The sequence below is a fragment of the Bradyrhizobium ferriligni genome (assembly GCF_056837965.1).
This window is the reverse complement of sequence record NZ_JBXEJO010000023.1, coordinates 1-111,018: the sequence shown is the minus strand read 5'-3', so window position 1 is coordinate 111,018 and position 111,018 is coordinate 1. Positions and strand designations below refer to the sequence as shown.

Here is a 111,018-nt window from a genome sequence, read left to right as displayed (position 1 = left end):
ACCCCAACCCTCCCCCGCAAGCGGGAGAGGGGGCGCAGCGTCTTACGCGGCTGCACTCTGTTTCAACTGCTTCAGCCCGGGAACGTATAGGCCGTCTTCACCGTGGTGTAGAACTCGCGGGCATAGGCGCCCTGTTCGCGCGCGCCGTAGCTCGAGCCTTTGCGGCCGCCGAACGGGACGTGGTAGTCGACGCCGGCGGTCGGCAGGTTGACCATCACCATGCCGGCCTCGCTGTTGCGCTTGTAGTGCGAGGCGTATTTCAGGCTTGACGTGCAGATGCCCGAGGCGAGGCCGAACTCGGTGTCATTGGAGATCGCCAGCGCCTCGTCATAATCCTTGGCGCGGATCACGCAGGCGACCGGGCCGAATATCTCCTCGCGCGCGATGCGCATCTGGTTGGTCGCCTCGGTGAACAGCGCCGGCTGCAGATAGAAGCCGGGCGTCTCGCGGTTCAACAGCTCGCCGCCCCAGTGCAGGCGGGCGCCCTCGTCCTGGCCGATCTTGATGTAACGGAGGTCCTGGTCGAGCTGGCTCTGGTCGACGACCGGGCCGACATGCACGCCGCTCTTCAGCGCGTCGTCCACCGAAAGCCCCTTCATGCGCTCGGTCATCGCGGCGACGAAGCGGTCGTGAATCCCTGAGGTGACGATCAGGCGCGAGGACGCTGTGCAGCGCTGGCCGGTCGAGAAATAGGCGCCGTTGACCGCGACCTCGACCGCGACCTTCACGTCGGCGTCGTCGAGCACGACCAACGGGTTCTTGCCGCCCATCTCGAGCTGGAACTTCTTCATCGGATTGGAGAGCACGCAGGCCTGCGCGATCTTGCGGCCGGTCTGAACCGAGCCGGTGAAGGAGATCGCGGCGACATCGGGATGATCGAGCAAGGTCTGGCCGACCACCGAGCCCGAACCGACCACGAGGTTGAGCACGCCGGCGGGAATGCCGGAGCGCGCGATGATCTCGGACAACGCATGGGCGGAGCCCGGCACCAGCTCGGCCGGCTTGAACACGACTGAATTGCCGTAGCAGAGCGCCGGCGCGATCTTCCACGCCGGGATCGCGATCGGGAAATTCCACGGCGTGATCATGCCGACGACGCCGACCGGCTCGCGGGTGATCTCGACGTCGAGGCCGGGACGAACCGATGCGCCCTTCTCGCCCATCAGCCGCAGCGCTTCGCCGGCGAAGAACGCAAAGATCTGTCCGGCGCGCGCCACCTCGCCGATGCCTTCCGGCAGCGTCTTGCCCTCCTCGCGGGCGAGCAGGCGGCCGAGCTCTTCCTTGCGGGAGAGGATTTCGACCGAGATCTTGGTCAGCGCGTCGAAGCGCTCCTGCGGGGTCGAGCGCGCCCAGGCCGGGAAGGCGGCCTTCGCGGCGGCGATCGCCTTTTCGGTCTGCGCCTTGTCGGCCTTGGCGTATTCGCCGACGACATCGCCGGTGTTGGAGGGGTTGATGTCCCGCGTGATGCCTGTTCCGTCGACCCATTCGCCGGCGATGAAGTTCTTCTGGTGAGCGGTCATGTTTCCACCTTTCTTGTTTAGCGCACGAGGCAGGGACGCTTGTCGTCGAAGGTCCACCCGGGGATCAGGAACTGCATGGCCAGCGCGTCGTCGCGGGCGCCGAGACCATGCTGCTTGTATAGCGCGTTCGCGGCCTCGATGGCACCGCGATCGAGCTCGATGCCGAGGCCCGGCCGATCCGGGATTGCGATTTTGCCGCCCTTGATCTGCAGCGGCTGGCGCGTCAACGCCTGGCCGTCCTGCCAGATCCAGTGGGTGTCGATCGCCGTCACCTTGCCGGGCGCGGCGGCGCCGACATGGGTGAACATCGCCAGCGAAATATCGAAATGGTTGTTGGAGTGCGAGCCCCAGGTCAGGCCGTTGTCGCGGCAGGTCTGCGCCACCCGCACCGAGCCCTGCATGGTCCAGAAATGTGGATCGGCGAGCGGAATGTCGACCGCGCCAAGCCGCAATGCGTGCGAGAGCTGGCGCCAGTCGGTCGCGATCATGTTGGTCGCAGTCGGCAGCCCGGTGGCGCGGCGGAACTCGGCCATGATCTCACGGCCGGAGAAGCCGGCCTCGGCGCCGCAGGGGTCCTCGGCATAGGCGAGCACACCATGCATGTTGCTGCATAGCCGGATCGCCTCGTCGAGCGACCAGGCACCGTTGGGGTCGAGCGTGACGCGCGCCTTCGGAAAGCGTTTTGCAATTGCGGTGACGGCCTCGATCTCCTCTTCGCCCCTGAGCACGCCGCCCTTGAGCTTGAAATCGGCAAAGCCGTAATGCGCTTGCGTCGCTTCGGCGAGGCGAACGATCGCATCCGGCGTCATCGCCACCTGATGGCGCAGGTCGAACCAGTCGGGCTTGCCGGTCTCGCCCTCGACGTAGGGAAGGCTGGTCTTCTTGCGATCGCCGATAAAGAACAGATAGCCGAGCGTCTCGACGCTGGCGCGCTGCTGGCCTTCGCCAAGCAGTGCCGCGACCGGGAGATTGAGATGCTGGCCGAGCAAATCGAGCAGCGCGGATTCCACCGCGGTGACCGCATGGATGGTGACGCGGAGATCGAAGGTCTGCTTGCCGCGGCCGCCGGCGTCGCGGTCGGCGAAGGCCTGGCGCATCGAGGCCAGGATGTTGTTGCAGGCGCCGATGCTCTGGCCGACGACGAGGTCGCGGGCGTCCTCGAGCGTCTTCTTGATCTTCTCGCCGCCCGGCACCTCGCCGACGCCGGTGTGGCCGGAGTTGTCGGTGAGGATGACGAGGTTGCGGGTGAAGAACGGCGCATGCGCGCCGCTCAGATTGAGGAGCATGCCGTCGCGGCCGGCGACCGGGATCACCTCCATCGCCGTGACAACAGGTGCGCCGGCAAAGCCGGTGCGGATCGTGTCCTGGATCATCTGCTCCTCCCTTCGTGCTTTGCTGTTTTCTTGGCCGTTCGGCTTATTCTGCCGCCTGCTGCGCGGCGGCCTGCGGCAGCTTGGCCACCAGTGCCGCGAGCTCGGCGATCTCCTGCGTGGTGAGATCGGTGAGCGGCGGCCGCACCGGGCCGGAATCGCGACCGATCACCTTCATGCCGGCCTTGATGATCGACACCGCATAACCCTTCTTACGGTTGCGTATCGCGATCAGCGGCAGGATGAAATCCTTCAAGCCTGCATGGATGGTCTGATGATCGCGCCGGCGCACCGCGGCGTAGAATTTGGTGGCGAATTCCGGCACGAAGTTGAACACCGCTGACGAATAGGTGGTCACGCCCATGTCGAGATAGGGCAGGGCAAAGGTCTCCGCGGTCGGCAGGCCGCCGATATAGGTCAGGCGATCGCCGAGCCGGGTGTGGACGCGGGTCATCAGCTCGATGTCGCCGATGCCGTCCTTGTAGCCGACGAGGTTCGGGCAGCGCTCGCAGAGGCGCGCCAGCGTATCGGGCTGCAGGATCGCATTGTCGCGGTTGTAGACGATGACGCCGATCTTGACCGATGCGCACACCGCCTCGACATGCGCGGCGAGGCCGTCCTGCTCGGCATGCGTGAGATAGGGCGGCAGCAGCAGCAGACCGTCGGCGCCGGCCTTCTCGGCGCCAACAGCGATCTCGCGCGCGATCGCGGTGCCGTAGCCGGTGCCGGCCAGCACGGGAACGCGGCCCTTGGTCTCGTCGACCGCGATCTTCACGACGTGGGGAACTTCGCTCGGCGTCAGTGAGAAGAACTCGCCGGTGCCGCCGGCGGCAAACAGGCCGGCAACGTCATAGCCGCACAGCCAGTCCATGTTGGCGCGATAGGTCGCCTCGTCGAACGAATAGTCCGCGTTGAACGGGGTCACGGGAAACGACAGGAGGCCGCCACCGATTCTAGCGGCCATCTCCTGAGGGGTCATCTTGCTCATGGCGCCACTCCTTGAATGTTTCTGGGAACGGGATGCGCGAGCAGCGCGCGTCCATGGCGGAATTTCTAGGCAATGCTTCGATGCGCGTCCAAGCCAAACGCGGTATCGAGCGATGCTAACTCTGCATCAATCGCCGCGCAGATGCGGCGCTGCGATTTCGGTTGCGATCTCGATCAATGAAGGCAGCAGCTGGTTCTCGTGATCGCGCCGCCACACCATGAACAGCTCGACCGGCACGGGTGATCGCAGCTTCAGCGGCTTCAGCTTGACCTCCGCGATCTTCAGGCTGGCGGCCGCTTCCGGCACGATCGCAACGCCGAGCCCGGCGCGCACCATGGCGAGGATCGAATGGATCTGGCTGAGATGCTGCACATAGCGCGGCAGCACATCGGCGCGCGTGAACATCGAGACCAGCAGATCGTGGAAGTAGCGCGCCTCATAGGGCGAATACATCACGAAGGGCTGGTCGTCGAAATCCTTGATGCTGACGGTCTCGGCCGCGGCCAGCGGATGCTTCTTCGGGATCGCGGCGAGCAACGGCTCGGCCACGACGCGCCGGCTGGCGAATTCCGGCCGCGCGATCGGCGGGCGCAGCAGGCCGGCATCGATCTGCCCGGTGGTGAGCGCCTCGAACTGATCGCCGGAGACCATCTCTTTCAGCGAAAAATCGACCTCGGGCAGGCGCGAGCGACAGGCCGCGATCAGGTCGGGCAGGAAGCCGTAGGCGGCCGCCGCGGTGAAGCCGATCTTGAGCGAGCCGGTCTTGCCGAGCGCGATGCGGCGGGCAACCTGCGAGGCGGATTCCGCGAGCTTGAGGATGCGCCGCGCCTCGGGCAGGAAGCTGCGTCCGGCCGGCGTCAACCGCACCGAGCGGCTGGTGCGTTCCAACAGCGGCGCGTCGATGATGTGCTCGAGCACCTGGATCTGCCGGCTCAGCGGCGGCTGGGTCATGTTGAGCCGCGCCGCGGCGCGGCCGAAGTGCAATTCCTCGGCCACCGTGACGAAGCAACGGAGCTGGCTCAGGTCGAACATCGATGCTAACCCGGAATGGATCGAACGGGGATCTGTGCGTTCTAGCATCGATGCCTCCCACTGGCCAAGAAGACAAAAAGCAGACAAAGACGGCGGCCGAAGCCGCCGTTTGGTTTTCTGCTCCCTCTCCCCGTTCTTACGGGGAGAGGGTTGGGGTGAGGGGCTCTCTCTGCGCAACGGCCGCCTCAATTGATCCGAACGAGTCGGAAGGACTGTCTTTGCGGAGACGTGTTGCTTCGCCCCTCACCCGAAATTCGCTGTGCGAATTTCGACCTCTCCCCGCGGAAGGGCGGGGAGAGGTGAAGCGCGTTCAGGCCCGGCTCAGGCCGCCTTCAGCTGCACCCGCTTGATCTCGCCGACGATGAACAGATAGGCGATCGCCGCGACCAGCGCGTTGGCGCCGACGAACACCAGCGCGCCGTTGAACGAGCCGGTGGCTGCCAGGATGTAGCCGATGATGATCGGCGTCGTGATCGATGACAAATTGCCGAAGGTGTTGAACAGACCGCCGGAAACGCCCCCGGCTTCCTTCGGCGAGGTGTCGGAGACGACCGCCCAGCCGAGCGCGCCGATGCCCTTGCCGAAGAAGGCGAGCGCCATGAAGCCGACCACCAGTGCCTGGCCGTCGACATAGTTGCAGGCGATAATCGACATCGACAGCAGCATGCCGCCGACGATCGGGATCTTGCGCGCCATGGTCAGCGAGCCGGTGCGGCGCAGGATGTAGTCCGAGATCACGCCGCCGAGCACGCCGCCGATAAAGCCGCACAGCGCCGGCAAGGTCGCGACGAAGCCGGCCTGCAGGATAGACAGCCCGCGCTCCTTCACCAGATAGACCGGGAACCAGGTCAGGAAGAAGTAGGTCAGGGTGTTGATGCAGTATTGGCCGATATAGACGCCGAGCATCATCCGGTTGCCGAGCAGCTGGCGGATGTGGTCCCAGCTGGGGCCGTTGTCCTGCGTCTTGCCGGCCTTCGCCGCGTCCATGTCGACCAGCGCGCCGCCCTGCTTGATGTAGTCGAACTCGGCCTCGTTGATCGCGGGGTGCTCCTTCGGCTCGTAGATGGTCTTGATCCAGGCAATGCCCATGACGATGCCGAGTGCACCCATCACGTAGAACACATGGCGCCAGCCATACTCATGGGCGATCCAGCCCATCAGCGGCGCGAAGATCACGGTGGCGAAATACTGTCCCGAATTGAAGAAGGCCGACGCGGTGCCGCGTTCATTGCCGGGGAACCAGGAGGCGACGATGCGGGCGTTGGCCGGGAATGACGGCGCCTCGGCGATGCCGACCAGAAAGCGCAGCCCGAACAGCAGGGCCACGGCCGTGCCCGCGGACAGGAACCCGACCAGACCCTGCATCGCGGTGAAGATCGACCAGACGATGATGCTGATCGCATAGACCCATTTCGAGCCGAAGCGGTCGAGCAGCCAGCCGCACGGCACCTGGGCGACCACATAGGACCAGCCGAAGGCCGAGAACACGTAGCCCATCGCGACGGGATCGAGATGCAGTTCCTTGGAAAGCGCGGGGCCGGCGATCGAGAGCGTGGCGCGATCGGCATAGTTCACGGTGGTGACGAGAAACAGCATCGTCACGATCAAGAGCCGGACGCGGGATCGCCGCGTGTCTGCGGCGGACACAATTGCGCTCATTAGCGCCTCCTTGAAAATTTCCTCGGGGTCTGTCCTAGAGAGATGACGACAATGGGTCCAAGCCGAAACGGGTATTGATCCATACCGATTTTGAATGGATCGGCCCGGTGTCATTCCACCTTTGCCGCTATTGCCAGGGTTTCGTATTTAGTGTACCAATAGTACAGTTATTAAGGGCGCAGCGTTGCGCCCGGCTGCTCGAGGTCGAATGCCGATGACCACGCCGCGCGACTATGAGGTGTTCGAGGCAGGTGAGGTGACGCTGCAGGGCGGTGCCGTGTTTCCGCAGCTGAGGCTCGCTTACAAGACCTATGGCACGCCGAGCGCGGCGCGGGACAACGTCATCCTCTATCCGACGTCGTTTGCCGCACAGCACGCGGACATCGAATGGCTGGTGCAGCCGGGCGGCGCGCTCGATCCCGGGCGCTACTTCATCGTCATCGCGAATCTGTTCGGCAATGGCCTGTCGTCCTCGCCGTCGAATTCGGCCGAGGTGCTCGGCGGCGCGCCGTTTCCTGCCTTCACCTATCATGACGCGGTCGCGATCCAGCGGCGGCTGCTGGTCGAGCGCTTCGGCGTGACCAGGCTCGCGCTGGTCTACGGCTGGTCGATGGGCGGCATGCAGGCCTATCACTGGGCCGCGCGATATCCCGACATGGTCGAGCGCGCAGTCGTGGTTTGCGGCAGCGCGCGGTGCTCGCCGTATAATCATGTGTTCCTCGAAGGTGTGAAGGCCGCGCTGACCGCCGACCCGGCCTACCGGGACGGCCGCTTCGTCAGCAAGCCCGCGGCGGGCCTTCGCGCGATGGGGCGCGTCTACGCCGGCTGGGCGATGTCGCATGCGTTCTATCGCGAGGAAGTCTGGCGCGCGGCCGGCTTCAACTCGTTGGAAGATTACCTCGCGGGATCATGGGACGGTGCCTTCGCGCGGCGCGATGCGAATGATCTGCTGGCGCAGATCGCGATCTGGCAGGCCGGCGATATCAGCCGTTGCGATCAATTCGGCGGCGACTTCGACCGGGCGCTGGCCGCGATCAAGGCGCATATCCTGCTGATGCCGGGTCGTACCGATCGCTATTTCGACCCGCGCGACAACGAGGATGAACTCGGCCGCTTGGTCAACGCGCGCTCGGCCGCGCTGCACGCGATTCCGTCGATCCACGGGCACCGGGCCGGCAATCCCGCCAACAACGCCGAAGACCGCGCCTTCATCAACGCCGAAATCTCGGCGCTGCTGCAACGCTGACAGGTGAGACGACCATGAGCACCGCCGAGACCAGTGACGCCGGACCCCGCCTGAAGCCGCTCAGCCCGCTGACCTTGCGCGATCTGTCGACCAAGTCGAACCTTGCCGGCACGGTGCGTGCGGCAAGCCATTACGGGATGATCATCATCGTCGGCGCGCTTATCTTGCTGGTCTCGTCGCGCCATGGCCTGCCATGGGCGCTGCCGCTGATTGCCGTGCAGGGCTACTTCGTCGCGTTCCTGTTCATGGTCGTGCATGAGACCGCGCACAAGACGGCGTTCCGCAGTCCAGCGCTCAATCGTGTCGTCGGCAATCTGTCCGCCTTCATGATCGGACTGCCCTACCAGTATTACTGCCTGTTTCACTGGGACCATCACCGCTACACGCAGGATCCTGCGAGGGACCCGGAGCTGATCGTCGGCCCCAAGCCCGCGTCGGACACCCAGCTCGCGATCGCCTATTCGGGACTGCTGCAGGTGTTGGTTCGTATCCGCCTGATGTTTTGGCATGCACTCACCGGAAAGGTGGTCGTGCCGTGGATTCCGGAGCACAAGCGCGCCTCGATCGTACTGGAGGCAAGGCTCTATCTCGCGGGCTATCTGCTGTTGCTCGCGGCATCGTTCGCGCTGCACAGTGCGATCCTGCTCTGGGTGTGGGTCGTGCCGCTCCTGGCCGGTCAGCTCATCCTGCGCCCCTATCTCTATGCCGAGCACACCGGCTGCGAGCAGACGCGGAGCGCGTTCGAGAACACGCGCACCACGATGACCGGCAGGATCATGAAATGGTTCGCCTGGAACATGCCTTACCATGTCGAGCACCACGCCTATCCCACGGTGCCGTTCCATGCGCTTCCGAAGCTGAACGCCATCGTCGATGGCCACATCGTGTATCGCGGCAGCAGTTACCGGGCCGTCACGCGCGAGACCTGGGCCTGGTTCCGCCGTCAGCGCCAACGCTCTGCTTGATAGTCAAGCGTCCGCGCGGGGCCGCAGCACCAGATTGACGAGATTGCGGGCATAGGCCGGCGTCAGCGGCTTGATGCCGAAGACGTAGCGGTAGAACAGGCTGCCATAGATCGCGTCGTAGATATCGCCGGGGACGCCCGGCGCGCCGATGCTGCCGTCCTTCTGGCCGGCGGCGATGATCTCCAGCATCTTGCTGCGGCGCAGGCCGAGGTAACGCTCGTAGAACAGTTCCGCCGTGCCGGTCTTCGAGATGCATTCCGAGATCACGGCGAGCTGCACCCGACCGAACTCGCCCTGCAACGCCTCGACATAGGTTGCGACATGACGGCGGATTCGGGCCACCGGACTGCCGGTTTCGGGCAGCGGCACGGCCCGCGAGGCCTGGTCGAGGAAGGCATCGATCAGCAAGGCCTCGCGCGACGGCCACCATTTGTAGATCGTCATCTTCGAGACGTTGGAATGTCTGGCAATCGCGTCGATGGTGGTCGCGGCGAGGCCGGTCGTCGCCATCAGCTGATAAGCGCCTTCCAGGATCGCGGCCGTGGTCGCGGCGGAGCGTGGTCGCCCGCGCCGCCCCGTTGCCGCTTCCTCTGTCTCCGTCTTGCCGCTGGCCATGGCCGGACTTCGCGTCCTGCGTCTTTCAATCATTGCGCTACATGCGGGCATAGCATGAAATCGCGCTCGGTTTCAGACCGTCGCCGTCGCTGATAGTGTACAACGCGCAAGCCAAAGCTTGCGTGCGGCACATTGCCCTCGCTCTGTCCAGCTCAGCCGCCGATCGAACAGGAGTGTCCCCGTGAAGGCCGTCTACAGTGATCTGCACCGCAGCCATGATCCGCAATTCTTCCTGGTCCGCGGTGTGGTCCAGCGTACCACCGAACAGCCCGAACGCGCCGACCGCCTGCTGGCGGGCCTGAAGGCCGGCAAGCACCCGCTGATCGAGCCGACAAGGTTCGGGCAGGGGCCGCGGGCGCGCGTGCACAGTCCGGAATATCTGAGCTTTCTCGCGGACGCGTGGGACGAATGGTCGGCGCTCGGCAATGCCGGACCGGAGATGATCGCGAACATCCACCCGGTGCGCAATGCCGGCACATACCCCGCTCATATCGTCGGCAAGCTCGGCTGGCACACGATGGACACCGCGGCTCCGATCGGTCCCGGTACCTGGGCCGGCGCCTGCGCCGCGAGCGACGTCGCGGTCACCGCCGCGCAGATGGTGCTGGACGGCGAGGACGCCGTCTACGCGCTGTGCCGTCCGCCCGGCCATCACGCCTATCGCGACCTCGCCGGCGGCTTCTGCTTCCTCAACAACAGCGCGATCGCGGCCGAGCATCTGCGCCAGAAGCATGAGCGCGTCGCGATCCTCGACGTCGACGTGCATCACGGCAACGGCACGCAGGGCATCTTCTATGAGCGGCCGGATGTCTTCACCGTCTCGATCCACGCCGATCCGTCGTTCTTCTACCCCTTCGTCTGGGGCTATGCGCATGAGCGCGGCGCCGGAGGCGGCCTCGGCACCAACCTCAACATTCCCCTCGCCAAGGGCACCGGCGACGACGACTACATGAAGGCGCTTGCGGCGGCGGAGAAGGCGATCCGCTCCTTTGCCCCGACCGCGCTCGTGGTCGCGCTCGGTCTCGACGCCTCCGAGAAGGACCCGCTTGCCGGTCTCGCCGTCACCACCGACGGCTTCCGCCGCATCGGCGAGGGGCTGGCCCGATTCGGCCTGCCGACGGTGCTGGTGCAGGAGGGCGGCTATCTCTCCGACATCCTCGGCGCCAATCTGACGGCGGTGCTCGGCGGGTTTGAGGCCGCACGCTAGCGCAATTTCGGGCGGGGCGGTGACCGGTCCGCGCGAACAAAGCCCGTCAAAGCCGGAATCTGGAGCATCGGCCTTGATTGATCAAAGCCGATGCCTCGGCCGCGAGGCGCGCAACAGAGCGTCGTGGACTTGCGTGCCCGCAACCAAAACCACATCATGCCGTTGGTATTCGGCGCTGGTCTATGATTCTGCCTGGCGGCTTCAGCCGGCCAGGTGGACAGCAACGCGAGGACGGCCATGAGTGACCTGCTTCGCATCGCCATCGTCGGCTATGGCGAGATCGCGTGCCGGCAGCACGTGCCTGCGATCGCGAAGACGTCAGGCGTGGCTCTCGTTGCGGTGGCCGATCCCGTCAAGACCCCGCCCGGCCTGCCGCATTTCCGCGATTTGCAGGAGTTGTTGCGCGACGGGCCGGAGATCGACGCGGTCGCGCTGTGTACGCCACCGCAGATGCGCCACGCGCAGGCCGCCGCCGCGCTCGCGTCGGGCAAGCATGTGCTGCTGGAGAAGCCGCCGGGCGCGACGGTGAGCGAACTCACGCCGCTGATCGCGGCCGCGCAGCAGGCGGGCCGGACGTTGTTTGCCGCATGGCATTCGCGCTATGCGGCCGCGGTCGGCCCGGCGCGGCAATTGCTCGCGAGACGCACCATCAACAAGGTGACCATCATCTGGAAGGAAGACGTGCGCGTCTGGCACCCGGGCCAGGCCTGGATCTTCGAGGCGGGTGGCTTCGGCGTGTTCGATCCGGGCATCAACGCGCTGTCGATCCTGACCGAGATCCTGCCGGGTGCGGTCTTTGTCAGGAGCGCGGCGTTGGACTTTCCCTCCAATCGGGAGGCGCCGATTGCGGCAGAGATCGAACTCTCCGATGCGAGCGGCTTGCCGATCCACGCCGAATTCGATTTCCGCCAGACCGGAGCGCCGAGCTGGGACATCCTGTGCGAGACCGAGGCCGGGCCTGTGACGCTGTCGAAAGGTGGAAGGCAGCTGCGCGATGGCAGCAGGCTGGTGGTCGATGCGCCGGATGAGGAATATCCCGCGCTGTACCGCCGCTTCGTCGCGCTGACCTCGGAAGGAAAATCCGATGTCGACCTCGCGCCCTTGCGGCTTGTCGCCGATAGCTTCATGCTGGGGCGACGGCGCCTCGTCGAGGCGTTCGAGGACTGACAATGACATCAGCCAAAATCGGTCGCGCGCCCTTCGGTACATTGCCCGACGGCACCGTGGTCGAGCGCGTGACGCTGCGCGGCGAACATGGCTTTGAGGCCTCCATCCTTCCCTTCGGCGCCACGCTGCAGGCGCTGCTCGCGCCGGATCGTGAGGGGCATTGCGACGACATCGTGCTCGGCCACGACGAACTCGACGGCTATCTCGCACAGCGCAAATTCTTCGGTGCGACGGTCGGCCGTTACGCCAACCGGATCGCCGGCGCGCGCTTTGTGCTCGATGGCGAGACCGTGCAGCTCGACGCCAACAACGGCCCCAACGCGCTGCACGGCGGCCTGCAGGGCTTTGATCGCAAGCTGTGGCGGATCGTCGAACTATCGGATGATCCGGAACCGACGCTGGTGCTGGCGCGCGAGAGCCCGCATGGCGAGGAGGGCTATCCGGGCACCCTCGCGTTGCGCGTGATCTATTGCGTGCGCAGTCCGACGGAGCTCTCGGTCACCTACGAGGCGACGACCGACCGGCCGACCTGCCTCAACCTCACCAATCACAGCTTCTTCAATCTCGAGGGCGCGCGCTCGGGCATGCAGATCCTCGATCACCGCCTGATGATCGTCTCCGACCATTTCCTCGCGGTGGATGCCACGGCGATCCCGCTTCCGGGCCCGCCGCGGCCGGTCGACGGTACGCCGTTCAACTTCCGCAAGCCCACGCCCATCGGCGCGCGGATCAGGATGAATGACGAGCAGCTGCAGCTCGGGCGCGGCTATGACCACAATTTCTGCCTGGCCAAGGGGACGGGTCTTCGTCTGGCTGCGCGCCTCGAGGCGCCGCACAGCGGCCGCGTGATGGAGCTCTTCACCGATCAGCCGGGACTGCAGTTCTATTCCGGCAATTTCCTCGACGGCTCGACCGCCGGCAAGGGCGGTCGTCTGTACCGGCAATCCGACGCGCTCTGTCTCGAGCCGCATGCCTGGCCTGATACGCCGAACCGGCCCGACTTCCCGTCGGCGCGGCTCGATCCGGGGCAGCTCTATCGGCGCAGCATCGTCTACCGCTTCTCAACCGCGTGAGTGACGCCATGACCGACCGTGCCGCCGAGCCGCTGATGGAAGAGGTGCCGACATCGGTGCTGTCGGCGGAGCGTTGCCATCTCGGCGAAGGCCCGACCTATGATGCGGCGACCGACACCGCCTGGTGGTTCGATATCCGCGAGCGCCGCCTGTTCGAGCATCGATTTGCAGGTGGCCGCACCGTCATTCACGCATTGCCGAAAATGGCGAGTGCATTGGCGCGGATCGACGGCGAGCGACAGCTGATCCTTGCCGAAGATGGACTTTATGTACGGCACGTTGCCGACGGCCGCCTGGAGCTGTTCGCCGCGCTGGAGGCCGACAATCCGCTGACGCGCTCCAACGATGCGCGTGTGCATCCGTCGGGCACGTTCTGGCTCGGCACCATGGGGCGCCATGCCGAGCAGGGTGCCGGCGCGATCTATGCACTGTGTCAGGGCCGTATCGTGCGGCTGTATCCCGGGATCACCATCCCGAATGCGATCTGCTTTTCGCCCGCGGGCGACATCGGCTATTTCGCCGATACCGCGACCAACGTGCTGCATCGCGTGCCGCTCGATCCATCAACAGGACTGCCGGTCGGCGCGGCCACCGAATTGATCAGGCATCGAGGCAGCGGCGGGCTCGACGGCGCGATCGTCGATGCCGACGGGATGATCTGGAACGCGCGCTGGGGCGGCGGTTGCGTCGACGTCTACGATCCCGCCGGCCGGCATCTGCGTTCGCTGCGCGTACCGGCGAGGCAATCGAGCTGCCCGGCATTTGTCGGCCGCGACTTCTCGCGCGTGCTGGTCACCTCGGCCTGGCAGGACATGGATGAGGCGCAGCGTGCGGCCGATCCCGAGCATGGCAGGACGTTCCTGCTCGAGGCAGCCGCGCGCGGTCGGGCCGAGCCTGACGTCAAACTATCCTGACGGTTGGGTGCGGCGCGGCGTTGTTGACGCGACCGGATTATTTGGACGATAGTACAAATATGGTCCGCAAACCTGCCAGGTCTGACGTGAAGGCCGCCGCCGGCACCCGCAAGCCGAACATGCGCGAGGCGATCCTCGCCGCGGCGGAGGAATTGTTCTCGACCTATGGCTTCAACGCCGTCTCGGTGCGCGACATCGCGCAGGCCGCCGGCGCCAATCCGGGCAGCGTGACCTATCATTTCAGGACCAAGGACGGCCTGCTGCTGGAAATCTATCGGCGCCATTGCGGCCCGATGAACCGGCGACGCTCCGAGCTCTTGGCGGCGGCGCGGCGGGTGCGCGATCTGCAGGACCGGTTGGAGGCGATCGTGCGCGCCTATGTGTTGCCGGCCTTTACGTCCGGCAGCGATCTTGCCGGCGGCGGAACGCGGTTCACGCGATTGCGTGCGATCATGTCGGCCGAGGGCAATGAGGTCGTGCGCAAGATCATCGCGCAGACCTTCGACGACACCAGTCATGCTTTCATCGACGCGATTCATGAAAGCCTGCCGCATATTCCGCGTACCGATCTGGTCTGGCGCAGCCACTTCCTGCTCGGCGCGCTCTACTACACGCTGGTGACGCCGGAGCGCGTCTCGCGCCTGTCGCGCGGCAGCGCCGACGGCACCGATGCCGGCCACGCCATCGAGGAACTGGTGCGCGCCACCGTCGCCGCGCTGCAGGCCGCGCCGCTCGACGGAGGGGCGCCCGCGCCGCGCATGGCTCCGGGCACAAATCCGGGCCGAGTGGTGACCTGAACGCCGGAGCTTGTCGCGATGGAGAAACTTCGGCTACGCGCCGTGCTCGGCAATCATCCGCACGTCCGGGCGGTGAAGAACGGTGAGCTTCGCTCCGACCTGTTCGATCTCGACTTCACCGAATTCACGCCGACCAACGCCGCGTTCAAGCCGATGGTACGCGAGCAGGCATTCGACGTCTGCGAGATGGCGATCGTGACCTATCTGATGGCAAGGGCGCACGGCAAGCCGCTGGTGCTGCTGCCGGCGGCGATGGTCGGCCGCTTCCAGCATGGCCACGCGCTCTATCGCGCCGACCGCGGCACGCTCCTGCCTGCCGATCTCGAAGGCAAACGGGTCGGCATCCGCTCGTTCACGACCACGACCGGGGCATGGATGCGCGGCATCCTTGCCAATGACCATGGCGTGAACCTCGCCAGCATCAACTGGGTCACGTTCGAGGAGCCGCATGTCGCGGAATATGTCGACGGCACCGAGCGTGCGCCGAAGGGCAAGACCATCGTCCAGATGCTGAGGGACGGCGAGCTCGATGCCGTGCTGGGCGAGACCTCCAGCGATCCGGCGTTCAAGCCATTGTTCGCCGATCCGGCCGCAGAGGCGGAGCGGTGGTATGCGCGGCACGGCGTCGTGCCGGTCAACCATCTGGTGGTGGTGACGAAGCAGCTCGCGACGTCGCGGCCGGACGTGGTGCGGAGCCTGTACGATCTGCTCAAGCGCGGCAAGGCAGAGGCCGGCCCGCCCGGCATGCCGGATCTGGTGCCGTTCGGCGTCGAGGCAAACCGCAAGCCGCTCGAACTGATGATCGACTATTGCGTGCAGCAGGCGTTGATTCCCCGGCGCGTCACGGTCGATGAGCTGTTCGACGACACAACACGGGACCTGAACTGATGACAATCTCCAGCGATCCGCGGCAATGGCAGGTCGGCATGCTCGGCTATGGCGAGGTCGGTCGCATCCTTGCCGAGGATCTGCGCCAGCAGGGCGTGAGGGTTTCGGCCTACGATATCAAGCTTGACCGCGAGCAGGGCGTGCCACTGCGCGCACACGCTGCGGTGATTGGCGTCGAGCTCGCGCGATCCCATGCCGATCTCGCGGCGCGGGCCGATTTCATCATTTCGGCGGTAACGGCGAGCCAGGCGGTCCCCGTGGCCGCTGCCTGCGCACCTGCAGTCCGGAACGGGGTCTGGTTTCTCGATTTCAACTCGGCCTCGCCCGGCGCCAAGCAGCGCGCGGCGGCGCATATCGACGGCGCCGGCGGTCGCTATGTCGAGGGCGCGGTGATGACCTCGCTGCCGCCGTACCGGATCAGGGTGCCGCTGCTGCTCGGCGGCCAAGGCGCGCGGGAGCTCGCGCCGCAGCTGGTCGCGCTCGGTTTCGCGGCGAAGGTCGCAAGCGACGAGCTTGGCGTCTCCTCGGCAGTCAAGATGTGCCGCAGCATCGTGATCAAGGGGCTGGAGGCCATGGTGATCGAGAGCTTCACCACCGCGCGCGCCTATGGCGTCGAGGATGCGGTGCTCGCCTCGCTCAAGGAGACCTTCCCAAGCATCAATTGGGAGAAGCAGGGCGCCTATTTCTTTCAGCGGGTGATCGAGCACGGCCGGCGGCGCGCCGAGGAGGTGCGCGAGGTGGCGGAGACCGTGCGCGAGGCCGGGCTCGCGCCATGGTCCGCCTCCGGCACCGCCGAGCGGCAGGGCTGGATCGCCGATCTTGCCGATGAGGGCGTGTTCGGACCCAGGGGAACGCCGGACTTCGCCCGCAGCGCCGACTGGCGTACCGAGGCCGACCGGATTCTCGCGCGCATCAGGTCCTGAGGTCTCGCCCGGAGAATCCGCCGCGTTCCCTGCCGACGCGCAATGCGCTATTGCTCCATGAACGGTTTGTTCTGGAGGCACTCCCATGAAGAATTCCGGCAAGGTCGTCGCCATCACCGGCGCGGCACGCGGCATCGGCAAGGCCTGCGCGGCACGCTTCCTGTCCGACGGCGCCAGGGTCGTCATCTCGGATGTCGACGCTGCAGGGCTTGTCCACACCGCCCAGGAACTCGGACATATCGATCAGTTGCGGGCGGTCGAAGCCGACGTCAGCAGGCGCGCCGATGTCGATCGCATCGTCGCGACCGCGGTGAAGGAGTTCGGCCGGCTCGACGTCATGGTCAACAATGCCGGCGTCGCGCGCAATCGCGACTTCCTCGACATCAGCGAGGCCGAATTCGACGACGTGATGGGCATCAACCTCAAGGGCGCGTTCTTCGGGGTTCAGGCTGCGGCGCGCCAGATGATCGCGCAGGGCGGTGGCGGCGTCGTCGTCAACATGTCCTCGGTCAACGCGCTGCTCGCGATCCCCTCGCTCGCGACCTATGCGATGTCGAAGGGCGCGATGAAGCAGCTCACGTCGGTCGCCGCCGTGGCGCTCGCGCCGCACGGCATTCGCGTCGTGGCGGTCGGACCCGGCACGATCCTGACCGAGATGGTGGCGACGGCGATCTTCTCGTCCGAGGATGCGCGGCGCAGCGTGCTGTCGCGCACGCCGGCCGGCCGCTGCGGCGAGCCGAGCGAGGTCGCCTCCGTCGTGGCATTCCTGGCCAGCGACGATGCCTCCTATATCACCGGCCAGACCATCTATCCCGACGGCGGTCGGTTGATTCTGAACTACACGGTGCCGGTCAGCGAGAAGAAGTAGGGGGCAGGTTCAATCGCGGGCACATTGCCAAAATATCGAAAACAACCCCATGCAAAGTAGCCGGCGGCGGCCGGCGTCCGACCAGGCAACTTGACGCGTCGGGCAAATCGGCGGTATTATTCTATTATTCGGAAATTGCGCGACATCATCATCTGTCATCGCCCGGTTTAACCGGGCGATCCAGTACGCTGCGGCCCATCGGCTCAAGCACAACCGCCTCTGGAATACTGGATCGCCCGGTCGAGCCGGGCGATGACGGTGTGTTGGGTGGCAACCACGACGGGAGGACCACCGTTGTTACCGCATGCCCAGCTGTCATTACCCGCGAAAGCATGTGCGGGTGATGACACCGGACGGCTACCGGCCCTTGAACTGCGGCTTGCGCTTTTCCATGAAAGCGCTGCGGCCTTCGCGGAAGTCCGCGCTGTCCATGCATTCGATGCCGATCTGCCTGATCGCGGCCATGTCGCGATCGGCGGGATCCTTCAGCACCTGCGCAATGGTGATCTTGGCGGCCTTGATCGCCAGCGGCGCGTTGCCCGAAATGGTGCGCGCGATCTCCATGGTCGCGTCCCAGAGCTCGGCGTCCGGCAGCACGCGATCGACGAGGCCGATCCGCAGCGCCTCGGTGGAGTCGATCCGCATGCCCGTATACATGATCAGCCGCGCCCAGGACGGGCCGACCAGCGACACCAGATGGCGCAGCCCGTCATAGCCATAGGCGATGCCGAGCCTGGCGGCAGGAATGCCGAACTGGCCGCTGGCGCCGGAGATGCGGATATCGGTCAGCATCGCGACCTGCATGCCGCCGCCGAGGCAGAAGCCGCGGATGCAGGCGATGGTCGGCTTCGGATAGTCGGCGAGCAGGGCGCGCTGGGCGGCGCTGCGCCGTGAATATTCCTCGGAGGCCTCGGCGTTGTGCCTGGTCTTCTCGAACTGGCTGATATCGGCGCCCGACACGAACGCCTTGTCGCCGGCGCCGACCAGGATCACGACGCGGACGGCCGGATCGTCGCGCAACGCCGTCAGCGCCTCGCCGAGCCCCTCCCACATCTCCAGCGACATCGCATTGCGCTTGTCGGGATTGTTGAAGGTGACGACGCCGACGCCGTCGACGACGTCTTGCAGGATCTTGCCGTCGGCAAGCGATTTGTTCGACATGTTTGGCATATGAGGGGTCCAGTCTGATTTCGGCGAAGGCTAGCACCGGGCCGACAGCCGAGGCAGGCGGTTTGGAGCACGGCGCGATTGCATTGCCGGGCGACAACTCTCCCGGTAGTTGTACGGCTCGCAAAATAAACCGCCGCCAAACGGTTGCGCCATAGAGTGCGCCGCCCGCGCTCCGTCCCGGTTTAACTTTTTCCTAGTTTTTCGACGGTATGGCTGTACGCACCTGCGCGCCAGGACCAATCCGCCACGCGCTGGGATACGTGCCGCAGCTCCCCGCTGCCACCGCGTCGGTAGCGAACGTCCCCACCACCGGACCGGCAGTGAAGCCGGTCAATCCAGCCCTCCGTGCACTCATATCGCCTCGGGCGAGGTTCAGTCGTGTCCGTCGAAAAGTTTCTCAAGCAACGCGCGGTCAAGATCATCGTCAACGGCAGCTACACGTTGCCGAACTGGTACGATGCGCAGGGCAAATTGCGCACCTTCGCTTGCCGCACCACGCGCGTTTCGCCGTTCCGGATGATCGTGGACGTGCCCGTCGTCGGCAAGGTTGGCGACCGGCTGACTTCGTATTTCGAGGAGTTCGGCAAGTTCGACGGCTGCATCACCGAAACCATGAGCGGCAGCTTCCTGCTCGAGCTCGAGATGACGCATGCCATGCGTGAGAAGTTCGCCGACAAGCTGACCTGGATCGAGAAGAAGCAAAAGGATCCGAGCATCCGCGAGGCGCGCAACAACCCGCGTTTCGTTCCGGTCGCGCCGCATGCCATGTTGACGCTGGCGGACGGCACCATGCAGAGCTGCTTCATCATCGACATGTCGCTGTCCGGCGCGGCGGTCTCCTCCGAGGCGCAGCCGCCGATCGGCATGCCGCTGGCGATCGGCGCCTGCGTCGGCCGCGTGGTCCGGCATCTGCCGAACGGCTTCGCCATCAAGTTCGTCGAGAGCTACAAGCAGGGCGATCTCGGCCGCCTCATCGCGCGCAAATCCAAGGAGCTACAGCTGCTGTCTGCCGACGCGAACTCCGTTGCCTAGGGCGAGTACTCACAAATCTGGTGATCGCCACCTAGCATATGGCGATTTAAGTTGACGGCATTGCGCCCCAGTTCAGCGATTCCTTACCGCAACCCCGCCTCGGTCGATATTTTTCTCCGATCACGCGAAAAATTGCGATGCCGGCTCAGCGAACGCCGGCAACGATCACGCGCGCTCCCGCATCGGCGAGACGCTTGCACTGCTCCTCAGATGCGCCGACATCAGTCACCAGAGTCCAGCGCGGCGGCAGCGGCGCCCAGGCCATCTGTTCGGCGCGGCCGAGCTTGCTGGCGTCGGCGAGAACGATGACTTCCTTCGACTGCTGCATCATCAGCGACTTCAGTGCGACCTGTTCGAGATCCGCTTCGCACAGGCCACGGCCATTCACCACGCCGTCGGCGCTCATGACGGCGCGGTTCGCGGTCATGCGCCGCAGCGCTTCATTGGCGAGCGGCCCCACGGTGCTCATGCTGGTGGTGCGCAGCGCGCCGCCCAGCACCACAAGCTCTATGCTCGGAGCCTTGGCGAAGAAGGGCAGCAGCGCAAGATTGTTGGTGATGATGCGCAGCCGCCGATGCTGCAGCAGTCGGCCGAAGGCTGCGACCGTCGATCCGGCATCGAGAATCAGCGTGTCGCCGTCCTCGATCAGATCGATCGCCGCGCGCGCGATCGCCTGCTTCTGTTTGCCCTGAACCGCGAGGCGCTGCTCGAGCGTCGTCTCGTTCGCCTGGGCGGTGAGAATGGCGCCGCCATAGGTGCGGCGCACGGCATTGTTCCTGGAAAGATGCTGCAAGTCGCGCCGCACGGTGGAAGCGGAGACGTTGAAGCGCCGCGCGAGATCGTCGACATCGATCTCTCCCGCGTTCAGCGCTTCCAACAGACGAGTGTGACGCTCCTTGCTGCGCATCGACATCGAACCTCAGCCCCCGGATTCATTGCCATCAGCCGAGCTCGACCGTATCGGCTTCGCGGCACGGCCGATGGATACCACGATGCATCGGCCGCGCAATGTCAGCGCTTAACTCGCATCTCGCTCCTCATCCTGAGGAGCCCGCGCAGCCCCCTCAAGCCGCCTTCTTCGGCGCGAGATCGACCGCCTGCCGCAGCGCTTCGATCAGGCTGCGCTCGTCGGCGATGCCCTTGCCCGCGATGTCGAAGGCGGTCCCGTGATCGACCGAGGTGCGGATCACCGGCAGACCAACAGTGATGTTCACACCGGCTTCCAGCCCCAGCACCTTGATGGGTCCATGGCCCTGATCGTGATACATCGCGACCACCATGTCGTAGTCGCCGCGGCCGGCCAGAAAGAACAGCGTGTCGGCAGGCAAGGGGCCGTGCACGTCCCAGCCCTTGCGCTGACAGGCTTCCACAGCCGGCGCGATCTTCGCGGCTTCCTCGCCGCGACCGAACAACCCGTTCTCGCCGGCATGCGGATTGATGGCGCAGACGCCGATCTTCGGATTGGCGACGCCGGCGCGCACCAGCACGTCATGTCCGCGTGCGATGACACGCTCGACGAGGCCGGGCTCGATCTTCTCGATCGCATCGAGCAGGCCGATATGCGTGGTCACGTGAATGACGCGGAGTTTCGGCGACACCAGCATCATCGATACTTCCGGCGTGCCGGTCAGATGCGCCAGGAGCTCGGTATGGCCGGGATATTTGTGGCCGGCCGCATGCAGCGCTTCCTTGGAAAGCGGCGCGGTGCAGATGCCTTGCGCGAGCCCTGCCTGCACCACCTGCACGGCTTTCTCGATATAGCGATATGCCGCCTCACCTGCCGTCGCCGACACCTTGCCGAACGGCAGATCGTCCGGCACCAGCTTCAGGTCAACGCACTGCACGGCCTTCGACGCAAAATTCGCCTGCTTCGCGTCGCTCAACGCATCGACCTCAAGCGGCACGCCGACGATCTGACCGGCCTTGCGCAGACGGTTGGAGTCGCCGATCACCAGCGCATTGCAGATCGCCTGCACCTGAGGCTGCGCCAACGCCTTCATGATCACCTCGGGCCCGATACCGGCCGGATCTCCCATGGTGATCGCAATGATCGGACGAGTCATATGAAACTTCCTCTGGTTCGGACGGCGCGAAGCCGCTCGCTGATGCGGATGAGGCTGTTCTCGTCACCGAACGCGCCCGCTTTGGTGGCGATCGGAACAGACAATCGGCCAAGAGTAAGGCCGAGCGACACGCCCGGCTCGATTTCGTCGGCAAGACGGATGCCGTTGACGCCGAAGCGCGACAGCATCGCCGCGGCGGTTTCGCCGCCGGTCGCAGCGAAGGCGCCGATCGCGGGTGCGACGGCCTCAAGAGCGTCGGCGAGCCCCTTGGCGAGCTGCGGGCCGAGCGACATGTCGGGGTGATCATCCATCATGATCTCAACCAGTGTATCGCCGCCGCCGGCAAGTCGTTTCATCACGTCCGCGGCGAGCGCCGCCCGGCCGGCACCATCGTTGAGCAGCGTCTCCGGCGCGACCGGGAAATGCGCCACGGTGCCGGTCGCCTCCAGCTCGCGCGCGGCGGCACGAGATGCGCCGGCGAGCGAGCCCACCACGATCAGGGTGCCGGATGCGCTCGTCGGAATGCGCAGCGGCTCGACGGCATGGCTGACTTCGAGGCCGGCCAGCGCGTGCGCGAGGCCGGCGCTGCCGATGAAGAAGGTTGCGGGCGATGCATGCAGGCTCGCCTCCGCGATCAAACGCAGATCGTGTTCGGTCTCGGCGTCGCAGGCCGCGACCACGTCGCCCTCCCAGGCGAGCCTCGCGAACGTGGCTTTGAGATCGCCACCACGCACGGCAGCGAGCTTGACCTTCTCACCGCGAACGCCCGCGGTCGCGAGAACGTCGACAAGATCGGCATTCGGGTAGGTGTGGTCGCGGTGCCAGACCTCGGCCTCCTCGAGGGGGCGGCCTCTGACCAGGATACGCCCGTCGATGGTGGTGCGGCCGGTGGCCGGAAAGGCCGGCGCGAATACGCCAAAGGCCGGACCCGACCGTGACTTGAGATGCGCAAGCGCGGCGGCAGTCTCCGCTGCAGGTTGCCCCCGCAGCGTCGAGTCAATCTTCTTGAAAAGAATACGTCCGCCTTCGCAAAGGCGCGCCAGCACATCGGCATGGCGGGCTGCAGCGGCCCCGGCCGAAAGGCCTCGACTCGCGGCATCGTAGGCCAGGACGGGCAGCTGGTAGCCCGACGCGTCGGTCACCTCACCCCACGTCACCGCAGCCGCACGCCCCCTTCTGCCGAAGGCGATCGCACAGTCCGCGGCACCGGTGAGATCGTCAGCGACGATCAGCCAGCTTTGGCTTGACGCGTTTTCTTGACGCGAACCGGTATCCACTTCGCTCGAAAACGCTTTAGGGGCCATCTTCAGCGACCTGCTTCAGTGACTTTGCCTCAGTGACTTGCCTCAGTGACAACCGAGCGCGCCGCGGGGGTCACCTTGCCGGCAGAAGCCACGTTGTTCTCTTCTGCAGGCTCCTCGACGTCGCGACCAACAACGCGGGCTGTCCAGGCGGTGACGATCGGCACGAGGATTGCGGTAACCACGACGCAGGCCGCGACGAGGATAGTCGCAGGCCGCGCCGCGTCCGCATAGGCTGGATTCGCCGCGGCGACAATCGCCGGGACGGCCGCCGCATTACCGGCCGTCGAGGCCGCCGCAACACCCGCGACACCATTCCCGCCAGTGATGCGATCGGCGAGGAACAGCGGGATGCCGGTCACAACCACCACGGCCACTCCCATGCCGAGGCCGAGCAGGCCGGCCTGCCAAACCTTCGACAGATCGAGGCCGGCGCCGAGCGCGAAGGCGAAGAACGGGATCATCACAGGCACCGCGCGGCTCAGGAAGTCGCGCATCTCTCTGTCGAGATTGCCGATGATCATACCCACCACCAGAGGCAGGATAGCGCCCACGAGGGTCTGCCATGGAAATGCCGAGAGGCCGGCGACGCCCAAAGTGATCATGGTGAGGAAAGGACCACTCTCCAGCGACATGACGGTATAGGCGCCGACGTCACGCGGACGTCCATATTGGCCCATCAACGCCATATAGAGACCGCCATTGGTGTCGTTCATGGCGGCGACGATCGCGAGCGTCGAGACACCCGCGAACATGCCAGCTGCGACCGGCGTCTCTCCCAAAATGCGGCCGAAGATCAGGCCGAGGACAACGGCCACGCCAACCTTCACGATCAGCAAGGTGCCGCCCTTCTTCACAATGTAGGGGGTCGCGCGGAAGTCGATGCTCGCGCCCATGCAAACGTAGAACACGGCGAGAATTGTCAGCGCGCCAGAGAGCAGTGCGCCGGTGAAGGAGCCAAAAAACTTCGGGGTATCGGGAAAGAAGGTGGCAATAAGCGCCCCGACCAACAGAGGGACCACCATCATCCCGCCCGGCACGCTCTCGATCGCCCGCTTAATTGGAACCTGCATTTCTGTTGTCCTCCCGCACCGCGCACTTCCGATCATTTTGCGCGTTTTGCTATGAAAACGAGCAAACGCCGGCCGTATATGCTCATATCACGCAGTATGCAAGACTTATTGCGCATTTTGCGCAAAACGGACTCGATCATTCGCTCCGTCAGATGCGATTGATTTTGCTCGCGGGAGAATGCCAGGGAATTGGGTCATGAGAGGTTGGGCATGGTGCTCATCGCGCAGATGCTCGAAACGCTTACTCGGGGCAACACCCACCGAAGCCCCGACCGTCGCATGCTTCGGCCGCAAGGGTGCCCGGCCGGGCCCTCGCCTGCAGGCGGGACACCGCCTCGGCCAGCGGAACGTCGGCCTGTAAATCGTCGCGCGCGCGCGGGCTTACCCGGACGTGGCGAATGCCGCAGTTGGGTCAAAAGGGCCGCGAGTCCGCTTTAAGTCTCGAACGCGGACAGGATTTATGAGCACGCACCCTAGTCTGCGGCCGCGCGTCAGATTCGCGCATTACGTCAGCTGCTCCGGATCATCGGCCGCGCGCATGCGCGCGATACTGTCTTCCGTCGCCGCGCTACCGGCCGCCGCGATCGCGATCTCCCGCGCCAAATTGGTGCATTCGGCCCACAACAGGAAGAACACCAGCGGTGGCCGTTCGCGCGCTTCCAGCAGTTGCCGGCAGCGCTCGGCCGCGCCGTCGATCGCCCACCACTGTTGGGCGACCACCATGACCCTGCGGAAGCTCCGCAACGTGCCGGAAAATTTTTGCGGATCGGCACCCACGAGGGCGCCGCAATGGTTCAGCCAGTTCAGGCCAGCGTAGATCGCAATCCCGTAGTCCTCGATCGCGGTGCCGGTGAAATCGACGACGGTCTTGTCGTGCGCGCGCTGGCGCAGGAAAGCATCGATCATCTCCGCCTGGCGGGCCGGATCGACCAGCAGCGAGATGTCCTGCCGCGGCACCATCGGGACATAGCGCATCGCTTCAAGCCGCGTGTGCTCCCAGATCGCACCGATGTCGCCGAGCAGATCGCCGGACTTGCGTTTGCAGGCCGGATAGACCAGCACGCCATTGTCGGCGAGATCGAGATAGCGCGGGACCACCTTGTCGAGCGCGGCGAGAAACGCCGCCGGATCGCTGAGGCCGCGCAAATCGCTGGCGGCGTCCTCCGCTTGTGCAGGCTTGTTGCCGCGTGTCCAGCCGAAATTGGCCATCCCCGGACGCCCTGATCTCAACCCGGCCATCAGGTTAGTTGGAAAATGCGGCGAAGCAAATGCGGCATTTGCTGCTGCGCCGCCGTGCGTGCCCGCCGCTGCCGGTTGACGCGAGAGACCGCCGCGCCTAGCTGATGGTTAATGGCGCGCAACGCAGGTTGTTGCCGCTTTCGGGACCTATCGCCATGACCACTTCTGATCGGCAATCGCATTGGCAGACCGTCTATCTGACCAAGGGCGAGCAGCAGGTGAGCTGGTCGCAGGCCGATCCGCAGCCATCGCTGCACCTGATCGAATCGGTTGCGTCCGGCCGCGACGCCTCGATCGTCGACGTCGGCAGCGGAGCTTCGCGGCTTGTCGATGCGCTGCTGGCGAGCGGCTTTCATGATGTGACCCTGCTCGATCTCTCCGAAGCGGCGCTGGCGAGCGCGCGGGAGCGGATCGGCGCAGCAGGTGACGCGGTGCACTGGATCGTAGGTGACGCAACGGACTGGCAGCCGCAGCAGGCCTTCGACATCTGGCACGATCGTGCGGCATTTCACTTCCTGGTCGAGGAACCAGACCGCGCGGCCTATCTCGACCGGCTGCATCGCGGCGTGAAAGCAGGCGGGCACGCCGTGATCGGCACCTTCGCGCTGGACGGCCCGGAGAAGTGCAGCGGCCTGCCGGTGCAGCGCTATGATCCGACGACGCTCAGCAAGACCATTGGTCCGGCATTCGAGTTGATCGCGCATGAGGCGCACCGGCACGTCACGCCCTGGGGCGCGACGCAGTCGTTCCAGTTCAGTGTGCTGCGGCGCAAGTGACCGGCCGCGGAGGGAGAAGAGGTGAGATGACGGACGCGCCACGGACGATCGGCGAGATCGCGAGCTACCACGCCCATGTCTATTACGACCCCGCGACCAACCGGGGCGAGGCGGAACGGCTGCGCAACTGGATCGGCGAGCGCTTCCTGGTCACGCTCGGACGGTGGCACGACGTCAAGGTCGGCCCGCATGATCAGGCGATGTATCAGGTGGCGTTTGCGGCCGAGCTGTTTCCGACCCTGGTGCCGTGGCTGATGCTGAACCATGGCAGCCTGAGCATTCTGGTCCATCCCAACACCACCAATCCGCGCCGCGACCACCACGACGATCCGCTCTGGATCGGCGCGCCGCTCGCCGTCCATGCCGACAAGCTGCCCGAGGAGGCCGAGATGGAGCAGGCGCCGGCGCCGAACACGTCGCCGACATTGCACCCGTGAGCGTCCTCCGGGTTGGCCGCAGGGCAATCGCATATGACCCTTCGGCGGCTGTGGAAGTAACTCGGCCTCGTGGTTCGAGACGCGCCGCAAGCGGCGCTCCTCACCATGAGGGTCTACTATTGTGCCGCAAACAAAATCCTGAGGAGCCCGCCGAAGGCGGGCGTCTCGAAGGATGCGAGGACGCTGCCCGACAGATTTCTTTCCATATGCGATTGCCCTGAGGTTATCCGGAATGGGTAAAGTTTGACGCAATTGTGCTGCAGCCGAGTCGTTTCAAACTCATCGCGTTTTGCAACGTGAGGTTAAGTCACGGTTCCTACGCTTACCCGATGAATTTGAGGGTCGGGCGCATTGGGCATGTTTTTTTCGTTTCGAAGCTGGTCATTGTGGCGGGTGGTTGGACCTCTGCTGGCCATCGTGCTGCTGCTGGGCGGCCTGTCTGCCGGCAGCCTGCAGGTGATGTCTGCCGTCAGGGCCTATGTGGCCGGCGAAAGCATGTGGTCGAAGGGGTAGAAGGACGCCATCCACTACCTGCAGACCTATGTCAGCACCGGCGCGCCGCTCTATCTGCAGAAGTTCGATGCCGCGATCGCGGTGCCGCTGGCCGATCGCACGGCGCGGCGCGCCCTGGAATCGCCAGGCAACAATGACGCCGTGGCGAGGGCCGGCTTCGCCAGGGCAGGCAATCATGATGACGACATCGGCGGCCTGATCTGGCTGTTCAAATATTTCCGCAAGATGCACCACGTGGCCGGCGCGGTGACGGCATGGCGCAATTCGGATGCGTTGCTCGATCAGCTGATTGAAATCCGGAACGAGGCCGCGAATGACGTCGCGCTGCACGATCCGTCGGCTGCGACCATCAGGCACTGGGCCGAGCGGATCGGTACGGTCGATGCCGCGCTGAGCACGCTCGCCGTCGATTTCTCCGATCATCTGGGCAAGGCGTCGCGCCAGGTCTCCGCGCTGCTGCTGCTGGTCAACCTCGTGATCACGGCTTGCCTTGCCGGCATCGTGCTGGTCCACACGCGGCGGATGCTGTGGCGGCGCTGGCTCGCCGAGACCGCGCTCGCGGTCGAGAAGGAGCGCGCCCAGCTTACGCTGGCATCGATCGGCGATGCCGTCATCGTGACGACGCAGGACGATCGGGTCGACTACATGAATGCCGCCGCAGAGCGGCTCATCGCGGCAGGGCAGGAGGTGACGGGACGGCCGCTGGCGTCGCTGTTCAACATTGCCGAGCAGCCGGTGCGCGGATCGTTCGACGCCGACGACAACCGGCCGCAGCTACTGGTGCGGCCGGACCATTCCAGCGTGCCGGTCTCGGTGGTCGAGACCCCGATCGTGCATGCCGGAGAACCGGCGGGCCGCGTCATGATCATTCACGACATGACCGCCGAACGGCGGCTGGTCGAGGAATTGGCGTGGGCTGCCTCGCATGACGCGCTCACCGGCCTTGCCAACCGGCGGCAGTTCGAGTTCGAACTGCACAAGGCGATGTTGGGCTCGCCGGCCATGGGCGCCGACCTGATGCTGATCGATCTTGATCAGTTCAAGATCGTCAACGACACCTGCGGCCACATGGCGGGCGACCGGTTGCTGAAGCAGGTGGCGAGGCTGCTCGCGGCCGAAGTCGGCGGCAGCGGCCTTGTCGCGCGTCTTGGCGGCGACGAGTTCGGTATTCTGCTGCGTGACGACGGTTCCGCGACGCACGACGTCGCTGCCGACGTTGCGGAGCGGATCAGGGCGGTGATCGAGCAGTCGAACTTCGTTTATGAGGGGTCGAGCTTCCGGATCAGCACGAGCATCGGCCTGGTCGGGCTGGCCGACAGCGCCGGCGTGCAGGACGCGTTGCGGCTTGCCGACGTCGCCTGTTTCCTTGCCAAGGACAAGGGACGCAACCGCGTCCAGGAGCACCGTCCGTCCGACACCGGCATGGCCGTGCGCGTTGCCGAGATGAGCTGGGTCAATCGCATTCGCAAGGGATTGGACGAGGAGCGCTTCTGCCTCTACGAGCAGGAGATCCGCCCGGTGAACGGCGCGCTGAAAGGCAACGACCGGCGCGAGCTCTTGCTGCGCCTGCGCGACGAGAGCGGCGCGCTGGTGCCGCCCGGCAGTTTCCTGCCCGCCGCCGAACGCTACGGGCTGATGCCGCTGATCGACCGCTGGGTGGTTCGCCGCGCCTTCGAGATCATCGCCGAGCGCAAGCACCAGCCGCGCAAGATTGCCAGCTACGCCATCAACCTGTCCGGCGCCACCATCGGCGACAGCGACTTCGTCGACTTCGTCGCCGAGCTGTTCGCACAGCTTGACGTTTCGCCGGCATCGGTGTGTTTCGAGATCACCGAGACCAGCGCAATCTCGAACCTCGACGAGGCGCAGAAGTTCATCGCGCGGCTGCGCGAGATCGGCTGCAGCTTCTCGCTCGACGATTTCGGCACCGGCATGTCCTCGATCGCCTATCTGAAGCACCTGCCGGTCGACATCATCAAGATCGACGGTTCGTTCGTGAAGGAGATCCTGAACAGCAACGTCGATCGGGCGATGGTCGAGATGATCACCAAGACCGCGAAGATCATGCAGAAGCAGGTGGTCGCGGAATTCGTCGAGAACCTCGCGATCCTGGACGAACTGCGCCAGATCGGGGTCGACTACGCCCAGGGTTACGCCATCGGGAAGCCGGTCCCGGTGCTCACCCTCTGGGAAGAAAAGATCGCCTGAGTCGCCGAAATCGTCCCGAATCGGGACCTTTTCGGTCAATTCGGCCCGCCGAAGGCTGATTCTCTGGCACTTTCAATCCGAAAAACGTTTAAAAAACCTCTCGTTGTCCGTTTTGTCTCGATTATGCCTTACTCTAATTCCCTGATATGATGAGTGATCGGTGAATCCCGGTGGGCCGGGTAACAGGCCCCAGAGCACCGAACTTGGGGATTGATGGGTCAACGAACGACGAAACCTGCCCGGCGTAAGTCGAGCCGCGGCATGTCTCTGGTGGGCAGCACGGCGTTTGCCGTGAGCGCGCTTGCCCTGTCGTCTGGCCTTGCCGCCTGGATGGTCGGCATCGACCCCACCGCATGGCTTCACGGTCCGGCGCTCGCCAACACCACCGCTTCGCTGAACTTCGACGATCGCTTCGGCTCTCGCTCCACGATCAATTCGGCCTCACTCTATTATCCACTGCGCCGCGGGTTCCGTTCGAGCCGCGGTGATTTCAATTCCGAGTTCGGCCAGATCGAGGACGCGCTGGCCGGCCAGCTGCGCGACACGCAGACCGAACTGCCGACCAGCCAGTCGGCGACGGCGTCCGTCGCTGCCACGACCACAGTGACGACGTCCTCCGTGCCGATGCCGCGGTCGCGGCCGGCCGAGGCCAATCTGCTTGCACGTAACGATCAGCCGCCGCCGCCACAGCCGCCGGTGCAGCAGGGCGACAACCGGACGTTCCTGCAGAAGATTGCCGACATGATGCCGGGCAAGATGCAGCTGGCCTCGCTCGATCCGAATGACGGATTGTTGTCCGGTCCGAGCCCCGATCTCGGCAAGCTCGGTTATGACAACACCACGGCCGTCTACGACATCACCGGCCGCATCGTATACATGCCCGACGGTACCAAGTTCGAGGCGCATTCAGGCCTCGGCAATCTGCTCGACGATCCCGCGCATGTGACTGCCCGCAACGCCGGTGCGACGCCGCCCGGCATCTATGAGATGAAGCCGCGCGAGAAGCTGTTCCACGGCGTGCCCGCGCTGCGCATGACCCCGGTCGACGGCAGCGACACCTTCGGGCGCGTCGGCCTTTTGGTCCACAGCTACATGCTCGGGCCGAACGGCGACTCCAACGGCTGCATCTCGGTCAAGCACTACGACAAGTTCCTGCAGGCCTACCGCAGCGGCACGGTCAAGCGCATCGCCGTCGTCATCAACATCAAGGATGTCCAGTCGGCCTCGACCCGCGCGGCGTCGAACTCGTAAGCCGACCGCCGGCGCCTTCAGTCCGTCAAGCTTCAATGCGTCTCATCGCCTCCGGCGCGAAACGCGCCGGGCGCTGCGCCATAGGCGCGGCGGAACGCGCGGGCAAAACTCTCGTGGCTCTTGAATCCCACGCGCAGCGCGATCTCGCCGATCGGAAGATCGGTCAATCGGGGGTCGCGAAGCTGGTTGAGGCTGTGGCGGAGCCGCGCTTCGCGGACATGCGCCGCGAGGGTCGTTCCGGCATCGGCGAGCACGGCAAACAAATGGCTGCGCGAAATGTTCAGGTGCCGGCAGATGTATTTCGCGGACAGTTGCGGATTGTGCAGTTCGTCCAGGATGAAGGTCTGGATCTGCCGCAGCATCGCCTCGCGCGGTGACGACGATCCGGCCGTCGGCACGCCGATGGTGGTCGCCCGCACCAGCGGGCCTTCGAGCTGGCTTGCGGCGAGGTCGTCGACCAGCGCGAAATCGTCGGGGATATCGCGCAGCGCGCCAAGATAGGCGGAGGCGAGACGGCCCGCGCCGCGTCCGGCGATGACGTTCGGCGGCCGGCCAGACATTTGCTGCAGATGCCGCCGCAGCCGCGCGCCGGGAATCGTGGCGCAGACCAGATCGCAGCCCTGCTCGAACCGCATCGCGAAGGGCTCGTTGGTGTCGAGCAGCACGATGTCGCCGGGCCGCGCCAGCGTCCTTTGCCCATGCTGCTCGACCACGGCGTCGCCCGTGATCTGCAGATTGGCGAAGAACGATCCGTCCTGGAAGCTGCCGATTCCCTTCCGCGTACGGTGGATGGCGTTGGGCACGGACTGCACCCGCGACAACGGCAGCGCGGGGCTGCCAATGCTGGTGATCGCGCCGTCGAAATCGCCGGGCGAGATCTTCTCCGGCTCGAGCGGCAGATAGGTCTGCAGCACCGCTTCGCGCCAATAGGCGAAACGGTCTGCCGGTGCGACATCATGCATATTCCAGGAAGCGCCCATGTTCGCGTGCCGAAGTTTGCCTGCCAAGCCGGAAGCCGGCGACGAGCTTACAATCAATTGCCGTGCCAGTCAGGCGGACATTTTGCCAAACCGGCGTGGACCGGGCGTCAATGACTTCGGCGGCCCGGCGCCTCACCTTCGGACATTCGACCCGCTGGAGGAGAGACGACCATGCCGATCGATTTCACCCTGACCGCAGAACAACGCGAGCTGCAGATGTCCGCCCGGAGCTTTGCGCGGACCGTGCTTTCGGGCGTCGCCGACGCAACCCGCCATCTCGCCACGCCCGCGGAGCGCTTTGCGGCGACCAGGCCGTTCTACGAACAGGTGGTCAAGGCCGGCTTCCTGCGCCGGATGATCCCAGCGCCGCTCGGCGGCGAGGGCACCGGTGTGTTCGACATGGCCGTCGTCGCCGAGGAGTTTCAGGCCGTCGATGTCAACGTCTCGCTGACGCTGTTCGGCTCGCTGCTCGGCCTGATGCCGGTGATGCTGGCGGGCTCGCCGGCGCAGCAGAGGACATTCATCGCACCGTTCCTCGAACGTGCCGGCACGCCGCTTGCCGCCTTCGCCTTCAGCGAGCCGGGCGGGAGCGCGAACTTTGCCTCGCCGTTGCCGGGAACCGGCTTGCGGACAGCAGCGCGCCTCGATGGCGAGGAATGGGTCATCACCGGCGCCAAGCAATGGGTGTCGAGCGCGACCGGCTGGGACGGCAACGGCGCCGACCTGATCTGCGTGGTCTGCCGCACCGATCCCACGGCTGCGCCCGACAGCGCGATCTCCGTGATCGCGGTGCCGCGGTCCGCCGGCGGCATCAAGGGCATCGTGCTCGAACGCGTCGCCGACCTGATGGGCCATCGCGCTCATCTGACGCCGCGCTTTCGGCTAGAGCAGGTGCGGACGGCCATGGACAATGTCCTTGGCCGCGCCGGCGGCGGGCTCGAACTGGTGGAGATGAGTTTTGCGGGCACCGCCGCGCTGGTCGGCGTGTTCGGCGTCGCGCTGATGCGCGCTGCCTTCGACTATGCGCTGAACTTCGCCCGGACCGAGCATCGCGGCGGCGCGGCACCGATCATCGAGCACCAGGCAGTCGGCTACGCGCTGGCCGATGCCAAGATGGCGATCGAGGCGGCGCGCTATTTGAGCTGGAAGGCCTGTCACGCCATGGACAGCAATGCGCCCGGTGCCTTCGAGCTCGCACTACACGCCAAGGTGTTCGGATCGGAGACCGCGGTGAAAGTGATCACCGATCTGATGCGTGTGGTCGGCATCGAGAGCTACGACCACCAATGTCCGCTCGCCGGCCTGCTCCAGGACGCGATGGCCTATCCCCTGTTCGACGGCGGCAACATGGGTGTGCGCCGCCGCCAGCTTCATGCGCTCCTGAAGAGCCCGGGTTACGACCCGCTGACCGCGTCGGGTGCGGCCTAGAGCTTTTCCCGTTCCGATGGAATCGGAACGGGGCTCTAGATTCTTTGACGCGATTTCTTCACGCGAACCGGTATCCACTTCGTTCGAAAACGCTCTAGCCGATCTCTTTCCTGACCGTCGCGGCGGCGTCGCACATCGCCTTCAGTTTTCCGAACGCAACGTGCCGCGGCATGTATTTCATGCCGCAGTCCGGCGCGACCACCAGCCGTTCCGCCGGCACATGCTTCAGGCCGTTGCGAATGCGATCGGCGACGACGGCGGCAGGTTCGATCTCGGGATTGCCGAGGTCGAGCACGCCGAGCATGATCTTCTTCGAGGAGAGATCCCTGAGCACGCCGAGATCGAGCTTCGGCTGTGCCGCCTCGATCGAAATCTGGTCGGCGATGGTGTCGTCGAGCTCGGCAAGGAACGAATAGCCGGCCGGCTTGGTCGAGCCCGGCACCACCGCGGCATAACCGAAGCAGAGATGCACCACGGTCGGGATGCTGATGCCTTGCAGCGCGCGATTGATCGCCTTCACCGCATAGCGCTTGGCGAGATCCGGATTGTTGCGCACCCAGGGCTCGTCGAGCTGGATGACGTCGGCGCCGGCCTTCTCGAGGTCGCGGGCCTCGGCATTGACGGCCTCGGCGAAGGCCATCGCGAGCTCCTCGTCGTCCTTGTAGAATTCGTTCCTGGCCTGCTGGCTCATCGTGAACGGGCCGGGCAGGGTGATCTTGGCGGCACGGTCGGTGTTCCTGCGCAGGAATTGCATGTCGTGCAGCTCGACCGGTCCCTTGCGCTTCACCGGACCGACCACGCGCGGCACCGGCGTCTGCGTGTTGCCGGTGCGTGCCGTGATCATTGCGGGATTGTCGGCATCGATGCCCTCGAGGGCGGTGGCGAACCGGTTCGAGTAGCTCTCGCGGCGGATTTCGCCATCGGTCACGATGTCGATGCCGGCGCGCTCCATGTCCCGGATCGCCACGACGGTCGCGTCGTCCTGCGCTTCCTCGAGATGCTCGGCCGGCAGCCGCCACATCGCGTGCATGCGGGTGCGCGGCACCGACTTCGACAGCATGGCGCGATCGACCAGCCATTCCGGCTGCGGATAGCTGCCGACGACGGTGGTCGGCAGCAGATGCCTGGGCAGGTTCATGATGTCCTCCTTCTTGTCGTTGTGCGGCCGGATCAAGCCGCGCGCGTTGCGCTTGCCGCGGTTTCGTCTTTCACAGGATTGCGCAGCACGCCGATGCCGGTAACCTCGACCTCGACGACGTCGCCATCCTTCATCCACAGCGGCGGCGTGCGGTAGGCGCCGACCCCGCCGGTGGTGCCGGTGACGATGACGTCGCCCGGCACCAGCTCGGTGAAGGTCGAGCAATAGGCGATCAGGGTCGCGACGTCGAATACCAGGTCCGAGATCGGCGCGGTCTGCACCTCGACACCATTGAGGCGGGTCGCGATGTGCTGCTTGCTGATATCGGGGAGCTCGTCGGTCGTCACCATCCACGGGCCGAAGCCGCCGGTGCCGACGAAATTCTTGCCGGGCGCGAATTGCGAGGTGTGACGCTGCCAATCGCGGATGCTGCCGTCATTGTAGCAGGCATAGCCCGCGACATGGCCGAGCGCAGCCTCGCGCGGGATGCGGCGACCGGCCTTGCCGATGATGACGGCCATTTCGCCCTCATAGTCGAAGCGCTCGGATTCCAGCGGCCGGATCATCGGCTGGCCGGCGCCGACCTGGCTGTTGGCGAAACGGGTGAAGATCATCGGGTGCGGCGGCGTCGGATGGCCGCTCTCGGCGAGATGCGTCGCATAGTTGACGCCGATGCAGAAGATCTTGTCGGGATCGGGCACGGTCGGCAGCAACTCGAGATCCCTCAGCGCGTGATCGGCACGCTCGCCCTGCAGCGTCTTCAGTTCATCCAGCGAACCCGTCGTCAGCAGCGCCTTCAGCGTCGGGTACGCCTTCAGCCGCTTGCCGGCGTCGATCACGCCCGCATCGGTCACGATGCCGTAGCTCGCGGTACCCGCCGCCTTGAAACTTGCGATCTTCATGGTCTCTCACTCTCTTCGATGGAGGAAACATAGGTCTGGATGGGAAGTGCGACGTCGCCGTTGCGGATCGGCACGCATGGCGGCGGAAAGTCCTGACGGAAGTGGGCGCCGATCGCCTCGACGCGATCGAGGAACCGATCGAGATGCATCATCGCGCCGGTCGGCAGGTCATGCAGCACCAACAGCGTCCATGGCTGCGCGCGGCATTGCGCGAGCGCGCGCTCGGTCCAGCCGTCGGGATCGTCCCAGTCGTGCGGGATCGCGTTCCAGAGCACGCAGCTGTGCTTGTTGTGCACGAGATAATCGACCACCGACGGCTTCAGCAGCCGGCCGTCCAGATTGCCGCCGCCGCCGAACGGCCGGAACCAGCGGTCGGGATGGGCGAGCTCGCCGATCGCGGCCTGGGTCCGGCCGATCTCCTGCTGTGCCGTGTCAGCGCCGGGCTGCTCGCCGAGCGGCGTGCTGTGCGTATAGGTGTGATTGCCGATCCAGTGGCCTTCGTCACGCGCGCGGACGGCGAGGCGACGGCGCGCGGGGTCGGCGAGCTTCTCGCCGATCACGAAGAACGTGGTCCTGATGCCGCGCTCGCCGAGGATGTCGAGCACAAGCGGGGTGACATCGGGCTCCGGTCCATTGTCGAACGTCAAGGTGAGGTCGAACACGTCGCGATCCCCTTACGTCGCCGGCTGCATCGCGCCGGAGCCGACCTCGTCGGCGGCGCTCTGGCCGGCGCGCGTGCCGGTCTGCCAGATCGCGGCCTTGCGCTCGACCCAGCGGATCGCGGTGTTGAAGGCAATCGCCATGAACAACACCAGCAGCACGCCGGCGAACACGTGCGGGCTGTCGAGAATGGTGCGGTAGCGCGAGATCAGGTAGCCGATCCCGGCCGAGGAGATCAGCATCTCCGAGACCACCACGCCGACGATGACGAGCGCGCCGCCGACCCGCAGGCCCGACAGCACGGTCGGGATCGCGGCGGGGATGATGACGCGGACCAGCCGCTGGCTCAGCGTCGCGCCCATGCTGCGGGCGGCGAGCAAGAGTTGCGGGTCGATGGTCTGGATCCCGGCAGCGGTCGCCAGCATGGTCGGCAGGAAACCGTAGATCGAGGCGAAGGCGATCTTGGATTCCGAGCCGATGCCGAGCCACACCGTGAACACCGGATAAAGGATCACGAGCGGGACCGCATAGAGGCTCGAGACCATCGGCATGATCAGAAGACGCGGGCGCGGCAGGCTGCCGACGACGGCGCCGAGCAGGATGCCGCCGCCGCAGGCGAACGCCATCGAGACCGCGACCTCGTAGAGCGTCACCGCAAGCGCATGGCCGTATTCGGCGGCCTCGTTCCAGCCGGCGAGCAGCGTGGACGACAGCGACGGCAGGAACAGTTCGGGGATCAGCCCGGTGCGCGGCAGCAGCTCCCACAGCACGAGCAGGCCGATGATGATCAGATGGCGAAGTGCTTTCGCGCTCATCATCGCCTCACGCCGATTTGCGGATGTGTCGCCAGATGCGGTCGCGCAGCGCGCCGAAGGCATCGCCGCTCAGCATCTCGTAGGTCCGCGGCCGCGGCAAATTGACCTGCAGCTGGTCGACGATGCGGCCGGGCCGCGGCGACATCACGATCACCTCGTCGGCGAGGTAGACCGCCTCGGTCAGGCTGTGGGTGACGAATACGACCGTCTTGCCGGTGGCGGCCCAGATCCGCAATAGCTCGTCGCCCATCGTCATCCGGGTCTGCTCGTCGAGCGCAGCGAACGGCTCGTCCATCAACAGCACGGGCGGATCCTGCACCAGGCCGCGTGCGATCGAGACGCGCTGCTTCATGCCGCCCGACAGTTCGTGCGGGTGGCGTTTGCCGAAGCCTTCGAGGCCGACCAGCTTGAGCGCGTCCTGCGCCTTGGCCCGGCGCTCCGCCTTGGCGACGCCGCGCAGCGCCAGCGGAAACTCGACATTGTCTTCGGCGGTCAGCCACGGAAACAGGCTCGCCTCCTGGAACACGACGCCGACGCGGTTCGGGTCTGGCTGCGGGATCGGTGCGCCGTTGATGGTGATGGTGCCCGAGGTCTGCGCGCGCAGCCCGGCCATCATCATCAGCAGCGTGGACTTGCCACAACCGCTCGGGCCGACCAGCACGACGAAGCGCCCCGGCTTGATGTCGAGCGAGACGTCTTCCAGCGCGACGACGTCCTGGGACTTCGTCCGGAACACCTGGCCGACATTCCTGACCTCGATCGCGCCGGCGCGCGAGGCAGGCTTCAACGGTGTCACGTTCGCCAATGGCTGCATCGTGTTTCCACCCATCTGATCAGTTCATTGAAGGTCATGGCGATCACGGCGACCATCACGACGCCGGCGAGCAGCTGCTTCATCTGGAAATTCTCGCCCCAGGTCGCGATCTGGTGGCCGATGCCGTCGCGCGAGGCGTACATCTCGGCGAGGATGACGCCGGTGAGGTTGAAGATCATCGAGATCCGCAGCGCTTCCAGCAGCACCGGCAGCATGCTCGGCAGATAGACGCGGAACGCGGTCTGCGTGCGCGTGGCGCCGTAGGAGCGGGCCACCGTCAGGTGCTCGACCTTGACCGATTCCACCGCCGTCGTGGTCGACATGATCACGATGAAGATGGTCGAGAAGAAGCCGAAGCCGACCTTCTGGGCGAAACCGACGCCGAACACCAGGATGAACATCGGCAGGAAGATCGATTTCGGGATGCTGAAGGCGAAGAACAGCAGCGGCTTTGCGACATCGGCAAAATAGCGGTTCTCCGCGATCAGGAACCCGATCAGTGCACCCATCGGCACCGCGAGCGCGAAGGCGGTCAGCACCTCGGTCGCGGTCACCAGAAGGTCGGTCCGGACGCTCGACCGTTGCAGGAGGTCGCCGAGCGTGAGCAGCGTGTCCGATGCCGACGGCAACAGGCGCGGATTGACGAGCCCGGTCCGCGACAGCATCTCCCACAGCGCGAAGATCGCGACCACGATCGCGATCCGCGCGAGCTTGATGGTCAGGGTGGCCTGCATGTTATGGCTTGGTCGGAACCGGCTTGAACCTGGTCGAGATCACATCCTCGGCCGGAACGATGTCCTTCAGCCCGCCGAGCTTGGCGAGATCGAGCGACAGCTGCACCGCTGCCGGCACATTGGCCGCGCCCATGTTGCCGTCGGTCTCCAGCTTCATGATGGTGTTGTCATATTCCATCGCGGCGATCTCGGCCGGCATCTCGTAGAGGTCAGCGATCAACTTCACGGTGACGTCGCGGTTGGCGCGCATGAATTGCAGCGCGCCATAGAGCGCATTGACGGCCTTCTGGACCACCTCCGGCTTGGCTTCGGCGAACTTGTCGAGCACGATCCAGCCTGCGGTGAGGTTTGGCGGCGCCGCAGTCGCATAGTCGAGGATGGTCTTCGCCTCGCCCGATTTGGCGACCTGGAAGCTGAGCGGCGAATAGACCACGGCGGCGTCGACATTGCCGGCGAGCAGGTTCGGCACCAGGCCGCCGCCGCCGACCGGCACGCGGGTGAAGTCGATCTTCCTGTCCTGGATGGTCCACAGCGCCAGCAGGTCCGAGCCGGACCCCGCCGCGGTGATCCCGACCTTCTTGCCGTTGAGATCCTTGACCTCGAGCGTCGACTTGGCCGGCACCATCAATTGCCAGCCGAAATTGCCCATCGCGGCATTGGCGACGATGCGCGACATCACGCCCTTCTTGCGGCCGGCGGACACCAGCGACGGCGGATCGAGGATGATGTCGGCTGCTCCCGCGGCCATGCCCTCGAAGGTCTCGGCGCCGCTGCGATAGATCGTCAGCTCGGCCTTGATGCCTTCCTTCTCGAACAGCTTCTGCCGCACGGCGGTCTCGGCGATCGTCGTCGGCCAATAGGTCTTGGTGGGCAAGCCGACGCGGATCGTGTCGGCCGCGAAGGCCGGGCCGGCCAGCACGGTGGTGGCGATCAGGGTTGCCAGCGCACAGCGGCGCGTGATGTTCATGGTTCTGTTTCTCCCGGATATCGATTGTTGTTGTTTTTCGGCGTGTATCGTGCCGCAGGATCAGGTGGTGGCGTTGACCTCCGCAATGCGCGGAGCGGCGAGCTCGACGAATTCCATGGTGGTGCTGAAATGCACCGACAAAGCGCGAACCGCCGCATCCGCATCGCGCGCGAATACGGCGTCCACGATCGCGGCATGCTCGGCTTCGACGTCGCGCGGCCGGCCGACCTCGCGTCGGATCGACAGCCGCCGGTAGCGCTCGCTCTGCTCGTGCAGCACGTCGCGGAAGCCGAGCAGCCATTGCGAGCCGCAGGCATTGACCAGCGCGCGATGGAAGATGCGGTGGCGGACCACCCATTCCTCGTAATGCACGGTGGGATCGTCGGGAAACCGATAGGGCACGGCCTTCAGCGCTTCCCAGGCCGCCGCGACCGACGACAGCCAGGCCTCGTCGCCGCGCTCGATCGAGCGCCGCAGCGCAAGTCCCTCGATGTCGATCCGCGTCTGCGTGACGTCGGCAAGGTCGGCGAGCGAGACCGGACAGACGCGGAAGCCGCGCTGATCCGAGGCTTGTACCAATCCGTCCGCCACCAACCGCGACAACGCCTCGCGCACGGCGGCAAGGCTGACCGAGAACTGCTTGGCGAGGCCGGCGATGTGCAGCTTCTGGCCGGGAAGCAGCCGCGTCGACAGGATGTCGGCCCGCAGCCGCTCCTGGACCGCCGATGTCAGGCTTCGCGGCCCGTCGCCGCCCAAGCCCTCGCGAAAACTCAACCCGATGTTCATGGCCGGCAGACTGGCCGACGGTCTTGTGGCCGTCAATCGAAAATCGATTTTTTTAGACACTCTCGATATTCATATGAATGTATACTGAACGGCGTCAATCTTGGCCTTTATCGCCGGATATTGCCTCGTAGAAGCATATTATGTATACAGAGAGGATGCATTAGGGAGGATCCAGTGCCAAAACCCTTTCCGATGAACGCGTGGTACGCGGCCGGCTGGGATGCCGAGATCAAGCACGCGCTGTTGCCTCGGACGATCTGCGGCAAGCACGTCGTGATGTACCGGACGGGCGACGGCGAGGTGGTGGCGCTGGAGGATGCCTGCTGGCATCGCCTCGTGCCGCTCTCCAAGGGCCGGCTCGATGGCGATGCCGTGGTCTGCGGCTATCACGGCCTGAAATACAATGCGCAGGGCCGCTGCACCTTCATGCCCTCGCAGGAGACGATCAACCCGTCGGCCTGCGTGCGCGCCTATCCCGTCGTCGAGCGCCACCGCTTCATCTGGCTCTGGATGGGCGATCCCGCGCTTGCCGATCCCGCGCTGGTGCCCGACATGCACTGGAACCACGATCCGGCCTGGGCCGGCGACGGCAAGACCATTCACGTCAAATGCGACTATCGCCTCGTCGTCGACAATCTGATGGACCTGACGCACGAGACCTTCGTGCACGGCTCGAGCATCGGCAATGATGCGGTCGCCGAGGCGCCGTTCGACGTCACCCATGGCGAGAAGACGGTCACCGTGACGCGCTGGATGAAGGGCATCGAGGCGCCGCCGTTCTGGGCCAGGCAGCTGCAGAAGCCGGGCCCGGTCGATCGCTGGCAGATCATTCGCTTCGAAGCGCCGTGCACCGTCAACATCGACGTCGGCGTCGCGCCGGCCGGTTCGGGCGCGCCGGAGGGCGATCGTTCGCAGGGCGTCAACGGCTATGTGCTGAACACGATCACGCCCGAGACCGAAAAGACCTGCCATTATTTCTGGGCCTTCGTCCGCAATCACCGCATCACCGAGCAGCGGCTGACCTCGGAAATCCGCGACGGCGTCGCCGGCATCTTCCATGAGGACGAGATCATCCTGGAGGCGCAGCAGCGGGCGATGGACGAGAATCCGGACCGGGTGTTCTACAATCTCAACATCGACGCCGGCGCAATGTGGGCGCGGCGCGTCGTTGACCGCATGGTGGCGAAGGAAAATCCGCCGCAGCAGCTCCAGGCTGCCGAGTAGGCGAGGGGGCGGGCCATGACGGAACGCGAAACCGATCGTTCAGTGTCGCAGACCGTGCGGGCGCAGCTTGCGCTGCGCGACCTCGTTCTCTCCGGCGGCCTGCGGCCCGGCGAGCGCATCTCGGAGCTGCAGGCGGTCGAGTTCACCGGGGTGTCGCGCACGCCGGTGCGGATGGCGCTGGTGCGGCTGGAAGAGGAAGGCCTGCTGGAGGCGATCCCTTCCGGCGGCTTCATGGTCAAGGCGTTTTCCGAGCGCGACATTCTCGATTCGATCGAGCTGCGCGGCACACTGGAGGGCCTGGCCGCGCGCTTCGCCGCCGAGCGCGGCGTCTCGTCGCGCGATCTCGAGCCGCTGAAGGAATGCCTCAACGAGATCGACGGCCTGGTGCGGCAGGATCCGATTTCGGTCGAAGCCTTTTCGTCCTATGTCGCGCTCAACGCGCGCTTCCACGCGTTGCTCACCGAGCTGTCGCGCAGCCCGCCGCTGATCCGGCAGATCGACCGCGCCTCGGCGCTGCCATTCGCCTCGCCGAGCGGCTTCGTGATGGCGCAATCGGCCTTGCCCGAGGCGCGCCAGATCCTGCTGATCGCGCAGGATCACCATCGCATTGTGGTCGACGCCATCGAGAACCGCGAGGGCGCGCGCGCCGAGGCGATCATGCGCGAGCATGCCCGGCTTGCGGCACGCAATCTGCGGCTGGCGCTGCGCAACCGCAGCCATCTCGATCTGCTGCCGGCGCTGGCGTTGATCAATTCGGCAGCCGGCTGAGCGGAGAACGCCATGCGATTCATCGAGACCTGGACATCCGCCACGCTGCTCGCTGTGCGCGACCTCACGCCCGGCATCCGTGAATTCCTGCTGCGGCCGGACGATTTCACGGGTGCGCCCTATCCCGTGGGCAGCCATATCGATGTCGGCGTCACCATCGAAGGCCAGCCGCAGACCCGCTCCTATTCGCTGGTCGGCGAAGCCGATCCGCAAGGCTACCGGATCGCAGTTCGGCACGCAGCGGATTCCCGCGGCAGCTCGCGCTACATGTGGTCGCTCGCGCCGGGGGCGCGGCTCAACATCACGCTGCCGACCTCACTGGTGCAGCTCGACTGGACGCGGCGGCAGTATTGCCTGATCGCGGGCGGCATCGGCATCACGCCGATCGTCGGTGCGGCACAGGGGCTCGCCCGCCGCGACGCCGGCGTGACGCTGCACTATGCCGTGCGCACGCGCGGCGATGCGGTCTATCTCGATACCCTTGAGCGTGCGCTCGGCGACCGCCTCACCGTCCATCCCGGCGACGAGGGCGGGCGGCTCGACCTCGTGCGCGTCTTTTCGGCGCTGCCGCAGGATACGATGACGCTGTTCTGCGGTCCGATGCGGATGCTGGACGCGGCGCGGCGCGCCTGGGAGGCATCCGGCCGTCCGCTCTCCGATTTGCGCTACGAGACCTTCGGATCGAGCGGGCTGCTGCCGACCGAGCCGTTCCGCGTGCGGCTCAGGGGCCAAGGGACCGAACTGGGGACCGAGTTCGTCATCCCGCGCGACCGGTCGATGCTGGACGTGCTCAACGAAGCCGGTCATGAGGTGATGAGCGACTGCCGGCGCGGCGAATGCGGGGTCTGCGCACTCGACGTGGTCGATGTTGACGGCGAGATCGACCATCGCGACGTCTTCTTCAGTGACCATCAGAAGCGGGAGAGCCGCAAGATCTGCGCCTGCGTCTCGCGCGCCCGCGGCACCATCACGGTCGATACCCTGCATCGGTCGGACGCGCTCTAGAGCTTCGGTTCTGATTGGATCAGAACCGAAGCTCTAGATTCTAGTATTGACGCGTTTTCTTCACGCGAACCGGTGTCCACTTCGCTCGAAAACGCTATGAGCGGCCGAGCGTCGGCGTTCGATCAGGGCTACGCCGCGTGCACCGAGTGCTGCGGATTGTGATCGAGCAGTGCGGAAATCTCGCTGCCTGACATCGGTCGCCCGATCAGATAGCCCTGGACCTCGTCGCAGCTGGTCTGGCGCAGATATTCGAGCTGATCCGCGGTCTCGACGCCTTCGGCCACCACGCCGATCCGCAGCTCCTGCGCGAGGCCGATCACCGATTTGACGATCGCGGCGCAATCCGGCTGGGTCAGCATGTCCCGGATGAAGGATTGATCGATCTTGATGCGGCTGAACGGCAGCTTGCGCAGATAGGTCAGCGACGAGAAGCCGGTGCCGAAATCGTCGAGCGCGACCGTCAGGCCGAGCTCGAGCAGCGCGTGCAGGATCGCGGGCGCCGACCCATATTTCGAGATCAGCATCGACTCGGTGATCTCGATCTCGAGACGGTTCGGCGCGACATTCGCCTCGGCCAGCGCGTCGACGATCGTCTGCAGGATGCCGACGTTCTGGAACTGGACCGCGGAGAAATTGACCGCGATCCGGACGTCGTCCGGCCAGCGCGACAGCATCGCGCAGGCACGGCGGACCACCCACTCGCCGAGTTGGTGGATCAGTCCGCTTTCCTCGGCGATCGGGATGAAGACGGTGGGCGGGATCAGGCCGCGCGTCGGATGCTGCCAGCGCAACAGCGCCTCGAAGCCGGTGACGCGGCCTTTGCGGATGTCGAGGAACGGCTGGTAGACCAGAAACAGCTCGTCCGCCTCGATGGCGCGCTCGAGATCCCGCTGCAGGGCACGGCGGTCGCGCGCCGACTGGTCGTCGCTGGCCTCGAAGAAGCAGATGGTTCCGGGAGCGGATTTCTTCGCCCGGTAAAGCGCGATGTCGACATGCTTGAGCAGATCGTGGGACGTGCTGCCGTCCCGGGGAGCCAGCACGATGCCGATGCTGATCGTCCGGTTGATCTCCAGCCCATCGATCGGAAATGGGTCGGCAAAGGCCGCGACGAACCGTTCGGCGATCGCAAACGCGTCCTCGGGCCTCGTCAGATTCGACATGATCAGGGCGAACTCGTCGCCGCCGATCCGTGCGACATGTTCGGCCGCGCGCGTGCAGCGCTGCAACCGGGCCGCCACCTGCACCAGGAACTCGTCACCTGCCGGATGGCCGAACCTGTCGTTGACCTCCTTGAAGCGGTCGAGATCGAGCAGCAGCACCGCGAATTCCTCGCCGGACCGCGCCAGCCGGTTCAGTGCGCCGTTGAGCGCCTCATTGAAGGCGACGCGGTTCGGCAGATGCGTCAGCGGATCCTGCCTCACCGTCCGTTCGGCCTCGTGCTGGGCGATGATCCGCCGCCTGAACTCGAACGCGTTGAGGAAGACGCCGCGCAGCAGCACCGAACCGTAGACCAGGACGAGCACGGCCATCAGGAGGTAGACGAAATCGCCGTCCCGGCCGAGGCAGATCGCGGTGCCGACGAAGATCGGTGCGGTGAAGGCAATCGCGGCGATCGGGATGGTGGAGAACGCGAAGGCGCCGCCGGCCAGCATTCCGGCGCACAGGCAGGTGATGACGAGCTGGGCACCGCTCGATGCGTTCGCGAAGAAGGCGACCGGGACGACGCCCCAGGCCGTCCCGAGCGCCAGCGCATTGCGCACCAGCCGGTACATGGTTCGGCGCGACACGAATTGCGGCTTGGCGATGCGGCGCGCTGCCCGCGCCTGCAAGCCGAAGAACAGCGCCGCGCTGCCGACCGCGGCCGCCCACACCAGCGCAAAGGCCCAGTCCGGCGATTGCCACAGCGCAATCGCCAGCACCAGCGCGTTGCAGGCGTTGGCCAGCATGATGCCGAAGGAATAGCCGAGCACGAGCGAGACCTGTTCGGCGCGGATGTGGCCGGACAACACTTCATCCGCCGGTGGTGCACCGAAGGCCGCGAGGTCGCCCGCGAACAGGGCCGCGAAATATGATCTCAGATGGGTACGCATCACTACGTTGCCTGCCCGGTTTGGCCATGGCGCCGTGGCGAAGAATTCTCTGCAAACCTTTGACAAACTATGAACTATTGGAACGGACCGTGTCACGGCAGGCCCCTCCTTCGGTTCCACCGGCGGGCATTGCTAACAAATCGATACAAATGCGTGAGGCGAGGTCACGGAGCGGCAAAGCTTGCCCGACGCTGCGCTGCTTGATCCCCCGCGGGTTTTTCGCAATGAGTCGGGTTCCCGCGAACGGAAAAAACCAGAAGGTGCGCATGAGCCTCCCGATCACGAACCACGATCCCGGGTTCCGGATCACGCGGGCCAGCCATGTCGTCCTGACCGTGCGTGACCTCGCGGCGAGCCGGCAGTTCTACGAAAAGGTGATCGGGCTGATCCTGACCGCGGAGGAGGGCGGCGCGCTCTATTTCCGCGGCGTCGAGGAGGCCTGTCATCACAGCCTTGTGTTGCGCAAAGGCGGCGCTGCCTGTGCGCGGCTCGGCCTGCGGGTGTTTCAGGACGATGACCTCGACCGCCTCAAGGCGTTTTTCGAAGCGCAGGGCTGCCGGGCTGGTTGGGCCGAAGTGCCGTATCAGGGCCGCACCCTGCATGCGACCGATCCGGCCGGCACGCCGCTGGAGTTCTGCGCGACCATGCCGGTCGAGCCGCGCATGATCACCAAATTCACCCGCCATGCCGGCGGCTCGGCGTTGCGGCTCGATCACTACCAGGTCCTGACGCCCGAAGTGCGCAAGGCGTGCGAGTTCTATACCGCGGCAGGCTTTCGGCTCAGCGAGTATATCGCGCCGGCTGATACCTTCGATCTGCGCGGCGTGTTCCTGCAGCGCAAGGGCAATCCGCACGACATCGTGTTCTTCAACGGCGCCGGACCGCGGTTGCACCATTTCGCGTTCCTCGCGCCCGAGGTTCATCATCTGCTCAACGCCTGCGATGTTGCCGGCGAGCTCGGCTATGGCGCGGCCGTTGAACGCGGCCCCGGGCGCCATGGGCCGGGACATGCGATGTATGTCTACATGCGCGATCCCGATGGGCATCGCGTCGAGCTGTTCAACACGCACTACCAGATCATGGACATCGAGAACGAGCCGGTCGCCTGGGATCCGTCCGACCATACGATCTCGTTCCCGTGGGGGTTGCCGGCGCGGCAGGCCTGGTTCGAGGAGGCGACGCCGTTCGAAGGGATCGCGATCCGCGAACCCGAGGTGAAGCCGAAGCCGCTGACGCTCGAGAGCTACCTCGCGAAGTAGCATGTCAATGCCAGCCGACAATCCCATCCATGACGTGGCCATCGTCGGCCTCGGGCCGGTCGGCGCCATCTTCGCCAACCTACTCGCGAAATCCGGCTTGAGGGTCGCAGTCGTCGAGCGCGTTGCCGACATCTACGACAAGCCGCGCGCGATCACGCTCGACCATGAAGCGCTGCGCGTGCTGCAGGCGATCGGGCTTGGCGATTTCATGGAACAGGCGATCGCACCGCATAATGGCTCGCACTATCTCGGCGTCGACGGCGAGATCATCAAGATCTTCGACCCGATGCCGCCGCCGTTTCCGCTCGGCTGGATTCCGAACGTGACCTTCGTGCAGCCGGACCTCGAGCAGGCGCTGCGCGACAGGCTCACCGACTATCCGCATGCCGGCATTTTCCTTGCGGCCAACGGCGTGGAGCTGCAGCAGGGCGACGGCACGGTGACGCTGACCGCGCGCCGCGAGTCCGGTGAGGAGTTCCTGATCCGCGCGCGCTATCTGGTCGGTTGCGACGGCGCCAACAGCTTCGTCCGCAAGCAGCTCGGCATCGGTCTGGACGACCTTGCCTTCGATGAATGGTGGATGGTGGTCGACACGCTGACCAGCGATCCCGCCAGGCGGCCGGCCAAGAGCTTTCAGTATTGCTGGCCGTCGCGTCCCGGCACCTTCGTACCGGGTCCGCGCAATTTGCGGCGCTGGGAGATCAAGTTGCTGCCCGGCGAGGATCCCGAGGCGGCCGGCGCACCCGACAACGTCGTGAAGCTGCTCAAGGGTTTCACCGATATCTCCGACCTCACGATCTGGCGCTCGGCGGTCTATCGCTTTCACGCGCTGCTCGGCCAGCGCTGGCGCGACCGCCGCGTGCTGCTGATGGGCGATGCCGTGCACCAGACGCCGCCGTTCCTCGGGCAGGGGCTGTGCGCCGGTATCCGCGATGCGGTGAACCTGGCCTGGAAGCTCCGCCTTGTGCTGCGTGGCGACGCGGGCGATGCGCTGCTCGACAGTTACGAGATCGAGCGCAAGCCGCATGTCCGCGCCGTGGTCGCCAGCGCCAAGGAGTTCGGCAAGATCATCGGCGAGCTCGATCCGGTGGCCGCCGTCGAACGTGACGTGCGGCTGCGCGCCGACCTGAAGGCCGGCAAGGCCGAAACCATCAGGCAGAAATTCATCCCCGATCTCGTCTCCGGCCTGATCGCGCACGATGCTGCGCTTGCCGGACGGCTATTCGTGCAGCCGCATGTGCGTGCGCCGGATGGGCGGACGTGCCGGCTCGACGATCTGCTGAAACCGGAATTCGCGATCGTAACGACGGCGGCGGGGCCGACGGCGTGGCTGTCGGACGCGTCCTCGAGCGCCTGGCAGCGTCTGTCAGGCGAGCGCGTCGTCATCACTGCGTCAGGCGAAAGCAGCGATACCGACGGTCTGCTGAGCGTGGTGGAGCGCGACGGGCTGTTCGCCGAATGGATGCGACAGCACGGCGCCGCGGCGGTCATCGTGCGGCCCGACCGTTACGTGTTCGGCGCCGCAGGGAACGCCGATGAGCTCAATATGCTTGTCGGGCAACTGCTCCAGAACCTCAGCGCAGGGCACTAGCCTTTTCAAGCCGGCGCTTTGTCTGTACCACCGGAAGAAAGAGATTCCGGGGGAAACCAGTGAACAACAATCATGATGCGGCGGAGTATGATTACGTCATCGTCGGCGCCGGCTCGGCCGGCTGCGTGCTCGCCAACCGCCTGAGCGCTGACGGCAAGCACTCGGTGCTGCTGCTCGAGGCCGGACCGAAGGACAGCAACATCTGGATCCATGTCCCGCTCGGCTACGGCAAGCTGTTCAAGGAAAAATCCGTCAACTGGATGTACCAGACCGAGCCGGAGCCCGGCCTCAACGGCCGGCAGGTGTTCCAGCCGCGCGGCAAGGTGCTCGGCGGCTCCAGTTCGATCAACGGCCTGCTCTATGTGCGCGGCCAGCACGAGGACTATGACCGCTGGCGACAGCGCGGCAATGCCGGCTGGGGCTATGACGACGTCCTGCCCTATTTCAGGAAGGCGGAGGATCAGCAGCGCGGCTCCAACAAATATCACGGTGCCGGCGGCCCGCTACCGGTGTCGGATTGGCGGCATCACGATCCGCTGTCGGAGGCCTTCGTGCATGCCGCAGCCGAAGTCGGCATTCCCACCAATCCGGATTTCAACGGCGCGGCCCAGGAGGGCGCGGGCTTCTTCCAGACCACGACGCGGCGCGGCCGGCGCGCCTCGACGGCGCGGTCCTATCTGCGGCCGGCGTTGACGCGCGGCAATCTACGTATCGAGACCTCGGCGCTGGCGCAGCGCATCCTGTTCGACGGCAGGCGCGCGAACGGCGTCGCCTACAAGCAGGATGGGCAATCGCGCAAGGCCAGGGCGCGCAAGGAGGTGCTGGTGTCGAGCGGCGCGTATAACTCGCCGCAATTGTTGCAGCTCTCCGGCGTCGGCCCCGCCGATCTGTTGAAGCAGCACGGCATCGACATCGTGCTCGATGCGCCCGGCGTCGGCAACGATCTGCAGGATCACTTGCAGGTCCGCATCGTCACGCGCTGCGCGCAGACCGTCACGCTGAACGACGTCATCAATCATCCCGTGCGCCGCGTCATGGCGGGCCTCCGCTACGCCGCGCTGCGCAAGGGGCCGCTGACGATCGCCGCCGGAACCTCCGGCGCGTTCTTCAAGACCAGCCCGCGGCTTGCCTCGCCCGACATCCAGATCCACTTCCTGCCGTTCTCGACCGACAAGATGGGCGAGAAGCTGCATCCGTTCTCGGGCTTCACGGCCTCGGTCTGCCAGCTGCGTCCGGAGAGCCGCGGTTCGCTGAAGATCAGGAGCGCGGACCCGGGCGTGCCGCCGGAAATCCGCATCAACTATCTGGCGACCGAGACCGATCGCCGCGCCTTCATCGACGGCATCCGCATCCTGCGCAAGATCCTGGCCGCGCCGGCGCTGAAATCCTATTCGGTGGGCGAGGTCGATCCCGGCGCCAAGGTGGTCAGCGACGACGACCTGCTCGATTTCTGCCGGCGCACCGGCAGCACGGTCTATCATCCGACCTCGACCTGCCGGATGGGCAACGATCCGCTCGCGGTGGTCGACCAGCAGCTCAAGGTGCGCGGCATCGAAGGTCTGCGCGTGGTCGATGCGTCCGTCATGCCGGACCTGATGTCGGGCAATACCAATGCGCCGACGATCATGATCGCGGAGAAGGCATCCGATATGATTTTGGAGGACGCGAGGTAGTCCACCGCTCTTCAGTCCGTCACCCTGAGGAGCGCGTAGCGCGTCTCGAAGGGTCGACGGCCCCAATGTTTCGACGCGCGGCCCTCTTCACTCGTGGCCACAGTCGGGCCGTCGACCCTTCGAGGGCCGCTGAAGAAGCGGCCACCTCAGGGTGACGGTGACAGGGCAGTGTTACGGGCCTCAGCCCTTATACGCGCGCACCCGTGCGACCATCTGCTCGACATGGGCGATCGGCGTCTCCTGCAGGATGCCGTGGCCGAGATTGAAGATCAGCCGCCCCTTGCCGAAGTTCTCCAGCACATCGTCCACCGCGCGGTCGAGCGCGGCGCCGCCGGCGATCAGGGCCAGCGGATCGAGATTGCCCTGCACCGCGACGCGGTTCTGCACGCGCTCGCGGATCATTGACGGCTCGGTGGCCCAATCGATCGAGACCGCATCGACGCCGGTTTGCTCGACATAAGCCGGCAGCAGGCCTGCCGCGCCGCGCGGGAAGCCGATGATCCGGGCACCGGGGACCTGCTTGCGCACCCCGGCCACGATGCGCCGGGTCGGTTCGATCGACCAGCGGGCGAACTCGCGCGGCGGCAGCACGCCGGCCCAGGTGTCGAAGATCTGCAGGCAGTCGGCGCCGGCCTTCAACTGGCCGACGAGATAGTGGATCGAGTTCTCGACCAGCACGTCGATGATCTTGGCGAACGCATCCGGATGGCGGTAGGCAAGCATCCGCGCGGGTGCCTGGTCCGGCGTGCCCTGTCCGGCCACCATGTAGGTCGCGACCGTCCACGGCGCGCCGCAGAAGCCGATCAGCGCGATCTCGGGGGCGAGTTCGCGACGGACGCGGCGCAACGCTTCAAAAACCGGCTCGAGCTTGTCGAAGTTGGCATGGGTCGAGAGCGTCGCGATCTCGCCGGGCGTTGCCAGCGGATCGAGCCGGGGTCCTTCGCCGGCCTCGAACCGCACCGCGCGGCCGAGCGCATAGGGGATCACCAGGATGTCGGAGAAGATGATCGCCGCGTCGAAGTTGAACCGGCGGATTGGCTGCAGCGTGATCTCGGTTGCGAATTCGGGCGTGAAGCAGAGATCGAGGAAGCCGCCGGCCTTTGCGCGCAGCTCGCGATATTCCGGCAGATAGCGGCCGGCCTGGCGCATCATCCAGAGCGGCGGTACGGCTTGCCGGTGGCCCGACAGGAGGTCGATGAGCGGCTGCTTGGTGGGATCCTGGGGCACGCGGATGGTTCCTGATCACGGTCAAAATTTGCGCCCCTGATACACGCTGCAGCGCAATGGGCCAAGGCGGTTCTGGAACCCCCCTTTGCGTGGCCGCGTTGTCCCCGCGAATGGAGGGACGACATGGCCGATAAATTCGATCCTGCCCCGCACGACAAGCATGCCGAGAAGCCGCACGAGGCGCAGGCTGCCGACCGCAAGGCTCGCACCCGGCTGAAGGAGGGGCTCGAGGATACCTTCCCGGCCTCCGATCCCGTCAGCGCCACGCAGCCCGCGCCCTCGAAGCACGACGGCAATCGGGACAATTAGCTGGTATATCCCAGCGGCTGCTAACCACGATGCCACGTGAGCTCAACATGCGGCGACCTATTTGCCGCGGAGCGATGGCTCGGAGCGACCGGGCCCGTCGGCGTACCCTGATTACCGGGATAAACTAGACGGGGCCGCTTGCGGGGCGCTGCATCCGGTCAGTTTCGAAGGTCACGCCGAGCCGCCGCTCCAGGCGCCAGGCCACAATGCAGTGCCGCCGGATCGGTTCGCTCTCGATCTCGAGCTCGAACGCGAGCGGGATTGCGACGTCGCTTTCCACGGCGAGCCCCGCGCCGCCGGTCGAGAGGTTGAGCACGAGACATCCGACACTGGTGTTGCGGAAGAAGATCGTCCCGCGCTTCAGCAGGATCGTTCGTTGGCTGTCGGTCTTGTATCTTGTTGTTGTGCTCACGGCAGTCTCCTACCCCCGATGTGATGCCCGTCGCGATCGGTCCCCTCAAGCGCGATGGTCGTGCTTTCGCTGCTTGTTTGAGCATGATCTCCGCGCAAACGCTTTGCGTTTGTCGCGACGGAAAACCGCTTCGCACTTTTCCGGATCATGCTCTAGTTCACCAGCACGGCGCCGTCGCAGCGGATGCCCAGCACCCAGACGTCGACCTGGCCGAGCCCGATGCCGAGCGTCGCGAGCAGCGACGCCAGCACCTGATCGACTGAGCTCGTCACGCCATTCAGGATGCTCATGACGAGTGCCCCCAGTCCCGGGATCGGCAGCCCGAGCGGGCCGAGATTGATGGTCAGCGAGAGGTCGCCGAGCAGGCTTCCCGTCAGCGATGAAAGGAAGTTGGTCGTCGTCACCGTCTTTTTGGTGCCCGACTGGATGTCGCTGTAACTGAAATTGACATTGGTCGGCGTGGTGTTGCCCATGCCGGCATGGGCGCGGCCGGTGACGGTGGCGAGACCGAGGTTGACCAGTGTCGCCGGCGGCGGATTGGGCTTGGTCGTGAAGTTGGTCATGTCGGCGACCGTGACGTTGCCGATCCATGCATCCACGATCCCCGGCGTCACGCCGATCGTGACCTGCGAGGTGTTGATGTTCGGGTGGCCGCAGGACACCGCGTTGAGCGTCGCGGTACCCGAGGCGACCTCGACATAGACCGGGAGATTGATCGCGGACACGCTGCCGGAGCCGAGAACATTGATCGTCGCCAGGATCCTGGTCTGTGCGGTGTGGACGCTCACACCCTGGGTGCCGATCGCGATCCAGCTCGAGCCGACCGGGCGCTCGCCGATCGTTGCGATCACGGAGACGTTGGCGATGCCCGGCAGGCCGAGATTGATCGAGGTTGCGATCTGATGGTTGCCGTTGGCGATCTGCGCCACCGTGGAAATCAGGTCGAACACCGAAACGCTGGCGCCGACCTTGGGTTTCTGCCCCACCGTGAGATTGGCGAAGGGACCGAGGTCGACCAGCGTGCCCGGCGAGATCTTGGTGGTGGAGCCGGTGACGGCCTGGGAGATCGTCGACAGCGCGGTGGTCGCGGCGTTGGCGCCGTTGGTGATCTGCTGTGTGGTCAGCGCGGACGCGACGATGTCGCCGACCTTGATGTTGCTGCTCAGCAGGTCGCTATAGGTGACGCCGGTCAGGTTGACCCGGGTCGCCAGTGCGGACAGGAAGTCCAGCGCGTCGATCTTCGCGCTGATCAGCGCATTGTAGTCCATCACCGAGAGCGACAGCGTGGTGCCGAGCATCGAGCCGAGCAGCGCATTGAGCGCGCCACCGTTGACCGAGAGCAGCCTCGACCCGATCGCGAACGAGGCCATTTCGGTCGATGTCGCCGTGGCGGTCGTCTTGATGGTGAAGCTGCTCGCGCCGGTCAGGTAGCGCGCGAAGTAGAGCGGGGTCTGGGTGTTCAGCGTGACCCGCGCGGCGTTGGGAGTGCCAACCGCCGGGGTCACGAAACGGGCCTGCGGCGCGATGGCGCTGTTTGCGGTGTAGGTTCCTGTCTCGACCTTGACCAGCGCGCTGGCCGGGTACTTGTTCTGCGTCACGGTCGCGGTGGCGGCGTTGACCGGATTGTTCAGGTTGGCGGCGGCGACGATCGCGGCGAGATCGGCGGTGCTCTGCGTCTTGCGCCGGTCGGCGAAGATCGTGCCGAGATCGATGGCGAGCCCGGCGCACCCGATCAGGAGCGTCATCAGGCCGGCGCTGATCATCGCGAAGTTTCCTCGTTCGTCGGCGCCAAAGCGCCGCATCAGCATGAGGACGCCTCTCATCCTAGAATCCCCCGTACTGAATCGCCGCGGAGCGGACGATGGTGCTCGCCGGGGCGGGGACGAAGGGCAGCTTGTAGATGAAGTTGCCGGCCGCGTTGTAGTTGACCGTCACGACGTAGACGTTGGCATTCGATGGAGACGGCGCGGCATTGACCGTGAGGTTGCCGGGGACGAGCAACGGATAGGTCGACGCGTTGGCGGTGACGTAGTTCGTCGCGAGGCTGTTGCGTTCGGTGTCGGTCATTCCCGCGATGGATGACCGCGCCGCTTCGGCGGCGAGTTGCTGAACGCCATGCACCATGGCGAGATACGAGCCGAAGACGATGATGCCGAAAATGAAGGCAAGAAACAGCGGCAGCATCAGCGCGAATTCGACGGCAGACGCACCGCTTCGGCAGCGAAAAAACCTGGTCATTGCAACACACCTCGAAACGCCGACTACGACGTCACGTTGCGAGGCTTTGATTAAGGAAAACTATGAAAACGCTTTCGCGAATCAGCGGCGCCAATCCAGACTTATCGGGTCAGTGAAACGTTATGGGGCGATCAGAATATTTGATGCGATATCCGCAAAAACCCGGAGCGTGGTGCAGTTGACGTGCTGCGGCGTGTGGAGATGCAGTTGTCGGATACCGTGATAAGCGGGGCAATGCACGTAACAATACATATGGCCTGCAATATCAGTGCTTTGGCGGTAATTGTACCTAAACGAAAGTGCAACCAAATGTTAGTATAGCTTGATCACATACTGTGGAGATTGGAATTGCGTCCCCGCTGAGATTGGAGGGCTCGCGATGCATAGACCGCGTCAGCATTTGAATATTCCTACTGAAATCGTTCGCACCGTCGTTGCGATCGCCGAGACGGGCAGCCTGTCGAAGGCCGGGGAGCGTCTCGGCCTCAGCCAGCCGGCGATCAGTTCGCAGGTCAAGCGACTGCAAAGCCTGATTGGTGGCGCGCTCTTCGTCAGAACCGCAAACGGCACCACGACCACCGATCTCGGCAAGGTCGCCGTGCAGCAGGCGAGGCGCATCCTCGAAGCCAACGATCAGCTGCTTCGGCTCGGCGGCAATCATGAAGGACCGCAGCCGTTGCGGCTGGGAATCAGCACGATGCTCGCCGAGGAATTCCTGAAGCTGCATCCATCCGATGCACTCGCCGACGTTCTGCTTCACGCCGACATGTCACCGGCCGTGATCAGGGGATTGATCGACGGCTACATCGACATCGCGTTCGTCTACAGCAACCCTTCGCTGGAGAACGAGGACGAGGTGACGATCGCCGCGGAGGCCGACGAGCGGTCGGTGTGGGTGCGATCGCGCGATTTTGTGCTGCGGCCGGGCGCCCCGATTCCGATCCTGGCCTGGCCCGGTGACGACTGGATGATCCGGACGCTCACCAAGCACAACATCACGTACAAGATCGTGTTCCGGAGCCCGAACCACCAGCTGCGTCTGGAAGCCGCACGGGCCGGATACGGCCTGACGGCGTGCCCCGAGCGGATGATCCCGTCCTCGCTGATTTCGGCGAAGGACTATTATCTTCCGGAGCTTCCGGTGCAGAAGCGCCTGCTGTGCGTTCGCCCTGGTCTCGAAGGCAGCCGCGCCACGGCGATGGTGCAACGGTTGTCCAGCCTGTTCTTCAGCGGCGCGAAGCCGATGCGTCAGGTGAGCAACATGTAGCCGGTGCTGCCGCGGTCCGGCAGCACCGGTCAATAGTGCGGTGGGCGCTCGTTGGCGGGGCCGGGCGCATGGCGTTCGGCCTCCTGAAGCCGGTCGCGCAACTCGGCGATCTGGCGCGTCAGCGCGTCGATCTGCTTCCATTGTGCCGTGATGGTCTGGTTCAGCGTCTCGATGGTTTCGTCCTGATAGGTCAGGCGGACCTCCAGCGCCTCGATCCGCTCGCCCAGCTTTGCCGTGTCATTCATGGACGGCAGCCTCGCAGGGGGCACCCGCGCGCTCCACGTCGCTCGCAAGCGCTTCCGCACGCTCGCGCAGGCCGTGGCCGAGCGCGACACGCTCGTCGAACACAAAACAGTCGCCGCGCCAGCGGCTGTCCCGCTGCGGCGTTTCCTCGAGATATTTCAGGATGCCGCCCTTGAGGTGATAGACCTCGGCAAAACCTTGCGCGAGCAGATAGGCGCTGGCCTTCTCGCAGCGGATGCCGCCGGTGCAGAACATCGCAATCCTGCGGTGCTTCGCCGGATCGAGGTTTTGCGCTGCAAATTCCTTGAATTGACCAAAGCTGGCGATCTTGGGATCCACCGCGCCTTCGAACGTGCCCATCGCCACCTCGAACGCGTTACGGGTGTCGAGCACCGTGACGTCAGGCGCGGCGATCAGCTCGTTCCAGTCGGCGGCATCGACATAGGTGCCGACCTGCCGCGTCGGATCGACCGTGGTGTCGCCGAGCGTGACGATCTCCTTCTTCAGCCGCACCTTGAGCCGCTGGAATGGCATTTGCGCGGCTTCGGAGAACTTCAGCTCGAGATTGTCGAGGCGGCCGCCGAACAGCGGCCCGCCCCTGAGCTCCGCAACGAAGTCGTCGATGCCCTGGTCGGTGCCGGCAATCGTGCCGTTGATGCCTTCATGGGCGAGCAGCACGCTGCCCTTGAGATCGAGCCCGGCGCAGAACGCGCGCAGCGGCTCGCGCAGCGCGCGGAAGTCCGGCAGCGCGGCGAACTGGTAGAAGGCGGCGACCTTGAAGGGCATCGCCGGGGTTTATCAGGCCGCCCGGGCCGGCGAAACCCGCAAAGCCATGCATTGTCGGGATAATTCCCCTGGCATGCCAGGCATTGCTCAGCCGGGGATGAGTGTGCCATGTACGTGGCATCATCCGCCGCAGCCGCATCAGACCATCACGATCAAGCGAGCACTCCGTCATGAGGAATTTCCATTTTGCCGGCCGTTCCACGGTCCACGCCCAGAACGCGATGGTGGCGACGTCGCATCCGGAGGCGGCGCTCGCGGCCATCGAGGTGATGCGCGAGGGCGGCACGGCGGCCGACGCGGCGGTTGCAGCCTGCGCGCTGCTCGGCGTCATCGAGCCGCAATCGACCGGCATCGGCGGCGACTGCTTCGCGCTGATCCAGCCGCGGGGAGAAGGCAAGATCACCGCCTATAACGGCAGCGGCCGGGCGCCGATGGCGGCGACCGCCGACTGGTATCTCGAGCGCAAGATCCATTCGGTGCCGCTGACCTCCGCACATGCGGTCAGCATTCCCGGCGCGGTCGATGCCTGGGACGTGATCCTGAAGGACCACGGCAAGTTCGGCTTCGACCGGCTGCTGCAGCCCGCGATCAAGGCCGCCGAAGAGGGCTACGTGGTCGCTCCGCGTATCGCCTTCGACTGGAAGAACGGCTTCGAGAAGCTGAAAAACGGCACCAACACCGAGCGCTATCTGTTGCCGCACGGCAAGCCCGCGGTTGCCGGCGACGTGATCCGCCAGCCCGAGCTCGGCAAGACGCTGCGCGCGATCGCGCAAAAGGGCCGCGACGCCTTCTATAGCGGCGAAATCGCCGCCGACATGGTCGACACGCTGCGCGGCATCGGCGGCCTGCACACGCTCGAGGACTTCGCCGCGCACTCGACCGAGGCGACCTCGCCGATCGGCACGATGTACAAGGGCTACGACGTCTGGCAGTGCCCGCCGAACGGCCCCGGCATCACCATGCTGGTCATGCTCAACATCCTGTCGCGCTTCGACCTGACGAAGTTCAAGCCGCTCAGCATCGAGCGCTTCCACCTCGAGGCCGAGGCGGCACGCATCGCCTACATGATGCGCGAGCAGCATATCGGCGATCCCCAGCACGTGCATGTCGACGTTGCCGGCATCCTCGCCAGGGAATTCGCCGAAGAGCACATCAAGAACATCCGCATGGACCGGCTGCTCGAACTGCCGAACGTTGCGCCGCCGATGAATCCGTCGACGGTCTACATCACGGTGGTCGACAAGGATCGCAATGTCTGCTCGTTCATCAATTCGATCGCGCATTCGTTCGGCTCGGCGATCGTCTCCAACAAGACCGGCGTCCTGCTGCAGAACCGCGCCGGCGGCTTCCGCATCCAGCCCGGACATCCGAATTGCATCGCACCGGGCAAGCGTCCGCTGCACACCATCATCCCGGCGCTGGCCACCAGGAACGGCCGTGCGGTGATGCCGTACGGCGTGATGGGCGGGCAGTACCAGCCGGTCGGCCAGACCCGTGTGCTGACCAACATGCTCGACTATGGCTGCGACATTCAGGAAGCCATCGATATGCCGCGCGGCCTGCACTACGAAGGCGTCTACCAGCTCGAGGACAGCGTGCCGGCGGAGATCGTCGAAGGCCTGAAGAAGATCGGTCACAAGACCACCAGCGTGGTCGCGCCGCTCGGCGGTGGCCAGGGCATCTGGATCGATTGGGACAAGGGGACGCTGACTGGCGGCTCCGATCCGCGCAAGGACGGTTGCGCGCTCGGCTATTGATTGTCGCGGCCGGCGAAGCTCGGCGGAAGGAACAAGATTTTGTCGCGAGGGTTGGTGCTGAAAGCCCATCCCCGCGAGGTCCGCCATCCGCACCCTCGATTCAGACGAGACCGAACAGGCCGATCTGCGTGGCGGCTCTCCACCCTGGCGTGCGGCGTCGAAGCGTCCGCCGCCGCTCGCTGAAAATCTCTCCTGCGATGCGCTGATCGTCGGCGCCGGCATCACCGGTGCGCTGGTCGCAGAGCGGCTGACGCGTCAGGGGCTCGACGTCGTCATCGTCGATCGCGAGCATCCAGGCCACGGCAGCACCGCGGCGAGCACCTCGATGCTGCTCTGGGAGATCGATCGTCCGCTGGTCGAGCTGGCCGCGATCTACGGCTTCGAACGCGCCGTCCGCGCCTACCGCGCGAGCCTGGCGGCGGTAACCGGCCTGCTGTCGTTGGTCCGCAGCACCAACATTCCGAGCGAGATCAGGACCAAGCGCTCGCTCTATCTGGCGACCGGAAGCTCCGCGGCCGAATTGCGCGACGAACACCGGCTGCGCAGCCGCGCCGGCCTGCCCGGCGACTTCCTCGACCACGGCCAGCTGCTCGAGATATTCGGCATGGCGCGCGCCGCCGCGATCGTGTCATCCGGCGCGGCGGATGCCGATCCGCTGCAACTCGCCCACAGTCTGCTCAGGCTCGCGGTCGCCCGCGGTGCGCGGTCGTTCGATGCCGAAGCCACAGCCTTCGACCCGGCAGGCGCGGCGGTCACGGTCGGGTTCGACAATGACCGCGAAATCGCCGCGAGAGCCGTGGTGCTGGCGACCGGCTGTGCGATGCCGGACATCGTTCATTCCAGGGTCCAGGCGGTGTCCTCGAGCTGGGCGATCGCAACCGCGCCGCAGCCGCAGAACATCTGGAAGGACGGTGTGCTGATCTGGGAGTGCGCGAAGGACTATCTCTACGCGCGCACGACGCCGGAAGGCCGCATCATCGTCGGCGGCGAGGACAGTGACGAGATCATCGAGCCCGACGCACGCGACCGCCTGATCCCGCAGAAATCGCGCGCGCTGGCGAAACGCCTTGCCGCGCTATGGCCGTTTGCCGAAACCGAGATCGATTATCGCTGGGCCGGGACGTTCGATACCACGCGCGACGGCCTGCCGCTGATCGGCCCGGTGCCCGGTGCGAAGGGCGTCTATGCCGCGTATGGCTATGGCGGCAACGGCATCACCTTCTCTTATCTGGCGGCGCAATTGATCGGCGATCTGATCGCAGGCGCGTCGTCGCCATTGCTTGACGATTTTGCGCTGGACCGCGACGGCGGCATGGCCGGTCACTGAAAAATGGCTAGGGATTTGGCCCGCGCTGGGCTAGAGACGGCCGTCCTTCACGAGAGGTGCAAGATGCGATCTTCCCGACGCACGATCATCAAGACTGCGTTCGCCGGCCTTGCGGCGGCAGTCTCCACGTCCGTTGTCAGCGGGACGGCAACGGCCCAAACTGCAGGAAAGCCCATGACCACAGCTTCAGGCCTCCAGATCATCGACAGCAAGGTCGGCACCGGCGCCTCGCCGAAGACCGGCCAGACCTGCGTCATGCACTACACCGGCTGGCTCTACGAGAACGGCCAGAAGGGCAAGAAATTCGACTCCTCGGTCGATCGCAACGAGCCGTTCGAGTTTCCGATCGGCCAGGGTCACGTGATCAAGGGCTGGGACGAGGGCGTCGCCACCATGAAGGTGGGCGGCAAGCGCACCCTGATCATCCCGCCGAACCTCGGCTACGGCGCGCGCGGCGCCGGCGGCGTGATCCCGCCGAACGCCACGCTGATGTTCGACGTCGAACTGCTTGGCGTAAAATAAGCCGATGGGCGTCAAGTAACCGGCCCGCAACAACTGGGGCGCAGCGATGAAGATTTCGATCCTCGACGATTATTTCGACACGCTGCGCACCCTCGATTGCTACCGCAAGCTCGACGGGTATGACGTCAAAATCTGGAACAATCACGTCCAGGACGTCGATGCACTCGCCGAACGGCTGCGCGATACCGACGCGCTGGTCCTGATCCGCGAGCGCACCCAGATCCGCACGCCGCTGCTCGAACGTCTGCCGAAGCTGAAGCTGATCAGCCAGCGCAGCGTCTATCCGCATATCGACATCGACACCTGCACGCGGCTCGGCATCATCGTGTCGTCGAGCCAGCATGCCGATACGCCGTCCTACGCCACCGCCGAGTTCACCTGGGGCATGATCCTCGCGGCGATGCGCGCGATTCCGCAACAGATGGCGGCGCTGAAGGCGGGCAAGTGGCAGATCGGCGTCGGTCATACGCTCCGCGGCAAGACGCTCGGCATCTATGGCTATGGTCGCATCGGCGCGGTGGTCGCGGGTTACGGCAGGGCGTTCGGCATGAACGTGCTGGTCTGGGCGCGCGAGCCGGCGATGGCGAAGGCGCGCGCCGACGGTTATGAAACCGCGGCCAGCAAAGCGGATTTCTTTGCCCGCTGCGACGTGCTGTCGCTGCATATGCGGCTGGTGGACGCGACGCACGGCATCGTCAAGGCGGAAGACCTCGCGCGGATGAAAGAGACCGCGCTGATCGTCAACACCAGCCGCGCGCCGCTGATCGAGCCCGGCGCGCTGGTCAATGCGCTGCGTGCCGGCCGGCCCGGGATGGCCGCGATCGACGTCTACGAGAAGGAGCCGCTGCGCGACACGGCGGACCCGCTGCTCAACATGGACAATGTGGTCTGCACGCCGCATCTCGGCTACGTTTCGCGCGACGAGTACGAAATCCAGTTCACCGACATCTTCGATCAGATATTGGCTTACGCGGCCGGCACGCCGACCAACGTCGTCAATCCGGATGTGCTGGCACATCCGGATGTGCTGGCACATCCGCGCCCGCGCGGCTGACCAGCATCGCTTATGCTCGAACGGCCGGCTCGATGGGCGGCCGTGTCATCTCTCGTTCAGCGAGGCCAGTGAGCCGCTGCGGTCACCCTGCCGACGATCCTCTTGATGCCGCCGAGAGCCTTCTGTCCCTTGCCCTTGGCTTCCAGAATCGCGCCTCTGCCCTGCATCGCGGGAGAGCCGGTGGCCTTGCCAAGACGCCGCTTGAACCTGCCGATCGCCTCGTTGGCGGTGCCCTTGATCCTATCGGTCGTGCTACCCATGAAATTACTCCTTCGGAATACGCTGAGACAACGCGCCGGCACATGGCGATGTTCCGATTTGGCAACGTTCCGATTTTCCGCTCGCCTGCGCGCCTGCTTTTCGCTAGCGTTCCACGCACGAAATGAGACCAACGAAAGCAAGAACGATGAGCGGTTCCCACGATCACACCCATTCCCACGACCATCACCATCACGACGATGAGCGCTGGAAGCACGACGGCGTCCGCGTCATTCCGGGCAACCAGCTCGATCCGAATGTGCCGTCGACCGCCGGCATGGACCGCAAGGCCGCGATCAATTTCGCCCGGGTCGGCGCGCAGAAATTGTGGGCAGGCACCGTCAGCATCAAGCCGGACGCCAAGACCGGCGCGCATCATCACGGCCATCTCGAAAGCATCATTTATGTCGTCAAGGGCAAGGCGCGGATGCGCTGGGGCGAGAAGCTGCAGTTCACCGCCGAGGCCGGTCCCGGCGATTTCATCTTCGTGCCGCCCTACGTGCCGCATCAGGAGATCAATGCCAGCCGCGACGAGGTGCTGGAATGCGTGCTGGTGCGCTCCGACGGCGAAGCGGTCGCGATCAATCTCGACATCGAGCCGATCGAGAAGCCGGAGACCGTGCTGTGGGTCGACCCGGTGCACCGCCATCCCGACGAGAAGAAATAGCGCGCGGCACCGTCGCGACGAAAGAGAACAACAACAAGATCAGGGAGGCCAGCATGACGCTCGTGCGTTACGAGAGCGCCGACCACATCGCGACCATCACGATGGATCGCGTCTCCTCACACAACGCGCTCAACAACGCGCTGTGCGACGAGCTGCAGCAAGCCTGGCGGCGCTTTCGCGACAGCGACGACCGCGTCGCGGTGCTGGCCTCGGCCGAGGAGAAGTACTTCTGTGTCGGCGCCGACGTCCGGGATTTCCCCGCCAATATGTGGCAGGCGGTGCCCGGGCTCGGTGTCGAGCTCGACAAGCCGGTGATCGCGGCGACGTCGGGCTGGGTGGTGGGCGGCGGCTTCGTTCTGGTGCAGATGGCCGACATCTGCGTCGCCTCGGAGACGACGCGGTTCGTCTATCCGGAAGCCAAGATCGGCACCACCGGCGGCGGCGTCTCCTCGGTGCTGGCGCGCATGCCGCACAAGATCGCGATGGAGTTCCTGCTTGTCGGCGAGGAGCTGTCGGCCGAGCGGGCCTACCAGATCGGCTTCGTCAACCGCATCACGCCGCCGGGCCAGCACCTTGCGGCGGCGCAGGAACTGGCGGCCAAGATCGCGGGCAACGCGCCGCTGGTGGTGCAAGCGCTGAAAAAGCTCGCGCGCGACGCGATGCCGAAGGGGCCGCTGGAGACGGTCGCCGAGGTGCGCCGGCAGCTCGATGCCATCAAGGACAGCGAGGACCTCAAGGAAGGCGCCAGGGCGTTCAGCGAGAAGCGCAAGCCGAGGTTTACGGGGAGATAGGGCGAGAGGCGGCGATAGTTTCGTCATTCCGGGGCTCGCGAAGCGAGAGCCCGGAATCCATCCAGCCGCAACAATCGCTGCGAAATGGATTCCGGGCTCGACGCTGCGCGTCGCCCCGGAACGACGGAGGGTGAGACTTACACAAACACCCGGTGATCGATCACACCGTTCGGCACGACATAGCCGTAACGTGTGTTCGACGGTTCGGGGCCGGCCTTCTCATACTGCGCCTTCATCATCGCAAAGCGATCACCCTTGAGGTCGAGCATCGCGCGCTTCGGCTGGATGTTGTAGAGCCGGGCGTTGTTGTCGCCGAAGATCGCCGTCTTCACCGGCCCGTCGGCGGGGCCGAGCGGTGCATAGCCGAACTTCTTCTGCATCATCTCGGGGATCTCCAGCCGCCGCAGGCCCTCGATCTGCCATTGCGGCGCGCCGGTCCACAGCGCATCGGTGCCCCAGCAGACGTGGTCGGCGCCGAGCCCCTTGATCAAGGTGCCCATCAGCGCCACGCAGACATTGGGCTCGGCGACCAGCGTGGTCGCGAACAATTGCCCGACGTCGCCATAGACATTGTTGACGCCATACTGCGCCGGGATGTCGGCGAGGTCGGAAGTCCAGGCGATGCGGCCGGTGCGCTCGAACTCGGCGAGCGCGACCTTCGGATCGCCGCCGACATGGCGATAGGCCGAATGGTAGATGACGAAGTTGAGCTGCGGCCAGTCCTTGGCGGCCCGGCCGACATCGGCGACGTCGGCGAAGCCGCGCAGATTCGGATACTGCTTCTCGATCCCGGGCGGAAACAGTCCCTTGTGGACGCAGACATTCTTGATGCCCGCCTTCACCATCTTCTCATAGCCCTTGTAGGCGACCTTCTCGTCGTCGAGCCGCCAGGGGTAGCGGCTGATCTCCTTGTGGGTGTTGTCGCCGATCGTGTAGCCCTTGCAGGACTCCGGCTTCAGCGCCAATGCGGCGTCGAGCTTGTCGAGCCAACCCGGCTGCCCGGGCGTGAAGATGGCGTGGCAGAACACGCGCCGCGAGCCGGCCTCGTCGTTCATCTTCTTGCGCGCGTCGGCCATCTGCTCGTTGGTCAGGAACCAGTCCTGCTCGATATCCGACGGCGCCGAGGAGATCAGCGCGATCTTGGTGTCGGAATCGAGAAACATCTCCTTCTTGTAGTTGTTGAACTTGAGATCCTCGATGGTCTGCTCGTGATCGTTGAGCTCCTTGTTCCAGCCGGCCTTGCCGACCGCCTTGCGCATTTCCACAAAACCCATGATGCGAGTGTCGTCGCGCAGGAAATGCGTATGCATGTCCATGATGAACTGGTCTTTCAGGGAGTTGGCGCGCTCCCCTGCGCCATCGCGGGTGTCGCGGCCTCTGCCGGCGTCACAGCGAACAGCTCCCCGTAAACCTGGTTCATCGCGACGAAGGAGGCGGCCATGCCGGCCGCGGTCTGGAAGAATCTGCGGCGATCGAGGCCCTGTTTGCCGCCGAGATCGTCGGCCATCGCGAGCAGCCGCGCCTCGACCTCGCGCTGACGTTCGTTCTGCGGATCCGGATAGAATTCGTCGCTGGAGACGATCTGGGTCGGGATCGGCGTCTGGTGCCGGCACAGTTCGGAGGGCATCAAGGCGGCAAGTTCTTCGTCGGTGAGATTGCTGCTCATTCTTCGCTCCCGCTTCTCGCCGGATTTTTCCGGTCGGATCGCGGCGGAGACTAGGACCAAGTCCGTTCGTCGTCCGCGCCGTTGCGTTCACAAAATCGTGCATCCTATTGGCCGCGCCGAGAAGCCGGCGTCGCGCGGCCTGCCTTGCGCGCTGCTATGCTCGATCGCACCGGATCGAACGAAGAAATCCGGAAGGGAGGCGAACCATGATGCCGTCAGGTCATTCGCGGCGCAGCATTATCAAGGGCATCGGCGTTACGACGGCAGCAGGCGTGCTCGGCGCAGCGTCGGCGCAGGCCGCGACCGCGGTTCCTGTCGAAGGGGAAATATGGAGCAACGAATACTGGGCGAAGAAGGGTGACATCCCGTTGTGGATGTTCCGCAAGCGGATCGGCGCGCCGAAGCCGGGCGAGCCGGCGCGGCCCGTGGTGTTTTTCGTGCACGGCTCGTCCGTGACGTCACGGGTGTTCGATCTCACGGTGCCCGGCAAGGGCGAGTATTCGCTGCTGAACACATTTGCCCGCTACGGCTTCGACTGCTGGACCATGGACCACGAGAACTACGGCAAGTCCGGCCGCACCTCGGGCAATGCGGATATTGCGAGCGGCGTCGCGGACCTGAAGGCCGCGGTCGAGGTGATCGCACGCGAGACCGGGCAGAGCCGATATCACTTCGTCGGCGAATCCTCGGGCGCGTTGCGGGCCGGGGCTTTCGCGATGGCCGCGCCCGAGCGCATCGACCGGCTGGTGTTCGCCGCCTTCACCTACAAGGGCGAGGGCTCGCCGACGCTGGCAAAGCGCGCCGAGCAACTCGCCTATTACCGCAGCCACAACATGCGCAAGCGCGACCGCGACATGATCCGCTCGATCGCAACCCGCGACAGGCCCGGCACGTCGGATCCTGCCGTGGTCGAGGTGCTGGCCGATGTCGAGATGCAGTTCGGCGACCAGATCCCGACCGGCACCTATCTGGACATGACCGCCAATTTGCCGGTCGTGCATCCGGAGAAGGTGCTGGCGCCGGTGCTGCTGGTCCGGGGTGAATATGACGGCATCGCCGCAGTTCCGGACCTCGAGGAGTTCTTCAACAAGCTGCCGAACGGCGACCGGCAGTTCATCATCCTGCCCGGCACCGCCCATTCGGTGGCGCTTGCCACCAATCGGGAGCTGTTCTGGCATGTGACGCGGGCATTCCTGACCATGCCGACACCGATTGTGACCTGACGTCACCCTGCGGCAGGACGCCGCAAGAAAAATCTGCACGGCGATGTCGGGATCCGGCTATGCGGTTCGTCCTCGGGGCACAACCCCGCCAACAGGAGTTCTTCGCGTGGCCAATCCCAAAATGATCTTCGTCAACCTGCCGGTCAGCAATCTCGCCCATGCCACTGCGTTCTACGAGGCGATCGGCGCGACCAAGAACGCGCAATTTTCCGACCACACCGCCTCCTGCATGGTGATCTCGGACACGATTCACGTCATGCTGCTGACGCACGACAAGTTCCGCGAGTTCACCCCGAAGAAAATTGCCGACACCAAGACCACGAGCGAAGTGCTGATCTGCCTGTCCGCCGACAGCCGCGACGCCGTCGACGGCTATGTCACCAAGGCAACGGGCGCGGGCGGCAACGCCGATCCGTCGCCGCAGCAGGATTACGGCTTCATGTACGGCCGCAGCTTCGAGGATCCCGATGGTCACATCTGGGAAGTGATGTGGATGGACGTCGAGGCGGCGATGAAGGCGCAGTCCGCCGCGGCGACCGCCTAATCGCATCCTGCCATCACGAGGAGCTCAAGCATGTCCAAGGTATCTCCCTGCCTGTGGTTCAACGGCGAGGCCGAGGAGGCCGCGAATTTGTACGTCTCGCTGCTGCCCAATTCGCGGATCGAGACCGTCCAGAAGAACGTCATCGACAGCCCCGGCGGAAAGGCCGGCACGGTCCTGCTGGTCGAATTCACGCTCGCCGGTCAGCGCTTCATGGCGCTGAACGGCGGAATGAGGATGGAGCATACCCACGCGGTCTCATTCGCGATCGACTGTGTCGACCAGGCCGAGGTCGATCGCCTGTGGGACGCGTTGCTCGCGGCCGGTGGCACGGCCGAGCAGTGTGGCTGGCTGCGCGATCGTTACGGCGTCGCATGGCAGATCGTGCCGGCGGCGGTCCGTCAATATCTCGGCGGGTCCGACGCCGCCGGCGCCGCGCGCGTGATGCAGGCCGTGCTCGGGATGATCAAGCTCGATATCGAAGGTCTGCGCCGGGCCCATGAGGGCGAGGCGGCGGCGTAAGGCAGGGCTTCGCTGGCATCGCCCGGCTCGACCGGGCGATCCAGCATTCCAGAGATTTCGGTGCTCGGCCGATAGGCCGCGGCGTACTGGATGCCCCGCATGAAGCGGGGCATCCAGTATGGGCACGATGGTTCCGTCACATGACCGTGGCGACGGATCGCGGATGCAGCTGATATCGTATAATTGTCGCAAGCTGCATTCCTCTCGCACCGTGCTTGCCCTTTGAACATCGTATCCAACTCGCATTCTGTTCCACGACGTCCCGCGGCGCGCGCGGCGATCGTCGCGGCCATCGTCTTCATCGTCGCCCATGTCGTGCTGCTGCTCGGGATCACCGCGCCGGACAAGCTCTATTTCGACGAGGTGCACTACGTGCCGGCGGCGCGGCAGATGCTGCTGCCGGTGCGCGAGAGCCCGATCCTCAACCCGATGCATCCGCCGCTCGCCAAGGAGATCATCGCGCTCTCGATCAAGGCGTTCGGCGACGTGCCGCTCGGATGGCGCTATCCCGCGGCGCTGTTCGGTGCGCTGGCGCTGGTCGGCGTCTATCTCGGCGGGCTTGCGCTGTTCGCGTCGCAGCAACGAGCGATCGCCGCCGTGCTGCTCGCCTTCTTCAACCAGATGCTGTTCGTGCAATCGCGGATCGCGATGCTGGATATTTTCGCACTCGCCTTCGGCCTGTTCGCGATCGCGGCGTTCGTGCACGGCTTCAGGCAAAAGCAGCCGCAATCCGCCTTTGCGCTGGCGGGACTCTTCGCGGGGCTTGCCAGTGCCTGCAAATGGAGCGGGCTGTTCGTGCTCGCGACCTGCATCGCAATCATCGTGGTGATCCGCCTGATGCAGGGCTGGCGCACGCGCTTTGCCGACGCCAATGCGGAGGATTGGTACCGGCCGGAGCTGTGGCCGGATTTTCGTGTTCCGCACTTCATGGTCTGTTTCGTGCTGATCCCGGCGACCGTCTATCTCGCGACCTTCGTGCCGCTCTACGGCCTCTCGTTCACGGATATCATGGAGGCGCAGCGCCGCATCTTTGCCGACAACACCACGGCCGCCATCGCGGGCCACACCTATATGAGCTCGTGGCCATCCTGGCCGTTCCTGGCGCGCCCGGCCTGGTACCTGTTCGAGAAGGTCGGCGATGACAGGTTTGCCGCGATCGTGTTTCTTGGCAACCCGCTGGTGCTGTGGCCGGCATTGATCGCGCTGATCATTGCGCTGCGCGACTGGATCGTCGGGCGCGGCCGTGATGCATTTCTCGTGCTGGCGTTCTACCTCGGCCCGTATCTGGCCTGGGCGCTGCTGCCGCGCACGCTCGGTTTCATCTATTACTATCTGCCGGCGGCGACCACCGCGAGTTTCGTGCTGGTCTACGCCTTGACGCGAAAGGGGGCGCCGCGTTGGCTGCTGTGGGCGTTCGTCGCGGTTGGATGCGCAGGGTTTGTTGTGATGCTGCCGGTCACGGCCGCTGTCATCGAGACGTCGATGGCGACGTTCAACCGGCTGATGCTGTTTCAGGGCTGGATATGATTGATCCGCCTGCCGCACCGGCAGGCGGATCGAGAATGCAAAGAGATTACTGCGACGCGGTCTTGGTATCCATGTTGACGACCTGCACGCGGCGATTGGTCGGGTCCATCGGCGCACTCGGGTCCTTCGGCCGGGTCTTGCCGTAGCCGACCGTGACGAGATCCGAGCCGTTCAGGCCGTAATGCTCGACCAGATATTTCTTGATGGTGTCGGCGCGGCGCTCCGACAGGTCCTGGTTATAGGCCTCGCCGCCGATCGCATCGGTATGGCCGGCGACGACGAAGGTCGAGCCCTTCATGCTGGGATCGGACAGGGCCTTGCCGAGCTCCTGCACCGCCTGGGTCGAGCCCTTGCTGATGTCGGCGGAGTTGTAGTCGAAGTGGATCTCCAGATCGATCTTCGGCTTGTTCGCCGCGATGTCGGCGATCTCCTGGCGTTCAACGCGCGACAACGAACGGGTCTGCCGGTTGCGGACGGTGTTGAGGAAGCTCGCCTCCTTGGCGGAAGCCGCGAGGTCGACCTGCGTGCCGGCGGAAAGGCCGCGGGTGGCCGACTTCGGCTTCAGCGCATTGAGGATCTGGGCGGCCGGAACGGCCTCGCTGCCGGCCAGTGCGACGCCCGCCGTCATCGACAGCGCGGCGCCGATTGTCAGAAAAGACAAGGAAAAAGAGCGGGTCATGGTTTTCGTCCTCAAATGTCGGGCTAGCCAATCCGGCTTGCTGTCGTTTTGATGCTGGGAGAATAGGACCGGTTCAAAGCCCGGAATGTGATCTGGGTCACGGTTCGGTGTGCCGCCCCGCCTTGCGCCAGGCGGGCAGACGGGAGAGCGAGGACATCATGGCCCACGTCAATCGCGTCCTCCGCTCGATCAATGACGAAGACGCCTCGCACTGCGTCGATATCTTCCTTCGCCCGGACGGCACCGTCGGCTTCGAAGAATTTCGGCGGGACGTCGAAGATGGCCGCGGCTGGTTTCCGGTTGGCGGGCATTCGTCCCGCATCTTCCATGAGGAAAGCGCGGCCCTGGCCGCGGCGATGGGGGACGTTCCGTGGTTGCGGCGGGTCGTCGGATCGACGTAGCCGCTCCAAATGATGCGGAGCTGATTTCCCTCGTGCGGCTCTCCACAGCGGCGCGAATCTCACTACATTGCTGGGGCAATGCCCCGCGCCGCCGAACCCCTTTCGTTGAACAATGCCAGCGCCCGCCACATCTGGCTGCGCGCGCAGCGGCTCGATACAAAGGCGCCGTTCGGGGAGGGGGCGTCAGCGGTGGCGGCCGCCGTCGATCATCTCGGCTATGTGCAGATCGACACCATCAACGTGATCGAGCGCTGCCATCACCACATCCTGTTCACCCGCATTCCGGACTACCGCCGCGCCGACCTCAAGCAGGCGCAGAGCCGGGACAAGAGCGTGTTCGAGTACTGGACGCACGCGCTGTCCTACGTGCCGTCCAAGGACATCGGCATCTTCCTGCCGGCGATGAAGGCGCACAAGCGCGAGGGCCACAAATGGTTCTCGTCGGTGACCCCGGCGGATACGCGCAAGGTGCTGCGGCTGCTCCGTGCCGGTCCGCTGACCATCCGTGACATCGACGACGATGTGCTGACCGAGAAGGAGCATCTCTGGCAGAGCCGGAAGCCCTCCAAGCGCGCGCTGCAGCTCGCCTTCTATGGCGGCGTGGTCACGATCAGCGAGCGTGCCGGCATGCTGAAGACCTACGAGCTGATGACCCGGCACTTCGGCTGGGACAAGCCGCCGAAGCCGGCCCCGGCCTCGGCCCGGACCGCCTATCTGCTCGACCGCGCGCTGCGCTCGCAGGGCACCGTCAGCCTGGATTCGATCTGCCACCTCGACGCGCCGAGCAAGAAGGCGGTGCGCGGCCTGATCGAGGCGCGCCTGCGCCGCAAGGAACTGGTCCAGGTCGCGCTGGAAGGCGCCGGCAAGCAGGAACATTGGGCGCGGCCCGAGGTGCTGGAAGCGACCGGCGAGGGTGATCCCACCCTGGTTCACATCCTCTCGCCGTTCGATCCGCTGATCATCCAGCGGAGGCGCACCGAGCTGTTCTTCGGCTATGGCCACCGTTTCGAGGCCTATGTGCCGAAGGAGAAGCGCCTGTTCGGCTATTTCGCGCTGCCGGTGCTGGTCGGCGACGACATCGTCGCCGCCCTCGACCTCAAGACCGACCGGCAGAACAAGAAACTCCTGATGCAGAAATGGAGCTGGGTCGGCAACGGCAAGAAGCAGGCGGCACGCAAGGAGCTGAAGCGCCGCATCGAGGAAGAGCTCGACCGCTTCGAGCGCTTTCAGCTGGCGGAGTAGGGCTGGCTCTTCGTCGTTGCGAGCCAACGGGTCGCGCGAACGCGCGCCCGATGACAGGCTCCGCGAAGCAATCCATCGCGCCACAAGCGGATAAGTGGATTGCTTCGCTTCGCTCGCAATGACGCACAAAACGCCCAGGGTTCCCGTTTGTGCTGTGAGCTATGAGTTTTTGCCATTGCTCAAAGCGGAGCCAGCCAATAATCCTCACGGCAAGCAACACCCGGGGGGCAGCTTATGAGCCAGACAGCAACCATCGCGCCTGATCGCGGCGCCCGCAGCGAGATCGAGACGTCGACGATCCGCGCGATCTCCTGGCGGCTGATCCCGTTCCTGATCCTGGCCTACTTCTTCTCCTATCTCGACCGCGTCAATCTCGGTTTCGCCGCGCTCACCATGAACAGCGAGCTGAAGTTCTCGCCGGTGGTGTTCTCGTTCGGCGCCGGCATCTTCTTCATCGGCTATTTCATTTTCGAGGTGCCGAGCAACCTGGCGCTGGAGCGGTTCGGCGCCAGCAGGTGGATCGCCCGCATCATGGTGAGCTGGGGCATCCTCTCGGCGTTGATGGCGGCGGTCTATGACGAGCACAGCTTCTACGCGCTGCGCTTCTTCCTCGGCGTGGCCGAGGCCGGCTTCTTTCCCGGCATCATCCTCTATCTGACCTACTGGTACCCGGCCGAGTATCGTGCGCGCTTCCTCGCCGCCTTCGCGCTCGCGGTACCGATCTCGACCGTGATCGGCGCGCCGATCTCCGGCCTGTTGCTCGGCCTCGACGGCGTGATGGGCTTGAAGGGCTGGCAGTGGCTGTTCGTCATCGAGGGCATTCCCTCGGTGCTGCTCGGCATCGTCACCTGGTTCTATCTGACCGACCGGCCGGAGAAGGCCGATTGGCTCTCGGCCGAGCAGAAGGCGTGGCTCAAGGCGAAGCTCGACGCCGAGGTCGCGGCCAAGCAGGCGGCGAAGCATTTCACGCTGGGCGAGGCGCTGTCCTCGCCGAAGGTGCTGGCGCTCAGCGCGATCTATTTCGGCTTCGTCGCCGCGCTCTACGGCATGCAGTTCTGGCTGCCGCAGATCGTCAAGGCGTTCGGGCTGACCAATGCGCAGACCGGCTTCGTCACCGCGATCCCGTACGCATTCGGCACCGTCGCGATGATCCTGTGGGCGCGCCGTTCCGATGCCACGCGCGAGCGCGTGTTCCATGTCGGCGCGCCGCTGCTGCTGACTGCGCTGGCGCTCGCCGTCTCCAGCTACATCACCGATCCGGTCATGACGATGGTGGTGCTGACGATCGCCGCGATCGGCGTGTTCTGCACCTTCGCGGTGTTCTGGACGTTGCCGACCGCCTGGCTCTCCGGCACCGCCGCCGCCGGCGCGATCGCGCTGATCAACTCGATCGGCAACCTCGCCGGTTTCGGCGGACCCTATCTGATCGGCTGGGTCAAGGAAGCCACCGGAAGCACGTCGACCGGTCTGCTGGTGCTCTCGCTGTTGCCGCTTGCCGCGGGCCTGCTGGTTTTCCTCGGCAGCCACGAGACCAAGACCGAGTTCGCCGGCGCGAAGTAGCGACGCAACTGCGTAGGCCTTCGTAGGATGGGTAGAGCGCAGCGAAACCCATCATTGGCACGCGCGGTGAGACGATGGGTTTCGCTTCGCTCTACCCATCCTACGGACCGTCGATGCCGTAGCCCGGATGAAGCCAACGGGGCGCGCGTTCGCGCGACCCGTTGGCTTCATCCGGGCTACGCTTTTTCCGAGTTCCACACCGCAAATCTCGCACGCTTCCGACCTTGTCCTCACGAATTGGTTATCACTGACGAATATTGACATTCATCAGTGATAAATCGATACTCTTCATCAGTCGTCAGCCCGATGGAGATTTCAGATGTTCGTTCGTTCCGTTTTCTCGAGCTATTACAGGCTCTTGACGGGGGCATCGTTGGCTTTTGCGGTGTTCGCGCTGACCGGCTGCAATGAAAAGGCGGCTGAAAACGCCGATCCGGGACGCCCCGTTCTGGTGGCGACCGTCCATTACGAAGCGGAAACCCCTGAGCGCAGCTTTGTCGGCACCATCAAGCCCCGTATCGAAGCCGATATGGGCTTTCGGGTTGCCGGCAAGGTGGCCAAGCGGCTGGTCGAGGTCGGACAGACAGTCGACGTCGGCCAGCCCTTGGCCACCCTCGACGAGGTCGACCTGAAGCTGCAGGCCGAGCAGGCGGAGGCGGAATTCCGCGCCGCCACCGGCGTGCTTGCGCAGGCCGCGGCCGCCGAGCAGCGCGCCAAGGATCTGAAGGCCAAGGGCTGGACCACCGACGCGGCGCTCGACTCCGCCAAGGCCGCCGGCGACGAGGCCCGCGCCCGGCTGAACCGCGCCGAGCGTTCGGTCGAACTGACCAAGAATTCCCTCTCTTACGCAACGCTGGTGGCCGACACCCGGGGTGTCGTCACAGCGACCATGATCGAGCCCGGCCAGGTGGTTGCCGCGGGCCAGGCTTCGATCCGTGTCGCCCGACTTGGCGAGAAGGAAGCTGTCGTCGCGATCCCAGAGACGCTTCTTGCTCGTGCCAGGTCGGGCGTAGCCACGGTGACGCTGTGGTCGGACGCCAAGAAGAGCTATGCCGCCAGGCTGCGCGAGGTCGCGCCGCAGGCCGATCCCGCCACCCGTACCTATCTCGCAAAATTCTCGCTGCCGGACGCCGACGAGGCGGTCTCGCTCGGCATGACCGCGACACTGACGCTGGCCGACAAGGCGAGCGAGCGCGTCGCCAAGTTGCCGCTGTCGGCGCTGTACAGCCAGGGCGGCGATCCCTCGCTCTACATCGTCGACGACAAGGGCGACATCGCGCTGAAGCCGGTCAAGGTGAAGGCCTATGAGAGCAACAACGTCGTCATCTCAGGCGGCGTCGACGATGGCGCCAAGGTGGTCGCCCTCGGTGTGCAGAAACTCGATCCGAGCCAGAAGGTGCGGGTCGTGTCGTCGCTGTCGTTCTAACCCTCGCAATCGCAGCGGAAACGGTTCTGGGACTGGTCTAGAACTTGGAGAGTTCGATGAAGCGCTTCAACCTTTCGGCCTGGGCGGTCAGCCATCCGACGCTGGTCCTGTTCCTGATGATCATTCTCGGCGCCGCCGGCTTCTTCTCCTACGAGAAGCTCGGCCGCGCCGAGGATCCGTTCTTCACCGTCAAGGTGGTGAACGTCTCGGTGATGTGGCCGGGCGCGACCTCGCAGGAAATGCAGATGCAGGTCGCCGATCCGATCGAGAAGAAACTGCAGGAGCTGCCGTTCTTCGACAAGGTGCAGACCTATTCCAAGCCGGGCTTCACGGCGATGCAGGTCTCCTTCAAGGATTCGACCCCGCCGAAGGACGTGCCCTATCTCTTCTACCTGTTGCGCAAGAAGCTGGTCGATGTGCAGGGCGAGCTGCCCTCCGGCATCCTCGGTCCCGTCGTCAACGACGAATTCTCCGACGTCGATTCGATCCTCTATATGATGACCGGCGACGGCGCCAATTATGCGCAGCTCAAGAAGGTCGCGGAGGGCTTTCGCCAGCGCCTGCTGAAGGTGCCCGGCGTCACCAAGATCGATCTCTACGGCACCCAGGACGAGCGCATCTTCGTCGAGTTCTCGCATGCCAAGCTGGCGACGCTCGGCATCACGCCGCAGGCGCTGTTCGACTCGCTCGCCAAGCAGAATAACGTCACCCCGGCCGGCACCGTCGAGAGCTCATCGCAGCGCGTGCCGCTGCGCGTCACCGGCGCGCTTGACGGCGTCAAGGCGGTTGCCGAGACGCCGGTCGAGAGCAACGGCCGCGTGTTCCGGCTCGGCGATATCGCGACCGTCTCTCACGGCTATGTCGATCCGCCGAGCTTCGTGGTGCGTCAGGAAGGCAAGCCGGCGCTCGGCATCGGCGTCGTCACCGCCAAGGGCGCCAACATCCTTGAGCTCGGCAAGGAGGTCCAGAAGGCGACCGCCGAGTTCCTGAAGGCGGTGCCGCAGGGTGTCGATATCCAGCAGATCGCCGACCAGCCCAAGGTGGTCGAACACGCCGTCGGCGAGTTCGTGCACTCCTTCGTCGAGGCGCTCGCGATCGTGCTGTTCGTCTCCTTTGTCGCGCTCGGCTGGCGCACCGGCATCGTGGTCGCGCTGTCGGTGCCGTTGGTGCTCGGCATCGTCTTCATCGTGATGAACGCGATGTCGCTCGACCTGCACCGCATCACGCTCGGCGCGCTGATCATTGCGCTCGGCCTTCTGGTCGACGACGCCATTATCGCGGTCGAGATGATGGTGGTGAAGATGGAGCAGGGCTGGGACCGCATGAAGGCGGCGTCCTTTGCCTGGGAATCCACCGCGTTTCCGATGCTCACGGGAACGCTGGTCACGGCCGCTGGCTTCCTCCCCATCGGCTTTGCCAATTCGGCGGTCGGCGAATATGCCGGCGGCATCTTCTGGATCGTGGCGATCTCGCTGGTCGCCTCCTGGTTCGTCGCGGTGATCTTCACACCCTATATCGGCGTCAAGCTGTTGCCCAACATCAAGGTGCACCAGAACCACGACCCGCACGCGATCTACGAGACGCGGATGTATCGCGGCTTGCGCCGCGTCGTGCAGTGGTGCGTCGATCACCGCATCAAGGTGGTGGCGGCGACCGTCGGCGTCTTCGTTGCCTCCATCGTTGCGTTCGGCCACGTCCAGCAGCAATTCTTCCCGCTGTCGGAGCGGCCCGAGTTGTTCCTGCAGCTGCGTCTGCCCGAGGGCACCGCCTTCAACGTCACCGAGAAAACGGTGAAGAAGGCCGAAGGGCTGCTGAAGGGCGATGACGACATTCAGACCTACACCGCCTATGTCGGCCAGGGTTCGCCGCGCTTCTGGCTCGGCCTCAACCCGCAGCTGCCGAACGAGGCCTTTGCCGAGATCGTGATCCTCGCCAAGAACGTCGAGGCGCGCGAGCGCGTCAAGGCCAAGATCGAGCAGGCCGCCGCCGATGGCGCGCTGAACGAGGCGCGGGTCCGGGTCGACCGCTTCAACTTCGGTCCGCCGGTCGGCTTCCCGGTCCAGTTCCGCGTGATCGGCCCCGATGCCAACAAGGTGCGCGACATCGCCTACCAGGTGCGCGACGTCATGCGCCAGAACAAGAACGTCAAGGACGTCCAGCTCGACTGGAACGAGCAGTCGCCCTACCTGAAGCTCGCCGTCGACCAGGATCGGGCGCGCGCGCTCGGCCTGACCCCGCAGGACGTCTCGCAGGCGCTGGCGATGCTGATCTCGGGCGCGCCGGTCACTACGATCCGCGACGGCATCGAGAAGGTCGGCGTGGTCGCCCGCGCGGTGCCGTCCGAGCGGCTCGATCTCGGCCGCGTCGGCGATCTCACCATCACCACGCGCAACGGCGTCGCCGTCCCGCTGCAGCAGATTGCCAAGATCGAATATGCGCATGAGGAGCCGATCCTGTGGCGGCGCAACCGCGACATGGCGATCACCGTGCGGTCGGATGTCGTCGACGGCGTGCAGGCGCCCGACGTCACCAATCAGATCTCGCCGAAGCTGAAGGACATCCAGGCCCATCTCGAGCCGGCCTACCGGATCGAGCCGGGCGGGGCGTTCGAGGAATCCGCCAAGGGCAATGCGTCGATCTTCATCCTCTTCCCCGTGATGGTGATGGTGATGCTGACGCTGCTGATGATCCAGCTGCAGAGCTTCTCGCGCCTGTTCCTGGTGTTCCTGACCGCGCCGCTCGGCATCGTCGGCGCCTCGCTGGGCCTGAACGTCGCCAACCAGCCGTTCGGCTTCGTGGCGCTGCTCGGCCTGATCGCGCTCGCCGGCATGATCATGCGCAACGCCGTGATCCTGGTCGATCAGATCGAAAGCGACGTGGCGTCCGGCCTGACCCGGCGCGAGGCGATCGTCGAAGCCACCGTCCGGCGCGCCCGGCCGGTGGTGCTGACGGCCCTGGCAGCCATCCTCGCCATGATCCCGCTGTCGCGCTCGGCGTTCTGGGGCCCGATGGCGATCACCATCATGGGCGGTTTGTTTGTTGCGACTTTCCTGACCTTGCTGTATCTGCCGGGCCTTTACGCCCTCTGGTTCCGCAAGACCCTCGAGGAGAGCGGCTCCGAGCAAACCGATACTGCGCCGCAGCATGCCGGCGATGCGCAACGCGCATTTCCGCTTGCTGAGGCGGCCGAATAATTGAAGATTGAGCAGGCCAACATGACACTGATCACGGAACATAGCGAAACCGACACCCGCGAGCGGATTCTCGTGGTGGCGGAGCGCTTGTTCCGGCAGATCGGCTACCAGAAGACGACGGTCGCCGACATCGCCAAAGAGCTGCGGATGAGCCCCGCCAACGTGTACCGCTTCTTCGATTCGAAGAAGTCGATCCACGAGGGCGTGGCCCGCGGCCTGATGGGCGAGGTCGAGATCGAGGCCCGGCGCATCGCGCGCTCGGAAGGGCCGGCGGCGCCACGCTTGCGCCAGATGATGACGACCATCAATCGCATGAACACCGAACGCTATGTCGGCGATTCCAAGATGCACGAGATGGTCGAGATCGCGATGCAGGAGGATTGGGACGTCTGCGTCGCGCATATGGAGTGTATCGCCTCCATTATCGGCGAGGTGATCGCGCAAGGAGCCGCGTCGGGGGAGTTCGAGATCACGGACCTGCAACTCGCCTCGCTGTGCGCCTGCACGGCGATGATGCGGTTCTTCCACCCGCAGATGATCGCCCAGTGTGCCACCAAGCCGGGCCCGACCATCGACCAGATGATCGATTTCGTGATCGCCGGCCTGTCGCCGCGCAGCCGCGCCAATTGAGCGCCAGCCCTGACATTTTCGTCAGTTGACTCTCCCGTCATAGCAGGCAAATCGGGTTTGTAGCCCGGATGGAGCGCAGCGCAATCCGGGGCCACTTCCGCTTGCGAGACCGTCCCGGATTACGCTGCGCTCCATCCGGGCTACGTGAGAGGGGCCAGCCGTGACCGCCAAAGACCTGCATTTCTACGAGCCGAAGAACGGCCACGGCCTCAAGCACGACCCGTTCAACGCCATCGTGGCGCCGCGGCCGATCGGCTGGATCTCCTCGCGCGACAAGGGCGGCAACGTCAACCTCGCGCCCTACAGCTTCTTCAACGCCTTCTGCTACGTGCCGCCGATCATCGGCTTCTCCTCCACCAACTGGAAGGACAGCGTCGCCAACATCCAGGACACCGGCGAGTTCGTCTGGAATCTGGCGACGATGGATCTCGCCAAGCACATGAACGCGACGGCGGCGCATGTCGCGCGCGATGTCGACGAATTCAAGCTCGCGGGGCTCACGCAGGTCGCCGGCAAGCTCGTCAACGTGCCGCGGGTCGCCGAAAGCCCGGTGTCGTTCGAATGCAAGGTGAGCCAGATCGTCCAGCTCCAGGGCGCCGACGGCAAGAAGGCCGAGGCGTGGCTGACGCTCGGCGAGGTCGTCGCCGTCCACATCGACAAGGCTTTCATCAAGGACGGCGTCTACCAGACCGGCCTCGCGCACCCGATCGTCCGCGCCGGCCGCCGCGGCGACTACTTCGAGATCAAGCCGGAAAACATGTTCGAGATGATCCGGCCGGATTGAGTGCTGCTCTATCCTCCCTCTCCCCGTTCTTCACGCGAAGCTCGCTCTTAGAGGGTAGGGTGAGGGGCTGCTTCCACCAGTTGTGATGGTCGTGAGACCTGTACCCCCTCACCCGGAACGCATCTGGCGATGCGTTCCGACCTCTCCCCGCAAGCGGGGCGAGGTAGGGACGTCGCTCCGCTGCGGATTCGTGCGCTCCGCGACGACGGCCCGCACCACAACAATGTGAAATTTCCGCGCGCGGGGATGAAAAACCGTCACTCGCAACCTCTCCGAGAGCAGTCTAACTTCCACCCGCCAGGCCGGATCAACGGCCGGCCAACAGAGTGGGAGGATGCGATGACACGCCAACCGCGGCGCGATCAGAACGAAGAACAACGCGATCCGAATGTTTCACGACGCACGCTGGTTCAGGGGCTGGCGGTTTCCGCCGCCGCCGTCGCGGGCATCGGCAGCGCGCTGGCTCAGAATGCGCCCGCGCCGGTCGGGCCGCCGACGACGATCACCACCCCGCCGCGCGATTTCAGTCCGCGCGGTGCGCCGACCACCTATTTCTGGGACCCCGACATCATCGCGGTCGATCCGTCCTTCAACGACCTTGCCCAGCCCAACACCTCGATCAAGCGCCTCCACACCGGCCTGTTGTGGGCGGAAGGCCCGGCCTGGAGTTCGCAGGGCCGCTATCTCCTGTGGAGCGACATCCCCAACAACCGGCAGATGCGCTGGTCGGAAGACGACGGCCATGTCAGCATCTTCCGCATGCCATCGAACTACTCGAACGGCAATTCGTTCGACTTCCAGGGGCGCCAGCTGTCCTGCGAGCATCTCACCCGCCGCGTGACGCGCTACGAGAATGACGGCACCGCGACCGTGCTCGCCGATAACTATCAAGGCAAGCGGCTGAACTCGCCGAACGACGTCGTCGCGCATCCCGACGGCAGCTACTGGTTCACCGATCCGCCCTATGGCGGGCAGCTCTATGAGGGCGAACCCGACGCCGCGGGCGGCCCGGGCAATCCGGCCGGCAAGCTCAATCCCCGGATCGGGCAGCCGGCGGGCTTCGTGCCGGCCAAGCGCGAACTGCCGACCAATTGCTATCGCATCGATCCCTCCGGCCGTGTCGATCTCGTGGTCAGCGAGGACCAGGTGCCCGATCCGAACGGCCTCTGCTTTTCGCCGGACTACAAGAAGCTCTACGTGGTCTCGACCGGCAAGGGACCGGGCGATAGCGGCCCCGGCGGCAAGGGTGACGTTTTCGTGTTCGATGTCGGCGCCGACAACAAGCTTTCCAACGGCAAGCGGTTCAGCGATTTCACGATCGACGGCGTGAAGTGCGGACCGGACGGTATCCGCTGCGATCTCAACGGCAATGTCTGGTGCTCGAGCAATGCCGGCCGCGCGGTTGGTTACAGCGGCGTGACGGTGTGGTCGCCGGAAGGCAAGCTGCTCGGACGCATCCGGCTGCCTGAGGTCTGCGGCAACATCACCTTCGGCGGTCCCAAGCGCAACCGCCTGTTCATGGCCGCAAGCCAGTCGCTCTACGCGGTCTATACCGCAACCCAGGGAGCCGGGCCTGCCTAGCTCGTCCTGCGCGGGGATGGCGTCTGCGCCATCCCCCGCTACCTGATTGTCGCACCTCAGCTTTCGGAACTGAACGCGTGGCCTGCCGTTAACAGAATGGCGCCTGGGCCGCGTCAATTTCGCTTTATATTGAACAGCGAAGTGTTCACCGGTGAACGGCACTTTCCGATAAGATCACGCATCCGCGCCGCCGTTTCATGAGGATCCGCCATGAGCTTCCGCCGCGACTATATGACAAAACCGATCTTCTCCTGGGCGCGTGGCGTGCTGCCGACGATGTCGGACACCGAGCGCGAGGCGCTGGAAGCGGGCGACGTCTGGTGGGACGCCGATCTCTTCACCGGCAACCCCGACTGGTCGAAATTGCTGGCGTTCGCGCCGGCCAGATTGACCGACGAGGAGCAAGCCTTCCTGCACGGTCCGGTCGACGAGCTCTGCAGGATGCTCGACGAGTGGAAGATCAACTGGGAATGGCGCGATCTGCCGCCCGAGGTCTGGGCCTTCATCAAGGCCAAGAAATTCTTCGGCATGATCATCCCGAAGGAATTCGGCGGCCTCGGCTTCTCGCCCTATGCGCATTCCGAAGTGGTGCGCAAGATCTCGTCGCGCTCGCTGACCGCGGCCGTCACCGTGATGGTGCCGAACTCGCTCGGGCCGGGTGAGCTGTTGATGCGCTTCGGCACCAAGGAGCAACAGGACAAATGGCTGCCACGCCTGGCGGCCGGACAGGACATTCCCTGCTTCGGCCTGACCAGCCCGGAGGCAGGGTCAGATGCCGCCTCGATGATCGACACCGGCATCATCTGCAAGGGCAATTTCGAAGGCCGCGAGGTGCTCGGCTTGAGGCTCAACTGGCACAAGCGCTACATCACGCTCGGCCCGGTCGCGACGCTGCTTGGGCTAGCGTTCAAGGCCTATGATCCCGATCACCTCGTCGGCAGCGAGGAAGAGCTCGGCATCACCGTCGCGCTGATCCCGACCCATCTGCCCGGCGTCTCGATCGGCCACCGCCATCTGCCGGCGATGCAGGTGTTCCAGAACGGCCCGAACTGGGGCCGCGACGTCTTCATCCCGCTCGACTACATCATCGGCGGCCAGGAGCGGCTCGGCCAGGGCTGGAAGATGCTGATGACGGCGCTCGCCGCCGGCCGCGGCATCTCGCTGCCGTCGCTGTCGGCGGCCGGCGCTGCCTATGCCGCGCGCACCACCGGCGCCTATGCCCGCATCCGCGAGCAGTTCGGCATCTCGATCTCGAAATTCGAGGGCATCGAGGAGCCGCTCGCGCGGATCGCCGGCACGGCCTATCTGCTCGACGCCGCGCGGCGGCTGACCTGTGCGGCACTGAACGAGGGGCATCATCCCGCCGTCATCTCCGGGATCATGAAGCTGCACGCCACCGAGCGGATGCGGATCGCGATCGACGACGCCATGGACATCCATGGCGGCAAGGCCGTGATCGACGGGCCGCAGAATTATCTCGGCGGGCTCTACCGTTCGGTGCCGGTCGGCATCACGGTCGAGGGCGCCAACATCCTGACCCGCAACCTGATCGTGTTCGGGCAGGGCGCGATCCGTGCGCATCCCTATCTGTTGCAGGAGATGAACGCGCTCGGCGAGACCGACCGCGACAAGGGCCTGACCGCATTCGACACCGCGTTCTGGAAGCATGTCGGCCACAGCTTCGCGACCATGTTCCGCGCCTGGGGCCGCAACTGGAGCTTCGGCCTGTTCGCGCCGGCGCCGGATGCCGGTGACGCCACCGAGTTTTATCGCCAGCTGTCGCGCTATTCGTCGGCATTCGCGCTGAGCGCCGACATGGCGTTGCTCACCCTCGGCGGCGCGCTGAAGCGCAAGGAGATGCTCTCGGCGCGCTTCGGCGACATCCTGTCCGAGCTGTATTTGCTCTCCGCGGCGCTGAAGCGCTGGCAGGACGAGGGCCGGCAGAAGGAGGATCTTCCCGCGCTCCAATGGTGCATGGCATCCGGCTTCAAGACCATCGAGAACCGATTTGCGGAAATCTTCGCCAATCTGCCGAACCGCCCGGTGGCTTGGCTGCTGAAATTCCTGATCCAGCCGTTCGGCGCCCGCGTCACCGGCCCGTCGGATCGCGTCGTGCAGCAATGCGCGCAGCTCGTGCTGTCGCCCTCGGCGGCGCGCGACCGCCTGACGCCGGACCTCGCCTTTGTCGAGGATGACGGCGGCATCGCGCGGCTGGAGAAGGCCTTCCGCCTCGTCACCGAGGCCGAGGATGCCGCCAAGCAGCTGCGCGCGGCGCGACTGCACGACTGGAAGGAGGCCGTCAAGAAAGGCGTCATCACCGAGGCCGACGGCGAGAAGCTCGCCGCCGCCCATGAGGCCGTCGCCAAAGTCATCGAGGTTGATGATTTTGCGCCGGAGGCGCTGTCCCCGATTTACAAGAAATCCGCCGACGTGCATCAGTTCTTCCAGGAGCTTGGTGAGCAGAGGGCGGCGAGCTGATGGCGCGACCAGTCTTTATTGTCGACGGCAGCCGGACGCCGTTCCTGAAGGCGCGCTCCGGTCCCGGCCCGTTCACCCCGGTCGATCTTGCCGTGCAATGCGGCCGGCCGCTGCTGGCCCGGCAGCCGTTCGCGCCCACCGCCTTCGACCAGGTGATCCTCGGTTGCGTCAACGTGATCGCCGATGAGATGAACCCGGCGCGCGTTGCGGCGCTTAGGCTCGGCATGGGCGAAGAGATGGTCGCCTTCACGGTGCAGATCAATTGCGGCTCCGGCATGCAGTCGATCGACACCGGCTATCGTTACATCCGCGAGGGCACTTCCGACCTGATCCTCGCCGGCGGCGCCGAGGCGTTGAGCCACGCGCCGCTGGTCTGGCCCAATTCCGGCGTGCGCTGGTTTGCCGGCTTTGCCGGCGCCAAGGGACTAGGTGCCAAGATCGCCGCGGCGCTGAAGGTGAAGCCGAGCTACTTCAAGCCGATCATCGGCCTCGAGCGCGGGCTGACCGACCCGATCACCGAGCTCAACATGGGGCAGACCGCCGAGAAGGTCGGCCATCTCTTCGGCATTACGCGCGCACAGTCCGATGCATATGCCGCCGAGAGCCATCAGCGGCTGGCCAACGCGCAGAAGCAAGGCTTTCTCAAGGGCGAGGTCGAGACCGCGTTCTCCCGCGACGGCAAGTTCTACGACCATGACGACGGCGTCCGCCCGGACTCGACGCCCGAGACCTTGGCAAAGCTGAAGCCGGTGTTCGAGCGTCCCTGGGGCCAGGTCACCGCCGGCAATTCGTCGCAGATCACCGACGGCGCCTCCTGGGTGATCCTGGCGTCGGAGACGGCGGTGGCCAAGCACGGGCTGACGCCGAAGGCCGTCATCCTCGACAGCCAATGGTCGGCGCTCGATCCCTCGATCATGGGCCTCGGCCCGGTGCTGTCGGCGAGCGCGATGCTCAAGCGCAACGCCATGACCTTGCAGGACGTCGAGACCTGGGAGCTCAACGAGGCCTTCGCCACCCAGGTGCTCGGCTGCCTCGCGGCGTGGAACGACGAGAAATTCTGCCGCGAAATCCTCGGGCTCGACGGCCCGGCCGGCGAGATCGACCGCGCCAAGCTCAACGTCGACGGCGGCGCGATTAGCCTCGGCCATCCCGTGGGCACCAGCGGCAACCGCATCGTGCTGCATCTGGTCAATGCGATGAAGCGGCTCGGCACCAGGCGCGGCGTCGCCACCGAATGCATCGGTGGCGGGCAGGGCGGCGCGATGTTGATAGAGACGGTGTGATCATGGATTCACGGATCATGGACCTTCTCGCCGATCGCGTGCTCGAACTTGGGCCGAAACCTGCCGCCGACAGCCCCTACAGGAATTTCAAGCTGACGCGCGATGAGGACGGCATTGCCTGGCTGCTGTTCGATCGCGCCGGTGCCAGCGCCAACACGCTGTCAGCCGATCTGCTCGAGGAGCTCGACGCTGTCGTCGCGGCGCTGGAGAACCAGCGGCCGACCGGCCTCGTGGTGCGCTCGGCCAAGCCAAGCGGCTTCATCGCCGGCGCCGACGTCAATGAGTTTCGCGGCGCGAGCGATTCCAGCGCGGTCGAGACCGCGATCGGCCGCGCCCATGCGGTGATCGACCGGCTCGAGGCGTTGCGCGTGCCCTCGGTCGCTGTCATCCACGGCTTCTGCCTCGGCGGCGGCCTCGAGGTCGCGCTGGCCTGCCAGATGCGGATCGCGATCGACGACGCGCGGTTCGGCTTCCCCGAGGTGATGCTCGGCCTGCATCCCGGTCTCGGCGGGACCGTGCGCTTTACCGAGCTGGTCAACCCGATGCAGGCGATGACCTTGATGCTGACCGGCAAGACGATCGACGCGCGCCGCGCCAAGTCGCTTGGCCTGGTCGACGCCGTCACCCAGGAGCGCCATGTCCGCAACGCGGTGAAGGATGCGGTGTTCGGCCGGCTGAAACGCGCCAGGCCGGGCGCGCTCAACTCGATCCTCAATCTTGGTCCGGTCAGGGGCTTCCTCGCCTCGCGGATGCGCAGCGAGGCCGGGAAGGCAGCGCCGCGCAAGCATTACCCGGCGCCTTATGCGCTGATCGATCTGTGGGAGAAGCACGCCGGCAACCGCGCGGCGATGCTGAATGCAGAGAAGGCCTCGTTCGCCAATCTGATGGTGACGCCGACCGCACAGAATTTGATCCGCGTGTTCTTCCTGCGCGAGCAGATGAAGAAGGTCGCCGGCTCCGGCAACAAGGTTGCGCATGTCCATGTCATCGGCGCCGGCGCGATGGGCGGCGATATCGCGGCCTGGTGCGCCAACCAGGACATGCGGGTGACCTTGGCCGACATGAAGGCCGAGCCGATCGCGGGCGCGATGAAGCGGGCTTCGGAGCTGTACGGCAAGATCATGCGCAAGCGGATCGACCAGCGCGACGCGCTCGACCGGCTGATTCCCGACATGGACGGCGAGGGCGTCCGCAATGCCGATCTGATCATCGAGGCGGTGCCGGAAAAGCTCGAGCTGAAGCAGAAGGTCTATGCCTCCCTCGAGCCGAAGTTGAAGCCCGGCGCGATCCTCGCCACCAACACCTCGAGCATCCCGCTGCAGGATCTGCGCACCACGCTGGCACGGCCGGAGCGGCTGCTCGGCCTGCACTTCTTCAACCCTGTGTCGCGGCTGCAACTCGTCGAGGTCGTCAGCCATGACGGCACCGATACCGGCATGCTCAAGGAGGCGCTCGCCTTCGTCGGCGCCATCGACCGCCTGCCGCTGCCGGTGAAGAGCTCGCCGGGCTTCCTCGTCAACCGCGCGCTGACGCCATACATGCTGGAAGCGATGATGATGCTGGACGAGAAGATCGACCAGCGCCTGATCGACGCGGCCGCGGTCGAGTTCGGCATGCCGATGGGGCCGATCGAACTCGCCGACCAGGTCGGCCTCGATATCTGCCTCGATGTCGGCGACATGCTGCGCTCGAAGTTCGGCGATACGCTGCCGCCGACGCCTGCGTGGTTGCGCGAAAAAGTCGCCAGGGGCGAGCTCGGCCGCAAGACCGGCAAGGGCTTCTACACCTGGAAAGACGGCAAGGCGGAGAAGGCGCCGCTGCCCGAGACTGGTCCCCGGGTGAGCGATGAGATGATCGACCGCCTGGTGCTGCCGATCTCGAATGTCTGCGTCGCCGCCTTGCGCGAGGGCATCGTCGACAATCCCGACATGGTCGACGGCGCGATGATCTTCGGCACCGGCTATGCCCCGTTCCGCGGCGGCCCGCTCAACTATGCGCGCAGCCGCGGCGTCGACAATGTGGTGTCGGCGATGCAGGCCTTGATGCGCAAGTTCGGCGGACGATTTGCGCCGGATCCCGGCTGGGAGTCCTTCAAGTGACCGATTCGCAAGTGACCGATTCGCAAGCGACCGCCTCGCAGGTGACCGACACCCATGTTCACGCGCCGCTGAGCAGCGATGCCGAGCCGAAGGGCGATCTCTGCATCCGCACGCTGGCGATGCCGGCCGACACCAATGCCAATGGCGACATCTTCGGCGGCTGGCTGCTCAGCCAGATGGATCTCGGCGGCGGCGTGTTCGCCTCCAAGGTGGCGAAGTCGCGCACAGTGACGGTCGCGATCGACGCGATGAATTTTCGCAAGGCGGTCAATGTCGGCGATCTCGTCTCCGTCCATGCCAATCTCGTGCGCATCGGCCGCACCTCGATCACGGTGCATCTCGAGGCCTGGGTGCTGCGCCGTCGCGAGCAGCAGTCGATCCTCGTGACCGACGGCAACTTCACCTATGTCTCGATCGACGAGCAGGGCCATCCGCAACCGATCCAGCGCGACGGCGCCACGATCGAGACCTGACATTGGTCGCGCCAGTGCCGCTGATTCGGCGCGGGAGCAAACGCGTCGAAACTGAGTCCGGAGCGTGGTTTGATTGCAAAAGCGTCGGATTCCAACGCTTCGCCTCGCAAAATAACTGAGGAACAAACAGCCAGCGATTCCGTTGTCGGGCCGGAGTCAAACCGAGGCTGACAATGTCCGACAGTTACGTGATCGAAGTGAGTTCGCAGACGGCGGGTATCGTGGTGCGCGATACGCGTGGTTATCAGTTCTTTGCTGCATCGCACCTTTTCGACCGCCTTGAAGGCCAGATCTTCCGCAATGCCCGCGAGGCCGAGCGCGCGGCGCGCCGGCTGCTTACCGGTCAATCCATGCAGGTGGCGTCGTAGAACACCTTTGCGCGACAGCGCGTGGCCCGGGCGAAGCGTCCACCTTCGCCCAAGCCTTCCCTGATCCGGCACTGCACGTTGACCTCCGTGCCGAACGGTCGCACCATGGGCGACTCGCCGTTTCAAGGGGGCCGCCGTGGCCGGACTCTCCCATCGCCAGACTGAAATTCTCAACATCGCGCGTGCGTTCGGCCGGGTCATGGTCGAAGACCTCGCCAAGCGATTCGAGGTGTCGGCGCAGACCATCCGCAAGGACCTCAACGATCTCTGCGACCAGCGGTCGCTGACCCGCATCCATGGCGGCGCGATCATCGCCTCGGGCGTCGAGAACCTCGCCTATGAGGCGCGTCGCTTCGTCGCCGCCGAGGAGAAGAAGGCGATCGGCGCTGCCGCGGCGGCACGGATTCCGAACGGCTGCTCGCTGTTCATCAATATCGGCACCACCACGGAAGAGGTCGCGAGCGCGCTGACCTCGCATGAGGATCTGCTCGTCATCACCAACAACCTCAATGTCGCGATGCTGTTGTACCGCCATCCGCGCATCGAGGTGGTGGTGGCCGGCGGCACGGTGCGCCGCGCCGACGGCGCCGTGGTCGGCTCCACCGCGACGCAGCTGATCGGCCAGTTCAAGGTCGACTACGCCATCATCGGCGCATCGGCGATCGACGAGGAGGGCGCGCTGCTCGACTTCGACTATCGCGAGGTGCAGGTCGCGCAGGCGATCATCGCCAATGCGCGCAACGTGATGCTGGTCTCGGACTCGACCAAGCTCCGCCGCAGCGCGCCGGTGCGGATCGCCCATATGAGCCAGATCCAGACCTTCGTCACCGATTCACCGCTCCCCGCGGGCCTCGCCAATATCTGCCATAGCCGCGGCATCGAGGTGGTCGTCGCGATGGACAAGCCGCAAGTCGATCTCGACGACAACGGCGCCGACGCGGCACCCGCGACGCTGCGCAGCGCGCAGGGCGCTTGATCGCTCAAGTTTTAGCGAACCTGTTTCGGATGCCTTTCGGCCGCTGCTGTAGCCTGCCCGAGGTGGAGCGGTTCGTTGGTCAGCACGCAATTCAAGATCGTCACGGCATTGGGCATGGCGGCGATGTTCGGCATCGTCTCGTTTGTCTTTGGCTTTAACGTCGCATCCGTGTGCGCGACGGCGCTGGCCGGCGGTGTTTCTGCGCTTGTGGTCATGCTCGCGTTCGATGGTGAGACCCAGCCGTCATCGAAGAACGTCCGTGCCGACATCTTTCGCTTCGGCAGCGGGAGCCGCCCGGCCTGGCTTTCGGAACTGGAACAGCAGAACGGCCGTGGCAGGAAACTGCTTTACGGACTGTCGCGGATCTTCTTTTCGGGATCGCTGTGTCAGCGCACCGCGAGCGGGGCCTTCCTCGCGCAGTCGGTAATCGGCCTGGTGGCGATCGTCCTGTTCCGGCTTGGCCAGGCGATGGGCTTTGACATGCGGCTGTTCGCAATCCCGTCGCTCGGCAGCCTGTTTGCGGATGGCATCCCGATGTCGGCTGCAGCAATCGCGCGGGTGAGGTTCGAGCACCTCTTCCTGCCGCTGGTCTCGCTCTACGCCGTCACGTTTTCCCTGTTCCTGATCGCATTGCTTGGCGATCTCGCGACCATCCTGCGCGACTGGCGAGAGCAGTGGAAGTATCTCACGATGCCGCTGTTCTGCTTTGCATTCTGGGCACTCCTGGCGCACCGAAAATCATCGGGATATAGCGCCTTGCAAGTCGCGCTCGGCGGCGGACACCTCTGGGCCTATGTCGCGGTCTTCGTGTTCTTTCCGCTTTTCTTTCTCGTGCTGTCGGCGTCGCTGCCAGGCAATCGGGCGATCCGATGAACAGGGATCGCTCGATCGGGCGAATCTATCTCCGCTTCGCGCTCAAATGGTATGCGATCCTTTTCGCCGCATCGTTGGTCCTCTACGTCCTGTTCGCCAGCGGTCATACATACATCGCGTCGACCGGTGTGCTTTTGCTCGCCGTCTACTTTGTGCGCGACAGCCGAGCTTGCGCCAAGCGGGTAGGCGGTGAAGTTCGCCGTACCTACGATCCCGAAAAGGCTCTGTCGGAATTGCGCGTCGGACGACCGCCACAGCGTCCCTGACCGTCCGCCACCGCTTTGCCTGGCGTCACCCCAAGCGTCGCCCGTCCGTCCTCCCCAAAAGCCCTGACCGCGAGCACTTCGCCCAAAGAATCCCCGACGAAAGTTCCCCGTTTTCACTTTGCTTTCGTTTTTGGTTGTGATTTACTCCAATCCGAAAGTAAAACCGTCAAAGCGAAGGCGGTTGCCGGGGGAAGCGTTCTTTGGATCAGATTTACGACCTCGCCATCATTGGAGGCGGCGTTAATGGCTGCGGCATCGCGCGCGATGCAGCGGGCCGGGGTAACTCTGTTTTCCTCTGTGAAATGAACGACTTGGCCAGCGGGACGTCGTCCTGGTCGACCAAGCTCGTGCATGGCGGTCTGCGCTACCTCGAATATTACGAGTTTCGTCTGGTGCGCGAGGCGCTGATCGAGCGCGAAATCCTCTGGCAGATCGCACCCCACATCATTCGGCCGCTGCGTTTCGTTTTGCCGCACCACGCCGGCCTGCGCCCGGCCTGGCTGTTGCGGCTCGGCCTCTTCCTCTACGACCACATCGGCGGCCGGCATTTGCTGCCGGCGACGCGCTCGGTCGATCTGACCCGCGACGTGGTCGGCAAGCCGCTGATCCCGGGCCGCTACACCAAGGGCTTCGAATATTCCGACTGCTTCGTCGACGACGCCAGGCTGGTTGCGTTGACCGCGCGCGATGCCGCCGATCGCGGCGCCGAGATCCGCACCCGCACCCGCGCGGTCGAGATCAGGCAGGTCGACGGCGTCTGGCATGTCACGGTCGAGGACAGTGTCACGGGTGCCCGCGACACGATCCAGTCACGCGTGCTGGTCAATGCCGGCGGTCCCTGGGTCGAACAGGTCCTGGCCTCGGGCGCCGGCGTCAACGCGCGCGCCAAGGTGCGCCTGGTGCAGGGCTCGCACATCGTGGTGCCGAAGCTCTACGACCACGACCGTGCCTACATCTTCCAGAATGCCGACGGCCGCATCATCTTCGTCATTCCCTATCAGGACGACTTCTCGCTGATCGGTACCACCGATCGCGACTATGACGGCGATCCGGCCAAGGTGAAGGCGACGCAGGAGGAGATCGAATATCTCTGCGCCTCCGCCAGCGCCTATCTCGCCAAGCCGGTGAAGCCCGAGGACGTGGTCTGGAATTACTCCGGCGTGCGTCCGCTCTATGACGACGGCGCGAGCGAAGCCAAGGCCGCGACCCGCGACTATGTGTTCGAGCTCGATACGCCCGGCGGTGCGCCGCTACTGTCGATCTATGGCGGCAAGATCACGACCTATCGCCGCCTCTCCGAAGAGGCGCTGGAGCGACTGTCGCCCTATCTCCGCGGCACAAAGGCGCAGGAGGGCTGGACCGGCAAGGCGCCGCTGCCCGGCGGCGACATGGATGTATCCGCGGTCGCGGCGCTGAGCGCCGAATTGATCCGCAACTATCCGTTTCTCGCGCAATCGCACGCCAATCGTCTCGCCCATGCCTATGGCACGCGCGCCAGCAAAGTCTTGGGCAATGCAACATCGACGGCCGATCTCGGCCGCTCCTTCGGCGCCACCTTGACGGAAAGCGAAGTCAGGTACCTGATGGCGAACGAATGGGCTCGGACTGCGGACGATGTCGTCTGGCGACGATCCAAGCTGGGCTTGCGGATGACGGCGGGTGAGATCGCCGCGCTCGACGAGTGGATGCTCGCCAACCGCGTGTCCGGTGAACGTCCCCTCCGCGAAGCGGGAGGACGGGCATGAGCGTCACACTGCAGAATGTCACGCGAACCGTGGATGGCATTCCGACCATCCGCGATGTGTCGCTGACGCTGGAGCGTGGCACGCTCAGCGTGCTGCTCGGGCCCACGCTGTCGGGCAAGACCTCGATCATGCGGCTGCTCGCCGGCCTCGACAAGCCAACCACCGGCCGCGTGCTGGTCGACGGCAAGGACGTCACCGGCGCCGACGTGCGGCAGCGTTCGGTCGCGATGGTCTATCAGCAGTTCATCAACTATCCCTCGCTGACGGTCTACGAGAACATCGCCTCGCCGTTGCGCGTGCAGGGCAAGCCGCGCGCCGAGATCGAGCGGCGGGTGGCGGAAGCGGCCAGCCTGTTGCGGCTCGAGCCGTTCCTGAAGCGCACGCCGCTGCAACTCTCCGGCGGCCAGCAGCAGCGCACCGCGATCGCGCGGGCGCTGGTCAAGGGCGCCGACCTCGTGCTGCTCGACGAGCCGCTCGCCAATCTCGACTACAAGCTGCGCGAGGAGCTGCGCGCCGAGCTGCCGCGCATCTTCGAGGCCTCCGGCGCGATCTTCGTCTATGCCACCACCGAACCGTCGGAAGCGCTGCTGCTCGGCGGCGACACGGTGTGCATGTGGCAGGGCCAGGCGCTGCAAACCGGCGCGACGCCGAAGGTCTACCGTCATCCCGACACGCTGCGCGTTGCCCAGGTGTTTTCCGATCCGCCGCTCAACATCATCGGCATCGAGAAGAAGGGCGCGCAAGTGATCTATGCCGGCGGCGAGCAGGCGCCCGCGGCCGGCCTCTATGCCAATCTGCCAGATGGCCGCTACCGGACCGGCTTCCGCGCGCACCAGCTCGAGGTCGGGAATGTCGCGGCCGGCCGCCACAAATTTTCCGCCGCGGTGACGGTGACCGAAATCACCGGGTCGGAGAGCTTTGTGCACGTCCATGTCCACGGCTCGAATTGGGTCGCGGTGCTGCACGGTGTGCACGAATATGAACCCGGGCAGGTGCTCGACGCCGCGCTCGATCCCGACAACATCTTCGTGTTCGACGCGGCCGACCGTCTCGTCGCGTCGCCCGCGACCGCGTTTTCGGGCGAGGTGCATCGCGCGTCGCGCGAAGCAAACGCATCAAGCGGCAACAGAAAGTGAGGGAGATGCTTCATGGCCCGCATTGACCTCGTCGATCTCGCGCACTCCTACGGCGGCAACGACGCGCCGCAGGAATCCTTTGCGCTGAAGCCGGTCACCATGACCTGGCGGCAGGGCGGCGCCTATGCGCTGCTCGGGCCGTCCGGCTGTGGCAAGACCACGCTGCTCAATTTGATCTCCGGTATCGTGACGCCGTCGCGCGGAAAGATCCTGTTCGACGGCCGTGACATCACGCCGCTGTCGACGCAGAAGCGCAACATCGCGCAGGTGTTCCAGTTCCCGGTGATCTACGACACCATGACGGTCGGCCAGAACCTGGCCTTCCCACTGAAGAATCGCGGCGTCGTGAAGGCCGAGGTCGACGCGCGGGTCAGGCAGATCGCCGATCTGCTCGACCTCACGCCCTATCTCAAACGCAAGGCGACGCGGCTCACCGCCGACGCCAAGCAGAAGATCTCGCTCGGCCGCGGCCTGGTGCGGTCCGACGTCGCGGCCGTCCTGTTCGACGAACCGCTGACGGTGATCGATCCCGAGCTGAAGTGGCAGCTGCGCTCCAAGCTGAAGGCGCTGCATCGCGAGCTCGACCTCACGATGATCTATGTCACCCACGATCAGACCGAGGCGCTGACCTTCGCCGACACCGTCGTCGTGATGCATGACGGCCGCGTGGTGCAGAGCGGCACGCCGGCCGAATTGTTCGACAAGCCGGCGCATACCTTCGTCGGCTATTTCATCGGCTCGCCCGGCATGAACATCGTGCCCGCCGAGGTCAGTGGTCACGAGGCGCGGGTCGACGGCCATGTCATCGGCCTGCATCGAAACTATGGTGTGCTGCCTGCGGGCAAGAAGATCGAGATCGGCGTGCGGCCCGAATTCGTCGATGTCGCGGCGCCGGCGTCAGGGCTGCTGTCGGCCACCATCGAGCGGATCGACGATCTCGGCCGCATCCAGTTCGCCCGCGTGCGGGTCGGCGATACCAAATTCGCCGCCCGCGTGCCGCCGGGCTTCTCGGTCTCCGGCAACACCGCCGGGCTGATCTTCAATCCGGCGCATGTCCACGTCTATGCCGACAGCCATTTGGTGGAAGGGGTCGCCTGATGGACAAGACGATCAACCAAAAAGCCTGGTTCCTGGTGCTGCCAGTGTTCCTGGTGGTCGCGTTCTCGGCGGTGCTGCCGCTGATGACCGTCGTGAACTATTCGATGCAGGACACCTTCGGCAACAACCAGTTCTTCTGGAACGGCGTCGGCTGGTTCAAGGAGCTGCTCGATCCATCGACCGATCTCGGCGGCCGCTTCCTGGCCTCGCTCGGCCGCAACCTGTTCTTCTCTGCCGTGATCCTCGCGATCGAGGTGCCGCTCGGCATCATCGTCGCGCTGTCGATGCCGCGCGAGGGCTGGAGCGTCGCGGCCTGCCTCGTCATCCTTGCCTTGCCGCTGCTGATTCCGTGGAACGTGGTCGGCACCATCTGGCAGATCTTCGGCCGGCCCGATATCGGCCTGCTCGGCTATGTGCTGAACCACCTCGGCCTCAACTACAATTACGTGTCCAATGAGGTCGACGCCTGGGTCACGGTCATCGTGATGGACGTCTGGCACTGGACCAGCCTCGTCGCGCTGCTCTGCTATGCCGGGCTGAAGTCGATCCCCGACGCCTATTACCAGGCGGCGCAGATCGACGGCGCCTCGCGCTGGGCGGTGTTCAAGGCGATCCAGCTGCCGAAGATGAACCGCGTGCTGCTGATCGCGGTGCTGCTGCGCTTCATGGACAGTTTCATGATCTACACCGAGCCGTTCGTGGTCACCGGTGGCGGCCCCGGCAATTCGACGACCTTCGTCTCGATCGAGCTCGTCAAGATCGCGCTCGGCCAATTCGACCTCGGCAAGGCCGCGGCGCTGTCGCTGGTCTACAATTTGATCATCCTGATCGTGTGCTGGGTGTTCTACACCGTGATGGTCAATGCCGGCTCCGAGCGTCCGGCCAAGGAAGGAGCGGCGTGATGCATTCGATCCCCGGCCGCCGCCTGATCATGGCGCTGTTTTTGATCTTCCTGCTGTTGCCGATCTACTGGCTCGTCAACATGAGCTTCAAGACCAACGCCGAGATCGTCTCGACGATGACGCTGTGGCCGCACACGCCGACGCTGCAGCACTACAAGCGCATCTTCACCGACGAGAGCTGGTATTCGGGCTACATCAATTCGCTCGAATACGTCGTGCTCAACACCATCATCTCGATCGCGGTGGCGTTGCCGGCGGCCTATGCGTTCTCGCGCTACCGCTTCCTCGGCGACAAGCACCTGTTCTTCTGGCTGCTGTCGAACCGCATGGCGCCGGCGGCGGTCTACGCGCTGCCGTTCTTCAACCTCTATTCGGCGATCGGCCTGTTCGATACGCCGTGGGCGGTCGCGCTCGCGCACTGCATCTTCAACGTGCCGCTGGCGGTGTGGATCCTCGAAGGCTTCGTCTCCGGCGTGCCGCGCGAGATCGACGAGACCGCCTTCCTCGACGGCTATTCGTTCCCGCGCTTCTTCATCAAGATCCTGGTGCCGCTGATCGCGAGCGGCATCGGCGTCGCCGCCTTCTTCTGCTTCATGTTCTCCTGGGTCGAGCTGCTGCTGGCGCGGACGCTGACCTCGGTGCAGGCCAAGCCGATCGCGGCGATCATGACGCGCACGGTCTCGGCGGCCGGCATGGACTGGGGGCTGCTCGCCGCCGCCGGCGTGCTCACCATCATTCCGGGCGCGCTGGTGATCTGGTTCGTCCGCAACTACATCGCGCGCGGCTTCGCGCTCGGCCGGGTCTAGGAGGCGATCATGGAATCCATCGCATGGATGGCCTGGACGCTGCCGACCGCGATCTTCTTCGCGCTGCTGGCCTCGACGCTCGGCGTGATGACCTGGCTCGCGGCGGTTTATCCCGAGGCCGAGCGGGTCGGCGTGCTGCGCATCCCGACCACGCGCGGCGATCGTTTGTTTATTTCGCTGGTGCTGGCGGCGGTGATCCACCTGGTGTGGATCGGCCTCGTCGGCACCGATCCGATCCTCACCCTGCCGATCGGCGAGGGCGTGGAAATTTCGAGCCTGTGGCTCGCAACGCTGATTTCGCTTCTTTCAGCCGTGGCGATCTTTCGCACCGTCTGACGAAAGCGAAGAAGAGCAGATCCGGGGTCAACCCGGGCCTGGGGTTTTGTTTGTCGCTGCAACCGGAGGAATCATAATGCGACATTTGAGAACGACAAAGGATAGTCTTTTGACTATGACCAGCGCCGCCGCGCTGATCGCGGCCTCGCTCGCGGTCGCCACGCCGGCCCGCGCCGCCGACGATGCCGTGATCCAGAAGTGGATCGCGGAATTCCAGCCCTCGACGCTGTCGAAGGAAGACCAGAAGAAGGAGCTCGAGTGGTTCGCCAAGGCCGCCGAACCCTTCAAGGGCATGGAGATCAACGTCGTCTCGGAAACGATCACGACGCACGAATATGAATCGCAGACGCTGGCCAAGGCGTTCTCCGAACTGACCGGCATCAAGCTCAAGCACGACATCATCCAGGAAGGTGACGTCGTCGAGAAGCTGCAGACCCAGATGCAGTCGGGCAAGAACGTCTATGACGGCTGGATCAACGACTCCGACCTGATCGGCACCCACTTCCGTTACGGTCAGACCATCATCCTGTCGGACTACATGAAGGGTGAGGGCAAGGAGGTCACCGACCCGATGCTCGACGTCGACGACTTCATCGGCAAGTCGTTCACCACGGCGCCGGACGGCAAGCTCTACCAGCTGCCCGACCAGCAGTTCGCGAACCTCTATTGGTTCCGCTACGACTGGTTCACCAACCCCGAGTACAAGGCCAAGTTCAAGGCCAAGTATGGCTACGAGCTCGGCGTGCCCGTGAACTGGTCGGCCTATGAAGACATCGCCGAGTTCTTCACCAACGACATCAAGGAGATCAACGGCGTCAAGGTCTACGGCCATATGGACTATGGCAAGAAGGATCCCTCGCTCGGCTGGCGGTTCACCGACGCGTGGCTGTCGATGGCCGGCAACGGCGACAAGGGTATCCCGAACGGCCTGCCGGTCGACGAGTGGGGCATCCGCATGGAAGGCTGCCGCCCGGTCGGCTCCTCGGTCGAGCGTGGTGGCGACACCAACGGCCCGGCCGCGGTCTACTCGATCACCAAATATCTCGACTGGCTGAAGAAGTATGCCCCGCCGCAGGCCCAGGGCATGACCTTCTCGGAAGCAGGTCCTGTGCCGGCGCAGGGCAACATCGCCCAGCAGATGTTCTGGTACACCGCCTTCACCGCCGACATGGTGAAGCCGGGCATCGCCGTGATGAACGCGGACGGTACGCCGAAGTGGCGTATGGCTCCGTCGCCGCACGGCGCTTACTGGAAGGAAGGCATGAAGCTCGGTTATCAGGACGCCGGCTCCGTGACGCTGTTGAAGTCGACCCCGCCGGATCGCCGCAAGGCTGCCTGGCTCTATCTGCAGTTCATCATCTCGAAGTCGGTGTCGCTGAAGAAGAGCCATGTCGGTCTCACCTTCATCCGTGAGTCCGATATCTGGGACAAGTCGTTCACCGAGCGTGCGCCGAAGCTCGGCGGCCTGATCGAGTTCTACCGCTCGCCCGCGCGTGTGCAGTGGACCCCGACCGGCAACAACGTGCCCGACTATCCGAAGCTCGCGCAGCTGTGGTGGCAGAACATCGGCGATGCGTCGTCCGGTACCAAGACGCCGCAGCAGGCGATGGACGCGCTGGCCGCGGCCCAGGATTCGGTGATGGAGCGACTTGACAAGTCCGGTGTGCAGGGCGCCTGCGGACCGAAGCTGAACAAGAAGGAATCCGCCGAGTTCTGGTACAAGAAGGCCGAGAAGGACGGCACCATCGCTCCGCAGCGCAAGCTCGCGAACGAGAAGCCGAAGGGCGAGACGATCGACTACGACACGCTGATCAAGTCGTGGCCGGCCAACCCGCCGAAGCGCGCCGAAGCGAAGTAAGGCGTACCAGCCCACGCCATCCGAAGACGACGAAAGGCCGGGAGCGATCCCGGCCTTTTGGTTTTCTCCGCTGTCATCGCCCGGCTTGACCGGGCGATCCAGTACGCCGCGGCGTCGCGATCAATCGCTGGCGTCTCTGGAATACTGGATGCCCCGCCTTCGCGGGGCATGACAGTCTTTGGTCCACCTTACTCCGCCGCCTCGGTCGCCTTCAGTGTCGGATAGTCGGTGTAGCCCTTGGCGCCGCCGCCGTAGAAGGTCGCCTTGTCCCACTCGTTGAGCGGCGAGCCGGCCTTGAGCCGCTCGACCAGATCGGGGTTGGAGATGAACGGCTTGCCGAACGCGATCAGGTCGGCCGCGCCGGCCTCCAGCACTTTCTCCGCCAGCGCGAAATCGTAGCCGTTGTTGGCGACATAGGCCTGCTTGAAGCGCTTGCGCAGCGAGGCGTAGTCGAACGGCGCGATATCGCGCGGGCCGCCGGTCGCGCCCTCGACGACGTGGAGATAGGTCAGCTTCAGCGCACTGAGCTGGTCGACGATGTAGTCGAACAGCGCTTGCGGATTGGAGTCGGTGATGTCGTTGGCCGGCGTCACCGGCGAGATCCGGATGCCGGTGCGATCCGCGCCGGCCTCGATGGCGACCGCCTTGGACACGTCCAGCATCAGCTTGGCGCGGTTCTCGATTCCGCCGCCATAAGCGTCGGTGCGCTTGTTGGTGCCGTCGCGGGCGAACTGGTCGAGCAGATAGCCGTTGGCGCCGTGGATCTCGACGCCGTCGAAGCCGGCCGCCAGCGCATTCGCCGTGCCGCGCTTGAAGTCCTCGATGATCCCCGGAATTTCCGACAGCTCGAGCGCGCGCGGCTCGGAGACATCGGCAAACGTGCCGTTTACGAAGGTCTTGGTTTTGGCCTTGATGGCGCTCGGCGCCACCGGTGCGCCGCCGTTCGGCTGCAGTGCGACATGCGAGATGCGGCCGACATGCCAGAGCTGGATGAAGATGCGGCCGCCGCGCGCATGCACGCGATCGGTGACCTTGCGCCAGCCCTCGACCTGCTCCTTGGAATAGATGCCGGGCGTGTCCTGATAGCCCTGGCCCTGCTGCGAGACCTGGCTCGCCTCGGTGATCAGAAGGCCGGCGGAGGCGCGCTGGCCGTAATAGTCCACCGCGAGCGGGCTCGGCACCATGCCGGGCGGCACCGCGCGGTTGCGCGTCAGTGGCGCCATCACCAGGCGGTTCGGCAGCGTCAGCGGGCCGAGCTTGTAGGGCTCGAGAAGTTTGGTCGATTGGCTCATGTAAATGTTCCAGAGGATGACTGATAAAGGAGAATTGTGCATTGCCGCGACGAGCGCAATGCCCGAGGCATTCGCGCTCCGCAGGCTAGCTGCGCACAATTCCGCCCATGTGGCCGGCATCGAGGAACAGGGTGTGCGCGTTCACGTAGGAGGATTCATTCGAAATCAGGAACAGCGCAGTATAGGCGACCTCCCAACCGGTGCCCTGGCGGCCGAAAGGCACTGTCACGGCGCGGTCCGATCGCCTGCGGCTGGCGTCGCGGCCCATCGGCGTGTCCACGAAGCCGGGCGCGATCACATTGCAGCGAATTCCCTTGTCCTCGCCGGCCCGCGCGATCGCCCGCCCCAGCGCGATCTGCGCCGCCTTGGAGGATTCATAGGCCGGGTTGCGGCCGCCGGCGCGCTGGCTCGCCATCGACGAGATCAGGATGATCGCGCCGCCCGGCGCCATCACCTCCAGCGCCTTCTGCGCGAACAGCATGTGGCTGCGCACATTGACGGCGTAGTCGCGGTCCCAGGCTTCTGCCGTCATCTTGGGCAGCGACAGGCCGGAGGAAATTCCGACGTTGAGCGCCAGCCCGTCGAGCCCGCCGAGCCTTTGCGCGCAGCGTTCGACCGCGGGCGCGATCGCCGCGACGTCGGAGACATCGACCACATCGGTGAAGGCCTTGCCGCCTTCGCCTGTGATCTGCGCGACGGTGTCGTCGGCCGCGTCCTTGTTGACGTCGAGGCAGGCGACCGCAGCGCCCTCGCGCGCGAACAGCACGCTCATGGCGCGGCCGTTGCCGATCGGCGGCGCTTCATCCACCGTCGTGCGCTGTCCCGCGCCGACCACGATGATGCGCCGCCCGGCGAGGCGGCCGTGGTTCTTCGCCAGTCCCAGCGCTTCGGCATGCAGCGAGGCGGACGGATCGATGGCTTTCGGTGCGTGGGTTGTGGTCGACATGGCGTGCTCCCTGACGTCTTGTTGTTGTCAGGGAGCAGTAGCACGGCTGAGCATGTGAGGCGACGCGTCGCGCCGAAGCCTTCACGGAAGCGAGAAAATCCCGCCGCGGGGAATATCGATCACCCCGACCCTTGCAAGTCCTCATCCTGAGGAGCCGCGAAGCGGCGTCTCGAAGGATGCGGCCCGAGTGGGGCCTCGTGGTTCGAGACGCGCGAAGACGCGCGCCTCACCATGAGGGACGAAGCGCTTCAGCTCACGCCGAGGAAATCGCGCTTGCCGATCTCGACGCCGTTGTGGCGCAGGATGTCGTGCGCGGTCACGGCGTGGAAGTAGAAGTTCGGGAACGAGAACGCGCTGAGGAATTGCTGGCCCTTCAGGGTCATCGTGCGATCGGGGCCGATCGGGAAGGTGACGTCCCGGGCGTCGGCGCCGTCGAACTGCGCCGGCTTGAACGACCTCACATAGTCGATGGTCTTGGCGAGCCGCTGCTTCAGTTCACTGATGCTCTTCTCGGTGTCGGGCGTCGACGGCACCTCGCTATGAGTCAGCCGCGCGCAGCCCCGTGCGGCGTGGTCGCAGACCAGCTGCACCTGCTTGGTCAGCGGCAGCATGTCGGGATAGAGCCGCGATCCCAGCAGCACCTCGGGCGCGATCTTCTTGGCCTCGCAATGTGCCTCGGCCTTGGTCAGCTCGCCGGTGAGGCTGTTGAGGATCTGCAGGTAGGCGGGGACGACGGCGTCATGAAAGGACATGTGATGCTCCCTGTTCTGATGAAATCCGGATGTTACCGAACGGCGATGCTGCAAGTGGGGCGGCAAGGGGAAGAATACAACTGCGGGGAGCTGTAACACTTGGTCAAATATTTCGCGCAGCACATGTCTTGGACTCGTCATCCTGAGGCGCGAGCGCAGCGAGCCTCGAAGGATGAATCGGCCCGGTTGGTGGCCGTCGACCCTTCGAGGCTCGCTATGCTCGCGCCTCAGGGTGACGGATCGTACGAGGTCGCATAGCCCGGACGGAGCGCAGCGCAATCCGGGGAGGCGCATCGGGGCTTGTCCCGGATTTCGCTGCGCTGCATCCGGGCTACGGAAAATGGGCGTTTGCTCTACCGCATCCCCGGTGCCGCGGCGTCGGCGGCCGGCTGGGTGCGGGGCCCGCCGCGCATCCGCGCCAGGAGCTCGGCGGTCGGCCAGGAATCCGCCGGCAGGCCGTATTTCATCTGCATCGCCTTCACCGCGCTGCGGCTTGCCTGTCCGAGCACGCCATCGATCTTGCCGACGTCGTAGCCGGCGCGCGCCAGCAATCCCTGCAGCTCCTTGATCTCATTGAACGGTAGTTGCGCGACCGGTGCGTGCGGCCGCTGCATCGGCGGCGCGCCCGCGATGCGGCCGGCGAGATAGCCGGCGGTGGTGGAATAGATCAGCGAGTTGTTCCACTCGGTGTAGGCGGCGAAGTTCGCATAGGCGAGGAACGCCGGACCCATCCGGCCCATCGGCAGCAGCAGCGAGGCCGGCATCTCGTCATTCGGCAATGGCTTGCCGTCGGTCAAGCTGACGCCAAGCGACGCCCATTTCGAGCGCGGCAGCTTGATGGTGAGATCGGCCTGGTCCCACGGGAAGTTTGCCGCCTGCGGCACGCGCACCTCCTGCAGCCACGGCTCGCCGCGCCGCCACTTCAATCCGGTGGCGATGTAGTTCGCGGTCGAGCCGATCACGTCGGGGCCGCTTTGCAGGAGATTGCGATGGCCGTCGCCGTCATAGTCGACCGCGTAGTTGAAATAGTGCGTCGGCAAGAATTGCGTCTGGCCGAGCTCACCGGCCCACGAGCCGATCATCTCGTCGGGTGTCAGGTCGCCGCGCTCGATGATCTTCAGCGCGGCGATGGTCTCGCCCTGGAACATTTCGGAGCGGCGGCAATCATAGGCCAGCGACACCAGCGATTTCAGCGTCGGCAAATTGCCCATCTGGACGCCGAAATCGCTCTCCAGTCCCCAGAACGCGGCGATCACCGCCGGCGGCACGCCATACTCCTTCTCGGCGCGCGCGAACGCGGCGGCATAGGTCCGGATGTATTGCTGGCCCTGCTGCATGCGATAGTTCGCGGCCATGCGGCCGGCGAACTGGGTGAAGATCTGCCCGAACACGCGCTGGCCGCGGTCGCGGTTGACGATGCCCTGGTCGTAGATCAGGTACGGCGCGGCCTCCGCGATCGTGTGCTGCGAGACGCCGGCGGCGACCGCCTTCTGCTTCAGCTCGGCGAGAAAGCGATCGAAGTTTTGCCCGTTGTGGCAGGACGCAGCCCGCGGCGAGGCGACGGCGGCAGGGCGCGGCCTGACTGGCGCGGGATTCAAGGGGCTGGGCAGCGGCTGCTGCGCCGAGGCGAGGGTAGAGAGCGCCAGCGCCCCCGCGATCGCTGCGATCATGATCGGGGCGCGGAGGGGAGAGGCTGGCATCGATGTCACCGGCTGGAAAAAAGGGAAATTGAAGCCCAATCTGCATACACCAGGGCGACACCGGGCAACAACGGGGGTGCCGCTCTTAGACCAATTGGGCTGAGGTAGGTTCAGCCGCCGCCGCTATGATCGGCCGGTGATTCGCGGGCAGGGGTGTCGGCGGATCGATTACGCCCGGAGGGACCCATGTGGAGTTTTCTCGAGCGTCTCTTGGATTCGTCGACGTTTTCGCCGCACGGCATCTGCCTGTTGTGGGAACCGGAGCTGATCTGGCTCCACGTGATTTCAGACGCGATCATTGCCGCTTCGTATTTCTCGATCCCGTTTGCGCTGGCGATCCTCGTCTCCAAGCGGCGCGATTTCCAGTTCGGCTGGATGGCCTGGCCGTTCGCCGCGTTCATCCTCGCGTGCGGCCTCACCCATGTGTTCTCGATCTACACGCTGTGGGTGCCGATCTACGGTCTCGAGGGCCTGCTCAAGGCGCTCACCGCTGTCGCATCGATCTTCACCGCCGTGCTGCTCTGGCCGCTGATCCCGCGGATCCTCGCGATCCCGACCGAAGCGCAGCTGCGCGAGGCCCATGTCGCGCTCGCCGAGGAGGGGCGGCAGCGCCAGCGCTCGGAATTCCTGCTCGAGCGTTTCCGCGAGGCCGAGGCCAATGAGAGCAAGATCCGCCAGGCGCAGAAGATGGAAGCGGTCGGCCAGCTCACCGGCGGCATCGCGCACGACTTCAACAACATCCTCACCGTCATCACCGGCACGATCGACATCCTGGCCGAGGCTGTCACCCACAACCGCCAGCTCACCGAGATCACCTCGCTGATCCGCGACGCCGCCGAGCGCGGCGCATCGCTGACGCGGCATCTGCTCGCCTTCGCGCGCAAGCAGCCGTTGCAGCCGAGCGACGTCGACGTCAACGCGTTGATGGTTGACACCATCGAGCTGCTGCGGTCGACTATCGGCGACCATGTCGACATCGATTTTCGCTCTGCACCTGATCTGCCGCGCGCACTGGTCGATGGCAACCAGCTCGTCACCGCGATCATCAACCTTGCGCTCAACGCGCGCGACGCGATGCCGAAGGGCGGCCGGCTGACGATCGAGACCCGCACCGCCGAGCTCAAGCCATCGGACGTGAATGGCCATGACGGGCTTGCCGCCGGCGATTATGTCGCGATCGCGCTGACCGACAACGGCCGGGGCATTGCGGAAGTCGATCTGGCCAAGGTGTTCGAGCCGTTCTTCACCACCAAGGACGTCGGCAAGGGCACCGGGCTCGGGCTGAGCATGGTCTACGGCTTCGTCAGGCAATCCAACGGCCACGTCGTGCTCGACAGCGAGGTCGGCCGCGGCACCAGGGTGATGCTCTATCTGCCGCGCGCGGCGGCGGTCTCACCGGCAGCAGTGCCCGAGCAGAGGCAGCCGGACGCGCGCGGCGCGCGGGAAATCGTGCTCGTCGTCGAGGACGACAAGCTGGTGCGCTCCTATGTGCTGACCCAGATCGAGAGCCTGGGCTACACCACGCTGTCGGCCAATAATGGCCGCGAAGCCCTTGCCGTGCTCGACAGCGGCGCGCCGATCGATCTCTTGTTCACCGATGTCATCATGCCGGGCGCGATGAACGGGCGCGACCTTGCCACCGAGGCGCGGAAGCGCCGCCCGGGTCTCCGCGTACTCTTCACGTCGGGCTATACCGATGACGCCATCGACCAGGACGGCAAGCTCGAGCAGGGCATCCTGTTCCTGGCAAAACCCTACAGCCGCGCCGAGCTCGCACGCATGTTGCGCGTCGCGCTGCGCGAGGAGGAGACGGTGATCGCTCAGGAGCCGGCGGCGTAGCGAAGGATCGTAGCCCGCATATGACCAATCGTTAACCCGTGCCGCGTCGCTGCGACGCACTGGCTCCCTTGCGGCTTCAGCGTCAAAATCCCTACCTCTGCGGCGTCAGTTGTGGCAGCATTCCGCTCGCCGTGAGGGAACCACGATGAACTATTTCCGCACCGCGCTCCTGCTTGCCGGCCTCACCGCCCTGTTCATGGGGGTCGGCTATCTGATCGGCGGCGGCACCGGCGCCGTGATCGCGCTGATCGTCGCGGCTGCGACAAATCTGTTCACCTACTGGAATTCCGATCGCATGGTGCTGTCGATGTACGGCGCCCATCAGGTCGATGCGGGCTCGGCGCCCGAACTCTACAATCTCGTCGCCGAGCTGGCGCAGCGCGCCGCTCTCCCGATGCCGCGCGTGTTCCTGATGGACGAGGCGCAGCCGAATGCATTCGCGACCGGCCGCAATCCGGAGAACGCGGCGGTCGCCGTCACCACGGGCTTGATGCAGCAGCTCAGCCGCGAGGAGCTTGCCGGCGTGATCGCGCATGAGCTTGCGCATATCAAGCATCACGACACGCTGACCATGACGATCACGGCGACGATCGCCGGTGCGATCTCGATGCTGGCGCAGTTCGGTATGTTCTTCGGCGGCAACCGCAACAACAACGGCCCCGGCATCGTCGGCTCGATCGCGATGATGATCCTGGCGCCGCTCGGCGCCATGCTGGTGCAGATGGCGATCAGCCGCACCCGCGAATACGCCGCCGACAATTATGGCGCGCGCATCGTCGGCCAGCCGATGTGGCTTGCCTCGGCGCTCGCGAAAATCGAGAACGCCGCGCATCAGGTGCCGAACATGGAGGCCGAGCGCAATCCGGCCACCGCGCACATGTTCATCATCAACCCGCTGTCGGGCCACGGCGTCGACAACCTGTTCGCGACCCACCCCTCGACCGCGAACCGCATCGCCGCGCTGCAGCAGCTGGCCGCGGAGCTCGGCACCCAGACTGCGCCGCGCCCGGCCGGCGGAAGCTATCCGCCGCGCAGCCCGTGGGGTGGATCCGGCCAGCGCGGGCCGTGGGGATAGGCGAGGTGAGGCGGGATTGAACGGCAGCCGCGAAGGCGGTGTGCTCCCTCGCCCCGTTCTTACGGGGAGAGGGTTGGGGTGAGGGGCTGTCTCCGCAGATGCGGCGATAGCTGCATTCGCGGAAACTCCCCCTCACCCGGAACGCATCTAGCGATGCGTCATAGCCGAAGCTCGGCTTCGGCGTTTCTTGAGAACGGCCGCCGAAGGCGGCCTATGCCTCTCCCCGCACGCGGGCGAGGTGAAGTGGAGCCGCTGCTACGCGCTCGCCGCGTCCAGCCGTTCGACCTGGTCCTTGCTCAGCTCAAGTTTGGTCGCCGCGACCAGCGTTGCGACCTGCTCGGGCCTGGTGGCGCTGGCAATCGGCGCGGTGACGGAGGGTTTTGCCATCAGCCAGGCGAGCGCGACCGCGGCCGGCTCCGCGCGGGTTTCCGCGGCGACCTCGTCGAGACCGGCCAGGATGCGCATGCCGCGCGGGTTCATGTATTTTGGAATGCTGCGTGCACCGCGCGGGCTCTTGGCGAAGTCGCTCTCCGAGCGATATTTGCCGGTCAAAAATCCTGCGGCGAGCGAGAAGAACGTGATCACGCCGACGTCGTTCGCCTCGCAGACGCGTTGCAGCGCGCCTTCGTAGCTCGATCGCTCGGCGAGGCTGTATTCGGGCTGCATGCTCTCGTAGCGCGGCAGGCCGTTCGCCTTGGCAATGTCGAGCGCGCTCTGGAGTCGCTCCGCCGAGAAGTTCGAGGCGCCGATCGCCCTGACCTTGCCGGCCTTGATCAGTTTGTCATAGGCCGCGAGCGTCTCTTCCTGCGGTGTCGTCTCATCGTCCTTGTGGGACTGGTAGAGGTCGATGAAATCGGTCTGCAGCCGCCGCAGCGAGTCCTCGACGGCGCGCGCGATGTAGTCCGGCTTCAGCCCGACATTGCCGCCTCCCATGTCCATGCCGACCTTGGTGGCGAGGATGACGCGGTTGCGGTTGCCGCGCGCCTTCATCCATTTGCCGATGATGGTCTCGGATTCGCCGCCGCTGTGGCCCGGCACCCATCGTGAATAGACATCCGCCGTATCCAGGAAGGTCAGCCCCTGATCGAGCACGGTGTCGAGCAGGCGAAACGACGACGTCTCGTCCACGGTCCAGCCGAATACATTGCAGCCGAAGCACAGGGGAGGAACAGTGAGGCCGGAGCGGCCGAGCGCGCGATGCTTCATGAGTTTTCTTTCGCTTGTTCTTGGTGGCGGGCGCCGGACACTGAGGCAGATCGCCCTTGTTTGCAAGGCGTTGTGCCTGTCGCATGATGTGAAGCAAAGGGTGCGGGTGAGGTCGGGGTCGGTCGTGGACTCACCATGCTCGCTCGTGTGTCAGGCAGGCTGCCCTACAGTGCGGTCTCGATAGAGCGCGATTTCATTTGCAGGGTATTTGATGTAGATTGCGCGACGAGCTGCCACCGGTTGCGCCGAAATCCGGAGAATGAGCGGCAGCGCGACTGGCCATCGGCAGGCCATTTCTTCCCATTTTTCAGTACGAAATGCTCTGCCCGGGCCGCGTGCCTGGGTGAATGTTTTTTTCATTCCAACCAAACGGAGCGATTGCCATGCATTTCTGCTTCTCTGGTGAATACACCCCGCGTTCCCTGAACAACATCATGGAAAACCCGACGACCAATCGATACGAGGCCGCGAAGAAGTTGATTGAGGCCGCCGGCGGAAAGCTGATTTCGATGTACAGCACGGCGACCGATGGTCCCGGCGTGATGGTGATCTTCGACGTGCCGGATCCGAGCTTCGCGCCTGCGGTCAGCGGCGTGGTCGTCGCGGCCGGCGCCATGCAGAATGTGAGGCTGATCCGGCTCTTTACCCAGGACGAGATCAAGGTGGTGCGTCAGCACGCGACCAAGCTCAAGGCCGCCTACACGCCGCCCGGCGGTTAGCAGGCCGAGCGATCCAAAACGGCGCAGATTGATCTGATGGCCGGTGTCACTCTCGCGCGGCGGCGCTTGCTGGCGTCCCGCGCGGAGGCGAGGGCCGTTGCGCGCCGCTGATCCGGGGCGTCAACGGATGGGCACTAGCTCAGGCGGATGTCCTGGCTACATGCATGCCGGCCGCAGCCCCGGCCGGTTGTGCCGTCGCATGACGTCCGCCGCCTCGCTCGGCCTCCGCTTCAGCAAGACGAGCGCAGTACGCGCTAAGGCGCGATGAGATCAGGGCGTGTACTCATGAATTCTTCGCGTCCGCTTTGATCTCGGAAGCTGACGTTGAGGCCGACATCGCCGTATGTCGGCCTTGGGCCAATAAGCAACATCCAAAGAAGTTCAGTTGACTACGTGCGGGCCTCAAAGTTCATGTTGAACGGCGTCTCGGTCGCGCGACCGAACTACTTAGAGCCCGCCCCTATAACGCATGCTCGCATGTCCAGCCCTTCTTAGCGGACGACTAGCAAATGCGACAGGGGATGCGAAGTATCGCCTTGGGCGACCAGCGCCGCTTGGGGATGGAAAAATCACACCCCCCGCTTCTTCAGACCGAGCCCCTCGAACTGCGTCTTCTGCTCGTCACTCAGGTTCCAACGGAAATCGTCGACCGCGTCGTTCACGCTGATGATCGCCTCTCTCATCGCTTCCAACCGCGCCTTTGCGGCCTTAAGGCGGGCCGGCGGGGTGAGCGCGTCCTTTGGCGGGCATGGGTTTAAGGCTTCCATGGTGCCCATCGTGGTATCCTGCACCACTTCGAGCGCGGCGCGTTGCGTATCGTTCAGTTTCAGGCTGGCGACGATGTCGTCGAGGGGCCATTGCTGGGCGACGAGCTGGCGGTATTGCTTTTCGGCCTGTTGCTCGTCTTGCGGTTCACGGCTCGCCTGGCAGGCGGCGTCCTGCATCTCCTTCAGCTTCGTGGCCGCAGCGTTAGCGCGGCGGTCGCGTTCGGGCGTGTTGAGCTGGGCCTTCTGTTCATCGCTTAGGAGATCGTAGAATTTTTGAAATGGCGGCATAACGGTCGCAACTGCGCTCAGCATCGCGTTGACGCGGCTCTGCATGGCCGCGAATCGCTCCAGCGCGGTGGTTGCGGTCTGTGCTGGACAGGAAGCGCGGATGGTGTTGCCGGCGGAAATCCAGGCGCTCGCGAGCTCGTCGAAGGCTGCGCGCTGCGCCTCGTTCGCCGCGACCGCCAGGCCGATCCGCTCGAGGGGAAGGCCGGTCGTCTCGGCGGTGTCGCCGCTACAGAATTCCTGCGCCGAGGGCGCTTTGCGATGCCGCCTCCCGGCGGGGCGCTCGGCCGCAAACGCTGAGAGATCGCTCGCAGCGTAAGGCGAGAAGATCGCGGCGTAGAGATCGCCGTAGCCATAGGCCCAGAAGCCGCTGCCGTCATTGAGAAGCGCGTAGTCATAGAGATCGCTATAGGCAAACGGCCAGAAGAGCGGACCGACCCAGCCGTATGAACCGTCGGAGTGCTGCCACCAGCCTTGCGCAGCTCGGCCGCCCTGCCAGCCGGCCAGCGCGGCGACGGCAGTGAGCTGCGCGCGCTCACTCGGGCCGATCGACTCGGCGGCGGGGCGAAGATCTTGCGGTCTTAGAGCAGCCATGCGGACGCGGCTGTGGCGCGCCGCCATGCGTGCGTGGCGGAGACCTGCGACCGACAGCACGCCGGCCATCGCGAAGCGCGCGACACTCACGGGGCCGCCAACGCGCAGGCGGAAACCCGCCTCGGCCGCGCTTGGCAGCGCTCCCAGAACGCCAATTGCAACGCCGGCCGCAGCCATTCCAAGGCGGGACTTTGACATGATCTCTCCCTCGGTCTCTCCCTTGGCGGTCCAGGCCACATCGCGTCACAAATATGACTCGCAGCGGAACCGAAAGTTCCTCCCGCCGTTTTCATTGGGTGAACCTGCGGTCAGGTCACGACGTCAACGGATTAGTCGCGTCGAGTACACGCGCTGGGTCGAATCGTCATCGCGCTTTAGTTTGGTGTGTGATTCGCGCAAACGCGTTGTCGCGAGGGAAAGCCGCTTCGCACTTTTCCGGATCATGCTTTAGCGCACGTCGTCCTCGGTCGAATCCTCCTCCGTTTTCGGCGGCCAGGCGCCGCGCCGGACCAGCGCCTCGTGCAGGAGATGTGCACGCTGTTCGTCGCGCCCGACGGCTGCAAGGTGGTCGAGGGTGCGATCAGCAAGGATGGCTGGTGCAAGGCCTTTGCTGCGGTGGATTGATCGGTCGATTGATCCTTGGCTCACAACTCCCGCGCATTCGAGAACGCAAACGAGGACACCCGCCGCGTGGTCTCGTCCAGGATCAGGGTGCGTGTGATCGGCGGCTCGGCGCGCTGGCTGCAATTCTCGCGCTCGCAAAGCCGGCAGTTGACGCCGATCGGGGTGCCCTCGACCTTTTCCAGATCCATGCCGGTGGCATAGACGAGCTTGGCCGCGTGGCGGATCTCGCAGCCGAGCCCGATCGCAAAGCGCGGCTGCGGCTGCGGGTAGGGCGCCACCGGCCGGCGCACCATCTGCGCGATCGAGAAGTAGCGCGTGCCGTCCGGCAATTCGATCACCTGGCTAAGCAGGCGATCCGGCATGTCGAAGGTCGAGTGCACGTTCCAGAGCGGGCAGGTGCCGCCGAACTTGGAGAACGGGAAGGTGCCCGAGGAAAACCGCTTCGACACGTTGCCGGCATTGTCGACGCGGAGCAGGAAGAACGGCACGCCGCGCGCGTTCGGCCGTTGCAGCGTAGTGAGGCGGTGGCAGACCTGCTCGAATCCGGCGTTGAAGCGCTGCGCCAGCACATGGACGTCGTAGCTCAAGGCTTCGGCTGCGGAATGAAACGACTGATAGGGCATCATCGCAGCGGCTGCGAAGTAATTGGCGAGCGTGATGCGGTAGAGCCGGCGCGCGGTGTCGTCGAGCGGACCGGCACGGCTGACGATGGCGTCGATCGCGGCGCCGCACTCGACAAAGCCGATCTGCAGCGCAAGCTGGAAGCTGCGGCCGGAGCTGTCGACGAGTTCGGAGATCAAGAGCTGCCGGCGGTGCCGATCGAAACGGCGCAGCGTCTCGCGCATCACGTCGACCGGCATCACGCGGGTCAGAATCGAATGTTTTTCGCGCAAGCGCGTGGTGAGCGCCGTGAACAGGCCTTCGGTCGGCACGTTGAGCTCGTCGCGCAAATTCTCCGCGGCGGTCTCGAGCTCCGGAAAATAGTTGCGGTTGGCCTCGATCAGGTCGCGCACCCGCTCGATCGGATTGGCGTCGAATTGCGAGCCTTCGCGGTCGGCCATCTGCGCCGCCACCAGCGTCTCGCCGCGGCGGGCTTCGGTGTAGGCGGCGTAGAGCCGCTGCAGCGCATGCGTCACGCCGGGGCAGAGCTCGGCGAGGTCGCGCAGCTCCTGCTTCGGCAGGTCGATCTGGCGGAACAGGGGATCGGAGAAGATCTCGTTGAGTTCCGCGAAGAAGCGGTCCTCGTCGGCGGTGGCGAGGTCGCGCAAATCGAGGTCGTAGGTCTCGGCCAGTCGCAGCAGGATTTGCGCCGTCACCGGGCGCTGGTTGCGCTCGATCAGGTTGATGTAGGAGGGCGAGATGCCGAGCCCCTCGGCGATCTGGGTCTGCGACAGCCCCAATTGCTGGCGGATCCGCCGGAAGCGCGGACCGACGAACAGCTTCTTTCCGGACTCACCGGGCATGGCAGGCTTCCTGACCTATATTGTGACGAAATTTACAAATCGACATTTATTACAAGTTCAGATGTTACATGACATCACAAATAAAAAACAAGGTATCTATACGAACTTCGCGTTTTCGCGTTTATCTCCTGACACGCAGTTCGCAATGCTCTGTCAAGAATGTCGATCCGGCGAGCAGGTTGCGGGGATCAGGTGCAGGCGGCTGGGCAAAGGCAGCCCGATTTTGAAGGAGACTGACGATGAGCAAGGGCAGCAATTTCTGGGTGATCGGCGGCGAGTTCGGGTCGATGAACTTCCACAAGCTGGTCGAAGGCTCGGCCCAGGTCCGCGGTCCGTTCAAGACGCGCAAGGAAGCCGAAGAGTGCTGGAAGGAAGTTTCGGAAGAGAGCCGCCACAAGGCCGGCGTGCGCTTTTCGATCGTCGAGGAGCCGTCGCGGGTTTCGGCCTGAACGACCATGATCCGGAAAAGCGGGAACCGGTTTTCCCTCGCGACAAACGCAAGCGTTTGCGCGGAGATCATGTTCAAACAAGAGATGACGTCGCGATACGCAATCGCATCCTAACGCAGCTAAGAAAACGTCCAAGGACGGCGGCCCCATCCGGTTTCATCCGGGTGGGGTCGACCGCTTTTGGGACAGCGTCAGGTCTTTGATCTGGGGATAAGTGGCGGTCTAAGTGCTTGGGAACCAACGCCCTTTGCGGACATCTTGGTTGCTGATAGGTTAATGCGCAGGAAACCCGTCACCACGAGACCGCAAGGCATGTCCGATCCGCAGAACACCGGCAGCGAGGCGCGCGAGATGCGGCCGACGTTGCGAGAGGCGCTGCGGCGGGCGCGGATCGAGGCGGCCGATCGCACCGGTGTCGTCGTCGAGTTGCGCGACGCCGAGGTGGCGCGGCTCGAGATCCTCAACGATGCGCTCGATCCGCTGTTCGCGCAGGTGCCGGACAAGGTCGATCTGTTCGACCGCGGCATCAGCCAGGGCGAGACGCCGCGGCTGTGGATCGACGTCGTCGCGCATGTGCTGATGGGGCGCGACAAGCGGATCTACCGCTTCGTGCAGGACACGAGGTTCGGCCGCATCGTGCTCGCCGAATCGCATGACGTGGCCGCGATCGTCGATGCCGTCACCGACTATGTCGCGCGCCGCCTGATCGAGCGCGAGCATGCGATGGTGGCAACGCCGCTTCCGGCCGTCGAGCCGACGGCGCCGCCGCCCGTCCCGGTGGTGGCGCCGAAGCGCCGCGGCGGGATCGGCATGTTCGTGTTCGGCTTCGTCATGGGCGCGCTCGCGCTGTTCGGTCTCGCGCTGTTTGCGAGCTTGCAAAACTTCTAGCCGCTCGAGGGGCGGGGGCATCGTGGTCATAACACCCGCCGCGGCATTTTTCGGCGTCTTGGCGGGTGCCGCGGTGGTCGGCAGCGCCGTGCTGTTCGGCAAGTGGCAGACATTGCGGCGCGCCGAATACATCCGCACCTTTCACTGGCCGGCGGGCCTGTTGGCGCGGCTCGAGAAGCGTCACCCCGGCTTCACCCGCAAGGACAGCGCGCTGGTCTCGCGCGGCCTGCGGCAGTTCTTCCTCGCCTATCTGATGAGCGGCAAGCGTTACGTCTCGATGCCCTCGCAAGCGGCCGACGACCTCTGGCACGAATTCATTCTCTACACCCGCGAGTATGATGCGTTCTGCCGCCGCGCCTTCGGCGGCTTCCTGCATCACACCCCCGCAGTCGTCCTGGTGAAGGAGCGGCGCAGGAGCAATGAGGGGCTGCGGCGGGTCTGGTGGTATTGCTGCAAATACGAGAACATCGATCCGGTCAGGCCGACCCGGCTGCCGCTGCTGTTCGCGCTCGACGCCAAGCTGAACATCGCGAACGGCTTCATCTATCACACCGACTGCGAGGCGCTGCGCCGCAGCGGGATCGGCGGCAGCAGTCCGTATTGCGGCGGCGATTTCTCCGACTCGTCGATCGACGGATCGTCGGCGGGTTTCGGCGATGCCGGCAGCGACGGGAGCAGTGGCAGCGATGGCGGTGACGGCGGCAGCGGTGACAGTGGTGGTGGCGACAGCGGCGGCGGCTGCGGCGGTGGGTGTGGCGG

General features: G+C 65.1%; 104 protein-coding genes. 64 read left to right on the top strand and 40 right to left on the bottom strand.

Annotated features, from left to right (window positions below; translation table 11 throughout):
* Nucleotides 1-71: 71 nt before the first annotated feature.
* From AC1VNY_RS16010 to AC1VNY_RS15990, 5 genes are all read right to left on the bottom strand, one after another.
* Complete coding sequence (locus tag AC1VNY_RS16010) at nucleotides 72-1,520, bottom strand: aldehyde dehydrogenase family protein (protein WP_482405878.1); 1,449 nt, start codon at nucleotides 1,518-1,520, stop codon at nucleotides 72-74.
* 17 nt (nucleotides 1,521-1,537) lie between these two features.
* Entirely contained in the window at nucleotides 1,538-2,893 is a 1,356-nt protein-coding gene (gudD, locus tag AC1VNY_RS16005; protein ID WP_482405877.1) for a glucarate dehydratase, read from the bottom strand.
* 43 nt (nucleotides 2,894-2,936) lie between these two features.
* Nucleotides 2,937-3,878, bottom strand: coding sequence for a 5-dehydro-4-deoxyglucarate dehydratase (gene kdgD, locus AC1VNY_RS16000; RefSeq protein WP_482405876.1), 942 nt, complete (start codon nucleotides 3,876-3,878; stop codon nucleotides 2,937-2,939).
* A 126-nt stretch (nucleotides 3,879-4,004) separates the two neighbouring features.
* On the bottom strand, nucleotides 4,005-4,910 hold the full coding sequence (locus AC1VNY_RS15995; protein ID WP_028333278.1) for a LysR family transcriptional regulator: 906 nt from the start codon (nucleotides 4,908-4,910) through the stop codon (nucleotides 4,005-4,007).
* A 321-nt stretch (nucleotides 4,911-5,231) separates the two neighbouring features.
* Complete coding sequence (locus AC1VNY_RS15990; protein ID WP_482405875.1) at nucleotides 5,232-6,569, bottom strand: MFS transporter; 1,338 nt, start codon at nucleotides 6,567-6,569, stop codon at nucleotides 5,232-5,234.
* A gap of 214 nt (nucleotides 6,570-6,783) precedes the next feature.
* On the opposite strand from AC1VNY_RS15990, the gene AC1VNY_RS15985 reads away from it, so the two are divergent.
* Nucleotides 6,784-7,815: an alpha/beta fold hydrolase gene (locus AC1VNY_RS15985; RefSeq protein WP_482405885.1), complete on the top strand. Its 1,032-nt coding sequence runs from the start codon at nucleotides 6,784-6,786 to the stop codon at nucleotides 7,813-7,815.
* Between the two features lie 14 nt (nucleotides 7,816-7,829).
* Entirely contained in the window at nucleotides 7,830-8,780 is a 951-nt protein-coding gene (locus AC1VNY_RS15980; protein WP_482405874.1) for a fatty acid desaturase, read from the top strand.
* Nucleotides 8,781-8,783: 3 nt separating this feature from the next.
* Here the strand turns inward: AC1VNY_RS15980 and AC1VNY_RS15975 are convergent, their stop codons facing one another.
* Nucleotides 8,784-9,395 (bottom strand): TetR/AcrR family transcriptional regulator, encoded by a 612-nt coding sequence (locus AC1VNY_RS15975; protein WP_482405873.1) that lies wholly within the window; start codon nucleotides 9,393-9,395, stop codon nucleotides 8,784-8,786.
* A gap of 181 nt (nucleotides 9,396-9,576) precedes the next feature.
* Here AC1VNY_RS15975 and AC1VNY_RS15970 point away from each other — a divergent pair, with 181 nt between their 5' ends.
* From AC1VNY_RS15970 to AC1VNY_RS15935, 8 genes are all read left to right on the top strand, one after another.
* On the top strand, nucleotides 9,577-10,602 hold the full coding sequence (locus AC1VNY_RS15970; protein ID WP_482405872.1) for a histone deacetylase family protein: 1,026 nt from the start codon (nucleotides 9,577-9,579) through the stop codon (nucleotides 10,600-10,602).
* Between the two features lie 237 nt (nucleotides 10,603-10,839).
* Nucleotides 10,840-11,769 (top strand): Gfo/Idh/MocA family protein, encoded by a 930-nt coding sequence (locus AC1VNY_RS15965; RefSeq protein WP_482405871.1) that lies wholly within the window; start codon nucleotides 10,840-10,842, stop codon nucleotides 11,767-11,769.
* Between the two features lie 2 nt (nucleotides 11,770-11,771).
* Complete coding sequence (locus tag AC1VNY_RS15960) at nucleotides 11,772-12,842, top strand: aldose epimerase family protein (RefSeq protein WP_482405870.1); 1,071 nt, start codon at nucleotides 11,772-11,774, stop codon at nucleotides 12,840-12,842.
* Nucleotides 12,843-12,877: 35 nt separating this feature from the next.
* Nucleotides 12,878-13,756, top strand: a complete 879-nt coding sequence (locus AC1VNY_RS15955) for an SMP-30/gluconolactonase/LRE family protein (RefSeq protein WP_482405884.1) — start codon at nucleotides 12,878-12,880, stop codon at nucleotides 13,754-13,756.
* Between the two features lie 59 nt (nucleotides 13,757-13,815).
* Complete coding sequence (locus AC1VNY_RS15950; protein WP_212060485.1) at nucleotides 13,816-14,553, top strand: TetR/AcrR family transcriptional regulator; 738 nt, start codon at nucleotides 13,816-13,818, stop codon at nucleotides 14,551-14,553.
* 18 nt (nucleotides 14,554-14,571) lie between these two features.
* Entirely contained in the window at nucleotides 14,572-15,441 is an 870-nt protein-coding gene (locus AC1VNY_RS15945; RefSeq protein ID WP_482405869.1) for an ABC transporter substrate-binding protein, read from the top strand.
* Entirely contained in the window at nucleotides 15,441-16,364 is a 924-nt protein-coding gene (locus tag AC1VNY_RS15940; RefSeq protein ID WP_482405868.1) for a DUF1932 domain-containing protein, read from the top strand. The genes AC1VNY_RS15945 and AC1VNY_RS15940 overlap by 1 nt, the downstream gene beginning before the upstream one ends.
* A gap of 85 nt (nucleotides 16,365-16,449) precedes the next feature.
* Nucleotides 16,450-17,232: an SDR family NAD(P)-dependent oxidoreductase gene (locus AC1VNY_RS15935; protein ID WP_482405867.1), complete on the top strand. Its 783-nt coding sequence runs from the start codon at nucleotides 16,450-16,452 to the stop codon at nucleotides 17,230-17,232.
* Nucleotides 17,233-17,589: 357 nt separating this feature from the next.
* On the opposite strand, the gene AC1VNY_RS15930 is transcribed toward AC1VNY_RS15935, so the two are convergent.
* Nucleotides 17,590-18,402: an enoyl-CoA hydratase gene (locus AC1VNY_RS15930; protein WP_482405866.1), complete on the bottom strand. Its 813-nt coding sequence runs from the start codon at nucleotides 18,400-18,402 to the stop codon at nucleotides 17,590-17,592.
* A 378-nt stretch (nucleotides 18,403-18,780) separates the two neighbouring features.
* Here AC1VNY_RS15930 and AC1VNY_RS15925 point away from each other — a divergent pair, with 378 nt between their 5' ends.
* On the top strand, nucleotides 18,781-19,434 hold the full coding sequence (locus AC1VNY_RS15925) for a PilZ domain-containing protein (RefSeq protein WP_482405865.1): 654 nt from the start codon (nucleotides 18,781-18,783) through the stop codon (nucleotides 19,432-19,434).
* 145 nt (nucleotides 19,435-19,579) lie between these two features.
* Here AC1VNY_RS15925 and AC1VNY_RS15920 read toward each other — a convergent pair whose 3' ends face one another.
* From AC1VNY_RS15920 to AC1VNY_RS15900, 5 genes are all read right to left on the bottom strand, one after another.
* Complete coding sequence (locus AC1VNY_RS15920) at nucleotides 19,580-20,347, bottom strand: DeoR/GlpR family DNA-binding transcription regulator (RefSeq protein ID WP_482405864.1); 768 nt, start codon at nucleotides 20,345-20,347, stop codon at nucleotides 19,580-19,582.
* 151 nt (nucleotides 20,348-20,498) lie between these two features.
* The gene (gene pdxA, locus AC1VNY_RS15915; protein WP_461195590.1) at nucleotides 20,499-21,497 is read right to left on the bottom strand and encodes a 4-hydroxythreonine-4-phosphate dehydrogenase PdxA; all 999 of its coding nucleotides are present in this window, start codon (nucleotides 21,495-21,497) and stop codon (nucleotides 20,499-20,501) included.
* Entirely contained in the window at nucleotides 21,494-22,801 is a 1,308-nt protein-coding gene (locus AC1VNY_RS15910) for a four-carbon acid sugar kinase family protein (protein ID WP_092090552.1), read from the bottom strand. The genes pdxA and AC1VNY_RS15910 overlap by 4 nt, the downstream gene beginning before the upstream one ends.
* Nucleotides 22,802-22,830: 29 nt before the next feature.
* Nucleotides 22,831-23,871, bottom strand: coding sequence for a 2-keto-3-deoxygluconate permease (locus AC1VNY_RS15905; RefSeq protein WP_482405863.1), 1,041 nt, complete (start codon nucleotides 23,869-23,871; stop codon nucleotides 22,831-22,833).
* 504 nt (nucleotides 23,872-24,375) lie between these two features.
* The gene (locus AC1VNY_RS15900; RefSeq protein WP_482405862.1) at nucleotides 24,376-25,080 is read right to left on the bottom strand and encodes a hypothetical protein; all 705 of its coding nucleotides are present in this window, start codon (nucleotides 25,078-25,080) and stop codon (nucleotides 24,376-24,378) included.
* A gap of 185 nt (nucleotides 25,081-25,265) precedes the next feature.
* Between AC1VNY_RS15900 and AC1VNY_RS15895 the strand changes: the two genes are divergently transcribed.
* The 5 genes from AC1VNY_RS15895 (at nucleotide 25,266) to AC1VNY_RS15875 (ending at nucleotide 30,295) form a co-directional block, all read left to right on the top strand.
* Nucleotides 25,266-25,886: a class I SAM-dependent methyltransferase gene (locus AC1VNY_RS15895; protein ID WP_482405861.1), complete on the top strand. Its 621-nt coding sequence runs from the start codon at nucleotides 25,266-25,268 to the stop codon at nucleotides 25,884-25,886.
* A gap of 26 nt (nucleotides 25,887-25,912) precedes the next feature.
* On the top strand, nucleotides 25,913-26,323 hold the full coding sequence (locus AC1VNY_RS15890; protein WP_482405860.1) for a DOPA 4,5-dioxygenase family protein: 411 nt from the start codon (nucleotides 25,913-25,915) through the stop codon (nucleotides 26,321-26,323).
* Between the two features lie 357 nt (nucleotides 26,324-26,680).
* Complete coding sequence (locus AC1VNY_RS15885) at nucleotides 26,681-26,836, top strand: hypothetical protein (protein WP_482405859.1); 156 nt, start codon at nucleotides 26,681-26,683, stop codon at nucleotides 26,834-26,836.
* 81 nt (nucleotides 26,837-26,917) lie between these two features.
* Nucleotides 26,918-29,044 carry a putative bifunctional diguanylate cyclase/phosphodiesterase gene (locus AC1VNY_RS15880; protein ID WP_482405858.1) on the top strand — a complete coding sequence of 709 codons (2,127 nt, stop codon included), beginning with the start codon at nucleotides 26,918-26,920 and terminating at the stop codon, nucleotides 29,042-29,044.
* Between the two features lie 261 nt (nucleotides 29,045-29,305).
* Nucleotides 29,306-30,295: a DUF2778 domain-containing protein gene (locus AC1VNY_RS15875; RefSeq protein WP_482405857.1), complete on the top strand. Its 990-nt coding sequence runs from the start codon at nucleotides 29,306-29,308 to the stop codon at nucleotides 30,293-30,295.
* A gap of 32 nt (nucleotides 30,296-30,327) precedes the next feature.
* On the opposite strand, the gene AC1VNY_RS15870 is transcribed toward AC1VNY_RS15875, so the two are convergent.
* Nucleotides 30,328-31,257: a helix-turn-helix domain-containing protein gene (locus tag AC1VNY_RS15870; protein ID WP_482405856.1), complete on the bottom strand. Its 930-nt coding sequence runs from the start codon at nucleotides 31,255-31,257 to the stop codon at nucleotides 30,328-30,330.
* Between the two features lie 189 nt (nucleotides 31,258-31,446).
* Between AC1VNY_RS15870 and AC1VNY_RS15865 the strand changes: the two genes are divergently transcribed.
* The gene (locus AC1VNY_RS15865; RefSeq protein WP_482405855.1) at nucleotides 31,447-32,703 is read left to right on the top strand and encodes an acyl-CoA dehydrogenase family protein; all 1,257 of its coding nucleotides are present in this window, start codon (nucleotides 31,447-31,449) and stop codon (nucleotides 32,701-32,703) included.
* 94 nt (nucleotides 32,704-32,797) lie between these two features.
* Here AC1VNY_RS15865 and AC1VNY_RS15860 read toward each other — a convergent pair whose 3' ends face one another.
* From AC1VNY_RS15860 to AC1VNY_RS15825, 8 genes are read right to left on the bottom strand one after another with little or no spacing between them, the layout of a single operon-like run.
* Nucleotides 32,798-33,841 (bottom strand): 5-methyltetrahydropteroyltriglutamate--homocysteine methyltransferase, encoded by a 1,044-nt coding sequence (locus AC1VNY_RS15860; RefSeq protein ID WP_482405854.1) that lies wholly within the window; start codon nucleotides 33,839-33,841, stop codon nucleotides 32,798-32,800.
* A gap of 32 nt (nucleotides 33,842-33,873) precedes the next feature.
* Nucleotides 33,874-34,743: a fumarylacetoacetate hydrolase family protein gene (locus tag AC1VNY_RS15855; protein ID WP_482405853.1), complete on the bottom strand. Its 870-nt coding sequence runs from the start codon at nucleotides 34,741-34,743 to the stop codon at nucleotides 33,874-33,876.
* Nucleotides 34,740-35,405, bottom strand: a complete 666-nt coding sequence (locus AC1VNY_RS15850) for a polysaccharide deacetylase family protein (RefSeq protein WP_482405852.1) — start codon at nucleotides 35,403-35,405, stop codon at nucleotides 34,740-34,742. The genes AC1VNY_RS15855 and AC1VNY_RS15850 overlap by 4 nt, the downstream gene beginning before the upstream one ends.
* 12 nt (nucleotides 35,406-35,417) lie before the next feature.
* A complete protein-coding gene (locus AC1VNY_RS15845; RefSeq protein WP_482405851.1) occupies nucleotides 35,418-36,218 on the bottom strand; it encodes an ABC transporter permease in 801 nt (266 codons plus the stop codon).
* A 7-nt stretch (nucleotides 36,219-36,225) separates the two neighbouring features.
* Nucleotides 36,226-37,032: an ABC transporter ATP-binding protein gene (locus tag AC1VNY_RS15840; RefSeq protein WP_482405850.1), complete on the bottom strand. Its 807-nt coding sequence runs from the start codon at nucleotides 37,030-37,032 to the stop codon at nucleotides 36,226-36,228.
* Entirely contained in the window at nucleotides 37,011-37,766 is a 756-nt protein-coding gene (locus tag AC1VNY_RS15835; RefSeq protein ID WP_482405849.1) for an ABC transporter permease, read from the bottom strand. The genes AC1VNY_RS15840 and AC1VNY_RS15835 overlap by 22 nt, the downstream gene beginning before the upstream one ends.
* 1 nt (nucleotide 37,767) lies before the next feature.
* The gene (locus AC1VNY_RS15830) at nucleotides 37,768-38,733 is read right to left on the bottom strand and encodes an ABC transporter substrate-binding protein (RefSeq protein ID WP_482405848.1); all 966 of its coding nucleotides are present in this window, start codon (nucleotides 38,731-38,733) and stop codon (nucleotides 37,768-37,770) included.
* Nucleotides 38,734-38,793: 60 nt separating this feature from the next.
* Complete coding sequence (locus AC1VNY_RS15825; protein ID WP_482405847.1) at nucleotides 38,794-39,555, bottom strand: GntR family transcriptional regulator; 762 nt, start codon at nucleotides 39,553-39,555, stop codon at nucleotides 38,794-38,796.
* A gap of 138 nt (nucleotides 39,556-39,693) precedes the next feature.
* On the opposite strand from AC1VNY_RS15825, the gene AC1VNY_RS15820 reads away from it, so the two are divergent.
* Genes AC1VNY_RS15820 through AC1VNY_RS15810 form a run of 3 tightly spaced genes read left to right on the top strand, consistent with a single transcriptional unit; the run spans nucleotide 39,694 to nucleotide 42,516 of the window.
* On the top strand, nucleotides 39,694-40,743 hold the full coding sequence (locus AC1VNY_RS15820) for an aromatic ring-hydroxylating dioxygenase subunit alpha (RefSeq protein WP_482405846.1): 1,050 nt from the start codon (nucleotides 39,694-39,696) through the stop codon (nucleotides 40,741-40,743).
* 15 nt (nucleotides 40,744-40,758) lie between these two features.
* The gene (locus AC1VNY_RS15815; RefSeq protein WP_482405845.1) at nucleotides 40,759-41,511 is read left to right on the top strand and encodes a GntR family transcriptional regulator; all 753 of its coding nucleotides are present in this window, start codon (nucleotides 40,759-40,761) and stop codon (nucleotides 41,509-41,511) included.
* Nucleotides 41,512-41,523: 12 nt separating this feature from the next.
* Nucleotides 41,524-42,516, top strand: coding sequence for a PDR/VanB family oxidoreductase (locus tag AC1VNY_RS15810; RefSeq protein ID WP_482405844.1), 993 nt, complete (start codon nucleotides 41,524-41,526; stop codon nucleotides 42,514-42,516).
* 128 nt (nucleotides 42,517-42,644) lie between these two features.
* Here AC1VNY_RS15810 and AC1VNY_RS15805 read toward each other — a convergent pair whose 3' ends face one another.
* Nucleotides 42,645-44,606 (bottom strand): putative bifunctional diguanylate cyclase/phosphodiesterase, encoded by a 1,962-nt coding sequence (locus tag AC1VNY_RS15805; protein WP_482405843.1) that lies wholly within the window; start codon nucleotides 44,604-44,606, stop codon nucleotides 42,645-42,647.
* Nucleotides 44,607-44,872: 266 nt separating this feature from the next.
* On the opposite strand from AC1VNY_RS15805, the gene AC1VNY_RS15800 reads away from it, so the two are divergent.
* The 3 genes from AC1VNY_RS15800 to AC1VNY_RS15790 are packed head-to-tail and all read left to right on the top strand — an operon-like array spanning nucleotide 44,873 to nucleotide 49,129.
* Nucleotides 44,873-45,865: a VOC family protein gene (locus AC1VNY_RS15800; protein ID WP_482405842.1), complete on the top strand. Its 993-nt coding sequence runs from the start codon at nucleotides 44,873-44,875 to the stop codon at nucleotides 45,863-45,865.
* 1 nt (nucleotide 45,866) lies between these two features.
* Nucleotides 45,867-47,456 carry a bifunctional 3-(3-hydroxy-phenyl)propionate/3-hydroxycinnamic acid hydroxylase MhpA gene (mhpA, locus tag AC1VNY_RS15795; RefSeq protein ID WP_482405841.1) on the top strand — a complete coding sequence of 530 codons (1,590 nt, stop codon included), beginning with the start codon at nucleotides 45,867-45,869 and terminating at the stop codon, nucleotides 47,454-47,456.
* 59 nt (nucleotides 47,457-47,515) lie between these two features.
* Nucleotides 47,516-49,129 (top strand): GMC family oxidoreductase, encoded by a 1,614-nt coding sequence (locus AC1VNY_RS15790; RefSeq protein ID WP_482405840.1) that lies wholly within the window; start codon nucleotides 47,516-47,518, stop codon nucleotides 49,127-49,129.
* A 180-nt stretch (nucleotides 49,130-49,309) separates the two neighbouring features.
* On the opposite strand, the gene hemE is transcribed toward AC1VNY_RS15790, so the two are convergent.
* The gene (hemE, locus tag AC1VNY_RS15785; protein ID WP_482405839.1) at nucleotides 49,310-50,356 is read right to left on the bottom strand and encodes a uroporphyrinogen decarboxylase; all 1,047 of its coding nucleotides are present in this window, start codon (nucleotides 50,354-50,356) and stop codon (nucleotides 49,310-49,312) included.
* Nucleotides 50,357-50,479: 123 nt separating this feature from the next.
* Here hemE and AC1VNY_RS15780 point away from each other — a divergent pair, with 123 nt between their 5' ends.
* Nucleotides 50,480-50,665 (top strand): hypothetical protein, encoded by a 186-nt coding sequence (locus AC1VNY_RS15780; protein ID WP_028333252.1) that lies wholly within the window; start codon nucleotides 50,480-50,482, stop codon nucleotides 50,663-50,665.
* A 124-nt stretch (nucleotides 50,666-50,789) separates the two neighbouring features.
* Here the strand turns inward: AC1VNY_RS15780 and AC1VNY_RS15775 are convergent, their stop codons facing one another.
* The 3 genes from AC1VNY_RS15775 to AC1VNY_RS15765 all read right to left on the bottom strand — a co-directional run bounded on the left by AC1VNY_RS15775 (nucleotide 50,790) and on the right by AC1VNY_RS15765 (nucleotide 53,315).
* Complete coding sequence (locus tag AC1VNY_RS15775) at nucleotides 50,790-51,077, bottom strand: PilZ domain-containing protein (RefSeq protein ID WP_482405838.1); 288 nt, start codon at nucleotides 51,075-51,077, stop codon at nucleotides 50,790-50,792.
* Nucleotides 51,078-51,229: 152 nt separating this feature from the next.
* Nucleotides 51,230-52,900 carry a pilus assembly protein TadG-related protein gene (locus AC1VNY_RS15770; RefSeq protein WP_482405837.1) on the bottom strand — a complete coding sequence of 557 codons (1,671 nt, stop codon included), beginning with the start codon at nucleotides 52,898-52,900 and terminating at the stop codon, nucleotides 51,230-51,232.
* 1 nt (nucleotide 52,901) lies between these two features.
* Nucleotides 52,902-53,315: a TadE/TadG family type IV pilus assembly protein gene (locus AC1VNY_RS15765; protein ID WP_028338572.1), complete on the bottom strand. Its 414-nt coding sequence runs from the start codon at nucleotides 53,313-53,315 to the stop codon at nucleotides 52,902-52,904.
* Between the two features lie 379 nt (nucleotides 53,316-53,694).
* On the opposite strand from AC1VNY_RS15765, the gene AC1VNY_RS15760 reads away from it, so the two are divergent.
* On the top strand, nucleotides 53,695-54,582 hold the full coding sequence (locus AC1VNY_RS15760; protein ID WP_482405836.1) for a LysR family transcriptional regulator: 888 nt from the start codon (nucleotides 53,695-53,697) through the stop codon (nucleotides 54,580-54,582).
* Between the two features lie 29 nt (nucleotides 54,583-54,611).
* On the opposite strand, the gene AC1VNY_RS15755 is transcribed toward AC1VNY_RS15760, so the two are convergent.
* Together AC1VNY_RS15755 and trhO are read right to left on the bottom strand one after the other, a co-directional pair.
* Nucleotides 54,612-54,827 (bottom strand): SlyX family protein, encoded by a 216-nt coding sequence (locus AC1VNY_RS15755; protein WP_038382484.1) that lies wholly within the window; start codon nucleotides 54,825-54,827, stop codon nucleotides 54,612-54,614.
* A complete protein-coding gene (gene trhO, locus AC1VNY_RS15750; protein ID WP_482405835.1) occupies nucleotides 54,820-55,611 on the bottom strand; it encodes an oxygen-dependent tRNA uridine(34) hydroxylase TrhO in 792 nt (263 codons plus the stop codon). Before trhO ends, AC1VNY_RS15755 begins: the two co-directional genes overlap by 8 nt.
* A gap of 170 nt (nucleotides 55,612-55,781) precedes the next feature.
* Here trhO and ggt point away from each other — a divergent pair, with 170 nt between their 5' ends.
* Nucleotides 55,782-57,368, top strand: a complete 1,587-nt coding sequence (gene ggt / locus AC1VNY_RS15745) for a gamma-glutamyltransferase (RefSeq protein ID WP_028338576.1) — start codon at nucleotides 55,782-55,784, stop codon at nucleotides 57,366-57,368.
* A gap of 100 nt (nucleotides 57,369-57,468) precedes the next feature.
* Here ggt and AC1VNY_RS15740 read toward each other — a convergent pair whose 3' ends face one another.
* Nucleotides 57,469-57,669 (bottom strand): hypothetical protein, encoded by a 201-nt coding sequence (locus tag AC1VNY_RS15740; protein WP_482405834.1) that lies wholly within the window; start codon nucleotides 57,667-57,669, stop codon nucleotides 57,469-57,471.
* Here AC1VNY_RS15740 and AC1VNY_RS15735 point away from each other — a divergent pair.
* From AC1VNY_RS15735 to AC1VNY_RS15725, 3 genes are all read left to right on the top strand, one after another.
* Nucleotides 57,601-58,695, top strand: coding sequence for an NAD(P)/FAD-dependent oxidoreductase (locus AC1VNY_RS15735; protein ID WP_482405883.1), 1,095 nt, complete (start codon nucleotides 57,601-57,603; stop codon nucleotides 58,693-58,695). The two genes, AC1VNY_RS15740 and AC1VNY_RS15735, sit on opposite strands and share 69 nt — an antisense overlap.
* Nucleotides 58,696-58,758: 63 nt before the next feature.
* Complete coding sequence (locus tag AC1VNY_RS15730) at nucleotides 58,759-59,217, top strand: FKBP-type peptidyl-prolyl cis-trans isomerase (RefSeq protein WP_028333243.1); 459 nt, start codon at nucleotides 58,759-58,761, stop codon at nucleotides 59,215-59,217.
* A gap of 46 nt (nucleotides 59,218-59,263) precedes the next feature.
* Nucleotides 59,264-60,271, top strand: coding sequence for a D-2-hydroxyacid dehydrogenase family protein (locus tag AC1VNY_RS15725; protein WP_482405833.1), 1,008 nt, complete (start codon nucleotides 59,264-59,266; stop codon nucleotides 60,269-60,271).
* A gap of 56 nt (nucleotides 60,272-60,327) precedes the next feature.
* On the opposite strand, the gene AC1VNY_RS15720 is transcribed toward AC1VNY_RS15725, so the two are convergent.
* Entirely contained in the window at nucleotides 60,328-60,531 is a 204-nt protein-coding gene (locus AC1VNY_RS15720) for a CsbD family protein (RefSeq protein ID WP_482405832.1), read from the bottom strand.
* Nucleotides 60,532-60,677: 146 nt separating this feature from the next.
* On the opposite strand from AC1VNY_RS15720, the gene AC1VNY_RS15715 reads away from it, so the two are divergent.
* Nucleotides 60,678-61,196 (top strand): cupin domain-containing protein, encoded by a 519-nt coding sequence (locus AC1VNY_RS15715; RefSeq protein WP_028338582.1) that lies wholly within the window; start codon nucleotides 60,678-60,680, stop codon nucleotides 61,194-61,196.
* 53 nt (nucleotides 61,197-61,249) lie between these two features.
* A complete protein-coding gene (locus AC1VNY_RS15710) occupies nucleotides 61,250-61,987 on the top strand; it encodes an enoyl-CoA hydratase/isomerase family protein (protein WP_050387408.1) in 738 nt (245 codons plus the stop codon).
* 137 nt (nucleotides 61,988-62,124) lie between these two features.
* Here AC1VNY_RS15710 and AC1VNY_RS15705 read toward each other — a convergent pair whose 3' ends face one another.
* Together AC1VNY_RS15705 and AC1VNY_RS15700 are read right to left on the bottom strand one after the other, a co-directional pair.
* A complete protein-coding gene (locus tag AC1VNY_RS15705; protein WP_482405831.1) occupies nucleotides 62,125-63,303 on the bottom strand; it encodes an amidohydrolase family protein in 1,179 nt (392 codons plus the stop codon).
* Nucleotides 63,304-63,317: 14 nt separating this feature from the next.
* Nucleotides 63,318-63,653 carry a hypothetical protein gene (locus AC1VNY_RS15700; protein ID WP_482405830.1) on the bottom strand — a complete coding sequence of 112 codons (336 nt, stop codon included), beginning with the start codon at nucleotides 63,651-63,653 and terminating at the stop codon, nucleotides 63,318-63,320.
* 206 nt (nucleotides 63,654-63,859) lie between these two features.
* Between AC1VNY_RS15700 and AC1VNY_RS15695 the strand changes: the two genes are divergently transcribed.
* The 4 genes from AC1VNY_RS15695 (at nucleotide 63,860) to AC1VNY_RS15680 (ending at nucleotide 67,466) form a co-directional block, all read left to right on the top strand.
* Nucleotides 63,860-64,876: an alpha/beta hydrolase gene (locus AC1VNY_RS15695; RefSeq protein WP_482405829.1), complete on the top strand. Its 1,017-nt coding sequence runs from the start codon at nucleotides 63,860-63,862 to the stop codon at nucleotides 64,874-64,876.
* Between the two features lie 121 nt (nucleotides 64,877-64,997).
* Nucleotides 64,998-65,420 (top strand): VOC family protein, encoded by a 423-nt coding sequence (locus AC1VNY_RS15690; RefSeq protein ID WP_035630843.1) that lies wholly within the window; start codon nucleotides 64,998-65,000, stop codon nucleotides 65,418-65,420.
* Between the two features lie 30 nt (nucleotides 65,421-65,450).
* A complete protein-coding gene (locus AC1VNY_RS15685) occupies nucleotides 65,451-65,939 on the top strand; it encodes a VOC family protein (RefSeq protein ID WP_482405828.1) in 489 nt (162 codons plus the stop codon).
* A gap of 222 nt (nucleotides 65,940-66,161) precedes the next feature.
* Entirely contained in the window at nucleotides 66,162-67,466 is a 1,305-nt protein-coding gene (locus tag AC1VNY_RS15680) for a phospholipid carrier-dependent glycosyltransferase (protein WP_482405827.1), read from the top strand.
* A gap of 46 nt (nucleotides 67,467-67,512) precedes the next feature.
* On the opposite strand, the gene AC1VNY_RS15675 is transcribed toward AC1VNY_RS15680, so the two are convergent.
* The gene (locus tag AC1VNY_RS15675; protein WP_482405826.1) at nucleotides 67,513-68,145 is read right to left on the bottom strand and encodes an OmpA family protein; all 633 of its coding nucleotides are present in this window, start codon (nucleotides 68,143-68,145) and stop codon (nucleotides 67,513-67,515) included.
* Nucleotides 68,146-68,303: 158 nt separating this feature from the next.
* On the opposite strand from AC1VNY_RS15675, the gene AC1VNY_RS15670 reads away from it, so the two are divergent.
* The 23 genes from AC1VNY_RS15670 (at nucleotide 68,304) to AC1VNY_RS15560 (ending at nucleotide 95,660) form a co-directional block, all read left to right on the top strand.
* The gene (locus AC1VNY_RS15670; protein WP_482405825.1) at nucleotides 68,304-68,546 is read left to right on the top strand and encodes a hypothetical protein; all 243 of its coding nucleotides are present in this window, start codon (nucleotides 68,304-68,306) and stop codon (nucleotides 68,544-68,546) included.
* Between the two features lie 78 nt (nucleotides 68,547-68,624).
* Nucleotides 68,625-69,788 carry a winged helix-turn-helix domain-containing protein gene (locus tag AC1VNY_RS15665; RefSeq protein WP_482405824.1) on the top strand — a complete coding sequence of 388 codons (1,164 nt, stop codon included), beginning with the start codon at nucleotides 68,625-68,627 and terminating at the stop codon, nucleotides 69,786-69,788.
* Between the two features lie 234 nt (nucleotides 69,789-70,022).
* A complete protein-coding gene (locus AC1VNY_RS15660; RefSeq protein ID WP_482405823.1) occupies nucleotides 70,023-71,348 on the top strand; it encodes an MFS transporter in 1,326 nt (441 codons plus the stop codon).
* A 319-nt stretch (nucleotides 71,349-71,667) separates the two neighbouring features.
* Nucleotides 71,668-72,774, top strand: a complete 1,107-nt coding sequence (locus tag AC1VNY_RS15655; RefSeq protein WP_482405822.1) for an efflux RND transporter periplasmic adaptor subunit — start codon at nucleotides 71,668-71,670, stop codon at nucleotides 72,772-72,774.
* Between the two features lie 56 nt (nucleotides 72,775-72,830).
* Complete coding sequence (locus tag AC1VNY_RS15650) at nucleotides 72,831-75,968, top strand: efflux RND transporter permease subunit (protein ID WP_482405821.1); 3,138 nt, start codon at nucleotides 72,831-72,833, stop codon at nucleotides 75,966-75,968.
* Between the two features lie 21 nt (nucleotides 75,969-75,989).
* Nucleotides 75,990-76,598, top strand: coding sequence for a TetR/AcrR family transcriptional regulator (locus AC1VNY_RS15645; protein ID WP_482405820.1), 609 nt, complete (start codon nucleotides 75,990-75,992; stop codon nucleotides 76,596-76,598).
* A 160-nt stretch (nucleotides 76,599-76,758) separates the two neighbouring features.
* Nucleotides 76,759-77,382, top strand: coding sequence for a flavin reductase family protein (locus AC1VNY_RS15640; RefSeq protein ID WP_028338596.1), 624 nt, complete (start codon nucleotides 76,759-76,761; stop codon nucleotides 77,380-77,382).
* Between the two features lie 339 nt (nucleotides 77,383-77,721).
* Nucleotides 77,722-78,963 carry an SMP-30/gluconolactonase/LRE family protein gene (locus AC1VNY_RS15635; protein WP_482405819.1) on the top strand — a complete coding sequence of 414 codons (1,242 nt, stop codon included), beginning with the start codon at nucleotides 77,722-77,724 and terminating at the stop codon, nucleotides 78,961-78,963.
* Nucleotides 78,964-79,173: 210 nt separating this feature from the next.
* Nucleotides 79,174-81,441, top strand: coding sequence for an acyl-CoA dehydrogenase (locus tag AC1VNY_RS15630; protein WP_482405818.1), 2,268 nt, complete (start codon nucleotides 79,174-79,176; stop codon nucleotides 81,439-81,441).
* Nucleotides 81,441-82,724, top strand: coding sequence for an acetyl-CoA C-acetyltransferase (locus AC1VNY_RS15625; RefSeq protein WP_482405817.1), 1,284 nt, complete (start codon nucleotides 81,441-81,443; stop codon nucleotides 82,722-82,724). Before AC1VNY_RS15630 ends, AC1VNY_RS15625 begins: the two co-directional genes overlap by 1 nt.
* Nucleotides 82,725-82,726: 2 nt before the next feature.
* On the top strand, nucleotides 82,727-84,823 hold the full coding sequence (locus AC1VNY_RS15620; RefSeq protein WP_482405816.1) for a 3-hydroxyacyl-CoA dehydrogenase NAD-binding domain-containing protein: 2,097 nt from the start codon (nucleotides 82,727-82,729) through the stop codon (nucleotides 84,821-84,823).
* 41 nt (nucleotides 84,824-84,864) lie between these two features.
* Nucleotides 84,865-85,296: an acyl-CoA thioesterase gene (locus tag AC1VNY_RS15615; RefSeq protein ID WP_482405882.1), complete on the top strand. Its 432-nt coding sequence runs from the start codon at nucleotides 84,865-84,867 to the stop codon at nucleotides 85,294-85,296.
* A gap of 173 nt (nucleotides 85,297-85,469) precedes the next feature.
* Nucleotides 85,470-85,664 (top strand): hypothetical protein, encoded by a 195-nt coding sequence (locus tag AC1VNY_RS15610; protein WP_028338602.1) that lies wholly within the window; start codon nucleotides 85,470-85,472, stop codon nucleotides 85,662-85,664.
* A gap of 136 nt (nucleotides 85,665-85,800) precedes the next feature.
* On the top strand, nucleotides 85,801-86,640 hold the full coding sequence (locus AC1VNY_RS15605; protein ID WP_028338603.1) for a DeoR/GlpR family DNA-binding transcription regulator: 840 nt from the start codon (nucleotides 85,801-85,803) through the stop codon (nucleotides 86,638-86,640).
* A gap of 75 nt (nucleotides 86,641-86,715) precedes the next feature.
* Nucleotides 86,716-87,513 carry a hypothetical protein gene (locus AC1VNY_RS15600; protein ID WP_482405815.1) on the top strand — a complete coding sequence of 266 codons (798 nt, stop codon included), beginning with the start codon at nucleotides 86,716-86,718 and terminating at the stop codon, nucleotides 87,511-87,513.
* A complete protein-coding gene (locus tag AC1VNY_RS15595; RefSeq protein ID WP_212057503.1) occupies nucleotides 87,510-87,779 on the top strand; it encodes a hypothetical protein in 270 nt (89 codons plus the stop codon). Before AC1VNY_RS15600 ends, AC1VNY_RS15595 begins: the two co-directional genes overlap by 4 nt.
* Before the next feature lie 200 nt (nucleotides 87,780-87,979).
* Complete coding sequence (gene glpD / locus AC1VNY_RS15590) at nucleotides 87,980-89,524, top strand: glycerol-3-phosphate dehydrogenase (RefSeq protein WP_482405814.1); 1,545 nt, start codon at nucleotides 87,980-87,982, stop codon at nucleotides 89,522-89,524.
* Entirely contained in the window at nucleotides 89,521-90,660 is a 1,140-nt protein-coding gene (locus AC1VNY_RS15585; protein ID WP_482405813.1) for an ABC transporter ATP-binding protein, read from the top strand. The genes glpD and AC1VNY_RS15585 overlap by 4 nt, the downstream gene beginning before the upstream one ends.
* 12 nt (nucleotides 90,661-90,672) lie before the next feature.
* Nucleotides 90,673-91,758 (top strand): ABC transporter ATP-binding protein, encoded by a 1,086-nt coding sequence (locus AC1VNY_RS15580; RefSeq protein ID WP_482405812.1) that lies wholly within the window; start codon nucleotides 90,673-90,675, stop codon nucleotides 91,756-91,758.
* Entirely contained in the window at nucleotides 91,758-92,660 is a 903-nt protein-coding gene (locus AC1VNY_RS15575) for a carbohydrate ABC transporter permease (protein WP_028338609.1), read from the top strand. The genes AC1VNY_RS15580 and AC1VNY_RS15575 overlap by 1 nt, the downstream gene beginning before the upstream one ends.
* Nucleotides 92,660-93,466: a carbohydrate ABC transporter permease gene (locus AC1VNY_RS15570; RefSeq protein WP_028333212.1), complete on the top strand. Its 807-nt coding sequence runs from the start codon at nucleotides 92,660-92,662 to the stop codon at nucleotides 93,464-93,466. The genes AC1VNY_RS15575 and AC1VNY_RS15570 overlap by 1 nt, the downstream gene beginning before the upstream one ends.
* A gap of 9 nt (nucleotides 93,467-93,475) precedes the next feature.
* Complete coding sequence (locus tag AC1VNY_RS15565; RefSeq protein WP_139864503.1) at nucleotides 93,476-93,802, top strand: DUF2160 domain-containing protein; 327 nt, start codon at nucleotides 93,476-93,478, stop codon at nucleotides 93,800-93,802.
* Between the two features lie 115 nt (nucleotides 93,803-93,917).
* On the top strand, nucleotides 93,918-95,660 hold the full coding sequence (locus tag AC1VNY_RS15560; protein WP_482405881.1) for an ABC transporter substrate-binding protein: 1,743 nt from the start codon (nucleotides 93,918-93,920) through the stop codon (nucleotides 95,658-95,660).
* A gap of 188 nt (nucleotides 95,661-95,848) precedes the next feature.
* Here AC1VNY_RS15560 and AC1VNY_RS15555 read toward each other — a convergent pair whose 3' ends face one another.
* The 4 genes from AC1VNY_RS15555 to AC1VNY_RS15540 all read right to left on the bottom strand — a co-directional run bounded on the left by AC1VNY_RS15555 (nucleotide 95,849) and on the right by AC1VNY_RS15540 (nucleotide 100,320).
* Entirely contained in the window at nucleotides 95,849-96,952 is a 1,104-nt protein-coding gene (locus AC1VNY_RS15555) for an alkene reductase (RefSeq protein WP_482405811.1), read from the bottom strand.
* An 85-nt stretch (nucleotides 96,953-97,037) separates the two neighbouring features.
* A complete protein-coding gene (locus AC1VNY_RS15550) occupies nucleotides 97,038-97,898 on the bottom strand; it encodes an SDR family NAD(P)-dependent oxidoreductase (RefSeq protein ID WP_482405810.1) in 861 nt (286 codons plus the stop codon).
* A gap of 248 nt (nucleotides 97,899-98,146) precedes the next feature.
* Complete coding sequence (locus AC1VNY_RS15545) at nucleotides 98,147-98,650, bottom strand: DUF1993 domain-containing protein (protein WP_482405809.1); 504 nt, start codon at nucleotides 98,648-98,650, stop codon at nucleotides 98,147-98,149.
* A 353-nt stretch (nucleotides 98,651-99,003) separates the two neighbouring features.
* Nucleotides 99,004-100,320, bottom strand: a complete 1,317-nt coding sequence (locus AC1VNY_RS15540; RefSeq protein ID WP_051003407.1) for a lytic murein transglycosylase — start codon at nucleotides 100,318-100,320, stop codon at nucleotides 99,004-99,006.
* A gap of 216 nt (nucleotides 100,321-100,536) precedes the next feature.
* Between AC1VNY_RS15540 and AC1VNY_RS15535 the strand changes: the two genes are divergently transcribed.
* Both AC1VNY_RS15535 and htpX read left to right on the top strand, forming a co-directional pair.
* Nucleotides 100,537-102,189 carry an ATP-binding protein gene (locus AC1VNY_RS15535; RefSeq protein WP_482405808.1) on the top strand — a complete coding sequence of 551 codons (1,653 nt, stop codon included), beginning with the start codon at nucleotides 100,537-100,539 and terminating at the stop codon, nucleotides 102,187-102,189.
* A gap of 145 nt (nucleotides 102,190-102,334) precedes the next feature.
* Nucleotides 102,335-103,264, top strand: a complete 930-nt coding sequence (gene htpX, locus AC1VNY_RS15530) for a zinc metalloprotease HtpX (RefSeq protein WP_482405807.1) — start codon at nucleotides 102,335-102,337, stop codon at nucleotides 103,262-103,264.
* A 255-nt stretch (nucleotides 103,265-103,519) separates the two neighbouring features.
* On the opposite strand, the gene AC1VNY_RS15525 is transcribed toward htpX, so the two are convergent.
* Nucleotides 103,520-104,470, bottom strand: a complete 951-nt coding sequence (locus AC1VNY_RS15525) for an aldo/keto reductase (RefSeq protein ID WP_482405806.1) — start codon at nucleotides 104,468-104,470, stop codon at nucleotides 103,520-103,522.
* Between the two features lie 383 nt (nucleotides 104,471-104,853).
* On the opposite strand from AC1VNY_RS15525, the gene AC1VNY_RS15520 reads away from it, so the two are divergent.
* Nucleotides 104,854-105,189 carry a GYD domain-containing protein gene (locus AC1VNY_RS15520; protein WP_028338617.1) on the top strand — a complete coding sequence of 112 codons (336 nt, stop codon included), beginning with the start codon at nucleotides 104,854-104,856 and terminating at the stop codon, nucleotides 105,187-105,189.
* Nucleotides 105,190-105,758: 569 nt separating this feature from the next.
* On the opposite strand, the gene AC1VNY_RS15515 is transcribed toward AC1VNY_RS15520, so the two are convergent.
* Nucleotides 105,759-107,012 carry a Spy/CpxP family protein refolding chaperone gene (locus AC1VNY_RS15515; protein ID WP_482405880.1) on the bottom strand — a complete coding sequence of 418 codons (1,254 nt, stop codon included), beginning with the start codon at nucleotides 107,010-107,012 and terminating at the stop codon, nucleotides 105,759-105,761.
* A gap of 467 nt (nucleotides 107,013-107,479) precedes the next feature.
* A complete protein-coding gene (locus tag AC1VNY_RS15510) occupies nucleotides 107,480-108,922 on the bottom strand; it encodes a helix-turn-helix domain-containing protein (protein WP_482405805.1) in 1,443 nt (480 codons plus the stop codon).
* A gap of 239 nt (nucleotides 108,923-109,161) precedes the next feature.
* Between AC1VNY_RS15510 and AC1VNY_RS15505 the strand changes: the two genes are divergently transcribed.
* From AC1VNY_RS15505 to AC1VNY_RS15495, 3 genes are all read left to right on the top strand, one after another.
* Nucleotides 109,162-109,371 (top strand): DUF4170 domain-containing protein, encoded by a 210-nt coding sequence (locus AC1VNY_RS15505; protein WP_016839740.1) that lies wholly within the window; start codon nucleotides 109,162-109,164, stop codon nucleotides 109,369-109,371.
* Nucleotides 109,372-109,683: 312 nt separating this feature from the next.
* Complete coding sequence (locus AC1VNY_RS15500) at nucleotides 109,684-110,259, top strand: hypothetical protein (protein ID WP_482405879.1); 576 nt, start codon at nucleotides 109,684-109,686, stop codon at nucleotides 110,257-110,259.
* 22 nt (nucleotides 110,260-110,281) lie between these two features.
* The coding region (locus AC1VNY_RS15495; RefSeq protein WP_482405804.1) for a glycine-rich domain-containing protein at nucleotides 110,282-111,018 on the top strand (737 nt) is incomplete at its 3' end.

What these genes read in the sequence shown, in the direction of transcription:
- AC1VNY_RS16010 (WP_482405878.1), bottom strand. Translation starts at nt 1,520, where the DNA reads ATGACCGCTCACCAGAAGAACTTCATCGCCGGCGAATGGGTCGACGGA.
- gudD (WP_482405877.1), bottom strand. Translation starts at nt 2,893, where the DNA reads ATGATCCAGGACACGATCCGCACCGGCTTTGCCGGCGCACCTGTTGTC.
- kdgD (WP_482405876.1), bottom strand. Translation starts at nt 3,878, where the DNA reads ATGAGCAAGATGACCCCTCAGGAGATGGCCGCTAGAATCGGTGGCGGC.
- AC1VNY_RS15995 (WP_028333278.1), bottom strand. Translation starts at nt 4,910, where the DNA reads ATGTTCGACCTGAGCCAGCTCCGTTGCTTCGTCACGGTGGCCGAGGAA.
- AC1VNY_RS15990 (WP_482405875.1), bottom strand. Translation starts at nt 6,569, where the DNA reads ATGAGCGCAATTGTGTCCGCCGCAGACACGCGGCGATCCCGCGTCCGG.
- AC1VNY_RS15985 (WP_482405885.1), top strand. Translation starts at nt 6,784, where the DNA reads ATGACCACGCCGCGCGACTATGAGGTGTTCGAGGCAGGTGAGGTGACG.
- AC1VNY_RS15980 (WP_482405874.1), top strand. Translation starts at nt 7,830, where the DNA reads ATGAGCACCGCCGAGACCAGTGACGCCGGACCCCGCCTGAAGCCGCTC.
- AC1VNY_RS15975 (WP_482405873.1), bottom strand. Translation starts at nt 9,395, where the DNA reads ATGGCCAGCGGCAAGACGGAGACAGAGGAAGCGGCAACGGGGCGGCGC.
- AC1VNY_RS15965 (WP_482405871.1), top strand. Translation starts at nt 10,840, where the DNA reads ATGAGTGACCTGCTTCGCATCGCCATCGTCGGCTATGGCGAGATCGCG.
- AC1VNY_RS15960 (WP_482405870.1), top strand. Translation starts at nt 11,772, where the DNA reads ATGACATCAGCCAAAATCGGTCGCGCGCCCTTCGGTACATTGCCCGAC.
- AC1VNY_RS15955 (WP_482405884.1), top strand. Translation starts at nt 12,878, where the DNA reads ATGGAAGAGGTGCCGACATCGGTGCTGTCGGCGGAGCGTTGCCATCTC.
- AC1VNY_RS15950 (WP_212060485.1), top strand. Translation starts at nt 13,816, where the DNA reads ATGGTCCGCAAACCTGCCAGGTCTGACGTGAAGGCCGCCGCCGGCACC.
- AC1VNY_RS15945 (WP_482405869.1), top strand. Translation starts at nt 14,572, where the DNA reads ATGGAGAAACTTCGGCTACGCGCCGTGCTCGGCAATCATCCGCACGTC.
- AC1VNY_RS15940 (WP_482405868.1), top strand. Translation starts at nt 15,441, where the DNA reads ATGACAATCTCCAGCGATCCGCGGCAATGGCAGGTCGGCATGCTCGGC.
- AC1VNY_RS15935 (WP_482405867.1), top strand. Translation starts at nt 16,450, where the DNA reads ATGAAGAATTCCGGCAAGGTCGTCGCCATCACCGGCGCGGCACGCGGC.
- AC1VNY_RS15930 (WP_482405866.1), bottom strand. Translation starts at nt 18,402, where the DNA reads ATGCCAAACATGTCGAACAAATCGCTTGCCGACGGCAAGATCCTGCAA.
- AC1VNY_RS15920 (WP_482405864.1), bottom strand. Translation starts at nt 20,347, where the DNA reads ATGTCGATGCGCAGCAAGGAGCGTCACACTCGTCTGTTGGAAGCGCTG.
- pdxA (WP_461195590.1), bottom strand. Translation starts at nt 21,497, where the DNA reads ATGACTCGTCCGATCATTGCGATCACCATGGGAGATCCGGCCGGTATC.
- AC1VNY_RS15910 (WP_092090552.1), bottom strand. Translation starts at nt 22,801, where the DNA reads ATGGCCCCTAAAGCGTTTTCGAGCGAAGTGGATACCGGTTCGCGTCAA.
- AC1VNY_RS15905 (WP_482405863.1), bottom strand. Translation starts at nt 23,871, where the DNA reads ATGCAGGTTCCAATTAAGCGGGCGATCGAGAGCGTGCCGGGCGGGATG.
- AC1VNY_RS15900 (WP_482405862.1), bottom strand. Translation starts at nt 25,080, where the DNA reads ATGGCCAATTTCGGCTGGACACGCGGCAACAAGCCTGCACAAGCGGAG.
- AC1VNY_RS15895 (WP_482405861.1), top strand. Translation starts at nt 25,266, where the DNA reads ATGACCACTTCTGATCGGCAATCGCATTGGCAGACCGTCTATCTGACC.
- AC1VNY_RS15890 (WP_482405860.1), top strand. Translation starts at nt 25,913, where the DNA reads ATGACGGACGCGCCACGGACGATCGGCGAGATCGCGAGCTACCACGCC.
- AC1VNY_RS15885 (WP_482405859.1), top strand. Translation starts at nt 26,681, where the DNA reads ATGTTTTTTTCGTTTCGAAGCTGGTCATTGTGGCGGGTGGTTGGACCT.
- AC1VNY_RS15875 (WP_482405857.1), top strand. Translation starts at nt 29,306, where the DNA reads ATGTCTCTGGTGGGCAGCACGGCGTTTGCCGTGAGCGCGCTTGCCCTG.
- AC1VNY_RS15870 (WP_482405856.1), bottom strand. Translation starts at nt 31,257, where the DNA reads ATGCATGATGTCGCACCGGCAGACCGTTTCGCCTATTGGCGCGAAGCG.
- AC1VNY_RS15865 (WP_482405855.1), top strand. Translation starts at nt 31,447, where the DNA reads ATGCCGATCGATTTCACCCTGACCGCAGAACAACGCGAGCTGCAGATG.
- AC1VNY_RS15860 (WP_482405854.1), bottom strand. Translation starts at nt 33,841, where the DNA reads ATGAACCTGCCCAGGCATCTGCTGCCGACCACCGTCGTCGGCAGCTAT.
- AC1VNY_RS15855 (WP_482405853.1), bottom strand. Translation starts at nt 34,743, where the DNA reads ATGAAGATCGCAAGTTTCAAGGCGGCGGGTACCGCGAGCTACGGCATC.
- AC1VNY_RS15845 (WP_482405851.1), bottom strand. Translation starts at nt 36,218, where the DNA reads ATGAGCGCGAAAGCACTTCGCCATCTGATCATCATCGGCCTGCTCGTG.
- AC1VNY_RS15840 (WP_482405850.1), bottom strand. Translation starts at nt 37,032, where the DNA reads ATGCAGCCATTGGCGAACGTGACACCGTTGAAGCCTGCCTCGCGCGCC.
- AC1VNY_RS15835 (WP_482405849.1), bottom strand. Translation starts at nt 37,766, where the DNA reads ATGCAGGCCACCCTGACCATCAAGCTCGCGCGGATCGCGATCGTGGTC.
- AC1VNY_RS15830 (WP_482405848.1), bottom strand. Translation starts at nt 38,733, where the DNA reads ATGAACATCACGCGCCGCTGTGCGCTGGCAACCCTGATCGCCACCACC.
- AC1VNY_RS15815 (WP_482405845.1), top strand. Translation starts at nt 40,759, where the DNA reads ATGACGGAACGCGAAACCGATCGTTCAGTGTCGCAGACCGTGCGGGCG.
- AC1VNY_RS15810 (WP_482405844.1), top strand. Translation starts at nt 41,524, where the DNA reads ATGCGATTCATCGAGACCTGGACATCCGCCACGCTGCTCGCTGTGCGC.
- AC1VNY_RS15805 (WP_482405843.1), bottom strand. Translation starts at nt 44,606, where the DNA reads ATGCGTACCCATCTGAGATCATATTTCGCGGCCCTGTTCGCGGGCGAC.
- AC1VNY_RS15800 (WP_482405842.1), top strand. Translation starts at nt 44,873, where the DNA reads ATGAGCCTCCCGATCACGAACCACGATCCCGGGTTCCGGATCACGCGG.
- mhpA (WP_482405841.1), top strand. Translation starts at nt 45,867, where the DNA reads ATGTCAATGCCAGCCGACAATCCCATCCATGACGTGGCCATCGTCGGC.
- AC1VNY_RS15780 (WP_028333252.1), top strand. Translation starts at nt 50,480, where the DNA reads ATGGCCGATAAATTCGATCCTGCCCCGCACGACAAGCATGCCGAGAAG.
- AC1VNY_RS15770 (WP_482405837.1), bottom strand. Translation starts at nt 52,900, where the DNA reads ATGAGAGGCGTCCTCATGCTGATGCGGCGCTTTGGCGCCGACGAACGA.
- AC1VNY_RS15765 (WP_028338572.1), bottom strand. Translation starts at nt 53,315, where the DNA reads ATGACCAGGTTTTTTCGCTGCCGAAGCGGTGCGTCTGCCGTCGAATTC.
- AC1VNY_RS15760 (WP_482405836.1), top strand. Translation starts at nt 53,695, where the DNA reads ATGCATAGACCGCGTCAGCATTTGAATATTCCTACTGAAATCGTTCGC.
- AC1VNY_RS15755 (WP_038382484.1), bottom strand. Translation starts at nt 54,827, where the DNA reads ATGAATGACACGGCAAAGCTGGGCGAGCGGATCGAGGCGCTGGAGGTC.
- trhO (WP_482405835.1), bottom strand. Translation starts at nt 55,611, where the DNA reads ATGCCCTTCAAGGTCGCCGCCTTCTACCAGTTCGCCGCGCTGCCGGAC.
- ggt (WP_028338576.1), top strand. Translation starts at nt 55,782, where the DNA reads ATGAGGAATTTCCATTTTGCCGGCCGTTCCACGGTCCACGCCCAGAAC.
- AC1VNY_RS15730 (WP_028333243.1), top strand. Translation starts at nt 58,759, where the DNA reads ATGCGATCTTCCCGACGCACGATCATCAAGACTGCGTTCGCCGGCCTT.
- AC1VNY_RS15725 (WP_482405833.1), top strand. Translation starts at nt 59,264, where the DNA reads ATGAAGATTTCGATCCTCGACGATTATTTCGACACGCTGCGCACCCTC.
- AC1VNY_RS15720 (WP_482405832.1), bottom strand. Translation starts at nt 60,531, where the DNA reads ATGGGTAGCACGACCGATAGGATCAAGGGCACCGCCAACGAGGCGATC.
- AC1VNY_RS15715 (WP_028338582.1), top strand. Translation starts at nt 60,678, where the DNA reads ATGAGCGGTTCCCACGATCACACCCATTCCCACGACCATCACCATCAC.
- AC1VNY_RS15710 (WP_050387408.1), top strand. Translation starts at nt 61,250, where the DNA reads ATGACGCTCGTGCGTTACGAGAGCGCCGACCACATCGCGACCATCACG.
- AC1VNY_RS15705 (WP_482405831.1), bottom strand. Translation starts at nt 63,303, where the DNA reads ATGGACATGCATACGCATTTCCTGCGCGACGACACTCGCATCATGGGT.
- AC1VNY_RS15700 (WP_482405830.1), bottom strand. Translation starts at nt 63,653, where the DNA reads ATGAGCAGCAATCTCACCGACGAAGAACTTGCCGCCTTGATGCCCTCC.
- AC1VNY_RS15695 (WP_482405829.1), top strand. Translation starts at nt 63,860, where the DNA reads ATGATGCCGTCAGGTCATTCGCGGCGCAGCATTATCAAGGGCATCGGC.
- AC1VNY_RS15690 (WP_035630843.1), top strand. Translation starts at nt 64,998, where the DNA reads ATGATCTTCGTCAACCTGCCGGTCAGCAATCTCGCCCATGCCACTGCG.
- AC1VNY_RS15685 (WP_482405828.1), top strand. Translation starts at nt 65,451, where the DNA reads ATGTCCAAGGTATCTCCCTGCCTGTGGTTCAACGGCGAGGCCGAGGAG.
- AC1VNY_RS15675 (WP_482405826.1), bottom strand. Translation starts at nt 68,145, where the DNA reads ATGACCCGCTCTTTTTCCTTGTCTTTTCTGACAATCGGCGCCGCGCTG.
- AC1VNY_RS15670 (WP_482405825.1), top strand. Translation starts at nt 68,304, where the DNA reads ATGGCCCACGTCAATCGCGTCCTCCGCTCGATCAATGACGAAGACGCC.
- AC1VNY_RS15665 (WP_482405824.1), top strand. Translation starts at nt 68,625, where the DNA reads ATGCCCCGCGCCGCCGAACCCCTTTCGTTGAACAATGCCAGCGCCCGC.
- AC1VNY_RS15660 (WP_482405823.1), top strand. Translation starts at nt 70,023, where the DNA reads ATGAGCCAGACAGCAACCATCGCGCCTGATCGCGGCGCCCGCAGCGAG.
- AC1VNY_RS15655 (WP_482405822.1), top strand. Translation starts at nt 71,668, where the DNA reads ATGTTCGTTCGTTCCGTTTTCTCGAGCTATTACAGGCTCTTGACGGGG.
- AC1VNY_RS15650 (WP_482405821.1), top strand. Translation starts at nt 72,831, where the DNA reads ATGAAGCGCTTCAACCTTTCGGCCTGGGCGGTCAGCCATCCGACGCTG.
- AC1VNY_RS15645 (WP_482405820.1), top strand. Translation starts at nt 75,990, where the DNA reads ATGACACTGATCACGGAACATAGCGAAACCGACACCCGCGAGCGGATT.
- AC1VNY_RS15635 (WP_482405819.1), top strand. Translation starts at nt 77,722, where the DNA reads ATGACACGCCAACCGCGGCGCGATCAGAACGAAGAACAACGCGATCCG.
- AC1VNY_RS15630 (WP_482405818.1), top strand. Translation starts at nt 79,174, where the DNA reads ATGAGCTTCCGCCGCGACTATATGACAAAACCGATCTTCTCCTGGGCG.
- AC1VNY_RS15625 (WP_482405817.1), top strand. Translation starts at nt 81,441, where the DNA reads ATGGCGCGACCAGTCTTTATTGTCGACGGCAGCCGGACGCCGTTCCTG.
- AC1VNY_RS15620 (WP_482405816.1), top strand. Translation starts at nt 82,727, where the DNA reads ATGGATTCACGGATCATGGACCTTCTCGCCGATCGCGTGCTCGAACTT.
- AC1VNY_RS15610 (WP_028338602.1), top strand. Translation starts at nt 85,470, where the DNA reads ATGTCCGACAGTTACGTGATCGAAGTGAGTTCGCAGACGGCGGGTATC.
- AC1VNY_RS15595 (WP_212057503.1), top strand. Translation starts at nt 87,510, where the DNA reads ATGAACAGGGATCGCTCGATCGGGCGAATCTATCTCCGCTTCGCGCTC.
- AC1VNY_RS15585 (WP_482405813.1), top strand. Translation starts at nt 89,521, where the DNA reads ATGAGCGTCACACTGCAGAATGTCACGCGAACCGTGGATGGCATTCCG.
- AC1VNY_RS15580 (WP_482405812.1), top strand. Translation starts at nt 90,673, where the DNA reads ATGGCCCGCATTGACCTCGTCGATCTCGCGCACTCCTACGGCGGCAAC.
- AC1VNY_RS15575 (WP_028338609.1), top strand. Translation starts at nt 91,758, where the DNA reads ATGGACAAGACGATCAACCAAAAAGCCTGGTTCCTGGTGCTGCCAGTG.
- AC1VNY_RS15570 (WP_028333212.1), top strand. Translation starts at nt 92,660, where the DNA reads ATGCATTCGATCCCCGGCCGCCGCCTGATCATGGCGCTGTTTTTGATC.
- AC1VNY_RS15565 (WP_139864503.1), top strand. Translation starts at nt 93,476, where the DNA reads ATGGAATCCATCGCATGGATGGCCTGGACGCTGCCGACCGCGATCTTC.
- AC1VNY_RS15560 (WP_482405881.1), top strand. Translation starts at nt 93,918, where the DNA reads ATGACCAGCGCCGCCGCGCTGATCGCGGCCTCGCTCGCGGTCGCCACG.
- AC1VNY_RS15555 (WP_482405811.1), bottom strand. Translation starts at nt 96,952, where the DNA reads ATGAGCCAATCGACCAAACTTCTCGAGCCCTACAAGCTCGGCCCGCTG.
- AC1VNY_RS15550 (WP_482405810.1), bottom strand. Translation starts at nt 97,898, where the DNA reads ATGTCGACCACAACCCACGCACCGAAAGCCATCGATCCGTCCGCCTCG.
- AC1VNY_RS15545 (WP_482405809.1), bottom strand. Translation starts at nt 98,650, where the DNA reads ATGTCCTTTCATGACGCCGTCGTCCCCGCCTACCTGCAGATCCTCAAC.
- AC1VNY_RS15540 (WP_051003407.1), bottom strand. Translation starts at nt 100,320, where the DNA reads ATGATCGCAGCGATCGCGGGGGCGCTGGCGCTCTCTACCCTCGCCTCG.
- AC1VNY_RS15535 (WP_482405808.1), top strand. Translation starts at nt 100,537, where the DNA reads ATGTGGAGTTTTCTCGAGCGTCTCTTGGATTCGTCGACGTTTTCGCCG.
- htpX (WP_482405807.1), top strand. Translation starts at nt 102,335, where the DNA reads ATGAACTATTTCCGCACCGCGCTCCTGCTTGCCGGCCTCACCGCCCTG.
- AC1VNY_RS15525 (WP_482405806.1), bottom strand. Translation starts at nt 104,470, where the DNA reads ATGAAGCATCGCGCGCTCGGCCGCTCCGGCCTCACTGTTCCTCCCCTG.
- AC1VNY_RS15520 (WP_028338617.1), top strand. Translation starts at nt 104,854, where the DNA reads ATGCATTTCTGCTTCTCTGGTGAATACACCCCGCGTTCCCTGAACAAC.
- AC1VNY_RS15515 (WP_482405880.1), bottom strand. Translation starts at nt 107,012, where the DNA reads ATGGCTGCGGCCGGCGTTGCAATTGGCGTTCTGGGAGCGCTGCCAAGC.
- AC1VNY_RS15510 (WP_482405805.1), bottom strand. Translation starts at nt 108,922, where the DNA reads ATGCCCGGTGAGTCCGGAAAGAAGCTGTTCGTCGGTCCGCGCTTCCGG.
- AC1VNY_RS15505 (WP_016839740.1), top strand. Translation starts at nt 109,162, where the DNA reads ATGAGCAAGGGCAGCAATTTCTGGGTGATCGGCGGCGAGTTCGGGTCG.
- AC1VNY_RS15500 (WP_482405879.1), top strand. Translation starts at nt 109,684, where the DNA reads ATGTCCGATCCGCAGAACACCGGCAGCGAGGCGCGCGAGATGCGGCCG.